The sequence below is a fragment of the Paraburkholderia monticola genome (assembly GCF_001580545.1).
Taxonomy (GTDB): Bacteria; Pseudomonadota; Gammaproteobacteria; order Burkholderiales; family Burkholderiaceae; genus Paraburkholderia; species Paraburkholderia monticola.
This window is the reverse complement of sequence record NZ_LRBG01000012.1, coordinates 228,754-343,214: the sequence shown is the minus strand read 5'-3', so window position 1 is coordinate 343,214 and position 114,461 is coordinate 228,754. Positions and strand designations below refer to the sequence as shown.

The window sequence follows — 114,461 nt, the reverse complement described above, 5'->3', positions numbered from 1 at the left end:
AACAGCGACGACGGCCGCGGCGCACGCAACGTATCCGGCCACTTTCCGGGCCGCCTTCTTGATGGCCGCCAAATTGATCGCCGCTTCAGTGATGGTGTTCAAGGCTCGCATTTTCCAGTCTAGCTTTACGTCCAGGTGACCCAGACTCAATGACCCGCTCAAATAATCCAGGCACCGCAGGCGCCGGGAATAGCAACGAAGATTATAGCGTAAGCGCCGATCCCGCCGACGCGTCGGGCGTCGATTCCCTCGACGACGATTTCGCCGGCGACGCGCTCGCCGCAGGCAGTCCGCAAGGCTCTGCGGCCCAGACGGCGCCCGTGCCCGTGCGCCCGGCCGACGAAACGCCGCGCAGCGTCGTCGTACCCGACGAACTTGCCGGCGAGCGGCTCGACAAGGTGCTCGCGAAGGTATTCCCGGAGTTCTCGCGCAGCCGTCTGCAAAGCTGGATCGAGGCGCAGCGGGTGCGGGTCGACGGCAAGCCCGCGAAGATCCGCCAGCCGGTGCCGCTTGGCGCCACGATCGAGCTCGTGCCGGATCTGCTGCCCGAGCAGCTCGCCTTCACGCCCGAGCCGGTACCGCTCGACATCGTCTACGAGGACGACACGCTCGTCGTCATCAACAAGCCGGCCGGCATGGTCGTGCATCCGGCCGCCGGCAACTGGAGCGGCACCGTGCTGAACGGTCTGCTGCACCGCTACGGCGAGGCGGCGGCCGGTCTGCCGCGCGCGGGCATCGTGCATCGGCTCGACAAGGAGACCTCGGGGCTGATGGTGGTCGCGCGCACGCTCGAGGCGCAGACCGACCTCGTGCGGCAGTTGCAGGCGCGCACGGTGAAGCGCCGCTATCTCGCGCTCGTGTGGGGCAACATGCCCGACGAAGGCACGATCGACGCGCCGGTCGGCCGCGATCCGCGCGAGCGCACGCGCATGGCCGTGGTGACGGGCGCGGCCGGCAAGCCGGCGCGCACGCATTTCCGGCGCGTCGCCTCGGCGATCTGGCAGCGGCAGCCGGTTACCGCGATTCACTGCGATCTGGAGACGGGGCGCACGCATCAGATTCGCGTGCATTGCGCGCATATCGGCCATCCGCTGCTCGGCGATCCCGTGTATGGACGCGCGCGCGGCAAGCGCTCGGTCACGCCGCTGCCGGACGGCTTCGCGCGCCAGGCGCTGCATGCGTGGCGGCTCGGGCTGATCCATCCGAAGACCGGCCGCTCGATGCAATGGCGCGCCGACGTGCCGGCCGATATCGAGGCGTTGTCGGCGGCGCTCGGTCTGGGGCGCGACGACACGGGCGAGTTCGACGACGGGTACGGCGAGGATGAGGACTACGATGCATCGTTCGACGACGCCGCCTACGATGAAGGCAGCGACCACGACGACCACGACGACCACGACGAGGACGATCAGGCATGAGCACGAATCTGCCGGAGCTGGGTTTTGCCGATGTCGTGCAACCCGCATGGAACGTGTCGCCGCGCGTGCGCGCGCTCGTGACCACGCGCGATGGCGGCGTCAGCGACGCGCCGTTCGGCCGTTGGCGCGACGGCGCTGACCAGCCCGGCGGTCTGAATCTGGGCATGAAAACCGGCGACGACCCCGCCGCGGTCGCGAGCAATCGCGCACGGCTCCTCGCGCTCGCCGGGGTTCGAGAGGCCGCATGGCTCGAACAGATCCATGGCGCTGGCATCGTGCGCGCCGAGGACGCGCTCGCGCACGCGCGCGAGCACGGCACGCCGGCGCGCGCCGACGCGAGCGTCACCGATCGCGCGGGCATCGCCTGCGTCGTGATGGTCGCCGATTGCATGCCGGTGCTGTTGTGCGACGAAGCGGGGCGGGCGGTCGGCGCCGCGCACGCCGGCTGGCGCGGACTCGCGGCGGGCATCGTCGAGCAGACCGCCGCGCGCGTCGCGGCCCTGGCGGGCGTGCAGGCGAGCGAACTGCATGCGTACCTCGGACCGTCGATCGGCCCCAGCACCTTCGAGGTCGGACCAGACGTGCGTGACGCGTTCATGACGACTGTCGACGACGCACAACGCGATGCGACCGCCCGTGCGTTCGTCGCGCATCCCGGCAATGCCGCCAAATATCTCGCCGATCTGCCCGCGCTCGCCCGCTTGCGCCTGCAGCGGCTCGGCCTCGCGCATATCAGCGGCGGGGATTTGTGCACGGTCACGCTGCGCGAGCGTTTTTATTCATATCGCCGTGATCGCGAAACCGGTCGCATGGCCGCGTTGATCTGGATCGATCAACAGGCGCAAACCATGGCCGATTAATTCGGCATCGCGCGCGATCGCATCTCGTCAGACGTTTAAAAATCGAACGGTGGTTTTATTTTGAGCGTATAAGCGCCGTTTCGCGATTTTTGGAGCGCAAGCCGGGTAGGGCGTCGGACGCTTGTCCGCTGGCCTTCCCGGCAATTTTTTTGTTGCGCTGCCGGAAGCCCCGTTCATAGCCTGAATCGGCCGCCGGCACTGTGGGCGGCCCAACCAATAAATATGCTTAAATCCCATGCATGATGGGAGTTTTTGATTTGCTTGCAGTACGAATCATTTGACTCGTAAAAGCACGAATTGCGATACAGGGAAAACGATAATTAAAAAACTATCGCACTGCGGCAAAATCGGGAACAAGCATTGACATGCCTTGTGATGGGGAGCAAGAATGTTCCTCCCAAGCTCCTCTCGTACATGGGACAGGGCGTGACGAAGTCGCAAGCAACCGCTACGTGCGCACGATCCTGCCTCTCAACCCGTCCGCAAGGACTTACCGGTCAAAAGCAGGCATGGCAGCATCTCATTCCTCAGCTTCCCCCAGCACGGACTCCTCGAAGGAGCAAACGCAGCAGGCCGGTACCAGCGGCGCAACGTCGGCCGCAGGCATGCAGCAATTTCTCGACGCCTGGATGAACGCATGGCGTTCGTTCGGTGTGCCGCCCGACGGCGCAGCGTTCCAGGTGCCCTCAATACCGCAGATGCCGGACCTCGCGCAGATGGCGGCGGGCTTCCCGCAAATGCCGTCGTTCCCCGGCATGCCCGACTTCAGCAAGCTGGCCGCTGGCGCGCTACCGTCGCTGCCGTCGTTGTCCGGGCTGAACATTCCCACCGCCGCGATTCCGCCCGAGCGTTTGCAGAAGCTGCAGACCGACTATTCGCGCGAGGCGATGGATCTGATCCAGCAGGCCACCACGTCGGCCATCAAGGCGCCCGAGCTCAAGGACCGGCGCTTTAGCGCGGACGCCTGGAGCGCGGCGCCGGCCTATGCGTTCACGGCCGCATGGTATCTGCTGAACGCGCGGTATCTGCAGCAGATGGTCGACGCGCTCGACACCGCGCCGAAAACTCGCGAGCGCATTCGCTTCGCGATTCAGCAGTGGACCGCGGCGGCCTCCCCGAGCAACTTCTTCGCACTGAATCCCGAAGCCCAGAAAACGCTGCTCGACAGCAAGGGCGAGAGCCTGCGCCAGGGCGTGATGAACCTGCTCGGCGACATGCAGCGCGGCAAGATTTCCCAGACCGACGAATCGCGTTTCGCGGTCGGCGAGAACCTCGCGAACACCGAAGGCTCGGTCGTGTTCGAGAACGATCTGCTGCAGCTGATCCAGTACAAGCCGCGCACGCCGACCGTGCGCGAGCGGCCGCTTCTGATCGTGCCGCCGTGCATCAACAAGTACTACATTCTCGACCTGCAGCCGGAAAACTCGCTCGTCGCGCACGGGCTCGACTCGGGCCATCAAGTGTTCCTGATTTCCTGGCGCAACGCGGATCAGTCGATCGCGCACAAGACGTGGGACGACTACATCGGCGACGGCGTGCTCGCCGCGATCGACACCGTGCGCAAGATCAGCGGCCGCGAGCAGATCAATACGCTCGGCTTCTGTATCGGCGGCACGATCCTCGCCACCGCGCTCGCAGTGGCCGCGGCGCGCGGCGAACATCCGGCCGCTTCGATGACGCTGCTCACCGCGATGCTCGACTTCTGCGACACCGGCGTGCTCGACGTGTTCGTCGACGAGGCGCATGTGCAGATGCGCGAGCAGACCATCGGCGGCAAGAACGGTACGCCGCCGGGGCTGATGCGCGGTATCGAGTTCGCGAACACGTTCTCGTTCCTGCGCCCGAACGATCTCGTGTGGAACTACGTCGTCGACAACTACCTGAAGGGCCGCACGCCGGTGCCGTTCGACCTGCTGTACTGGAACAGCGATTCGACCAGCGTGCCGGGTCCGATGTACGTCTGGTATCTGCGCAATACGTATCTGGAGAACAAGCTGCGCGAGCCGGGTGCGCTGACCACCTGCGGCGAGCCGGTCGATCTGTCGAAGATCGACGTGCCGACTTTCATTTATGGTTCGCGCGAAGACCATATCGTGCCGTGGCAAACCGCGTATGCGTCGGTGCCGCTGCTCAGCGGGCCGCTGAAGTTCGTGCTCGGCGCATCGGGTCATATCGCCGGTGTGATCAATCCGCCCGCGAAGAAAAAGCGCAGCTTCTGGAAGCTCGAGACCGACGCGAAGACGCTGCCCGAAAGCGCGGACGAATGGTTCGGCGCGTCGACCGAAGTGCCGGGCAGCTGGTGGCCCGAATGGACCGAGTGGCTCGATCAGTACGGTGGCAAGAAAGTGAAGCCGCGCGCCACGCTGGGCTCCGACGAATTCCCGGTCATCGAGCCGGCGCCGGGCCGCTACGTGCGGCAGCGCGAATAGGTTTAACGTACAGGCTGGTCGCGCGCGTTCGACGTTGCTGTCGAGGTTGGCTGGCGTGCGCGGTCGGCAAGAGCATTGATGTTTGGCTGGTGAATGAGCGTCTGGTTGATGAAGGCGTGTGGGCAACGCAAGTTGCAACGCAATTTTTAACGTAACGGGCTGCGGCGCAGTTGGCCGGGATGCCCGGAGGATATGGAAATGACTGATGTTGTGATCGTATCGGCCGCTCGTACTGCAGTGGGCAAGTTTGGTGGGTCGCTGGCCAAGATTGCCGCGCCTGAACTCGGTGCGGTGGCGGTGCGCGCCGTGCTCGAACGGGCAGGCGTGAAGCCGGAGCAGGTGAGCGAGGTGATTCTGGGTCAGGTGCTGACGGCGGGCTCCGGTCAGAACCCCGCGCGTCAGGCGCTGATCAAGGCGGGCTTGCCGTCGGCCGTGCCGGGCATGACGATCAACAAGGTCTGCGGTTCCGGTCTGAAGGCCGTGATGCTCGCGGCCAACGCGATCATCGCTGGTGACGCGGACATCGTCGTGGCAGGCGGGCAGGAAAACATGAGCGCCGCGCCGCACGTGCTGCCGGGTTCGCGCGACGGTTTCCGCATGGGCGACGCGAAGCTGATCGACTCGATGATCGTCGACGGCCTGTGGGACGTCTACAACCAGTACCACATGGGCGTGACGGCTGAGAACGTCGCGAAGGAATACGGCATCACGCGCGAGCAGCAGGACGCGTTCGCGGCGCTGTCGCAGAACAAGGCGGAAGCCGCGCAGAAGGCAGGGCGTTTCAACGACGAAATCGTGCCGGTCGAGATCCCGCAGCGCAAGGGCGAACCGCTGCGCTTCGCCACCGACGAATTCGTGCGCCACGGTGTGACGGCCGAAGCGCTGGCGGGCCTGAAGCCGGCGTTCTCGAAGGAAGGCACGGTCACGGCGGCGAACGCATCGGGTCTGAACGACGGCGCGGCCGCGGTGCTCGTGATGTCGCTGAAGAAGGCGGAAGCGCTCGGCCTCACGCCGCTCGCACGCATCAAGGCGTACGCGAACGCCGGCGTCGATCCGAAGGTGATGGGCATGGGCCCGGTGCCGGCTTCGCGCCGCTGTCTCGAGCGCGCGGGTTGGACGCCGGCCGACCTCGACCTGATGGAAATCAACGAAGCGTTTGCCGCGCAGGCGCTCGCCGTGCACAAGCAGATGGGCTGGGATACGTCGAAGATCAACGTCAACGGCGGCGCGATTGCGATCGGCCACCCGATCGGCGCGTCCGGCTGCCGGATTCTCGTCACGCTGCTGCACGAAATGCAGAAGCGCGATGCGAAGAAGGGTCTGGCGTCGCTGTGTATCGGCGGCGGCATGGGTGTCGCGCTCGCGCTCGAGCGCATTTAAAGTACGCTGGGTACGCTGCGCGCATTCGCGACCGATTGCGCGCAGTCTTGTGCCGGTAGGAGGCATCTGGCCGCGCCGCACGCCAATCGGCGCTGCGGCGCGCTGTTACAGGTGACTCACGCCGGCCGTGCGCGTTGCCTGTCGGTCACCCGGCGGCAACGGGAACCAGCATCAGGCGAGGCAAGGGGCGGCCAGCAGGCGCCTCGACAACGATAACGGAGTGTGGTTTATGACACAGCGAATTGCGTACGTAACGGGCGGCATGGGCGGCATCGGCACCAGCATCTGCCAGCGTCTGCACAAAGAGGGCTTCAAGGTGGTCGCGGGCTGCGGCCCGAATTCGCCGCGCCGTGTGAAGTGGCTGGAAGAACAGAAGGCGCTCGGCTACGATTTCGTCGCCTCCGAGGGCAACGTCGGCGACTGGGAATCGACCAAGGCCGCGTTCGACAAGGTCAAGGCCGAAGTCGGTGAGATCGACGTGCTGGTCAACAATGCCGGCATCACGCGCGATGTCGTATTCCGCAAGATGACGCACGAAGACTGGACGGCGGTGATCGACACCAACCTGACCAGCCTGTTCAACGTCACCAAGCAGGTGATCGACGGCATGGTCGAGCGTGGCTTTGGCCGCGTGATCAACATTTCGTCGGTGAATGGCCAGAAGGGCCAGTTCGGCCAGACCAACTACTCGACCGCGAAGGCCGGCATTCACGGCTTTTCGATGTCGCTCGCGCAGGAAGTGGCGACCAAGGGCGTGACGGTCAACACTGTCTCGCCGGGCTATATCGGCACCGACATGGTCAAGGCGATCCGCCCGGACGTGCTGGAAAAAATCGTCGCGACGATTCCGGTGCGCCGCCTTGGTCAGCCGGACGAAATCGGCTCGATCGTCGCGTGGCTCGCATCGGAAGAATCGGGTTTCGCGACCGGCGCCGATTTTTCGCTGAACGGCGGCTTGCATATGGGCTGAGCCACCGGCGCGCCGACCCGGAAGGCGGTGCGCTTCGGCTCAGATGGTTTCACCGGCGTCCCGGTTGCGCAATGGGTCCGATTGCACAGCCCGGACGCCGTTTCCGCGTTTGCTAAACTCGAGCTTAAAGGCGTTACATGACTACTACTACAAAGAAAACGGCCGAACGACTGATCAAGAAATATCCGAATCGTCGGCTCTACGACACCGAGACGAGCACCTACATCACGCTCACCGATGTAAAGCAACTCGTGCTCGATCAGGAAGACTTCAAGGTGATCGATGCCAAGAGCAACGAGGACCTGACGCGTTCGATCCTGCTGCAGATCATTCTCGAGGAGGAGAGCGGCGGCCTGCCGATGTTCTCGTCGTCGATGCTCTCGCAGATCATCCGGTTCTACGGTCATGCGATGCAAGGCATGATGGGCACGTATCTGGAAAAGAATATCCAGGCCTTCATCGACATTCAGGCGAAGCTCGCCGACCAGTCGAAGAATCTCTATGAAGGCAAGGCGATGAATCCCGAAGTCTGGTCGCAGTTCATGAACATGCAGGCGCCGATGATGCAGGGCATGATGACCAGCTATATCGAGCAATCGAAGAACATGTTCGTGCAGATGCAGGAGCAGATGCAGAACCAGGCGAAGACGATGTTCGCCACGTTCCCGTTTACACCGGGCGCCCCGGTCAATGCGAGCAACGCGAGCAATGCGCCGGCGACGCCCCAGGACAATCCCGAGGCGGAGAAGAAGTGAGGGCGTGAGCGGCGGCGAGGTCTGCTCGGGTCGACGCGGGCTTTCGGGGCAGCCAGCGGACGCGACGCCGACCTTCACGACCACTGCGCATGCCACGACCTGGGCACGGGCGGCGCCAGCAGCGCGTCGCCGACGTAGCGTTTGCATCCGCTTGCATCCGTTCGCATCCGTTTGCATCCGTTTGCATCCGTTTGCATCCCAGCCTCGTTGTCGATGTACCGGCGCGGCTCGCCGAGGTGTGTAGCCGTCGACGCGCTACAATGGCGGCCGCGCTTGCGCCGCCACCGCACCGCCACCGTTTCCCTTCCGCTGGACTCCCCCTATGTTTCAGATCGTCCCCCTGACCGTGTCCATGCCTTTGGTTTCGAAGGCCGCACGAATCCATCTGCGCTGACCCGTTGTTTCCCACACCCTTATGAGCCGGTTGTTTCTCGCCCCGATGGAAGGGCTCGCGGACTATGTGCTGCGCGACGTGCTGACGAGCGCGGGCGCTTTCGACGGCTGCGTGTCCGAGTTCATCCGCATCACAGGCTCGCTGCTGCCGACGCGCGTCTATGAGCGCGAGGCACCAGAAATCCTGCACGCGAGCGTGACCGCCAGCGGCACGCCGATGGTGATCCAGTTGCTCGGCAGCGATCCCGAATGGATGGCGCGCAATGCCGCCTATGCGGCCACGCTGTCGCCCTATGGGATCGACCTGAACTTCGGCTGTCCCGCCAAAGTCGTCAATCAGCATGGCGGCGGCGCGATGCTGCTCGCGAACCCGCCGCTGCTGAACCGGATCGTGTCGGCCGTGCGCGCTGCGGTGCCGGCCAATATTGCGGTCACGGCAAAAATGCGCCTCGGCGTGTCCGACACGTCGCGCGCGATCGAATGCGCGCAGGCGCTCGCGGACGGCGGAGCGGCCTCGCTCGTCGTGCATGCGCGCACGCGGGACGACCGCTATCGGCCGCCTGCCCACTGGGAGTGGATCGCGCGCATCGACGACGCCGTCGGGGTGCCGGTCATCGCGAATGGCGAGGTCTGGACCGTGGCGGACTGGGAGCGTTGCCGCGCGGTCAGCGGCTGCGCGGACGTGATGATCGGGCGCGGCGCCGTGTCGGATCCGTTCCTCGCGCAGCGCATCCGCGGGTTGACGGACCCATGTCCGTCGGCCGACGAATGGCAGCAGGTGCTGCGTTCGATCGTCGACTACATGCACAAGCTGCGCTCCCACGGCACGCTGACCCACGAGCATGGCCGCGTCAAGAAGTGGCTCAGCTACCTGCAACGGACCTGGCCGCAAGCGGCCGAATTGCATGCGGCGATCCGTCGTGTGCAGGACTCTGACGAAATTCTTACGGTAATCGGCCAGGCGCTGGCGGCCGCGGGCGCGTCGGCGCCGACCCGTCAGCACGCTTCCGGCGATGGCAATGACGCGCTGAAGCAGCCCGAACCGGCCGAACCAATCGCCGTTTGAAGACTAGAATTCAAAGACTTACGAGCGGTGGCGGTGGCGAACCGCTACAATTCAGGGTTTAACGTCTTCAAGCGGTTCCCCATGTCTTCCACCCCCTCGAACGCTCCGGCCGTGCCGGGCGTCACGCCGAAAGTCGGCTTCGTTTCCCTTGGCTGCCCCAAGGCCCTCGTCGATTCCGAGCAGATCATCACCCAGCTGCGCGCCGAAGGCTACGAGATCTCCGGCACCTATGACGGCGCGGACCTCGTCGTCGTCAACACCTGCGGTTTCATCGACGAAGCCGTCCAGGAAAGCCTCGACGCGATCGGCGAAGCGCTCAGCGAAAACGGCAAGGTGATCGTCACCGGCTGCCTCGGCGCGAAGAAGAGCGCGAGCGGCACGGGGCTGATCGAGGAAGTGCATCCGAAGGTGCTCGCCGTGACCGGCCCGCACGCGGTCGGCGAGGTGATGCAGGCAGTGCACAATCATCTGCCGAAGCCGCACGATCCGTTCGTCGATCTGGTGCCCGCCGCGGGCGTGAAACTCACGCCGCGCCACTACGCGTACCTGAAGATTTCCGAGGGCTGCAATCACCGCTGCACGTTCTGCATCATCCCGTCGATGCGCGGCGATCTCGTGTCGCGCCCGGTCGCCGAAGTGATGCTCGAAGCGGAGAACCTGTTCAAGTCCGGCGTGAAGGAACTGCTGGTGATTTCGCAGGACACCAGCGCGTACGGCGTCGACGTCAAATACCGCACCGGCTTCTGGAACGGCAAGCCGATCAAGACCCGGATGACGGATCTGGTCGCCGCGCTCGGCGAACTCGCCGCGCAATACGGCGCGTGGGTGCGTCTGCATTACGTGTATCCGTATCCGAGCGTCGACGAAGTGATTCCGATGATGGCCGAAGGTCCGTACAAGGGCCACGTGCTGCCGTATCTCGACGTGCCGTTCCAGCACGCGCATCCGGAAGTGTTGAAGCGCATGAAGCGTCCGGCCAACGCCGAGAAGGTGATGGAGCGCGTGAAGGCGTGGCGCGAGATCTGTCCGGATCTGACGATCCGCAGCACGTTCATCGCCGGCTTCCCGGGCGAGACCGAAGAGCAGTTCGAAACACTGCTCGATTTCATCCGCGAGGCGGAGCTCGATCGCGTCGGTTGCTTTGCGTATTCGCCGGTCGAAGGCGCGAGCGCGAACGAGCTCGACGGCGCGCTGCCCGACGAAGTGCGCGAGGAACGTCGCGCGCGCTTCATGGAAGTGGCCGAGCAGGTGTCGGCGAAACGCATCGCGAAGAAGGTCGGCAAGACGCTGAAGGTGCTGGTCGACGAAATCAATGCGGACGGCGGCATCGGCCGCACCGCGGCGGATGCGCCGGAGATCGATGGCGTCGTCTATATTGCGCCGTCCACCAAGGCGTCGAAGCGCTACAAGGTCGGCGACTTCGTGTCCGTGAAGATTACCGGCGCGGACGGCCACGATCTGTGGGGCGAGGTCTAAGCCATGACGCTGAACGCGGCCGCACGGCCTGAGGCGCAAACGCCCGAGATCCTCGCACTCGGCGAGGCGATGATCGAATTCAACCAGTCGGCGAAAGATCAGCCGAACTATCTGCAAGGCTTCGGCGGCGACACGTCGAACTTCTGCATCGCGGCCGCGCGCCAGGGTGCGAAGACCGGCTTCGTGTCCGCGGTCGGTGCCGATCATTTCGGACGCCTGCTCGTCGATCTGTGGGAACGCGAGCAGGTCGACACGTCATTTGTGCGCGTCGATCCGCAAGCGCCGACCGGCGTCTATTTCGTCTCTCACGGCCCCAACGGCCACGCGTTCGACTATCTGCGCGCGGGCTCGGCGGCGAGCCGCTATGCGCCGGCCGATCTGCCGCGCGACGCGCTCGCGGCGGCGAAGGTCATCCATCTGTCCGGCATCAGTCTCGCGATCAGCGTGAGCGCCTGCGACGCCGCGCTCGAAGCGATCGCGCATGCGCGCGCCAACGGCGTGCGCGTGAGCTTCGACACCAATCTGCGTCTGAAGCTGTGGCCGCTCGCGCGGGCGCGCGCGGTGATGCTCGAGGCGATCCGCCAGACCGATATCTGCCTGCCGAGCTGGGATGACGTCACCGAACTGACGGGGCTGACGGGCCGCGACGAGATCGTCGATTATCTGCTGTCGCATGGGCCGAGCGTCGTCGCGCTGAAGCTCGGCAAGGACGGCTCGTATATCGCGACGCCGCATGAGCGCCGCGTCGTGCCGGGCCACGTCGTCGATGCGGTCGATGCGACCGGCGCCGGCGACTGCTTCGGCGGCGCCTTCATCGCGCGCATCGTCGCGGGCGACGATCCGTTTGCCGCCGCGCGTTACGCGAACGTCGCCGCCGCGCTGTCGACGCAAGGCTATGGCGCGGTCGCCCCGATTCCGTCGCGCGAGACAGTCGAGCGGGTGCTGGCGGGATAGTTATTATTCAAGCCGCGCGCGGCGCAGCATGGCCCGCGTCGGCATCATCATCCAGCCAGACTGGAGAGACAACAGGAGGAGTAAGCGATGCAACGGGACGTCGTAGTGGTAAGCGGTGTGCGTACGGCAATCGGCACGTTCGGCGGTAGCCTGAAGGATTTCGCGCCGACCGATCTCGGCGCGCGCGTCGTGCGCGAGGTGCTCGAACGCGCGAGCGTCTCGGGCGACGAAGTCGGGCACGTCGTGTTCGGCAACGTCGTGCACACTGAGCCGAAGGACATGTATCTCGCGCGCGTCGCCGCGATCAACGGCGGGGTCGCCCAGCACGCGCCCGCGCTGACCGTGAACCGTTTGTGCGGCTCGGGCTTGCAGGCAATCGTGTCGGCCGCGCAAAGCGTGCTGCTCGGCGACGCCGATATCGCGATCGGCGGCGGTGCGGAAAACATGAGCCGCGCGCCTTATTCGATGCCGGCCGCGCGTTTCGGTCAGCGCATGGGCGATGCGCGTCTCGTCGACATGATGGTCGGCGCGCTCAACGATCCGTTCCAGTCGATTCACATGGGCGTGACCGCCGAGAACGTCGCGCGCAAGTACGAAATCTCGCGCGACGCGCAGGACGCGCTCGCACTTGAGTCGCATCGCCGCGCGGCCCACGCGATCACGAGTGGCTACTTCAAGGAACAGATTCTGCCGATCACGCTTGCCTCGAAGAAAGGCGACGTCGTGTTCGACACCGACGAGCACGCGCGCATGAACGCTACGGCGGAAGACTTCGCGAAGCTGAAGCCCGTGTTCGTGAAGGACAACGGCACGGTGACGGCGGGCAACGCGTCCGGCATCAACGATGCGGCCGCGGCCGTCGTGCTGATGGAGCGCGGCGTTGCCGAGCGACGCGGCGTGAAGCCGTTGGCGCGGCTCGTGTCGTACGCGCATGCCGGCGTCGATCCGGCGTACATGGGTATCGGACCGGTGCCGGCGAGCCGCAAGGCGCTCGAGCGCGCGGGTCTGACGGTCGCCGATCTCGACGTGATCGAAGCCAACGAGGCATTTGCCGCGCAGGCCTGCGCGGTCAGCAAGGAGCTCGGCTTCGATCCGGCCAAGGTCAATCCGAATGGCTCGGGCATTTCGCTGGGCCATCCGATCGGCGCGACCGGCGCGCTGATCACGGTGAAGGCGCTGTATGAACTGCAACGCATCGGCGGGCGTTATGCGCTGGTTACGATGTGCATCGGCGGCGGCCAGGGCATCGCGGCGGTTTTCGAGCGCCTCTGACAGCGCACGGCAGGGCGGCGCGGTTCGGGTCGCAAGCAGGAACCAGTAACAGGGATGGACAGATGCAGGAAGCGAAAGTGACGAAGGGTTCGGCAACGCGCGCGTGGCGCCAGCGCGCCGGCGTGGTGGCGAGCGCCGCCGCGCTGCTGTGCGCGGGCACGGCGCTGTGGATGCCGTCGCAGGCGTGGGCGGAAAGCGCCGCGGTCAAGGAGCTGGCGGCGCCGCCGCCGATCCAGTTGCCGCTGAAGCCGAGCCCCGAGTTCGCGAAGTTTCCGCGCTACGTCGGCACGCTCGGCGCGCGGCCGATCGTGCTGCGGCTTGGGGCGAAGACCGACGATCCCTCCGGCGTGCACGGCGAGTATCAGTACAGCGATACCGGCGAGGTGATCCTGATCGCCGGCGATCGCGACGGCGATACGCTCGAAGTCGAGGAATCGAACGACGGCACGCATATCACTGGCAACTGGGTCGGCAAGTTCGCGGCGGATGGCTCGCTCGAAGGCGACCGGATGAACGTCGACGATTCCAACCCGCAGGAGTTCAACCTGAAGCCGCTGGCGGCGGGGCAGGCGGTGCCGGCGGCCGGCTCGGCCGGCGCTGGCGCGGCCAAGGGCGCGGCCCCAGCACCGCAGCCAGCTGCCGCGGCGCCCGCGCCGGCGCCCGCCGCCGGTGGACACCCGGTGGGCGGCGTCAGCAACCTGCAAACCGGCGACTGATGCGTATGAGCACCGCGCATCCGCCATCGCGCTGCGCGGCCGATGTGTCAGTCCCGCTTCCCTGTGCTTTTCATCGAGCATCACATGACTGAATCCAAATTCAAACACGGTCTGCAGACCCGCATCGTGCGGGCCGAGGACCAGATCACGCCGGGCTTCGAATCTTTCTCGACGCCGGTCACGCGCGCCTCGACGGTGGTGTTCCCCGATCTCGCCGCGATGCGCGCGCTCGACTGGAAGAACGACGCGCAATGGCGCTACGGCCTGCATGCCACACCTACGCAGATCGCGCTCGCGCAGCGTCTCGCCGCGATCGAGGGTGGCAAGCATGCGTTGTTGCAGCCGTCGGGGCTGTCGTCGATCTCGAACGTCTACTTCGGCCTCGTGAAGGCCGGCGACGACGTGCTGATCCCCGATAACGTCTATTCGCCCAACCGCGATCACGGCGACTGGCTCGCGCGCGATTTCGGCATCACGGCGCGCTACTACGATCCGCTGATCGGCGCGGGCATCGCCGATTTGATCCAACCGAACACGCGCCTGATCTGGATCGAGGCGCCCGGCTCGGTGACGATGGAGGTGCCCGACGTGCCAGCCATCACCGCGGCGGCGCGCGCGCGCAAGGTCTTCACCGCGATCGACAACACGTGGTCCGCGGGCCTCGCGTTCCGGCCGTTCGACCACGGCATCGACATCTCGGTGCAGGCGCTGACCAAATACCAGTCGGGCGGCGGCGACGTGCTGATGGGCGCGACCATCACGGTCGACCGTGAAGTACACGTGAAGCTGAAGGCCGCGCGCATGCGCATGGGTATCGGCGTGTCGTCGGACGATTGCTCGCTGATCCTGCGCAGCCTGCCGAGCATGCAGCTGCGTTTCGCGCAGCACGACCGCGCGGCGCTGTCGCTCGCGATGTGGTTGAAGACCCGGCCGGAAATCGTCGCGGTGCTGCATCCGGCGCTCGCCGACTGTCCGGGGCACGAAGTGTACAAGCGCGATTTCACCGGCGCGGGAGGCCTGTTCTCGGTCGTGTTCGACGAGCGTTACAGCGCGGCGCAGATCGACACGTTCTGCGAATCGCTCGAACTGTTTTCGCTGGGCTGGAGTTGGGGTGGCGCGCATAGCCTCGCGATGCCGTACGACATCGCGTCGATGCGCACCGCGGCGCAGTGGCCGCATCGCGGCACGCTGGTGCGCTTCTATATCGGTCTCGAGGACGAGGCGGATCTGCGCGCGGATATCGAACGGAGTCTGGCGGCGCTGGCTTAACGCGCGTTAGCCTGGATCGATACGCTGGTCGAGAAGCCCGCCGGGATGTGTTTCCGGCGGGCTTTTTTGTGGCCCGGAGTACCAGGCAGACCTGACCGTTTGGCTGAGTGTTCGATGGCGTGTCGCGACGCTACGATGAGGTGCAATCAGACTCACGTTGCCAGCGCTGCCGGGTAGCCTCGATGAATCTTTTCTTCTGGATGTTGCTGAATCTTGCGGTGCCAATTGCCGGACCGGTCTTTACGCTTGCGCTCGTCGCGCCCGCGTTTGGATGGCGCGTTGCCAGGACGATGATTGCGGCGTCGGTGAAGGACGGGCAATTGTTCTGGTGTGCGATTGGACTGTGTGCTGCCGCGATTTATGAGGCGGTGACGGCGTTGGAGCAGGGCAGTCGGGAGACGTCACTGCTTGCGCTTGGGATTGTCGGGTTTTGCGGGCTGGCGTTCGCCTGTTCCATCGCCGTGACGGCGGGCTTGCTCAGAGTGCGGCAGGACGGCTCGGGCGCCGCTATCGGTGACAGGCAGACCGGGCGTGTGGTCGGCACGTTTTCGCGTGGGGTGGTCGCCATGTCGATTATTTCGATTTGCCTTGCAGCGACTCTATCCGCGGCTTTGCACATCCACCTGAATTAGCTCTTTTTGGGATCGTGCAGCTCTTATACTTGGTCTGTCTCGCGGAGGAGCTTATGAAACAATTTATCCTGTCTTTGGAAATAGGCAAAAATTACGACCGCATCATGAAGGGCGTGTTGATCGCCCATATTGTGATCGGCATCTGCATGTTCGCCCTGTTCCTGCCCGGCATTTTCAACAGATAACGCCTCACTTCACGCGGTTCGCTATCGCGGCGGTCGTGCTACCGGCGCGATAACGAATCCCTCAAGCCTCCAGCCTCAAAACAATCGCAGCAAGCCGTCCAGCCCAACGAAATTGAACGACACGCTGGCTGCTTCGCGCACCACCGGTTTCGCGCGGAACGCAACGGAGAGGCTGGCTTCGGCCATCATCTTCAGGTCGTTCGAGCCGTCGCCCATCGCGATCGCGCGCGAGGGCTCGATGCCGAGCGTCGTGCAGGTTTCGCGCAGCGTGCGCGCTTTCACGTCCGCATTGACGATCTCGCCGACCACCTTGCCGGTCAGCTTGCCGTCGACGATTTCGAGCGTGTTCGCACGCGTGAAATCGAGGCCGAGGCGCGCCTTCAGCTTTTCGGTGAAGAACGTGAAGCCTCCCGACACGAGCAACGTCTTCAGGCCCGCCTGTTTCGCGCCGGCGAGCATCCGTTCGGCGCCCGGCGACAACTGCAGCCGCTCTTCGTACACGCGCTCGAGTGCGCTGGCGTCGAGGCCCTTGAGCAACGCGACGCGACGCGTGAGGCTTTCGTTGAAGTCCTTGATCTCGCCGCGCATCGCAGCTTCGGTAATCGCTGCGACTTCGGTTTTGAGCCCGCAGAAATCGGCGATTTCGTCGATGCATTCGATCGTGATCAGCGTCGAGTCCATGTCCATCGCGACGAGTCCAAAGTCGCGCAACTGGCGGCCGGTTTCGACAAACGCGTAATCGAGCTGATGCGTGTAGCAATACGCTTCGACGTCGGCGCGTTGCGCGACGTTCGCGTCGGCGATGCGAATGGCGTTCGCGTCGATGACCGCGGCTTGCGAGCCGCGCGCGAGCGCGACGAGCGTTTTGTGGTGGTCGGCGGAAAGGGGGGCGGCGCTTTGAATGACGAGGTTCATGGACGACCAGTGACGCGGAAAGAAAGAGGCGCGTGGCGCGCGGAAAATCCCGCTATTGTATCGGTTCCGTGCGCCGCAACCCGGCCACCCCCAACGAGGCGCAACAAGACGCCCCACGGAGACAACGTATGCCCCCGGCGACCGCCAGCGACACATCCTCCCTTGCCCGCGACTTCGATCTGCGTCAGCTGAGCCCGGCGTTCTACGCCGATCCCTATCCGGTCTATCACGCACTGCGCACCCATGAGCCCATCAGGCGCATGCCCGACGGCTCGCTTTTTCTGACGCGCTTTCGCGACGTGCAGGCCGTCTATCGCGACCCGAAGACCTTCAGTTCCGACAAGACCGTCGAGTTCCGGCCGAAGTACGGCGACTCGCCGCTCTACGCGCATCACACGACGAGCCTCGTGTTCAACGATCCACCGCGCCACACGCGCGTGCGCAAGCTGATCGCCGGCGCGCTGACCGCGCGCGCGATCGCGGCGATGGAGCCCGCGCTGATCCGGCTCGTCGACAGCCTGCTCGAGGCGGCCGCGCAACGCGGGCGTATCGATCTGATCGGCGAGTTCGCCTCGGCGATTCCGGTCGAGGTCATCGGCAATCTGCTCGATGTGCCGCACGACGAACGCGCGCCGCTGCGCGACTGGTCGCTCGCGATACTCGGCGCGCTCGAGCCGTCGCTGACCGACGCGCAGCTCGAGCGCGGCAATCGCGCGGTCAGCGAATTCGTCGACTATCTGCGCGGCCTCGTCGCGCGCCGTCGCCGCGAACCGGGCGATCCGCAGCACGACGTGCTGACGCGCCTGATTCAGGGCGAGGGGCCGAACGAGCAGTTGTCGGAAGCGGAACTGCTGCAGAACTGCATTTTCATCCTCAACGCCGGGCATGAGACGACCACGAACCTGATCGGCAACGGGCTCGTCACGCTGACCCAATGGCCCGACGAGCGCGCCGCCCTGCGACGCGAGCCGGAGCTGATCGGCACCGCGGTCGAAGAGTGTTTGCGCTTCGAAAGTTCGAATCAGCTCGGCAACCGGATGGCCACCGTCGATACCGACATCGGCGGCGTCGCGGTCGCGCGCGGCACGCCGGTCACGCTGTGTATCGGCGCGGCCAATCGCGACCCCGAGCAGTTCGCGGAGCCGGACCGCTTCAACATCCGCCGCGACCCGAACCGGCATCTCGCGTTCGGGTTCGGGATTCACCAGTGCGCGGGCTTGTCGCTGGCGCGGCTGGAGGCGCGCATTGCGATCGGGCGCTTCGTGCAGCGCTTCCCGGCCTATCGCCTCGATGGCGAGCCGACGCGCGGCGGGCGCGTGCGGTTTCGCGGCTTCGCGGCGGTGCCGGTCCTGCTCGAGCCTTGATGCGAGCTGCGCGCTGACTGCACCGCGCAGCGGGAAAAAGCCGTAGGTTTTGCCGCCGCATCGCAAGACTTACAGCCCCATGACAGTACGGCGCTGTACAGGCCGGGCCGCGCCGCGCACGTGGCAGCGCCACAAAATGCCCGGAAATCCGTGGCACGCTTGCTGCTTCGCTTGATATCTCACGCCCATGGGACACGGGAGCGCGCGATGGCACACATGATCTGGAAGGGCGCAATCAGCTTCGGGCTGGTCCACGTCCCGGTGCAGCTTTATCCGGCGACGCAGTCGGAGAAGGTCGGCTTCAATCTGCTCGACAGGCGCACGATCGACCCGATCGGCTACAAGCAGATCAACAAGCGCACCGGCAAGGACGTGACCCGCGAGAACATCGTGCGCGGCTTCGAGTACGAGAAGGACCGTTACGTGGTGCTGTCGGACGAAGAAATCCGCGCGGCGAATCCCGAGTCGACGCAGACGGTCGACATCCTCGCGTTCGTCGACGCCCCCGACATCTCGTTCCTCTATCTCGACACGCCGTATTTCCTGACGCCCGACCGCAAGGGCGAGAAAGTCTATGCGCTGCTGCGCGAGGCGATGACGGCGTCGGGCAAGATCGGCGTCGCGAGCGTCGTTCTGCACAACAAGCAGCATCTGGCGGCGCTGATTCCGCTCGGTCCCGTGCTGGCGTTGAAGACGCTGCGCTGGGCCAACGAGGTGCGCGGACTCGACCAGTTCAAGCTGCCGCCCGAAGGCATGAAGGCCGCCGGCGTGTCGGCGAAGGAACTCGACATGGCGAAAAAGCTGATCGACGACATGAGCGAGACGTGGGACCCGACGCAGTATCACGATACGTTTCGCGACGACATCATGGCGCTCGTTGAGCGCAAGATTCGCGCGGGCAAGACCGAGGAGGTCACCGAAGTCGAAACGCCGCACGAGTCGCGCAAATCCGCCGACATTCTCGACCTCTCCGATATGCTCAGACGCAGCCTCGGCCGCGGCAAGGGCAAGCCGGCGGCCGCGGGCCGCAAGCGCGCCGCCGACGAGGACGACGAGCAGACCGACAGCGATGCCGGGGCCGATGAAGAGGCGGCCGCGCCCGCGCGCAAAAAGCCACGCGCAGCGAGCACGCCGCGTAGCCGTAGTGGCAGTGGGGGGAGCAGCGCCCGCGCCGCCTCGAAGACCACGGCTGCGGCCCGCAAACGACGCGCGGCGGCCTGAGCGCGCGGCCGACCGGCTTATCGTATCGAACGCATCGAACGCATCGAAGTCATCGCCATGAACGACCGACTCGACCTCTATCACCGCAAGCGCCGCTTCGAGGACACGCCCGAGCCGGCCGCCGCGACGACGCGCAAACGCGCGGCGAGCAAGACCCGCAGAAGCGCAACGCGTGTCGTGCCCCAGACGTTGTCCTACGTGATCCAGGAGCACGACGCGCGGCGTCTGCACTACGACTTCCGGCTCGAACTGAACGGCGCGCTGCTGTCGTGGGCGGTGCCGAAAGGGCCGAGCCTCGACCCGTCGGTCAAACGGCTCGCCGTGCGCGTCGAGGATCATCCGGTCGAATACGGTACGTTCGAGGGCGAGATTCCGCCCGGCAATTACGGCGCGGGTACGGTGATCGTGTGGGATCGCGGCACGTGGGAGCCAGCGGGCGGCGCGGCCGAAGCCGCGCGCGCCTACGCGGCCGGCAAGCTCAAGTTTCAGTTGCACGGCGAGAAGCTGCACGGCGGCTGGACGCTGGTGCGCAGTCATATGCGTGGCAGCGGCGACAAGGAGCAATGGCTGCTGATCAAGGAGCGCGACGAGGCGGCGCGCGACGAAAGCGAATACGACGTGCTGAAGAAGCAGCCAGGCAGCGTGCTGGCGGATGGGACATCGCGAGGTAGGCGAACGAAGCAATCGACAGCGGACTCGACGGCAAAAATATCGCGCGACGGCAAAGCCGTAAGCAAGCCGGCGAAATCCGCCTCCTCGCGGCGCGCCGCCGACCCCAAACGCCCCGACATCGTCGCGACGCGCAGCGCGCAGTCGCTTCGCGAGCTTGCCGCGTCACCATCGATAGAAGGTGCCGTCAAAGCCAGGTTGCCCGCCAGTTTGAAGCCGCAACTGGCCACGCTCGTCGATAGCGCGCCGCCGGGCGACGATTGGCTCTACGAAATCAAGTTCGACGGCTACCGCGTGCTAGCGCGTATCGACCATGCATCGAAGGCAAAGGGCGGTGCGGTCGGCATTTTCACGCGCAACGGCAACGACTGGAGCGCAAAGTTCAGCAAGCAGATCGAGGCCTTCGCGGAGCTGGACCTGCAAAGCGCGTGGCTCGACGGCGAAGCGGTCGTGCTCGACGAACGCGACGTGCCGAGCTTCCAGTTGCTGCAAAACGCGTTCGACGCGCATCGCCCGCAAGACATCGTCATCTATCTGTTCGATCTACCGTTTCTGAACGGCTACGATCTGCGCGGCGTACCGCTCGAGCAGCGTCGCGCGATCCTGCGCGCGCTGCTCGAAGGCGTCGACGATCGCGTGCTGCGCTTTTCAAACGACTTCGCGTTCAGCGCCGAGGCGCTCCTGAAGAGCGCATGCGATATGGCGCTCGAAGGCATCATCGGCAAGCGGCGTGACAGCCGCTATGTGTCGGGCCGCGCGTCGTCGTGGATCAAGCTGAAGTGCCGGCGCCGCCAGGAGTTCGTGATCGGCGGGTATTCGGAGCCGAGCGGCAGCCGCGCGGCGTTCGGCGCGCTGCTGCTCGGCGTCTACGACGGCGACGGCCGCTTGCAATACGCGGGGCGCGTCGGCACCGGCTTCGATGCCGCGCTGCTGCGCTCGGTCAAACAGGCGCTCGACGCGCACGCGAGCAAGCGTATGCCGTTCGCGAGCGCACCCCGCGAGCGCAGCCGCACCCCCGTGCATTGGGTCGAGCCGGCGCTCGTCGCCGAATGCAACTTCGCCGAATGGACGAGCGACGGCATCGTGCGCCAGGCGTCGTTCGTCAGCTTGCGTGACGACAAGCCGGCGCGCCAGATCGTCAGGGAAACCACCCGACAAGGAGCCGACGTGCAACAGCAAACCGAAACCGCCTCCGACGATACGCCGCAAAAAAGCGCACCGAAAAAGCGCGCGGCCAAAAAGACCGCCACGTCCGCTGCCAAGAAAAACGCGCCCGCCCGAACCACGGCAACCCGTTCGCGCACGCAGAGCGAAATCGCCGGCGTGCGCATCTCGCATCCCGATCGCGTGATCGACAAGACGAGCGGTGCCAGCAAGCTCGACCTGGTGCAGTACTACGCATCGATGGCCGAATGGATGCTGCCTCATCTGCGCGAGCGGCCCGTCGCACTCGTGCGCGCGCCGGAGGATATCGGCGGCGAACTGTTCTTCCAGAAGCACAGCCAGAAGCTGTCGATTCCGCATGTCACGCAGCACGAGGGACTCGATCCGGGCCATCCGCCGCTGATCACGATCGACACGCTCGCCGCGCTGGTCGGCGCCGCGCAGATGGGCACCGTCGAATTTCATACGTGGAATGCGGTCGCGTCGAATATCGAAAAGCCCGATCGCGTGGTGTTCGATCTCGACCCCGACGCGTCGCTCGGTTGGGAGCGCATGATCGAGGCCGCGCAACTGACGCGCTCGCTGCTCGACGAACTGGGCCTGAAGTCGTTCTGCAAGACGAGCGGCGGCAAGGGCTTGCACGTGGTCGTGCCGCTCGCGAAGCAGGCCGGCTGGGACGACGTGAAGGATTTCTCGCAGGCGCTCGCGCAGCATATGGCGACCACGCTGCCGCAGTACTTCAGCGCGAAGATGGGCGCACAGAATCGCAAGAAGAAGATCTTCATCGACTATCTGCGCAACAACCGCGGCTCGAGCACCGTGGCCGCATTCTCGGCGCGCGCGCGGCCGGGTCTCGGCGTCTCGGTGCCGCTAGCGTGGGACGAACTCGACAGCACGTCGAGCGGCGATCAATGGACCATCCGCAACGTGCGTGAGCGCGTGGACACGCTCAGGAGCGACCCGTGGGCGGACTATCCGAAGACCCGTCAGCGCATCACCGCGGCGATGAAAAAACGGCTGACCGACGCGTGATCAGCGATCGTCCGCACTCAGCGCGAACGCGATTCGCGAAGGAGCAATGACATGAAGACCTCGCCGCAAACGACAGATGGCGACCAGCAAGCGAAGCCGCAAGCCGACCCGCACGCGAAACATCCGCGTTCGATGCAGGAAGCCGGTGTGCCGCTGCCGCATGAAACCGACCAGGATCCGGAGTCGCAGCACGAGGACCAACCGCGCCACGTCGGCAAGCAGGCCCATGAGGATGTCTCGCATGGACTGCAGGATACCGACCGCCGCGGCGGCGACGAGTATCAGCAACGCACGCAGAACGACTCGCATACCGACGTGAACTCGGATCGCAAGCAGGGCGGTACGAAGAGCGGTACGAAGCGCGGCAAGCGCTGACACCCGCTGACAGGCGAGGCGCCTACGCGCCCGCCAGTCCCACCGGCTCCCGGTCCCAATACGGCGGATCGCCGATATGGGCGGCGACGAAGTCGATGAAGGCGAGCGTCTTCGGCGGCACGAACGCGCGGCTCGGGTACACGGCCCAGAGTGCGACGGCGTCGTCGAGCGGATAGCTGTCGAGCACGCTGACGAGCGCGCCGCTGCGCAAATAAGGCCCGACGTCCCACGTCGATTTCAGCGCGATGCCGAAACCCGCGAGCAGCGCGTCGCGGATCACCTCGCCGTTGTCGGTGACGAGGCGGCCGCTCACGCGCACATTGAGCGGGCCGGCCGGCGTCACGAAGCGCCAGTCGCGCTGCTCCGACAGAACGATGCACTCGTGTCGCGCGAGATCGGACGGATGGTGCGGCGTGCCGCGCGCCGCGAGATAGGCCGGTGACGCGCACAGCACGCGGCGGTTGACCGCAAGGCGCCGCGCGACCAGTGACGAATCCTTCAGGACCCCAACGCGAATCGCGACATCGATTCCCGCGTCGACCAGATCGACCACTTGATCGGTCAGGCGTAGATCGACGCTGACGCCCGGATAGCGGCGCAGAAATTCGCAGATCACCGGCGACACATGCTGCCGCCCGAACGACGACGGCATCGACACGCGCAGCCGCCCCTGCGGCTCGGCCTGCGCGCGCCCGACCGACGCGCGCGCGGCGGCCGCCGCATCGAGCAGTGCCTCGGCGCGCGTCATGAATACTTCACCGTCCTGGGTGAGGCTGATGCGGCGCGTGGTCCGATGCAACAGCCGTGCGCCGAGCAGCTTTTCGAGTTGCGCGATCCGCGCGCTCGCGACCGCCGCCGACACACCGAACTCGCGCCCGGCCGCCGATACGTTGGCGAGCAGCGCAGCGCGCACGAAAAGCGCGACGTCGAGCAGATCGAGCCGTTCGCGCTCGCTGGAGAGGGACCGGTCGGCCGGGTTTGTACAGTTCATTATTCTGAAAGATTTTCTGAAAAACCAAAAAAATGTTTCAGTGATTATGACTGTTTTAGCAGAATAAAAATCATCCTACTATGTGAGCACATCAACCGAACGAACAAGGAACAGCCATGAAAGCCGTCGGACTCTACCGTTATCTGCCGATCGATCACGCCGAAGCGCTCGTCGACGTCGAGATTCCGAAACCCGAAGCGAGCGGGCGCGATCTGCTGGTCAAGGTGGAAGCCATTTCCGTGAACCCGGTCGACACCAAGGTGCGCGCGCCGAAAGACACCGTCGAGAAGACGCCGCGCGTGCTCGGCTGGGACGCGGCCGGTACCGTCGTCGCGGTCGGGCCCGAGGTCACGCTGTTCAAGGTCGGCGATCCGGTGTTCTATGCGGGCAGCATTACGCGGCCGGGCGCCAATAGCGAGTTTCATCTGGTCGACGAACGGATCGTCGGACACAAGCCGGCGTCGTTCGATTTCACGCACGCGGCCGCGCTGCCGTTGACCGCGATCACCGCGTGGGAGGCGTTGTTCGACCGCCTCGGCGTGTCGCCGCAAGGCGCCGACGCAGGTCGCACCGTGCTGATTTTCGGCGGCGCGGGCGGGGTCGGCTCGATCGGCATCCAGCTCGCGAAGCAGCTCGGCAAGCTGAAGGTGATCGCGACCGCATCGCGGCCCGAATCGGCGCAATGGGCGCAGGAGCTCGGCGCGGACCATGTCGTCAATCATTTCGGCGATCTGCCCGCGCAGATGAAGGAGATCGGCATCGAGCAGGTCGACTACGTGCTGATCTTCAACGACACCGACCGCAACTTTCCGGCTGCCGCGCAAGTGATCAAGCCGCAAGGCAGCATCTGCACGATCGTCGAGAACAGCGCCGCGGTGCCGGTCGAATTGCTGAAGGCGAAGAGCGCGGCGTTTCACTGGGAGTTCATGTTCACGCGCTCGATGTTCGGCACGCCCGACATGATCGAGCAGCACAAGCTGCTGACCGAGGTCGCGCGCCTCGTCGATGCCGGAACGTTGCGCACGACGCTCGGCGAGAATCTCGGCCGCATCAACGCGGAGAATCTGCGCCGCGCGCATCGGCTGCTCGAGGAAGGGCGCGCGATCGGCAAGCTCGTGCTGACCGGCTTTTGAAACGAGACCGACGCGCAGAAAGCGCGTCGCCGCAAGCGGGTTAACACCCGAGCCGACACGACACGCGCGGCATCGCGCTTGGCGGTAGACTGACGACGCAGCATGCCAAAACGGTTGCGTGTCTTGCGGCGGGGCGAGCCGGTATGAACCGGCCCGACCCGGGCAGTGCGCGAACAGTGCACCGGCAGTCGCACCGACGCGAGCGCGCAGCGGCACAACAACGAGGTGACAGTATGAGCATCAGCTTCAAACTCTCCGCCGTTTCCGTTGTCGCTTCTCTCGCCTGCGCGCTCGTGCCGGTAGCGCGCGCAGCCACGCCGATCACGGTGACCAACCAGGCCGCACTCGACGGCCCGATCCGCTACACCGTTCGCGTCACGTCGAAACAGTTCGGCAATTCCCAGGAAACCCGCACGATCCGCTCCGGCGAATCGGACGACTTCACGTGGAAGACCGTGCCGCCAGGCGGCCCGGTCCCCGGCACCGACGCGTGCCCGGACTACGGGGCGCTGCCGGTCGACGAGAATGGCGCAATGATCCGTCAGACGCAGATCCGCTTCGCGCCGGTGGTGTCGAGCAATGGCACCGCGACCGTTCAGCTGAGCTTCCAGGCGCAGACGCCGCATGGCGTGAAAACCGTGACGAGCGGCGGCAAGACGCTCAAGTGTCCGAACGATGTGCGCGTGAGTCAGATCGTGCGTTTCACGATGCCAGTCAATGGCACGACGAAAACGCTGACGCTGAGCGACGGCACCGAGGTGGCGGTGACCGCGAAGCGCTGAGCGGTCGGACGCGCGTCAGCCTTTATTGACCTCACGCTCGATCAGTCGCGCCGGCAAGAACTGATGCCCGGCCGAAAAGAGCCGCCGGTACGTGAGCAGCACCGCGCCCACGGTGCCGAGCGCAGACGCCGCCGCGATCAGAAACATGATGACGATCTGATAGCGCACCGCCTGCAAGGGCGACTGCCCGGCCAGCACCTGACCCGTCATCATGCCCGGCAAGCTCACGACGCCGACCACCGCCATCTGGTTCAAGGTGGGCATCATGCCCGCGCGCACCGCCTGGCGCGCCGGCGCCTGCGCGGCTTCCCAGCGCGTCGCGCCGAGCGCGAGCGCCATCTCGACGCGGTCGCGCCGCGCGGTCAGCTCCTCGGTCATCCGCTCGATGCCAAGCGACACCCCGGTCAGCGTGTTGCCGAGGATCATGCCGAGAATCGGAATCGCATACTGCGGCTCGTACCACGGGTGAATGCGGATCACGACGAACAGTCCCACCGCGGCCACGAGCCACGAACTGACCCAGATCGACAGCACGCTGTCGGCGCGCTGTCCAGCATAGGTGCGGCTGCCGCGCTGCGCGCCGGCGAAACCCGCGATCAGCGTCATCAGGATCATCAGCGGCAGCACGACGTACCAGCGGTCGAAACTGAACACCCAGCCGAGCACATAGCCGATCGCGAGCAGCTGGACGACAGTGCGCACCGCCGCCCATGCGAGCTTGCGCTCGAGATCGAGCTTTAGCGCGACCGAGACGGCACCATTGACGACGATCAGCAGCGTCGCGATCGCGACGTCCCACAAGCTCAGATTTTGCAGGCTCATTGGCGCGGCTCCCGAGGCAGGTCCGCCGTCACGCGCGGCTGCGTGTCGCCGTGCGGTGCGCTTGCTTCGGCGAGCACGCCGGCGTGCATCGTCAGATGGCGCTCGCTCATGCGTGCCGCCTGCTCCAGATCGTGCGACACCCACATCGACGCATGAGCGCCCGGCGCGGCATCGAACCACGCCTCGACGAGCGCTTCGATCGCACGCGAGGAGGCCGGGTCGAGCGATGCGGTCGGCTCGTCGAGCAACAGCACTTCGGGCGCGAGTTGCAGCACGCGAATCAGCGCGGCGATCTGCGCTTCGCCGCCCGACAGCTCGCTCGCGCGCTTGCCGAGAAAGTCCTCGCCACGGCCGGCCTGCACGGCAAGCCGAGCCGCGCGCGCGCGATCGAAGCGTACGTCGCGATACGCGCGCAGCTCGAACGGATAGCGCAGATTGTCCTCGACGCTGCCGTCGATCAGCGCGGGCCGCTGCCGGATATACGCGACGTTGCGCCGGTAGCGTGGAATCGCCGTGCGCTCGACCGGCGCGCCATGCCACAGGATGCGCCCCGCATCGAGCGGATCGAGCAGCGCGAGCGCGCGCAGAAACACGCTCTTGCCGGAGCCGGACGGTCCGGTGATCGCGACGCGCTCACCGGCGCGCAGCGCGAAGGTGGTCGGCTGCAGCAGCGTCTGGCCACGCTGCGCATCGCGCCGCGAGATGCCGTCGGCGAGGACGAAGGGAACATCGGTCATGGTTGAATGGTCGTGGGGAGGAGATGCCGGCGACAGGACTTTACCGGCCATGATTTTTCGATGCCGGCGCGCTCGCGTCAATGCGGCGGTCTGTCGGCAAAGCGTGCGCCATGATAAAACGACGAAGCGCAACAACACGCAACAGCGCGCCGGGCACGATAAGTGCTGCGCGCTGCACGACGTAGAACAACACGTGGAGCTTTTCAATGGCAGGGTCGAGCAGCATCGGACGACGGATCGGAAAAAACTTTGCATGGCTGCTGGCGACGCTCGTGATTCTGATCATCGCGCTCGTCATCTTCATCCTGGCCTTCGACTGGAACCGCGCGCGGCCTTACATCGACGACAAGGTCAGCCAGGCGATCGGCCGGCCGTTCGCGATCAACGGCGACCTGAAGGTCGGCTGGGGTCATCCGGTCGGCGAGACCGGCTGGCGCGGCTGGGTGCCCTGGCCGCGCTTCTCGGCGGCCAACATCACGATCGGCAATCCCGACTGGGCCAAACAGCCGCAGTTCGCGACGCTCGACGAAATCGACTTCGAGGTCGAGGTGTTGCCGCTGCTCGCGCATGACATCGTGATTCCGGCGGTCAACCTCGTGAACCCGTCCGTCGATCTCGAGCGTCTGGCCGACGGGCGCGATAACTGGACCTTCAAGCTGGCGTCGTCGAGCGGGCCGTCGGAATGGAAGCTCGATCTGCACGATATCGCGTTCGCCAAGGGCAATATCTCGCTGTCAGATCAGCAGAAGAAGGTCGAGATGCAGATGGTCGTCGATACGCTCGGGCAGCCGATTCCCATCGGCGACGCGCTGAAGCAGCAGGAGGCGGCCTCGCGCAGCGCGTCGGCGCAGGCAGTCGGTCGTGCGGGCGCGAGCAAGCTCGCCGCCCAGGTCGAGGCGCAGGCGGCCTCGGAGGCGAAAGCGGCGTCCGAAGCGGCGGCCGCCGAGCAGGCGTCGGCAGCATCGGGGACGGCCGCAACGTCAGCCGCTACCGCCAGTTCCGGCGCGCTCGCGACGAGCGGCGCCGCGGCGCCTGCCCCGTCGCGCGCGTCGCCGACCTATGCGATCGCGTGGACCGTCAAAGGCACGTATAACCGCACGCCGGTGTCGGGCAGCGGCAAGCTCGGCGGCGTGCTCGCGTTGCAGGACGCGACCCGGCCGTTCCCGGTGCAGGCCGACGTCAAAGGCGGCGACCTGCATATCGCCTTCGTCGGCACGATCACCGATCCGACGCATCTCGCGGCGCTCGATCTGCGTCTCTGGCTGCAGGGCAACAGCCTGGCGCGCCTGTATTCGCTGACGGGCGTGACCTTGCCCGAGACCCCGCCGTACGCGACCGAGGGCCATCTGATCGGTCAGTTCAAGCCGAGCGGCAGCGTGTTCACTTACGAAAACTTTACTGGCCGGGTCGGCGGCAGCGATCTGAACGGTTCCTTGACCTATACGGCGCGCGAGCCTCGTCCGCTGCTGCAGGGGGCGCTCGAATCGCACGTGCTGCAGTTCTCGGATCTCGCGCCGGTGATCGGCGCCGATTCGAACGCGAGCAAGGCGCAACGCGGCGACACGACCCGCCAGCCGAGCGATCGCGTGCTGCCGGTCGAGGAATTCCGCACCGACCGCTGGAAGGCGATCGACGCGGACGTCAAGTTCACCGGCCGGCGCATCGTCAAGAACTCGAACCTGCCGATCACGGATCTCTACACACACGTCGTGATGACCGACGGCGTGCTGTCGCTCGTGCCGCTGAAGTTCGGCGTCGCGGGTGGCTCGCTCGCGTCGGACATCCATCTCGATGGCAGCGGGGCGCCGCTGAAGGGGCGCTTCGCGATGTCGGCGCGGCATCTGAAGCTCAAGCAGTTGTTCCCGAACTTCAAGACGATGCAGAACGCGCTCGGCGAGATCAACGGTGATGCGTCGCTCTCCGCGACCGGCAATTCGCCGGCGGCGCTCGCGGCGACATCGAATGGCGAGCTGAAGGCGCTCGTGACCGACGGCACCGTCAGCCGTCTGCTGATGGAAGCGGCGGGGCTCAACGTCGCGAACGTCGTCTATGAAAAGCTGTTCGGCAATCGCGACGTGAAGATCAATTGCGCGGCCGCGGACTTCGTCGCGACCGATGGCGTGCTCGAACCGCGCGTGTTCGCGCTCGATACCGACGACGCGGTCATCAACATCGACGGCCACATCAATCTGCGCGACGAGACCCTGGACCTCGGCGTGCATCCGCATACGAAGGGCTTCCGGGTGTTTTCGCTACGCTCGCCGCTGTACGTGAAGGGCACGTTCAAGAATCCGCACGTCGGCGTCAATGCGGCCGCGCTCGCGCTGCGTGGCGGCGCGGTGGTCGGCCTCGGCTTGATCAATCCGTTCGCGGCGCTGATCCCACTGCTCGCGCCGAGCAACAACAAGCCGCTACCGTGCGCCGAATTGCTCGCGCAGGTCCGGCAGGCACCGACGGCGCCGCCGCCGGGCGTGAAACAACAGTCGAAGGCGCCGCTCTCGCTCGACGGTGTGCCGCTCAATAAGTCCTCGGGCGGCGCGTCGTCGCCGACCGGCGCGGATCGCAAGCCCGCGACGCTGTCGCCGGCGAGCGCGGCCGAATACAAGGGTAGCTGATGCTGTCGGGATGGCCTGCTGGCTGGGTGAGCTGGAGCGTAGGCGGTGGCCTGTGCGTGAACTTTCCGTGGCTGTTCAGCGTGCCGTCCGCGCGCGGGCGCGTCAACGTCGAAGATGCGATGGGCGAATGGATGGCATGATGCCGCGCGCTCAAGCGCGCGCGGTTGCCGTCACGGCGGGGTTTCAATGAAGCTCAGTAGCCCTGAACTTCAGGGCGTCTGATCAGGCTCAGCCTATCGGAGTGAGCGCGGTGTTGCATCGCCGGCAGCATCCTGGCGACGCACGCCGCGGCGGGTACCGATTCGCGTCGCGCCGAACTCCGTCAGAATCTTGCCGCGCGCACGGCTCGCGAATACGAGGAAGCCAAAGCCATCCGCCTCGTACCAGTAGCCTCCGTTCTCGAGACCGTCGAGTGGCTGCTCCAGCGCATTGGTAATAGATTCGATGCAGCGCCGCCGCAATTCGGCCGGGGCCGGGTAGGGTGGCTGCGCGCCGCGCACACTGCATAGCAGCACGTCGAGTCCGGGCAGCACGTGTGCATAGAGCACGGGTTCGTCCTGCGCGCGGGCGCGGGCAATTTTGGTGTCGAGCTGACTGAACGGCTTGAAATGCCGCAGAACCGCGAGGAACGACTCGTCGCCGTCCACCTTCGCGCGTCTACGCTTTTTCGGGAAGGACATAAAAATTCGCCTGAAAAAGAATTGCAAGAAACGCTGCGTCCTCATGCGACCACTCCCGGCTTTCGCGCGCCGCACGTCGATCTTTTATAGCATACGACAAGGCTGGATTCACGATGATTCGACGCGACCGCATCGCCCCACCGCCTCCCGCACGAATCATGCCGAACCGCCTCGCCGCGCGCATTCGCATCCCAGCACACCTTGTCTCCATCATAGACGCAGCCGGCGCCGAAAAAACATCCCATCCCAATAAAAAAGTCATTTTTGTGTGGTCGAGCGCTTGCTGGCGCGCCGTTGAAATATCTCGAATTCACGTCGATAATGGCCCGTCCGGCCGCGCCACGCCCGTCTCACCGGGCGCGACGGGGGTGCGCGAGCCTCGCCGTTCGAGTGACAGCCTGAATCACAGCCTGAACGCCCTAACGGAACCATGAAACTATTCACCAAAGGTCTGCTGCTGATCGCTGTACCGAGCGTGGTCGAGCTCGCGCTGCTCGGGTTCGTCTTCGATACCCAGGAGCAGACCGCGCAGGCCGCGCAGTGGGTGGACAACAGCAAGCAGGTCCTCTATCAGTCGTCGGCCATCGTCGACCCGCTGCTGCGTCAGGCCGCGCGCGTGCGCACGGCCATGGTGACGGGCGACGCGTCTTTGATCGACCGTCACGCGGTGTGGGTCGACCTGAACGACCGGCTCGCCAAGCTCGATGCGCTCGTCGCCGCGACGCCCGCCCAGGCCGAGCGCGTTCGCACGATGCGGCGCGCGATCGACGCATATCGCGAAGAAAGCGTCGCGATCTCCCAGGCGTTGCACGAGGGGCGCAGTCTGCACCCCTATATCGCGCTCGAAACCGGCGCGTTGCCGCAGCAGATCGAGGTGTTCCGCGACGAGCTGGCCCAGTTCGGCGAGGCGGCGGCGGAGCTCGACGTCGAGCGCTCGACCGCGCTCGCGGAACGGCGCGAGCTTCAGCAGCGTGCGCTGATCGCCGCCGTGTTCGGCTCGATGCTGATCTGGGCGGTCACCGCGTTCGTGTTCACGCGCGGCATCGGCCAACGCCTCGAAGTACTGACCGATAACGCCGAGCGGCTGGGTAGCGGGCGGCCGCTCGCGGCGCCGTTGTCCGGCAGCGACGAAATCGCCGAACTCGACACGGTGCTGCATCAGACCGATGCGCGTCTGCGCGAGGCGGAGGCGGAGCAGGAGACCCTGAAGACGGAACTCGAAATCCGCGCGCGCGAACTGGCGGCCGTCAATGAGGAATTGCGCCAGGAAACGCAGGACAACGAGATGTTCATCTACAGCGTGTCCCACGATTTGCGCTCGCCGCTCGTCAATCTGCAGGGGTTTTCGAAGGAGCTGCACGTGTCGTGCGACGAGCTCGACGGCATCGTCGGCGAGGCTCGCCTGCCCGAGAACGAAGCGCGGCGCATGACGCAGATCCTCGATGGCGACGTGCGCGAGTCGCTCCACTATTTGCGCGCCGCGGTCGCGCGCGCGGCGGCGATCATCGACGCGCTGCTGCGGATCTCGCGCGCGGGACGGCTCGAATACCAGTGGCAGCGGGTCAGCGTCGGTCGCGCGGTGGCGCGGGTCGTCGATGCGCTGCAACGCACGATCGACCAGCGCGCGGCGAGCGTCACGGTGCGCGAGCTGCCGCCCGCCTGGGGCGACCCCGCGGCGGTCGAGCAGATCTTCAGCAGCCTGATCGGCAATGCGCTGACTTTTCTCGATCCGGCCCGCGCCGGGCGCATCGAGGTCGGCGCGCTGGAGCCCGAACCCGTCGACGAAAGCGAGCCGCGCGCGGTTCGGATGCGCACCTACTACGTCCGCGATAATGGGCTCGGTATTCCGGCGCCGTATCTGTCGAAGGTGTTTCGCGCGTTCCAGCGTCTGCATGTCGATGTCGCGAGTGGCGAGGGGATCGGTCTCGCGGTGGTGCGCCGCACGGTCGAGCGGCACGGCGGGCGCGTCTGGGTCGAGTCGGCCGAAGGCGCGGGGTCGACCTTTTTCGTCGTGCTGCCCGAGACGCCGGTGCGGCTCTGAGCGCGGCACGAGCCTGCGCGAGTATCGGCGCGGCCATGCGCGGGGCGCATGGATCACGAATCGTTAGGACGGAGAGCCATGAATCACGCGCAAACGGTCAGCATCGTTCTGATCGAAGACGACGACGGCCACGCGACGCTCGTCGAGCGTAATCTGCGCCGCGCCGGTATATCGAACGGTTTCGTGCGCTTTCGCGACGGCCAGCAGGCGCTCGACTATTTCTTCGGCCCGGCGCCGCGGGAACCGTTGACCGACGCCGACGGCCATCCGTATCCGCCGCGCGAGAATCTCGCGAATTTCGTCGTGCTGCTCGATCTGAAGATGCCGCGCGTCGACGGCTTCGAGGTGTTGCGGCGTCTGAAGGAAGCGCCCGAGACCGCGGCGGTGCCGGTGATCGTGCTGACCACCACCGACGACCCGCGCGAAATTTCACGCTGCTACGAACTCGGCTGCAACGTCTATATCTGCAAGCCGGTCGAATACGATGCGTTCATCGAGGCCGTGCGCCGGCTCGGCTTTTTCCTCCAAGTGGTCAAGCTGCCGCCGGGGCATCGGCTCGCGCCGCGCTGAAGCTGTCCGAAAGCCGTTCATGACACCATAAGCACCGAACCCAGCCAGAGAACTCCTGCATGACCGAAGAAGTGTCCACACCGCACGCCGCGTATGTGCTCGTCGTCGATGACGACGAAGGCATTCTGCGACTCGCGCGCAAATCGCTCGAACGCGCCGGCTGCCGGGTGGCGATCTGCTCGCGCATCGAGACGGCCCGCGAGCGCCTCGTGAGCGGCGGCCCCGACCTGCTCGTGCTCGACTATCAGTTGAGCGGTCCGGAGACCGGACTCGATTTCTTCCGGCGACTGCGCGCGGAGGGCGTGCGCGTTCCGGCGATCCTCGTGACCGGTTTCACCGACGAATCCCGCGTGATCGAAGCGCTGCGCGCGGGCGTATCCGACGTGGTGCCGAAGTCCGGCGACTATCTCGACTATCTGCCGGAGGCGGTGGAGCGCGTGCTGTCGCAGGAACGACTACAACGCGCGTCCGACGAAGCGCTCTTGCTGCGCGATCGCGAGCTGCATTACCGCACGCTGTCGGAGGCGCTGCCGCATCTGGTGCTGACTTGCGACGCCGCCGGCGATTGCGACTTCCTCTCGAAGCAGTGGTACGACTACACCGGCTTGCCCGAGCAGGCCTCGCACGGTCTCGCGTGGCTCGACGCGGTGCATCCCGACGATCGCGAACCGGTCCGCCGCAGCTGGCTGAAGGCGGTTGCGAGCCGCGGCGACGACTATCGGCATGACGTGCGGATCCGCCGCCACGACGGCGAGTACCGCTGGTTCGACCTGCGCGTGGTCGCGATGCGCGACGCCGAGGGTAACGTCAGCAAATGGTTCGGCACCTGTACCGACATCCACGCGCAGCGCGAGGCGATCGAGGAGCGCGAGCGGCTGCTCGCGTCCGAGCAGGCCGCGCGCCAGGCCGCCGAAGAAGCGAATCGCGCGAAAGACCGTTTTCTCGCGATGCTGTCGCACGAATTGCGCACGCCGCTCACCCCGGTGCTCGCGGGCGCGAGCGTGCTCGAGATGTTCCACGATCTGCCCGAGCAGGCGCGCGCGAGCGTGCGTATGATCCGCCGCAACGTCGAGCTGGAGGCGCGGCTGATCGACGATCTGCTCGATCTGACGCGCGTGGCGAACGGCAAGCTGCGGCTGTCGCTCGAGACCGTCGATGTGCACGAGGTGATCGACAGCGTGCTCGAACTCTTTCGCAGCGAGATTCAGGTCAAGCAGCAGGACGTGCACGTCGAGAAGCGCGCGACGCATCACTACGTGCTGGCCGATCGCGCGCGCCTGCAACAGATGCTGTGGAACCTGATTCGCAACGCCGCGAAGTTCACGCCGGACGGCGGCCATATCTATGTGCGTACGCGCGACGAGCGCATGCAAGTGCAGATCTCGGTCGAAGACACCGGCATCGGCATCGAGCCGGACCAGATCGACAAGCTGTTCAACGCGTTCGAGCAGGGCGACCAGAGCATGACGCGGCAGTTTGGCGGCCTCGGTCTGGGTCTCGCGATCACGAAGGCCTTGACCGACATGCACGGCGGCATCGTGACCGCGTACAGCCCCGGTCCGCATTGCGGCGCGACCTTCACGATCACGCTGCCCACGGCGGCCGCACCGGCCGCCGCGCCGCCGGTCATTGCCCCGAGCGCGGCGCAGCCGGCGAGTTCGCTGACGGTGCTGCTGATCGAAGATCACATCGATACCGCCGACGTGTTGGCGCAGTTGATGCGCGGCCTCGGTCATGACGTGACGGTGGTCGGGCGCATCGGCGATGCGTTCGCGGCGACGCAATTGCAGACATTCGATCTGGTCGTCAGCGACGTCGGTTTGCCCGATGGCACTGGCCTCGATTTCATCAAGGCGTTTCGCGAGCATTCGGACGTGCCGGCCGTCGCGCTGACCGGCTTCGGCACCGACGAGGACGTGCGACGTTGTCTGAGCGCGGGCTTCACGTCGCATCTGACGAAGCCGATCAATTTCGGCCAGCTCGAATCGATGATCGACAGCGCGGCCCAAGCGAAGGCGCGAAAGGGACTGTAAGGCTCGATAATCCGCGGCGCTGAAAGTAGGGCGGAAAACACAAAGGCCTGTTGCGACGTCGATCGCAACAGGCCTTTTTATTTCACTGGCTCAGGTCGTTGAACCGAAGCGATATTTGACAATTAGCGCTGCTGGTTCTTCAGCGTATCGCGGATCTCGCGCAGCAGCAGCACGTCTTCGGGCGTGGGCGGCGGCTCCGCCGGCGCGGCTTCCGGTTCCTTGCGCAGATTGTTGATGAACTTGACCATCAGGAAAATGATGAACGCGAGAATGATGAAGTTGATCAACACGGTAATGAACGAACCGTAGCCGATTACCGCCACGCCCGCCGTCTGCAGGTCTTTATACGATTCCGGGCTGCCTTTGTAAGTCGCCGGAATATGGCCGAGGCGAATGAACATATTGGAGAAATCGAGCCCGCCGGTAGCGAGCCCGACAACCGGCATGATCAGGTCTTTAACCACGGAATTGACAATGGTGGAAAACGCGCCGCCGATAATCACACCGACCGCCAGATCCATCACATTGCCTTTGAGAGCAAATTCTTTGAATTCCTTGATCATGCTCATACAAGCACCTCCCCAGATATGAATAGCGGAATAATACCAATCTGAAACAGATAGGCTAGTGCTTTAGCCGCAACGCAACACGTGTATGTGCCGCGCGTGGCTAATGAGGAAACTGTGACTCGCTATGACGCGCGCGCTCCAGGTGCGCGGCAAAACTGACTGGGTCGGTATTGGTGCCGCACAGCAGCACGCCCACGCGTTTGCCCTGCAACGGCTCGCGCAAAGGTCCGAGCAGCGCGGCGGTGGCGGCCGCGCAAGCCGGCTCGACCGCGAGCTTCAACTGGCCGAACAGGATCAGCATCGCCTCGCGCAACTGGTCGTCGGACACCGTCACGAGCCGATCGATATGGCGGCGGCACAACTCGTAGCTGTATTGCTCGGTATGCGGCGACATCAGCGAATCGGCGATGCTGTGCATATGGCCCATTCTGACCGTATGGTTGGCGGCAAAACTCTTACTCATCGCATCCGAGCCTTCGGGTTCGACGCCGTACACGTGCACGTTCGGATTGGCGAGCCGCAGCGCGGTGGAGACCCCGGCCGCGAGTCCGCCACCGCCGATCGGCACGATCACTGCTTCGAGGTCCGGCGTTTGCGTCGCCCATTCGTAGCCGAGCGTCGCCGAGCCGAGCACCGTGCGATAGCCGTTGAACGGATGCACGAAATAGCGGCCTTCCTCGGCCTCGACGCGGCGCACCAGTTCGAACGCTTCGGCGAGATCTTCCGCATAGACGATGTCGGCGCCGTACTCGCGGCACAGCGCGACGCGCGCGGGATTCGCCGCGCTGAACAGCACGACTTTCGCGCTGATTCCGAGCCGCATCGCCGCATAGGCGACCGCCACCGCGTGATTGCCGCCCGACACGCAGGTGACGCCCGCGCTCTTTTGCACGTCGTCGAGCGCGAGCAGGTTCGTGAACGCGCCGCGTGCCTTGAAGCTGCCCCCCACCTGCAGCAGCTCGAACTTGAAATTGACGACGGTGCCGCTGAGCGACGCGAAGTCGGGCCGGTCGAACACCGGCGTGCGCGCGACCCATGGCATCAACGCAAAATGCTGTGCGGCGATGTCGTCGAGCGAGGGGATCGGCTCGCCGTCGATCGTGTGATCCGTGTGCTGCGGCATGGCGCTGGACATGGCGAGAACTCCGGAGTCGTCGATATCGTTGAGACCGGTTGCGCGACGCGCAGGTTCAGTGCGGCTGCGCGCCGCCGCAACGAAACAGGCTAGGCGGCCTCGACCGACATGCTGTGGATGAACTTGCGCAAAAAGCGCTCGCACGCGACGAGCTGCCCGAGCTCGACGAATTCGTTCGCCTTGTGCGCCTGCTGGATGTCGCCGGGGCCGCAGACGATGCTCGGGATCCCCGCGTTCGAAAACAGGCCCGCCTCGGTGCCGTAGGCGACCTTGCGCTTGTCCTGATCGGCCGTCAAGGCGCGCACGAGCTGCGTGATCGCGGCCTGCTCAGACGAATCGAGTCCGGGCGCCGCGGCGATCTTTGTGATCTCGATCGCGGCCGACGGATGCTCGCGCAGCATTTTCGGCAGCAGCGTTTCGCGCGCGTAACTATCGATGCGGGCGAAGATCTGCTCGGGATCGAGCGTCGGCAGATTGCGGAATTCGAACTGGAACTGGCACTCGGCCGGCACCGTGTTGATCGCGTTGCCGCCCGCGATCGTGCTGGTCTGCGCGGTGCTGAACGGCACGTCGTACAGTTCGTCGAACGGGCCTTGCTCGCGGAACTGGTCGGCCATGTCGCGGATGTAGCAGATCAGGCGCGCCGCGTATTCGATCGCGTTCAAGCCATTCGGCGTCAGCGACGAATGCGCGGCCTGGCCGCGCACGCAGCACTGATACGCATTGATGCCCTTGTGCGCGATGATCGGGCGCATGCTGGTCGGCTCGCCGACGATGCAGCCGTCCGGCTTCACGCCGCGCTTCATCAGATCGGCGATCAGGAGCGGCGCGCCGACGCAGCCGACTTCCTCGTCGTACGACAGCGCGAAGTGGATCGGCTTCGCGAGCTTCACGCGCTGCATATCCGGCACGAGCGCGAGCGCCGCGCCGATGAAGCCCTTCATGTCGCAGGTGCCGCGCCCGTACAGCTTGTCGCCGCGAACCTCGGGCTTGAACGGATCGCTGTCCCATTGCTGGCCGTCCACCGGCACGACGTCCGTGTGGCCCGACAGCACCACGCCGCCGTTCGTTTCGCCATCGTGCGCGGGAAGCGTCGCGAACAGGTTCGCCCATTGGCCGCCCTTGCCGTGCGTGAGGGTCGCGTCGATGCCGAGCGCGCGCAGTTCGTCGCGCACCGTTTCGATCAGGCCGAGATTCGGATTGCGGCTCACCGTGTCCATCGACACGAGACGGGTGACCCAGGGGAGCGATACCGGCGATGCGGAAGAAGCAGGGGAGGCGGATGACTGCGACGATTGCGCTGTTTCAGCGACGTGAGACATGACATGACTCCAGCATTTGAGTCTATCGATCATATCCCAAATTGCATTTTCGTAAGGACTTCCGTCAGCCGGCAGCGCCTTGGCGCAGCGCAGCATCGATACGAAAAACGGGGGACATCCCCCCGTTTTCTGCAGTTTCCGCAAGCCTTTGCGTTCAGCGCGCCGCCGCGGCCGCCGTGCCGCGGCTGGGCGAGCCGAGCGCGCGCAAGGTCTCCTTGACGGTCGCGACGCGCACGGCGAAATCGGGGCTGCGCGTTTCGATTCGCAGCTTGTCCTGGCCCGCGAGCTTGATGTGCTTGTGCTTCTGCACCATCTCGATGATCCGCATCGCGTCGACCGGCGGATTGGGGATGAACTGCAGGCCGATCACGGCTTCGCCCGCATCGATCTTCGAGATGCCGAGCGGCTTCGCGGCGAGCCGCAGACGATGCGTCTCCACCAGCGCATGCGCCTGCGGCGGCAGCTTGCCGAAGCGGTCGATCAGCTCTTCCTGAATGCCGTCGATCGAATCGTTGTGTTCGCAGTTCGCGAGCCGCTTGTAGAGCGACAGACGCTCCTGCACGTCGCCGCAATAATCCGACGGCAGGATCGCCGGCGTATGCAGGTTGATCTCGGTGGTCGCGGCGAGCGGCGCGGTGAGGTCCGGCTCCTTGCCGTTCTTGAGCGCCTTCACCGCGTCGTTGAGCATGTCGGTATAGAGCTGGAAGCCGATCTCCTGGATCTCGCCCGACTGCTTGTCGCCGAGCACCTCGCCGGTGCCGCGAATCTCGAGGTCGTGCATCGCGAGATAGAAGCCCGAGCCGAGCTCCTCCATCTGCTGGATCGCTTCGAGCCGCCGTTGCGCCTGTTTGGTGAGCCCTTGCGGATCGTGCACGAGCAGATACGAGTACGCCTGGTGATGCGAGCGTCCGACCCGGCCACGCAGCTGATGCAATTGCGCGAGACCGAACTTGTCGGATCGGTGGATCAGGATCGTGTTCGCGCTCGGCACGTCGATGCCGGTTTCGATGATCGTCGTGCACAGCAGCACGTTCGCGCGCTGCGCCACGAAATCGCGCATCACGCGCTCGAGTTCGCGCTCGTGCATCTGTCCATGCGCGACCGCGATGCGCGCTTCGGGCACGAGCTCCTCGAGCATCTGCCGGCGGTTCTCGATCGTCTCGACTTCGTTGTGCAGGAAGTAGACCTGGCCGCCGCGCTTCAGCTCGCGCAGCATCGCCTCGCGAATCACGCCATCTTCCTCGCGCCGCACGAAGGTCTTGATCGCGAGGCGCTTCTGCGGCGCGGTCGCGATCACCGAGAAATCGCGCAGACCTTCGAGCGCCATGCCGAGCGTGCGCGGGATCGGCGTCGCGGTCAGCGTCAGCACGTCGACTTCGGCGCGCAGCGCCTTGAGCGCCTCCTTCTGGCGCACGCCGAAACGGTGCTCTTCGTCGATTATGACGAGCCCGAGCTGCTTGAACTGCACATCCGACGACAGCAGCTTGTGCGTGCCGATCACGATGTCGACCGAGCCATCGTTGATCTGCTGGATCGCCGCGCCCACCTCCTTGGTCGACTTGAAGCGCGACAGCTCGGCGATGCGCACCGGCCAGTCGGAGAAACGGTCGCTGAAGGTTTGCGTGTGCTGTTCGGCCAGCAGCGTGGTCGGCGACAGCAGCGCGACCTGCTTGCCACCCATCACCGCGATGAACGCCGCCCGCAGCGCGACCTCGGTCTTGCCGAAACCGACGTCGCCGCACACGAGGCGGTCCATCGGCTTGCCGCTCGTCATGTCGCCGATCACGGCCGCGATCGCGGCGGCCTGGTCCGGGGTTTCCTCGAAGCCGAAGCTCTCGGCGAACTTCACATAGTCCTTCGGTTCGAGCGCGAACGCATGGCCCTCGCGCGCGGCACGGCGCGCGTACAGATTGAGCAGCTCGGCGGCGGTGTCGCGAATCTGTTGCGCGGCCTTGCGCTTGGCCTTTTCCCACTGGCCCGAACCGAGCGAGTGCAACGGGGCGCTGTCGGGATCGGCGCCGCTATAGCGCGAAATGACATGCAGTTGCGCGACCGGCACGTAGAGCTTGCTCTCGCCCGCATATTCGAGGTGCAGGAACTCGGTCTCGCCTTCGCCGAGGTCCATCGTCACGAGACCCATGTAGCGGCCGATGCCGTGCTGCGAATGCACGACCGGGTCGCCCACCTTCAGCTCGGACAGATCGCGCACCATCGAATCGACGTTGCTCGCCTGTTCCTGGCGGCGCCGTCCCGCGCGGCGCGCGAGCGGCCCGTACAGCTCGGTTTCGGTGATGATCGCGATGCCGTCGCCCGGCAACGCGAAGCCGTTCGCGAGCGGCGCGACGCCGAGCGAGAAAGGCGCGTCGCTCTTGAGCCAGCTGGCGAAGCTGTCGGCCGAGGCGGGCTTCAGGTGGTTGTCGGCGAGCAGTTGCAGCAGCGTCTCGCGGCGGCCCGCCGATTCGGCGGCGAACAGCACCCGGTTCGGCGTCGTGCTCAGATACGCGCGCAAGGCCGAGACGGGATCGTCGGCGTGACGGTCGATCGCGAGATTCGGCAGCGCCAGCGACCAGGCGCCGTCGGTGTTGGCCGGCAGCGCGAGCCGCGCGAACGGTTTAGCGAACGTGAAGAAGTCCTGATCCGACAGGAACAGCTTCTGCGGTTCGAGAATCGGCCGGTCGCGGTCGTGCGACAGGAAGTTGAAGCGCTGCTTCGTGTCGTTGGTGAAGCGCCGGATCGCCGCGTCCAGATCGCCAACGAAGGCGAGCTGCGAGCCCTCGGGCAGATAGTGGAAGAGGGTGGCCGTCTCCTCGAAGAACAGCGGCAGATAGTATTCGATGCCCGCCGACGGCACGCCGTTGCCGATGTCCTTATAGATCGACGCGCGGCTCGGATCGCCCTCGAAAGTCTCGCGCCAGCGGCTGCGGAATGCGGTGCGCGCGGCTTCGTCGAACGGGAATTCGCGGCCAGGCAGGAGGCGCACGTCCTTGACCGGATAGAGGCTGCGCTGCGTGTCGGGGTCGAACGCGCGAATCGAGTCGACCTGGTCGTCGAACAGGTCGATCCGGTAAGGCAACGGGGAGCCCATCGGGAACAGATCGAGCAGCGAGCCGCGCACGCAGTATTCGCCGGGACGCACCACCTGGCTCACGTGCTCGTAGCCGGCGAGCGTCAGCTGCGCCTTCAGCTTCGCCTCGTCGAGCCGCTCGCCTTGCGAGAACGAGAACGTGTAGGCGGCCAGAAACGACGCGGGCGGCATCCGGTACAAGGCCGTCGTGGCCGGCACCAGCAGGATGTCGCAGCGGCCTTCGCCGAGATCGTGCAGCGTCGCGAGACGCTCGGACACGAGATCCTGGTGCGGCGAAAAGGTGTCGTAAGGCAGCGTCTCCCAGTCGGGCAGCAGACGCACGCGCGCCTCGGGTGCGAAGAAGCCGATTTCCTGCGACAGCCGCTGCGCGTCGACCGCGCTTTCGCAGACCACCGCCAGCAGCGGCATCTTCTCGCGATACGCAAGATGGTAGCGGGCGATCAGCAGCGCGTCGGACGAACCGCGCGTGCCGTCGAAGGCGAAACGCTGGCCGGCCTTGACGAGCGCGACGGGCGAGGAGGACTGCGAGGATGCGGCGATGTCTGGCATAAAGGAGAAAAAGCGGCTCGGGGCTCACGCGACGGCCAAGTTTACGCGTCTACGGGCGTGGATGCGAAGGACCTATTATAAAATCCGTCCTTTACTTTGACCTGGCGGCATCCGCACTCGTGACTTCCCGTCTCTTTGCCCTGATTCCGTGCGCAGGCACCGGCAGCCGTTCCGGTGCCGCGATGCCCAAGCAATACCGCACTGTCGCCGGTCGCGATATGCTGCATTACTCGCTCGCCGCGTTCGACGCCTGCAGCGAATTCGCGCAGACGCTCGTCGTGATCGCGCCCGACGACCAGCACTTCGACGCGCGCCGCTTCGGCAATCTGCGCTACGCGGTGCGGCGCGTGGGCGGCGCGTCGCGCCAGGCGTCGGTGCTCAATGGACTGCATGCGCTCGCCGAATTCGGCGCCCGCGACGACGACTGGGTGCTCGTGCACGACGCCGCGCGCCCCGGCATCACGCCGGCGCTGATCCGCACCTTGGTCGGATCGCTGAAGGACGATGCGGTCGGCGGCATCATGGCGTTGCCGGTGGCCGATACCTTGAAGCGGATCGACCGCGCCTCGGCCGATGGCCGGATTGCCCGCACCGAGCCGCGCGACGGCTTGTGGCAGGCGCAGACGCCGCAGATGTTCCGCATCGGCATGCTGCGCGAGGCGATCCTGCGCGCCCAGGCCGACGGCCACGATCTGACCGACGAGGCGAGCGCGATCGAATGGTCCGGGCATGCCCCGAAGCTCGTGCAGGGCAGCCTGCGCAACTTCAAGGTCACGTATCCGGAAGATTTCGATCTGGCCGAGGCGATTCTGAGCCGCGCTGCCGGTTCGTGACGCCGGTCCGTCGGACATTCAAACGATTTGGAAGGCTTTAAAGAAGCGCTAAGCGCTTCTGCACTTGAGGACGTGACGCACATGGATTTCAGAATTGGGCAAGGCTACGACGTGCATGCGCTGGTGCCGGGACGCGCGTTGATCATCGGTGGCGTGACGATTCCGTACGAGCGCGGGCTGCTCGGTCACTCGGACGCGGACGTGCTGCTGCACGCGATCACCGACGCGCTGTTCGGCGCGGCCGCGTTGGGCGACATCGGCCGGCACTTCTCCGATACCGACGCGAAGTTCGCCGGCGCGGACAGCCGCGTGCTGCTGCGCGAATGCGTGGCGCGCGTGAAGGCGGCGGGGTTTGCAATCGGCAACGTCGATAGCAGCGTGATCGCGCAGGCGCCGAAGCTCGCGCCTCATATCGAAGGTATGCGCGCGAATATCGCGGCGGACCTCGGTCTGCCGATCGAGCGCGTGAACGTCAAGGCGAAGACGAACGAGAAGCTCGGCTATCTCGGCCGCGGCGAGGGCATCGAGGCCCAGGCCGCGGTGTTGCTGGTCAAGGGTTGAGCGGGTTCTGGGTGTTTTCCTGGGGTGATTGACGGTCGCGCTTACAGCGTCGCACCGCCGATCGCCCGATTGGCTGGACACAGCTCTTCCGTTTGCAGGCCGTCGAGGATGCGCAGCACTTCTTCGGGATTGCGGCCCACGTACAGATTGTTGACCGACACATGCTGGATCGTGTTGTCCGGATCGATGATATAGGTCGCGCGCAGCGCGACGCCCGCTTCCTTGTCGCGCACACCGAGCTGGTCGATCAGCTCGCCTTTCACGTCGCCGAACGAGTAGTGGTTGAGCCGGTCGAGCTCCTTGTTCTCGCGGCGCCACGCGAGCTTCACGTATTCATTGTCGACGCTGCCGCCGAGCAGCACCGCCTCCCGGTCCTCGAATTCCTTGACCAGTCTGCTGAACTCGACGATTTCCGTCGGGCAGATCAGCGAAAAATCCTTCGGATAGAAGTAGATGATTTTCCACTTGCGCGGAAACGACTGGTCGGTAATGTATTCGAACGCCGAGACGCCGTGTTCCTCGGGATGGTTGAAGCCCGGCCTCGCGGCGATGACGGTGAACGCTTCGAGTTTGTCGCCAACGGTTTTCATGCAAGCGCTCCTTCGGAAGTCGCAACAACGGCATGGCTCGTATGACGGCCGTGCCTCGCGCCGGGCGTCGTCGGTTCACGCGCCTTTGGCGAGCGGAAACTCGATCGTCACTTCGAGCCCAGGTCCCGGCGAGCGGTTGCGCAGACGCAGCGCACCACGATAACGCGCGACGAGCCGCTGCACGATCGCCATGCCGAGGCCCGTGCCATTGGCCTGGGTGCGCGCCGAATTCACACGATAGAACGGCCGCGTGACGAGCGCGAGCTGATCTTCGGGAATGCCGGGGCCTTCGTCGACCACCGAGAGTTCGACGCGCGAATGCGACACGCGCGTTTCGAGAATCACGTGCGGCACGCCGTCGCCTTCGCTACCCCCGTACTTGCGCGCGTTTTCGAGCAGATTGCCGACCACGCGTCGCATGTCGGTCTCATCGGCTTCGATCACCGCGGAGGGAGCGAGCCGCGTGATCAGCCGCATGCTGTCCTCGCTTTGCATGCGCGCGGCGAGTTCGCCCGCGATCACCGAGAGGTCGACCGGCTCCGGCACGCGCTGCACCGGACGCGCGTAGTCGAGGAAGCGGCCGATGATCATGTCCATCTGCTCGATGTCGTCGACCATCGCGTCCTTGGTGGACTGGTCGGACGGGCTCATTTCGGTTTCGAGCCGCAGCCGCGCGAGCGGCGTGCGCAGATCGTGCGAGATGCCCGCGAGCATCAGCGCGCGGTCGGCCTCGAGCTGTTCGAGGTCGCGCACCATCTGGTTGAAGCTTCGGTTGGTTTCGGCGGCGACGCCCATGCCGCGCTCGGGTAGCGGCTCGGGTGACTGGCCCGAGCCGACCCGGCGCGCGGCCATAGCGAGACGCGCGAATGGCCGGTTCACCAGGCTCGTGATGAACGCCGCGCCGAATAGGGACAGCGCGAGCGCGAACACCCCCCAGCCGGCCCATTGCAGCCCGGTCGCGTTGTCGAGCTGATCGCGGTCGAGCGCGACCCAATAATCGTCGTCGTCGATCTTGAAGCTGATCCACACGCCGTTGATGTCGTTCACGCTCTGCGCGATCACGGTGTCGTCGCCGAGACGGCCGCGGATGTCGTGCTCGATCAGGCGATTCAGCGATTCGTCGGGCTGGAGTTTGTATTTGTCGGTGGCTTCGCGCGGGTACACGCGCACCCCTTCATTGCTCTCCAGATCCTGCAGCAGCGCGCGCCGCAGGTCGGGATCGGAATAGAGGAGTGCGGTGCGCGTGAGCTTGACGATCGCGACGAGTTGCAGCGCCACGCGCTGCGCGCGCGGCTCCCGCTCGATCACGCGAAAGCTCTGGAACCACGCGGCGAGACTCACTGCGATCAACAGCGCGATCAGCAGAAACGTTCGCCAGAAAAGGCCGCCGAACGCGAGCGTCAGGAGGCGCCGGTCGATCCGCATGGGCCCTTCTTATGTGAAGTCAAAGACGGAAGCTATTTTGCATGGGACCGGAGTCAGCCCTGAAGGGCCAACTCTGGTCGACATGGAGCTGGAGCACAAACTCAGGCTGCACCGTCGGGGATGAACACGTAGCCGAGGCCCCACACGGTCTGAATGAAGCGCGGGCTGCCCGGATCGGGTTCGATCAGCTTGCGCAGACGCGAGATCTGCACGTCGAGGCTGCGGTCGAAGACTTCGTATTCGCGGCCGCGTGCAAGCTCCATCAGCTTTTCGCGCGACAGCGGCTGACGCGGATGGCGCGCGAACACCTTGAGCACCGAGAACTCGCCGGTGGTGAGCGGAATTTCCTGGCCGGCCTTGGTCAGCGTGCGGGTGGCGAGATTCAGCGCGAACTCGCCGAACTCGAATACCTCGGTGGTCTCGGACGGCGCGCCCGGCAATTCGGACGGCGACTGACGACGCAGCACCGCGTGAATGCGCGCGACCAGTTCGCGCGGATTGAACGGCTTGGGCAGATAGTCGTCGGCGCCCATCTCCAGACCAACGATGCGATCGACGTCCTCACCCTTGGCCGTCAGCATGATGATCGGCGTGCGATCGTTGCTGCCGCGCAGACGCCGGCAGATCGACAGGCCGTCCTCGCCGGGCAGCATCAGATCGAGCACGAGCAGATCGAAACGCTCGCGCACCCAGAGCTTGTTCATTGACGGCGCATTTTCGGCGACGTAGACGTTGAAGCCCTGCTCGCCGAGGTAGCGGCGCAAAAGATCGCGCAGGCGTGGATCGTCGTCGACGACGAGGATTTTCGAAGGGTTTTTGGTTTCCATGGTCGGCATCTTAGCGCGATTAGAAAGTGGTGCGCGGTTACACCATTTCCGGGGTTACAGTCGGTTACAAAATTTACCCGCGGTGTGGCACGACGTAAAGTATGCGCGTTTAGACTCCTTTACTGAATGCGGCTGTTCGGTGGATACTTCACTCGACAAAAACTTTCGTACCCGGCCGTTACCGGGGTTTGTATACGCATCTGAGGTAGCCGGTTGCCGCGCCACGAAGGGAACAACATGAAGGGAGGGGTTTGGCCAAATGTGCGCCTGAGCGTGATTGCACTGGCGGTAGCCAGTACGCTCGCAGGCACGCTGAGCCCGACGCTCGCCCATGCGCAGCCGTCCGCGGATAGAGCGGCGAGCGACCATGCGCCCCACTCTAGCAGTGGCAGAGCCAATCACCATAACCCGAGCATCGATCACCCTGCCTCTGACGTGATCTTGCGTACCGCGGTTCCCCCCGATCTCGATCAACGTCGCCGCGACGGACATATGACGCCCGAAGAGCGTCGGTTATTGCGCCAGCATATCGAAGACGCCGTGCGCGAGTTGTACAAGCGTTAGTCTCCTCATTGCGTGCGCAGCGCAGTGCGCGCGGTCACTTTCTCTTTTCTGACTCCCGCGTCGGTCTCTGTTGCACGCGCATCTTCGCCTGAAAAATCCTGTTGCATCTGCTGCGTCAACGTTCTGATCCGCTGTTCCGTTGAGTCGCCAGCACCGGCGCATGTTTGCGCAGGTGCGTGCCTCGGTGCGCAATGTCACGCCAAACGGATCAGCGACGATGAAGCTTCTTCAGCATGTGAATGGTGAGCTGCACAGTGGGCATCGCGCGTCGTCGCTCGCGACAGACGGCGACCCAACCCTGCTCGACATCGACGACGCGCGCTTCTTGCTGACCCGCATCGGCTTCGCGCCCGATAACGCGGAGCTGTTGCAATATGCGGGACTCACGCGCGCTCAGGCGGTCGACAAAATACTCGCGAGCGCGCGCGGCGAAGCCATCACGCCGCCTCCCGAGTGGCTGTTCGATGCGATTCCGACGCGCGCCGAGCGCAACGCATGGACGCCGGACCAGCGTCGCGAGCAACAAAAGCTGCTCGGAGCGCGTTACGAACTATTACGTGCCTGGTGGGTGCGCGAGATGCTGAACACAGCTTCGCCGCTCACCGAACGCATGACGCTTTTCTGGCACAGCCACTTCACCTCGGGGCAGGACAAGGTCCAGTACCCCCAGTTGATGGCGCGGCAAAATCTGCTGTTGCGGCAGCACGCGCTCGGCAACCTCGGCGAGCTATTGCACGACGTCGCGAAAGATCCGGCGATGCTGCTGTACCTCGACGGTGCGAGCAATCGCAAAGGCAAGCCCAACGAAAATTTCGCGCGCGAGGTGATGGAGCTGTTCACGCTCGGCGAGGGACATTACACGCAGCGCGACGTCGCCGAGGCCGCGCGCGCCTACACCGGCTGGAGTCTCGATCCCGACACGCAGGTCTACGTGTGGCGCGCCAACCAGCATGACGATGGCGAGAAGACCGTGCTAGGGCAAACCGGCGCGTTCGATGGCGACCAGGTGCTCGATATCCTGCTCGCCCGACCCGAAACCGCCACGTTCGTCACGACGAAGCTTTGGCGCGAGTTCATCTCCGACACGCCGGACCCGGAGCGCATCGAGCCGATCGCCACACGGTTTCGCGCGAGCGGCTATGACATCAAGGTGGCGCTGCACGGACTCTTTCTCAGCGATGCATTCTGGAGCGACGACAACCGCGGCGTGCTGGTGAAGTCGCCGGTCGAGTTCGTGATCGGCGCGCTGCGCGCATTCGATGTCGGCTACGACGACACCGCGCCGTTCGCCGCGCAGATTCGCGCGCTAGGCCAGAACCTGTTCTATCCGCCGAACGTCAAAGGATGGCCGGGCGGCGCGTCGTGGATCAACAGCTCGACGCTGCTCGCGCGCAAGCAGTTCGTCGAGCAGCTGTTTCGCGCGACCGAGGGTGCGGGGGCGCCGCGCATGAACGGCGCGGCCAGCGCGGAGGCCGCGAAGCGCGTGGCGAGCGGCGCGGCGCCGGCACTCGCCGCGAGTCGGACGAGCCCGCCGCTGCAGCGCGTCATGGCGCGCACGGGCCAGGGTGGCGTACGCTTTGACATCGCGAACTGGCTTGCGCACTACAACACTTCGCCGGCCGCGAAGCCGGGGCTGTCGATCGAATTGCAGTTGCAGCACGCGGTGCTGCCGTTCACGCCGGTCGATGCGATCGCCACCGATTCCACCGCGAGTGCGTACCTCGAAGCCTTGCTGATGGATCCGGCGTACCAGTTGAAGTAGTCGACATAGTGGCAGTCATTGCAACCGGCGGAGCGCCAGCGGCGGCTCGACACGCGCCAGCATCATCACGACGAGGTGCAGCATGAAACGACGCAGCTTTCTTTCGATGAGCGCGGCTGCCGGCGCGTCGCTGTGGTTGCCTCGCGCGTTCGGCGCGGGCGACACGATGGAGGCGCCGTGGCGGGATGCGGCGAATGCGCCGGTCGTGCCGGCGCGCGGCTACGACAACCTGCTGATTCTGATCGAACTGAAAGGCGGCAACGACGGCTTGAACACCGTGATTCCGTTCGCCGACCCGACGTACTACGCGCTGCGCAAGAACATCGGGATCAAACGCGACCAGGTGATCCAGCTCGACGAGCGCACCGCGCTGCATCCCGCATTGCAGCCACTGATGCCGCTTTGGCGCAGCCGGCAGCTCGCGATCGTGCAGGGCGTGAGCTACGCGCAGCCGAACCTGTCGCATTTCCGCTCGATCGAGATCTGGGACACCGCGTCGCGCTCCGATCAGTATCTGCGCGAAGGCTGGCTCTCGCGCGCGTTTGCGATGAGACCGGTGCCCGCTGGTTTCGCAGCGGACGGCGTCGTGATCGGCAGCGCCGAGATGGGGCCGCTCGCGAACGGCGCGCGTGCGATCGCGCTCGTCAATCCCGCGCAGTTCGTCAAGGCCTCACGGCTCGCGACGCCGGTGTCCTTGCACGAGCGCAATCCGGCGCTCGCGCATATTCTCGACGTCGAAAACGACATCGTGAAGGCGGCCGATCGGCTGCGGCCGGCCCAGGGGCAGCCGCAGTTGAAGACGGTGTTTCCCGGCGGCGCGTTCGGCAGCTCGATCAAAACGGCGATGCAGGTGCTGGCCGCTTCGGATTCCCTGAAGGTCGCCGCCGCCGCTCGCGCGCCACGAGGGCAACCGTCGAGCGGCCAGGGCGTGGCCGTGCTTCGGCTGACTCTGAACGGCTTCGATACGCATCAGAACCAGCCCGGACAGCAGGCCGCGTTGCTCGGACAGTTCGCGCAAGGGATGGTGGCGATGCAGGCAGCGCTCGTCGAGCTGGGCCGCTGGAACGAGACGCTCGTGATGACGTATGCGGAGTTCGGGCGCCGTCCGCGCGAGAACCAGAGCAACGGCACCGATCACGGCACGGTGGCACCTCACTTCGTGGCCGGCGGTCGTGTGCAGGGCGGTTTGTATGGCGCGGCGCCGGTGCTCGCGCGGCTCGATGGGAATGGCAACCTGCCCGTCGGCGTGGATTTTCGCCAGCTCTATGCGACGGTGCTCGGGCCTTGGTGGGGGCTCGACGCGTCGGCGATCCTGCAGCGGCAGTTCGAGCCGCTGCCGTTGCTGCGGGCTTGAGTGTTTGAACGCTTGAGCGCTTGAGCGCTCGAGTTCGAGTCAGCGCGTGCCTGTCAGGCTACCTCGCGCGCCATGCGATCCACAGCTTGCGGATCGGCGTCAGCGCGATGCGTTGATGCAGCACGTGATAACCGTCGCGCTCGATTTCATCGAGCAACGCCAACGCGAGCGCCGCCAGCGCGAGCAGCGTGCGCTGCGCGCGCCGCGCGCTGGCGGGTACCGACGCGAGCGCAGTCTGCACAGCATCGCGCGCGCGATGCGTCTCGAAGCGCATCAGTTCGGTGAACGCGTCGGTGTATTTGCGGTTGACCAGATCGGCGGCGGTGACGTTGTAGCGCTGCATCTCGTCGATCGGGACATAGATACGGCCGTGCCGCGCATCGTTGCCGGTTTCGACGACGAACTGCGCGAGCATCAGCGCCTCGCCGAGCGGTGCGGCCCACTCCGATGCTTGCGCGGCATCGTCGCCCGATCCATTTGCCGCGGCGCGCGATACCAGCGACGCAAAATTGCCGCCGACGCCGCGCACATAGCGCCGCAGGTTTGGAAAGTCGAGATAGCGCGCCTGATCGAGATCCATCTCGAAGCCGGCGAGCAGTTCCTGCATCGCGGGATATTCGGCCTGCGCATCGGGCAGATAGGCCGCGAGCGCCTTGGACACCGGATGCGACGGCGAGCCCGCGGCGAGCGCGGCGATTTCTTTTTGCCACCATGCGAGCTTCGTGCGACCCACGGCGGGATCGCTGGTTTCCTTGACCGTTTCCTCGAACTCGCGACGAAGCGCGAATAACGCCGTCAGCAGCGGCTGACTGGCTGTGCGCGCCTGGCGAAGCGCATAGTAGGTGCTCGATCCTGGAGGTGCCGCTTTCTGCTGGCAATAGTCGTCGAAATTCACGGGATGGGTGTGTGGGGAAGGGCTGTCGAGCGAGGCGCCGAAGTCTGTCGCGGCGCCTCGTTCGTCGAGCCGAAAATTGTAGCATCGGCACTGCGCATGCAGATGCCAGCGGGTGCAGACAAGCGCGAATCAATCGGTTAGAATCTCGCGCTTACGCTTTTCGGCGCGTTATTTGGCGCGCTTGAGAGTGCACAGGACAATCGGGCGCGACGCATCGCGGCGTACCCGGCTGCGAGGGTGGCGAAATTGGTAGACGCACCAGGTTTAGGTCCTGACGCCCGCAAGGGTGTAGGGGTTCGAGTCCCCTCCCTCGCACCAGTCATAAGTAGTCGAGAAAAACCCCGTCAAGTCTTCGGACCGACGGGGTTTTTTCTTTTTTGCGCGGTTTCTGCAAGGCCGCGGCCTTGCATCGCGAACGCGCGACTCAGACGTCCGGCGTTCCCGACGCTTGCTGCGAGCCCGGCAATTCCGTCTGCGCGGCGCCTTCGAGGAAACGGCGCGTCGAATCGAACGACTGCAGCATCTGGTCCGGCCACGGCGTTTGCAACATCACCGCCTGATGATTTTCAAATGCCGACGACAGCAGTTTCGCCAGCTCCGGCGAACGAAGATGACGTAGCACAACGCTGAGCGCGATCGCGGTCGCCTGGCTCGCGCCGGCGGTCTGAAGCTCTGACGCGGTGAGTGCCGCGAGCTGTTTGTTGATGTCCACTGAAACGTCCCTGGATGAAAAAGAGGATGAAGGCGCGTTGGCCAATCCTCGATTTTGACACGCGCCGCCCATTGCCATGAAGCGCTGCTTTTCGAACACGGCCGGCTCGCGCCGCGCGGTCTCACTCCCCCCGCGTGCTCATCGTGTTGATCACCTTGTCGAGCGCCGCGCCGAGCGCGGCCTTCTCTTTCTCGTCGAGACAGTCGAACATATCGCCGTTCCACTTGCGCGCGATCGGCATCACCTTGCGATACAGCGCGCGGCCCTCCGGCGTTAGCGAAACCAGCACGACGCGGCCGTCCGCCGCGCTCGTCTCGCGCTGCACGAGTCCCTGCCGGATCAGCGCTTCAGCCGCGCGGCTTGCCTGGCTTTTGTCGAGATTGGCATGGCGCGCCAGCTCCATGATCGAGAACGGCCCGAACGACCCCACCGACGCGATCACCCGCGCTTCAGGCAGCGTCACGTCGAGCTTTGCCGCGTAGCGCGCGCTGATGCCGCGCTCGGCCAGTTTGTTCAGCACATGCAGACGATACGTGAGGAACTGCTCGAGCCCGGCTTTGGCGGAGTCCTTCATGGTTACCCCATGATGAGTGGAACGGTCGTGGCGCTGTGATTGTTGCCGCCACCGTTTCGCGGGTCAACGCACGCCGTATTTCAGGCGCGTCAACTGCTCCGCCTCGTTGGCGAGCAGGCGCGCCGCGTCGCGAATCGCGACGTCGAGCGTGATCGGTCCTGGCGCCGGCGAAAAGCAACCGCTGAAGTGTTCGGCAAGACGCGGCAGCGCGGCGGAGTCGACCGCGCCGGACAGCAGCGTGGCGGGCACACCCGCGGCCCGTGCATGCGCGCACGCGATGAACGGTGCCTTGCCGTGCAGCGTCTGCACGTCCGAGCGACCTTCGCCGGTGATCAGCCAGTCAGCGCCGGTGAGCGCGGCGTCGAGACCGATCTGGCGGGCGACCGTTTCCGCGCCCGGCTCGAACTGCGCGCCGAGCATGTGCAGCGCGAAGCCGAGACCGCCCGCCGCGCCCGCGCCCGGTTGGTCGCGCGCGGTGCGGCCAAGCGCGGCCTCGAGCAGATCGGCGAAGTGTGCGAGCGCCGCGTCGATCGGCGCGACCTGTTCTGGCTTCACGCCTTTTTGCGGGCCGAAGATCGCGGTCGCGCCGTGATCGCCGGTGAGCGGATTGTCGACGTCCGACATGCCGACAAATTGCGTGTCGGCAAGCCGGGCGTCGAGCAGCGATGCGTCGACCCGTGCGACCCGCGCGAGCTGTTCGGGCGTGCCTTCGAGCGGGTTACCTTGCGCGTCGAACAGTTGCAGGCCGAGGCCGGTGAGCAGGCCAGCGCCCCCATCGTTCGTGCTGCTGCCGCCGAGCGCCACGAAAAAGCGCCGCACGCCGGCGTTGAGCAGGGCGCGAATCGCCTCGCCCATGCCGCGTGTGCTGCGCGCCTCGACCGGAACGCCCATGCCGACCGGGTCCGTAATGCCGACGATCTCCGCCGTTTCGATGATCGCGCTGCCGTCCGCGAGCAGGCCGGTCAGCGCTTCGCGCGTCGGACCGGCCGCGCCGCGCACGCGGAGCGTGCGGCGTTCGCCGCCGCTCGTGAGCATCGCGTCGAGCGTGCCTTCGCCACCATCGGCCATCGGGCAGATACGTACGCTGGCGTCGGGACGCGCGCGCTGAATGCCAGAGGCGATCGCCTGCGCGACCTGTTCCGCGCTGAGCGAGCCTTTGAATGAATCGGGAGCGATGACGACGACAGGCGAGGGCGACGAATTCGACATGGTGTCTCTGAGAGGTTTGAGTCGTTGTAAACGGTTGCCGGAGCGGGTGAGGAGACCGGTTGCGGGCGACCGGTGGTGGGCGATGGCCCGACCGAGTGCGTTAGCTTATCAGCATGGGGGCGCAGGCTGAATATGTCGAACGGCATAGGCGGGATCGCCGCGGCGATGGGTCGGTAGGGGGTGGGCGCGAGCGGTGGCGTGAAGCCTTTGCCGCATGACGGGCAAGCGCCGGAACAATCCACGGTGCGTGGCCGGATCGTGACGTCGGCGACAAAACGCGCTGCCCGTGTCGAAACAACCCGAAAAGTGCCCGCAAAACGCCAGGATACAGAGAAAAGTCGGTGCAACCATCGAATCCCGGCTAGGCGCGCAAATAGTTTGCTAAAATATTTGGCTCTTTGGACTCAACCGTGCTGCCGGCGGCCTGCAAGCCCGCGGCGCAGGCGCCTGATCGATGCAACCGGCGCAAATCGATGCGAAGCGACATCGACAGGCGGCACGGAGAAGATAACTGATTCGCTCGAATAATTTTAGGACGATTGAAGCCATGGCTAACGTTGTTGAAAACCTCGGCAAGCTCGAACGCCGCGTGACGATTTCCCTGCCGAAGGATGCCGTGCAGAAGGAAGTGGATTCGCGTATCCGTCAACTCGCGAAGAACGTGCGCATGCCGGGTTTCCGCCCGGGCAAGGTGCCGCTCAAGATGGTGACGCAACAGTATTCGGGCCAGGTGGAAGCCGAAGTGCTGAGCGACAAGGTCGGCAAGGAATTCTTCGACATCAGCCGCACCGAAAACCTGCGTGTCGCAGGCCAGCCGAGCTTCGCGCCGAAGGCCGACGCCGCTGAAGGCAACTATGCGTTCGACGCGACCTTCGAGGTGTACCCGGAAGTGAAGCTGGGCGACGTCGCCGCGGCTGAAATCGAGCGCACTACGACCACCATCAGCGAAGCGGAAATCGACCGCACACTGGACATCCTGCGCAAGCAGCGCGTGCATTTCCACGCTCGCGGTGAATCCGGCGAGCACGGCGACGGCGGCGCGGATACGGCCGCGAAAGACGGCGATCGCGTGACGGTCGACTTCCTCGGCAAGCTCGACGGTGAAGCATTCCAGGGCGGTAGCGCCGAAGACTTCGGGTTCATCCTCGGCGAAGGCCGCATGCTGCCGGAATTCGAAAAGGCGGCGCTCGGCCTGAAGGTCGGCGAAGCGAAGGAATTCGACCTGAAGTTCCCGGACGACTACCACGGCAAGGAAGTGGCGGGCAAGACGGCACAATTCACGATCACGATGAAGAAGATCGAATGGCCGCATCTGCCGGAAGTGGACGGCGAGTTCGCGAAGTCGCTCGGCATCGAAGACGGCGATCTGACCAAGATGCGCGCCGAAATCAAGGACAACCTCGAGCGTGAAGCCAAGCGCCGCACGCAAGCCATCGTCAAGAACCAGGTGATGGACGCACTGCTCAAGATCTCGGAACTCGACGTGCCGAACGCGCTGATCGAACAGGATCAGGAACGCCTCGTCGCGATGGCTCGTCAGGATCTGGAGCAGCGTGGCGTGCCGAACGCGAAAGACGCGCCGATCCCGGCGGCGATGTTCAAGGAGCAGGCCGAGCGTCGCGTCAAGCTGGGCCTCGTGCTGGCCGAACTGGTGAAGGCGAACGAACTGCAAGCGAAGCCGGAACAGATCCGTGCCGAAGTGGACGAATTCGCGAAAAGCTATGAGGACCCGAAGGAAGTCGTGCGCTGGTATTATTCGAACCAGCAACGTCTTGCTGAAATGGAAGCGTACGTCGTTGAAGCCAACGTCGTCGACTTCGTCCTCAGCAAGGCGAAGGTGACGGACAAGGAAGTGAGCTTCGAAGAACTGGCAAGCGCAACGGCGCAGGCGTAAGCGTCGCTGCAACGGCGTGCCGGCTGTCGGAGCGACCGACGGCCCGCACGCCGTTTTTTTGTGCCGTGAAAATGTGTGAGGTACCGGATCAGGTCGTGCGGCGCACACAGAAACCGGTACTTGAATACGGGCTCGCCGCACCAACCTGTGTCCAGCAGCTAATATTCAGATTATTTCCAGACAAGGATCCATTGCATGACCTTTCGCGCCCAAATGCTGGACACGTTGACCTCCCAGTCGTCCCGGGATCTCGAAGCGCAGGCACTCGGTCTGGTGCCGATCGTCGTGGAAACGAGCGGCCGGGGCGAGCGCTCGTATGATATTTATTCGCGTCTGCTGAAGGAACGCATCGTGTTCCTCGTGGGCGAAGTGAACGACCAGACGGCCAATCTGGTGGTCGCGCAGATGCTGTTTCTGGAAAGCGAAAATCCGGACAAGGACATCTACTTCTACATCAACAGCCCGGGCGGCTCCGTGTCGGCAGGTATGGCGATCTACGATACGATGCAGTTCATCAAGCCGGACGTCTCGACGCTGTGCATGGGGCTCGCGGCGAGCATGGGCGCGTTCCTGCTCGCGGCCGGCGCGAAGGGCAAGCGTTTCGCGCTGCCGAATTCGCGCGTGATGATTCACCAGCCGCTCGGCGGCGCGCGCGGCCAGGCATCTGACATTGAAATCCAGGCGCGCGAAATCCTGTACCTGAAGGAGCGGCTGAATCATCTGCTCGCGCACCACACCGGTCAACCCGTCGAACGTATCGCGCGCGACACCGACCGCGACAATTTCATGTCCGGCGATGACGCGCAAGCGTACGGCCTCGTTGACCAGGTGGCGCACAAGCGTCCCTGATCTGGTACGGTTTTGCCCCGCTGTTTTGCCCACCGTTGCGGCAAAACCGTCATCGGGTCGGTTGTGAATGATCAACTTCCGTCCGGGCGTCCGCGGCAAGCGCCGTTATCCTGCTCACTAGCCCCGGCGCGCCCAAACTGCGTGGCGGGGGCAAACGGCGTATTATGTAATTCACTGTCCGGAGGCTCATACATCTATGGCGGACAAGAAAGGTTCTAACAGCGAAAAGCTGTTGTATTGCTCGTTTTGCGGCAAGAGTCAGCATGAGGTCAAGAAACTGATTGCTGGCCCGTCGGTGTTCATCTGCGATGAATGTATCGACCTGTGCAACGAAATCATTCGTGACGAGGCTGCAGGCGCGGGCATCGAGGCGGGCTTGTCGAAGTCCGACCTGCCGACTCCGCAGGAAATCCGTGAAATTCTCGACCAGTACGTGATCGGTCAGGAACGCGCGAAGAAGATCCTCGCGGTCGCGGTCTACAACCACTACAAGCGTCTCAAGCATCTCGACAAGAAAGACGAAATCGAGCTGTCGAAGAGCAACATCCTGCTGATCGGCCCGACCGGCTCTGGCAAGACGCTGCTCGCGCAGACGCTCGCGCGCCTTCTGAACGTGCCGTTCGTGATCGCGGACGCGACCACGCTGACGGAAGCCGGCTATGTCGGTGAAGACGTCGAGAACATCATTCAGAAGCTGTTGCAGAATTGCAATTACGAAGTGGACAAGGCCCAGCGCGGCATCGTCTACATCGACGAAATCGATAAGATCAGCCGCAAGTCCGACAACCCGTCCATCACCCGCGACGTATCGGGCGAGGGCGTGCAGCAGGCTCTGCTGAAGCTGGTCGAAGGCACGATGGCGTCGGTGCCGCCGCAAGGTGGTCGTAAGCATCCGAACCAGGACTTCATCCAGGTCGATACGACCAACATCCTGTTCATCTGCGGTGGCGCGTTCGACGGCCTCGAGAAGGTCATCGTCGATCGTACCGAGAAGACGGGCATCGGTTTCGGTGCGAGCGTGAAGAGCAAGCAGGACCGCGACGCCGGCGAAGTGCTGCGCGAAGTGGAACCGGAAGATCTGATCAAGTTCGGCCTGATTCCGGAACTGATCGGCCGTCTGCCGGTGGTCGCGACGCTCGGCAAGCTCGACGAAGCGGCGCTGATGAAGATTCTCGTCGAACCGAAGAATGCGCTGGTCAAGCAGTATCACAAGCTCTTCAGCATGGAGCGCGTCGAGCTCGAGATCCGTCCGGCCGCCTTGCAGGCCGTGGCGCGCAAGGCGATCCGCCGTAAGACGGGCGCGCGGGGCCTGCGTTCGATTCTGGAACAGGCGTTGCTCGAAGTGATGTACGACCTGCCGCAAATGAAAGGCGTCAGTAAGGTCATCATCGACGACAACGTCATCGACGGCGACGGCAAGCCACTGCTGATCTACGAAGACGCGCCGAAGGTCGCGGGTTCGAACTGATCGGCTTTCGAGTTCTGCAAAAAAGCCGTTCATGGCGACGTGAACGGCTTTTTCGTTTATCGTGTGGTCAGGCTGGTTGTTCTCACTATGGAGTCACTGAACCTTCGGAGTCACTGAACTTTTCCCACACGCGAAGGCTTGCAATATTTTCTGCTGGCCTTACCTATCGAACGAACTGATTCCACTCATGGGGAAATGAAATGTCAGGAACCCAACTCCTCCCGCCGGAACGCATTACGCTGCCGCTGCTCCCGCTGCGCGACGTAGTCGTTTTCCCGCACATGGTGATTCCGCTCTTCGTAGGCCGCCCGAAGTCGATCAAGGCTCTCGAAGCAGCGATGGAAGGCGGCAAGCACATCATGCTCGTCGCCCAGAAAACGGCTGCGAAAGATGAGCCGACCGAAAAGGACATGTACGAAGTAGGGTGTATCGCCAACATCCTGCAGATGCTGAAGTTGCCCGACGGTACCGTGAAGGTGCTCGTCGAAGGCTTGCAGCGCGCCAAGACGCTTTCCATCGAAGAACAGGAAACGCAGTTCTCGTGCGAAGTCATGCCGCTCGAACCCGACCACGCCGACAGCGCTGAAACCGAAGCGCTGCGTCGCGCGATCGTGTCGCAGTTCGACCAGTATGTGAAGCTGAACAAGAAGATCCCGCCGGAGATCCTGACCTCGCTGTCGGGCATCGACGAGGCCGGGCGTCTTGCCGACACGATCGCGGCGCACCTGCCGCTCAAGCTGGACCAGAAGCAGCACATCCTCGAGATGTTCCCGGTGATCGAGCGGCTCGAGCATCTGCTCGCGCAACTCGAAGCCGAGATCGACATCCTGCAGGTCGAAAAGCGCATCCGTGGGCGCGTGAAGCGTCAGATGGAGAAGAGCCAGCGCGAGTACTACCTGAACGAACAGGTCAAGGCGATCCAGAAGGAACTCGGCGAAGGCGAGGAAGGTGCGGATCTCGAAGAACTCGAGAAGCGCATCACGGCCGCCCGCATGCCGAAGGAAGCGAAGAAGAAAGCCGACTCCGAGCTGAAGAAGCTCAAGCTGATGTCGCCGATGTCGGCGGAAGCGACGGTCGTGCGCAACTACATCGACACGCTGATCGGCCTGCCGTGGCGCAAGAAGAGCAAGGTCAACAACGACCTCTCGAATGCGGAGCGCGTGCTCGACGAAGACCACTTCGGTCTCGAGAAGGTGAAGGAACGGATTCTCGAGTATCTCGCGGTCCAGCAACGTGTCGACAAGGTCAAGGCGCCGATCCTGTGCCTCGTTGGGCCTCCGGGTGTCGGTAAGACCTCGCTGGGTCAGTCGATCGCGCGCGCGACGAACCGTAAGTTCGTGCGCATGGCGTTGGGCGGCGTGCGTGACGAAGCCGAGATTCGCGGTCACCGTCGTACGTATATCGGCTCGATGCCGGGCAAGATCCTGCAAAGCCTGACCAAGGTCGGCGTGCGCAATCCGCTGTTCCTGCTCGACGAAGTCGACAAGATGGGCCAGGATTTCCGCGGCGATCCGTCGTCGGCGCTGCTTGAAGTGCTCGATCCGGAACAGAACCATACGTTCGCCGATCACTATGTCGAAGTTGACTTCGATCTGTCGGACGTGATGTTCGTGGCGACGTCGAACTCGCTGAACATTCCGCCGCCGCTGCTTGACCGGATGGAAGTGATCCGTCTGTCGGGCTACACGGAAGACGAGAAGGTCAGCATCGCGCAGCGTTATCTGTTGCCGAAGCAGAAGAAGAACAACGGTCTCAAGGATGGCGAGATCGACGTGGCGGAAACCGCGATTCGCGACATCATTCGTTACTACACGCGTGAAGCGGGCGTGCGCTCGCTCGAGCGTGAAGTGTCGAAGATCTGCCGCAAGGTCGTGAAGATGCTTCTGCTGAAGAAGGCTGCGGGCGCGGTGAAGGTCGACGGTAGCAATCTCGACACCTTCCTCGGCGTGCGCAAGTACGACTTCGGTCTGGCCGCGAAGGAAAATCAGGTGGGCCAGGTCACCGGTCTTGCGTGGACGGAAGTGGGCGGCGATCTGCTGACCATCGAAGCCGCGGTGATGCCGGGCAAGGGCAATGTGATCCGCACGGGCTCGCTCGGCGACGTGATGAAGGAGTCCGTCGAAGCGGCGCGCTCGGTCGTGCGTTCGCGTTCGCGTCGTCTTGGCATCAAGGACGAAGCGTTCGACAAGCAGGACATTCACATTCACGTGCCGGAAGGCGCGACGCCGAAAGATGGTCCTTCGGCCGGTATCGCGATGACGACCGCGCTGGTGTCGGTGTTGACCGGTATCCCGGTGCGCGCCGACGTCGCGATGACGGGTGAAATCACGTTGCGTGGCGAAGTTCTGCCGATCGGCGGTCTGAAGGAGAAGCTGCTCGCGGCGCATCGCGGTGGCATCAAGCTCGTGCTGATTCCGGAAGAGAACGTCAAGGACTTGACGGAGATCCCGGACAACGTGAAGAACGCGATCGAAATCGTGCCGGTCCGCTGGATCGACAAGGTGCTCGAACTTGCGCTCGAACGTGTGCCGCAAGCGTTGCCGGAAGAAGAGCCGAAGCCTGCAGCACCGGTTGGGGCTGAGCCGGGCAAGGATGCCGCGACGGACGTCGTCAAGCACTAAGGCCCGAAGCGCATGAGAATGCGCTGACTCCAAAACATCCAGCGGCGCAGTTGCTCGCTGAACCAGAAAACCCGCGGTCAAGGCCGCGGGTTTTTTATTGCCCGCACGATCTCGCCGCAAGGGCGCATCGCCAGTCTTTCCGCTGCAATACGCGGTGATGAAAGCACTCCTCTAAAACCGCCCCGATCAGGCTCAACCCCGGTTGACACAAGGGTTTCGACCGCTTCTAATGGGGCGGCCTGGCGTAGCCGCCGGTCGCGTGGCACGAGGTGCTGGAAAGCACTGTCACGATTGCCAATAAACATTCACGGGGGTTTGAATGAATAAGACGGAATTGATCGATCACATCGCAGAGCAAGCCGACATTTCGAAGGCTGCGGCCGGCCGTGCACTCGACGCAGTGATCGCCGGTGTCAAAAGCACGTTGAAGAAAGGCGGGTCGGTTACGTTGGTTGGCTTCGGCACGTTCGCGGTCGGCAAGCGCACCGCGCGTACCGGACGCAATCCGCGCACGGGCGCCGCGATCAAAATCAAGGCGGCGAAAGTCCCTAAATTTAGGCCTGGCAAAGCGCTGAAGGATGCGCTAAACTAATGGGCTTGCTGCTTGATGAGTTGCGACGCGGATGTTTGCGCGATCCGCAGCGAAAGCGGTAGCAAGGCAGGAAACACACAAGCACTGAATCACGAAACGGGTGCTTAGCTCAGTTGGTAGAGCGGCGCCCTTACAAGGCGTAGGTCGGGAGTTCGAGCCTCTCAGCACCCACCAGTTTCAGATTCGGTCACCGTGTTTTCAGCGGTAAGCGCAGTATAAGGAGTGGTAGTTCAGTCGGTTAGAATACCGGCCTGTCACGCCGGGGGTCGCGGGTTCGAGTCCCGTCCACTCCGCCAGTATCCACGAAAGGCGAACTCCGGTTCGCCTTTTTTGTTGCCCGCTGTTGTAAGATCGGGCGTTCTGTTTTTGGCACCCCTCACGCATGCTCGATTTTTTCCGCAATCACCAACGCCTGATGATGTTCATGCTCATCCTCGTCATTTTGCCGGGGTTGGGTTTCGTGGGTATCCAGGGCTTCCGCGGCTTCTTTGACGAAAGTGCAAACGTCGCGAGTGTCAACGGTCACAAGATCACCCGCGTCGAGTACGACGACGCGATGCGCCAGCAGATCGATCGCGGCCGTCAGATGCTCGGCGCGCAGTTCGACATGAAGTCGTTCGACACGCCGGAGCGCCGTCGCCAGATGCTCGACGGCATGATCGAGCAGCGTGTGCTCGCCGACGAAACGCAGCGTCTGCATCTGACCGCATCGGACGACGCGGTGCGCCGCACGCTGATGTCCGATCCGGTGATCTCGTCGCTGAAGAATCCCGACGGTTCGATCGACCTCGATCGCTACAAGCAGTTGCTCGCGATGCAGGGCATGACGCCCGATCAGTACGACGAGCGTGTGCGCTACAACCTCGCGATGCAACAGCTGCCCGCGAGCATCGTGGCGAGCGCGTTCACGTCGAAGACACTTGCCCAGCACCTGACCGAGCTCGCCGAGCAGCAGCGTGAAGTGCAGGGCATTGCGTTCCATCCGCACGACTACGCGGCGAAGATGCAGCCGACCGATGCGCAACTGCAAGCGTATTACGACGCGCATCGCAACGACTTCGCGACGCCCGCCACCGCGACGATCCAGTATCTGGTGATGTCGCCGGCCACGCTGAGCGCATCGGTGCAGCCGAGCGACGCGGACCTGAAGAAGTACTACGACGACAACATCGCGCACTTCCGCACCGAAGGCGAAGTGCGCGCGAGCCACATCCTGATCGCGGCACCGAAGGACGCGAGCGCGGCCGACAAGGCCAAGGCGAAGCAGAAGGCCGAGGAGTTGCTCGCACAGATCAAGGCGCATCCGGACCAGTTCGCCCAGATCGCGCAGCAGAACTCGCAGGACCCGGGTTCGGCAGCGAAGGGAGGCGATCTCGGTTACTTCGGCCGCGGCATGATCGCGGGCGGCCAGACGTTCGACGACGCGGTGTTCGCGCTGAAGAAGGACGAAATCAGCGGCATCGTGCAGACCGACTTTGGTTTCCACATCATCAAGGTCACCGATGTGAAGCCGACGGTCACGAAGTCGTTCGACGAAGTGAAGGACCAGATTGCCAAGGAGCTGAAGACGCAATTGGCGACCAAGGCGTTCACCGACAGCTCGGAAGGTTTCACGTCGCTCGTCTATGAAAAGTCGAAGACCCTGCAGCCGGCCGCGGACAAGTTCAAGCTGCAGATCCAGACCGCGACGGTCACGCCGCAGCCGGATCCGAAGCTGCCGCCCGACAGCCCACTGAACAACCCGAAGTTGCTCGCGGCTGTGTTCGCGAACGACTCGGTGTCGGCGCACAACAATACGCAGGCCATCGACGTCGGCAACAACACGCTGATCGCCGCGCGCGTCGCCGACTACAAGCCCGCCGCCGTCCCCGCATTCGACGCGGTGAAGGACGCGGTGCGTCAGAAGGTGATCGCCGAGCAGTCGAACGAAGCGGCGCAAAAGGACGGAGCCGCGAAGCTGGCCGAGTTCGAGAAGTCGAAGTCGACTGCCGGATTCTCGTCGCCGCTGAAGGTGTCGCGCAATGACCCGCAAGGCGTACCGCCTGCCGCACTGAGTGCAATCTACAAGGTCGATGCGCAAAAGCTGCCGGCTTATGTCGGTGTCGATCTCGGCGACGACGGCTATGCGATTTATCGCGTGAACCAGATCGTGCCGCCCGCGGCCACCGACGCGCAGCATCTCGCCGCCGCGCAGCAGCAGGTTGCTCAGGTGGATGCGCAGGCGCAGGCCGAAGCGTATCTGAAGGCGCTGCGCGAGCGCTCGACCGTGAAGTTCTACGGCTCGCTCGATAACGCCGCGCAAACGGCCGACCAGTAAGCCGCTGTAAGCATTACCTGCCTGCCGACAAAAAAAGCCCCGCAAGATGCGGGGCTTTTTTCATGTCACATGCGCGACGGCTTTACAGACAGCCACTGATCGCACTAGTGGCGTCACTACTACCAGCGCCGCCAGCGCGGAAGCCGACCCACGAGCCATTGCCGCTATACGACGGGCGGACCACCGCGGCCGCGCCGTTAGGCGGCTGCTGACCCGGGACGTAGACGTCCATCGCCCGACCGTTGGCGAGGATATTTTGCGAGACCACCTGTTGTTGCGAGCTATCCGCCCATTTCTGCCCAATACAGGTGGCGACGGCGGGAGGCGGCTGCTGGCTTTGACCGACCGATTGAACGCCGGCCGGCGGTTGAGCCGCGCAGGCCGAGATAGCAACAGTCAAAGCGATTAACGGTAAATATTTCACGTTATCTCCTCAGAAGTCGCTCAAGAATGAGCCGGGTGGCAGGGATCGCGCATGTGTCGTACGGCTTGGCGTTCCGTGCTCCCCAAGTTCCGGAAACAAGTCGTTGGCAGGCTTTTCAGTGCGGCGAACTTGTGCGAAGGAGTGGCTTCACAGCGGGCCACACGTTGTTGAGCAGCACGGGCTGTGCCTGCTGCGTCGGGTGGATCTGGTCGGCCTGGAACATGTCGGGTTTGTCGGCGATGCCGGCGAGCAAAAACGGCACGAGCGGCAGATGGAATTCTTTCGACAGCTGCCCATAGAGGCCGTGGAACTTTTGCGTATAGTCGGGGCCGTAATTGGGCGGCACGTACATGCCGACGAGCACGACTTTCGCGTGACCTTGCTGTGCCTGTTCGATGATCGTGCGCAGATTGTCCTCGGTCGTGGAGAGCGGCACGCCGCGCAAGGCGTCGTTCGCGCCGAGCTCGACGATCACGATGCTCGGCTTGAGCCGTTCCATCAGTGCGGGCAGGCGCGCGCGTCCGCCGCTCGTCGTGTCGCCGCTAATGCTCGCATTGGCGACGCTATAATCGATGCGCTCCTCGGCGAGACGCTGACGCATCAAGGCGACCCAGCCCGTATCGCGGGGCAGGCCATACTCGGCGGAGATGCTGTCGCCGAGCACGACGATCACCGGCTTCGCGGGTTCTGGCGCATTCGCCGCATGAGCCCGCAACGGTAACGAAACCAGCGCGGCGGCCATCATCGTGGCGCCGAATGCCGCGGTCAGCGCCGCGGCGCGAGGGGCGATGGCGCCCACTTTCAACCTACGCTTCACCATGCCAAACAGAACTGATCCAGTCATTGCAGTGCGGGGTTTGTGCAAGAGGGTTAAGGATGCAACGGGCGAACTGACGATTCTCGACGACATCGATCTTGCCATCGATGCCGGCAGTAGCGTGGCGATCGTCGGTGCATCCGGGTCGGGCAAGTCTACGCTGCTCGGCTTGCTCGCCGGATTGGACAGCGCGAGCGCGGGCTCGGTTCGGCTGCTTGGCCGCGAACTCGGCGAGCTCGACGAAGACGGGCGCGCCGCGCTGCGCAGCGGCGCGGTGGGCTTCGTGTTCCAGTCGTTTCAATTGATGCCGCATCTGACCGCGCTCGAAAACGTCACGTTGCCGCTCGAACTGCAAGGCGGCATCAGCACCCGCGAGGCCGCCGCGCGTGCACGCGAGCTGCTCGAACAGGTCGGGCTCGGGCAGCGTACCGGTCACTATCCGAAGCTGCTGTCAGGCGGTGAGCAACAGCGCGTTGCGCTCGCGCGTGCGTTCGTCACGCGCCCGGCGATCCTGTTCGCCGACGAACCGACGGGCAGTCTCGACGCGGCCACCGGTCACGCGGTCATCGATCTGATGTTCGAGATGAATCGTGCGCATGGCGCGACGCTCGTGCTCGTCACACACGACATCGAACTCGCGCGCCGGTGCGATACGACGGTGACGATCGACGCGGGGCGCCTCGCGTGATGCGCTGACGGATCGCGGACTTGCGCTCGCGCATTGCAGGCGAGTCGTCGTCAAAGCAAAAACAAAGCGGGCCGTAGCCCGCTTTGTTTATTGCGCGTTAGAGCGTGTCATTGCACGCCGATCCGCACTTCAAACATCCAACTCAGCGCTTCAATGCGGCCCGCGCCCGCGCGATCAACGTCGACGTGGACGAGTCATGCTTCTTCACATCGGCAGTTGCCGCACCGAGATCGGCCTCGACCACCTTGCCGAGGATCTTGCCGAGTTCGACACCCCATTGATCGAACGGGTTGATGTTCCACACCGACGCCTGCACCAGCACCTTGTGCTCATAAAGCGCGATCAGCGCGCCGAGCGTGCGGGCGGTCAGCGCGTCGAGCAGCAGCGTCGCAGTCGGGCGATTGCCGGGGAACGTGAGGTGCGGCGCGAGTTCGGGCTTGTCGGGACCGGCCACCTTCTTCGCTTCCTCCAGCGTGCGGCCCAGCATCAGCGCTTCGCTCTGCGCGAAGCAGTTCGCGAGCAGCTTCGGATGATGGCTCACGAGCGGATGCTCGGGAGTCAGCACCGCGATGAAATCGATCGGCACGATCGTCGGGCCCTGGTGCAGCATCTGGAAGAACGCATGCTGGCCGTTTGTGCCCGGTTCACCCCACGTGACCGCGGAGGTCGCATAGTCGACCATCGCACCGTCGAGGCGCGCGGACTTGCCGTTGCTTTCCATTTCGAGCTGCTGCAGATACGACGGCAGAAAATGCAGCGCCTGCGAATACGGCGCGACCAGATAGCTCTGCGAGCCGAAGAAGTTGCGATACCAGATGCCGATCATGCCGAGCAGCACCGGCAGGTTCTTCTCGAGCGGCGCGGTGCGGAAATGCTGGTCCATCTCGTTGGCGCCGGCAAGCAGCTCGTTGAACTGCTGCGGACCGATCGCGATCATGATCGACAGACCGACGGCCGACCACAGCGAATAGCGCCCGCCGACCCAGTCCCACATCTCGAACACGTTCTCTTTCGCGATGCCGAACTTCACGACTTCGGCCGGATTCGCCGACACACCGACGAAGTGCTTCGCGAGCGCATCTTCCGGGCAACCCTTGTGGATGAAAAAGTCGCGCAACGAGCGCGCATTGGTCATCGTTTCGAGCGTCGTGAAGGTCTTCGAGACGATGATCGCGAGCGTTTCTTCGGGATCGATCTGCTGCATCACGTTGTACAGATCGGCGCCGTCGACGTTCGACACGAAGTGCGTCGAGATCTCAGGCGTGGCGAGATGATGCAGCGCGTGCACGACCATCTTCGGCCCGAGATCCGAGCCGCCGATGCCGATGTTCACGATATGACGAATCCGCTTGCCGGTGTAGCCGGTCCAGGCGCCGCTGCGAATCTGCTCGGCAAATGCGGCCATTTTCTTGCGCTCGGCCTGCACTTCGGCGAAGAACGGCGCGTTCGGGTCCGTTGCGCGCAAGGCGGTGTGCAGCGCGGCGCGGCCTTCGGTCGGATTGACGACTTCGCCCGCGAACATCGCGTCGCGGCGCTTCTCGACGCCCGCTTCACGCGCGAGTTGCACGAGCAGCTGGAGGGTTTCGTCGGTGATGCGGTGCTTCGAGAAATCGGCTGCGAGACCGCCGCCCGCGAACGTGAAGCGTTCGGCGCGCGTGGGAGCGGGATCGTTCTCGGGGGCGAACCAGTCGCGCAGATGTGCATCGCGAATCGTGTCGTAATGCGTCTGCAACGAGGACCAGGAGGGGAGCGAGTTCTGGGTCATAGCGTCCGTCTAACCAAGGGGGCACGAAGGAAGGCGCGCGCATGAAGCGCGGCCGAGAAATGATGCGGCGCAGACAACCAGTATAGCGGGGATGCGTGACGGGGAGCAGGGCGTTGCGCGCGACGCGCGCGTCAGGCAACGGTCGTTGGATAGAACAGCCGGTTCAACAAGGTGCGCACCATCGGCGCCAGTTCGCCGGCTGTCAGACCCGCGGGGCCGTGGCCTTGCGCGCTCAACGTATCGGCGGCGAGGCCGTGCAGATAAACGCCCGCGAGCGCTGCCTCGAAGCGCGGCAGATGCTGCGCGAGCAGCGCACCGATGATGCCGCCGAGCACGTCGCCGGTGCCGCCCGTCGCGAGCGCGGCGTTGCCGGTCGGGTTCAGTGCGAGGCGGCCGTCGGGCGCCGCGATGATCGTGCCGACGCCCTTCAGCACGACGACGCTCGCAAAGCGCGCCGCGAGCGCGCGCGCGGCCGCGAGCCGGTCGCGCTGCACGCTCGCCGCATCGCTGCCGAGGAGACGCGCCGCTTCGAGCGGATGCGGCGTCAGGATGCACGGATCGCCTTGCACGCCGCGCGCGGTGACGTTCGCGGCGAGCGCGGTGTCTTGCGCGATCAGGTTCAGCGCGTCGGCATCGAACAGCTTCGGCACGTCGAGTTGCAACACGTCGTGCAGGACCCGCGTCGCGCGTTCGCCGTGGCCCATACCGCAGCCGATCGCCAGTGCGTCCATCGCGTCGAGCGGCAGCGTGTCGATCGGATGCAGCATCAGTTCCGGGTGCGGCGGATCGTAGGGCGGGGCGCCTTCGCCGAGCAGCGCGACGTGGACCTTGCCCGCGCCGGTGTAGAGCGCCGCGCGCGCCGCGAGGATCGGCGCGCCGCACATGCCGGTGTCGCCGCCGACCACCGCGAGACTGCCGAAGGTGCCCTTGTTGGTCGCGAAGTCGCGCGCGGGCATGAAGGGGCCGAAGAGCTCGGGGGCACTGAGCTGGATCGCGGCACGCGGGACGCTCGCGACGCCTGCGTCGGCGTCGCCGTTGATTCCCGCTGCGAGCCCGATCGGTGCGACCGTCACCCGGCCGGCAAGGTCGCGGCCCTGCGCGGTGAAAAGCCCCGGCTTCGCGCCGATGAACGTGATGGTGTGGGTCGCGTGGACCGCCGCCGCGCCGTTGCCGCCGATCACCGCGCCGGTGTCGCTGTCGAGCCCGCTCGGCACGTCGAGCGCGAGCACGGCGCCTTGTGTCGCACGCGTCTTCGTGCGCTGCGACAGCAATCGCGCCACCGCCGCAAACACGCCGTCGAGCGGCCGCGCGAGGCCGATGCCGAACATGCCGTCGACGAGCCAGCCGTAGCCATCGAGCGAGGCGGGCGGCGCGGTATCGATCGGCACGCCCGCGGCGCGCGCGGCGTCGAGCGCCCAGCGCGCATCGGCGGGCTTCACTTCAACCGGCATGCAGACCTCGACGGCGATGCCGGCCTTGTGCAGCTCCGTTGCGACGACCAGCGCGTCGCCGCCGTTGTTGCCAGGACCCGCGACCAGCCACGCGCGCTGCTGCGATTTCGTCATCGACGAATCCGCGGCGATGCGTTCGAGCAGCCAGCGGGCAGCCGCATGGCCGGCGCGCGCCATCAGCGTGTGCTCGGGCAACGCAGCGGCGGCCTGGGATTCGGCGATTCGCAAGTCGGTCAGCGTGAGCAGCGACCACGCGCGCGGCGGCGAGTCGGTCAGCGAGTCGATTCGCGGATCGGTCAGCGGGTCGAACAGGGTGGGCAGCGAATTGTTTGCGTCTGTCATGGCGAAACCGGGCGGTGCGCCCGCGGCGCGGCGGGCAGACTTTGGAATCGCTATGGTAGTGCCGATAGGCACGCGACGTGCGGCTGTTTCGGTGTGTGCCGGCGCAATGGCGCGATGAGCGCGGAGGTGTCGGGAGCGGGCGGTCAGCCGCCACACCCCCAGAAGGAGCGCGAACCGTTACTGGAACCGCTCCGGCCGCATCGCCGCGAGCGTGTCCGGCGGCAGCGTCGGCGTCTGGCCCGACATCAGCTCGGCAACGAGCTTGCCCGCGCCGCAGGCAAGGCCCCAGCCGGCCGGCCCATGCCCGACGTTGACGAACAGCCGCGGATGCAACGCGTTGCCGATCACCGGCAAGCCATCGGGCGACAACAGCTTCACACCTTCCCACGGCAGCGCCGCCGAAATGCGCGCGGCGCCCGGAATCCAGTCGTGCGTCGCCTGGCCGAGCAGCGCGAGCGCCTCTTTGGTCAGCGCTTCGCCGAGCGGCTTGTCGATCTGGCTCGCACTTTGCAGCACCGCGCCGCCCGCGATCCGCAGCCGATGGTTCATCCGGCTGACACCGATGCGCTTGACCGCATCGACGATCGCGACGTGCGGCGCGCATTCCTCGTGCGCGATCGGCGCGACCAGCGAATGCAGCCGCAGCGGATAGAGCGGCAGCCTGAGCCCCGCGCGCTCGAGCAGCGCGAGGCTGCCGTAGCCGGCCGCGACCACGACCGCGTCGGCGTGCACCACGTCGATTTCGCGCGAGCGCGGCGCGTTATCGCGTGGCGCCAGTTCGACCGCCGCGCGCTCGTTTTCGAGCCGAATGCCGGTCACCTCGCAGTTCGGCATGAACTGCACGCCGCCCAGCGTATCGAGCACCTGTTTGACGAGCTTCGTGAACAGCGGACAGTTCGCGGTGCGCTCATGCTCGAACAGTACGCCGCCGGCGAATTCGGGATCGGTCGGCACCGCATGCTCGAACGCCGCGCATTCGGCCGGGCTCAGCACGTGATGGGGCACCTCGAAGCGGCCCAGCAGATCGAGCGCAGGCGTGCTCAGCTCCCATTCGTGCGCGGCGCGCACGAGGTACAGGAGGCCGCTCGCCTGTTCGAATTCGAGGCCGAAGCGGGCTTCGACGTCGGCCATCGCCTCGCGCGACGATTCGATCAGCGGCCGCAACAGCGCATACTGGCGCGCGAACGCCTCGGGCTCCTGCCATTCTGCGAGCTGCTTGACGAACTGCCGCGCGGCGCCGTTGAAGCCGGTCTTGCTGATCACGCCGTTCTTTGCGTTGTAGCGGCTCGCCATAAAGGTCGGGCCGAACCAGACGTCGAGGGGCGTGGGCAGCACGGTGCCGCCTTGTCCATAGGTGGCGCCTTGCGCGACGGTCGCGTGACGCTCGACGACGCATACCCGGTGGCCGGCCGCGCGCAGGTGATAAGCGGTGGCGACGCCCGCTATCCCGCCGCCAATGACGATGACATCCATGCTCTGATTCGATATGCCGACGGGCGGCTCGCGCGCGTTCCCGTTGGGTGTGACATGCGGCGCGCCGCCGGGTGTTGCCCGGGTTGCACGTGCCGATCTGGTGAAACGCGAATGATAGCAGTCAAAGCACCCGCGCGGCGACGCCACGAGCAGCGCGGCGAGGGCTCGCGCGGCACCGCGCGGGCCGCTGCCCACCCACCCCGGAGCCCGTCGGAGACCCGTTCCCGGGGTATAATCCCGGACTTCCTTTCCGCCTCACGTCGCCTGCATGCGCGACTCTCCGGCATCATTGAGCGACGCAACGTCAAGTCCCATGGCCCACTTCTCGTGTTTCCCCGGCGCTTCGGCCCTTTCCGATTTCCGTCAAACCCGCCTGCTCGACACGCTCACGCGCATCGACCCGAATATCACCGGCGTGCGCGGGCAATATCTGCACTTCGTCAACGCCCAGACCGAACTGTCCGCTGAAGACAGCGCGAAGGTCGAGGCGCTGATGCACTACGGCGATCCGTTCGAAGCCGGCAAGGAACGTGGCGCCGTCGAGACCTTCCTCGTCGTGCCGCGCTTTGGCACCGTCTCGCCGTGGGCCAGCAAGGCAACCGACATCGCGCATCATTGCGGCCTCACGCAGGTGCGGCGCATCGAACGCGGCGTCGAGTACACGGTCACGCTGAAAAGCGGGCTGCTCGGCGGCAAGAAGGCGCTCTCCGACGAAGCGCGCGCGGCCGTCGCCGCGGTGCTGCACGACCGCATGACCGAGAGTGTCGCGCCGTCGCGCGACCATGCACAGCATCTGTTCGACGAACTGCCGGCCAAGCCGCTGCAAACCGTCGACGTCCTCGCGAACGGCCGCGTCGCGCTCGAGACCGCCAACGCGGAGCTCGGCCTCGCGCTCGCCGACGACGAAATCGACTACCTCGTCGACGCCTTCACGAAGCTCGGCCGCAACCCGACCGACGTCGAACTGATGATGTTCGCGCAGGCCAACAGCGAGCACTGCCGCCACAAGATCTTCAACGCGGACTGGACGATCGACGGCGAGAAGCAGGACATGTCGCTGTTCAACATGATCCGCAACACCGAGAAGCTGAACCCGCAGGGCACGATCGTCGCGTATTCGGACAACTCGGCGATCATGGTCGGCGGCATGGCCGAGCGCTGGTTCCCGCGTACGCCGGCCGAGCTCGGCGCAAGCGAATTGCCCGAGCATTACGGTCGCAGCGTCGAGCTTACGCACACGCTGATGAAGGTCGAAACGCACAACCACCCGACCGCGATCTCGCCGTTCCCGGGCGCCGCGACCGGCGCCGGCGGTGAAATCCGCGACGAAGGCGCGACCGGCCGCGGCGCGCGTCCGAAGGCGGGTCTGAGCGGCTTCACGGTGTCGAACCTCGAACTGCCGGAGGCCGTCGAGGTGTGGGAAAACGCGCGCGACAACGCCCAGCCGCTCGCCCAGCGCAACCCGGCCGACCACCACGGAGCGTACGGCCGCCCGGATCGCATCGCCTCGCCGCTGCAGATCATGATCGACGGCCCGCTCGGCGGCGCCGCGTTCAACAACGAATTCGGCCGTCCGAACCTGGGCGGCTACTTCCGTGCCTACGAGCAGAACGTCGCGGGTCTCGTGCGCGGCTATCACAAGCCGATCATGATCGCGGGCGGCATCGGCAATATCTCCGACCAGCACACCCACAAGCACGATCTGCCGGAAGGGTCGCTGCTGATCCAGATCGGCGGCCCGGGCATGCGCATCGGCATGGGCGGCGGCGCCGCGAGCTCGATGGCGACCGGCACCAACACCGCCGAGCTCGACTTCGACTCGGTGCAGCGCGGCAACCCGGAAATCGAGCGGCGCGCGCAGGAAGTGATCAACGCATGCTGGCAGCTCGGCGACCGGAACCCGATTCTCAGCATTCACGACGTCGGCGCGGGCGGTCTGTCGAACGCGTTCCCCGAAGTCGTCGATGGCGCGGGTAAGGGCGCGCTGTTCGAACTGCGCAAGATCCAGCTCGAAGAGAGCGGGCTGTCGCCGCGCGAAATCTGGTCGAACGAAGCACAGGAGCGCTACGTGCTGGCCATTGCGCCGGCCGATCTGCCGGCGTTCGAAGGGATGTGCGAGCGCGAGCGCTGCCCGTTCGCGGTGATCGGCACGGCCACCGCCGAGCGTCAGCTGAAGCTGATCGATGCCGAACTGCAGGCAGGTGCGCATCAGCCGGTCGACATGCCGATGGAAGTGCTGCTCGGCAAGCCGCCGCGCATGCATCGCGACGTGAAGCGCGTCGAACGCAAGCTCGAACCGGTCGACGTGACCGGCCTCGCGCTGCAAGAGGTCGCGCAGAGCGTGCTGCGTCATCCGACGGTCGCGAGCAAGTCGTTCCTGATCACGATCGGCGACCGTTCGGTCGGCGGCACGACCGCGCGCGACCAGATGGTCGGCCCGTGGCAGGTACCGGTCGCCGACGTCGCGATCACGACGATGGATTACGCGGGCTTCAGCGGCGAAGCAATGACGATGTCCGAGCGCACGCCGCTCGCCGTCATCAATGCGCCGGCCTCGGGCCGCATGGCGGTCGGCGAAGCGATCACGAACATCGCGGCGGCGCCGATCGCGTCGCTCGACAAGCTGAAGCTGTCGGCCAACTGGATGGCCGCGTGCGGCGCGCCGGGCGAAGACGCGGCGCTCTACGACACCGTCAAGGCGATCGGCATGGAACTGTGCCCGGCGCTCGGCATCGGCATTCCGGTCGGCAAGGATTCGCTGTCGATGCGCACGCGCTGGGAAGAAAGCGGCGTCGCGAAAGAAGTGGTCGCGCCGGTGTCGCTGATCATCTCGGCATTCGCACCGGTCGAAGACGTGCGCCGCCACCTGACGCCGCAATTGCGTCGCGTGAGCGAAGTCGGCGAGTCGGTGCTGATCGCGATCGATCTCGGCCGCGGCAAGCATCGTCTTGGCGGCAGCATCCTCGCGCAGGTCACGCAGCAGGTCGGCGACACGGTGCCCGATGTCGACGATCCGGAAGATCTGAAGCGCTTCTTCAACGCGATCCAGGCGCTCAATCGCGACGGTAAGCTGCTCGCGTACCACGACCGCTCGGACGGCGGCCTGTGGGCAACGGTTTGCGAAATGGCGTTCGCGGGTCACGCGGGCGTGTCGCTGAACGTCGACATGCTGGTGCTCGACGAGCACCACGAATCCGATTATGGCGACGCGAAGGATTGGGCGAAGCAGACCAGCGGCCGTCGCGAAGACCGCACGCTGCGCGCGCTCTTCAACGAAGAGCTCGGCGCCGTCGTGCAGGTGCGTGCGGCCGATCGCGACGCGGTGCTCGCCGCGCTGCGCGAGCAAGGTCTGTCGGCGTGCTCGCACGTGATCGGCAAGACCAACGAGCGCGATGTGATCGAGATCTATCGCGATGCGAAGAAGGTCTACGAAGCACCGCGTGCCGAACTGCATCGCACGTGGAGCGAAGTGAGCTGGCGCATCGCGCGTCTGCGCGACAACCCGGCTTGCGCCGACGCCGAATACGACGCCTTGCTCGACGCGGCCGACCCCGGCATCACGCCAGTGCTGAGCTTTGATCCGGCCGACGACGTCGCCGCACCGTTCATCGGCAAGGGCGCGCGTCCGCGCGTCGCGATCCTGCGCGAGCAGGGCGTGAACTCGCATCTGGAGACGGCCTATGCATTCGATCGCGCCGGTTTCGATGCGCACGACGTGCACATGAGCGATCTGCTCGCGGGTCGCGCGAACCTGGCCGATTTCGCGGGCGCGGTCGCATGCGGCGGCTTCTCGTACGGCGATACGCTGGGCGCCGGCGAAGGCTGGGCGAAGACGATCCGCTTCAATGCGCAACTGGCCGACATGTTCGCCGCGTTCTTCGGTCGCGAGGACACGTTCGCGCTCGGCATCTGCAACGGTTGCCAGATGATGAGCAGCCTCGCGTCGATGATCCCCGGTGCCGAGGCGTGGCCGAAGTTCACGCGCAACAAGTCGGAGAAATTCGAGGCGCGTTTCTCGCTCGTCGAGGTGCAGGCATCGCCGTCGATCTTCTTCGCTGGCATGGAAGGCTCGCGCATCCCGGTCGCGGTTGCGCACGGCGAAGGCTATGCGGACTTCTCGCAGCAGGGTGACAAGTCGAAGGTCGCGGTCGCGATGCGCTATGTCGATCACCGCGGTCAGGCAACCGAGCAGTATCCGTTCAACCCGAACGGCTCGCCCGAGGGCATCACCTCGGTCACGACGGCCGACGGCCGCTTCTCGGTGCTGATGCCGCACACGGAGCGCGTGCATCGCGCGGTGCAGATGAGCTGGCATCCGCAGGGCTGGGGCGAGATCGGCACGGACGCGAGCCCGTGGCTGCGCGTGTTCCAGAACGCGCGCCGCTGGCTCGGTTGATGGGTCAAGGGGCTGCCGCCACGTGCGGCGGCTCCGCACCTCGCAGCAACAAAAAAGCCGCCCACGGGCGGCTTTTTTACATTCAGGCTTCAGCGGCAGGCGGGCTATCCGAAGACGATCCGCCCGCTGAGATTCACTGAATCTTCGCGTTCTTGCGCAGGTTCTCTTCGAACGCCTGCAGCTTTTCCTGCTGGATCTGCTGGACGATCTGCGCGCGCACCTGCTCGAGCGGCGGCGGCGTGACGGCACGCACGTCGTCGACACGGATGATGTGCCAGCCGAATTGCGTATGCACCGGCGTGTCGGTCATCTGGCCTTTCTGCAGATGCGTGGCCGCGTCCGCGAATTCAGGCACGTAGGCCTTCGGGTCCGACCAGTCGAGGTCGCCGCCGTTCTTGCCCGATCCCGGGTCCTTCGAGTACTGCTTGGCCAGATCTTCGAAGCTTGCGCCGGCCTTGATCTTCGCGATCAGGTCCTTCGCCTGCTGCTCGTTGTCGACGAGGATATGGTGCAGGTGATATTCCTTGCCGCCCGCGTCCTTGACCAGCGCGTTGTAGCGCGCGGTGACTTCCGCGTCGGTCGGCTGGTTGTTCTTCACGAAGTCTTCGATCAGCGCGCGCAGCACGACGGTTTGTTGCGCGACCGCGATTTGCGCCTTGACGTCCGGACGGTTCGGCAGACCGCGACGAATGGCTTCCTGCATCAGGATTTCGCGATTCACGAGCTCTTCGCGCACGGCCTGCTGCAACTGCGGCGTGTCTTGCTGGCCCTGGTGAACCAGTTGTTCGATCAATGCATCGGCGCGCGACTTCGGAATCGGCGTACCGTTCACGACGGCGATGTTCTGTGCGAATGCAGGTGCGGCCGCAAACGCAGCCAGCAATACCCAGAGGCGGGTTTTCTTCAAGGTCATCGAAAGGTTCCTAGCGGGGCAACAAAGCAAATTCTTCGGGCGTATACGCCGTGATGGCAAGGGCATGAATGCCGCGCTGCATGGCATCGGCCAGCGCATCATACACCATGCGATGCCGCGCCACGCGGGGCTTGCCGGCAAATGCGACGGCCACGATCGTGACACTGAAATGACCGCCGGCGGCGGCGCCGGCGTGTCCCGCGTGCTGCGCGCTGTCGTCGGTGATGCGGATCGTTTCGACGGGCGCGAGCGCGGCCGTGAGACGCGCCTCGATCAGCGCGGCGCGCTCGGCGGTGCTCGCGTGCATGAACAGGTCGCTCATGTCATTCCTCTTTCATGTACTTTGACAGCCACAGGCTCTGTCCGACGATGAACACGAGCAGGCAGCCCGTTGCGCCGAACAGCTTGAAATTGACCCACTGATCGGTCGTGAAGTGATACGCGACGAACAGGTTCAGGAGGCCGAGCAGCACGAAAAACACCGCCCAGATCAGGTTCAGCTTGCCCCAGATCGCGTGCGGCAGCGCGATCTGCTTGCCCATCATCGCTTCGATCAGGTTCTTGTTGAAGCCGAACTGAGAGACGACTAGCGCGACGGAAAACGCCCAGTACAGCACGGTCGGCTTCCATTTGATGAAGGTGTCGTTGTGCAGCACGAGCGTCGCGCCGCCAAATACGACGACGACGCCAAGGCTCACCCACAGCATCGGATCGACCTTGCGGTGGCGGAACGCCACCCACGCGATCTGTACCAGCGTGGCGACGATCGCCACTGCCGTCGCCGTGAAAATGCCCCAGATCTTGAAGGCGACGAAGAACAGGATGATCGGGAACAGATCGAACAGGAATTTCATTATCTGGTCGGGAAGTCGGAGAGTGGGTCGAACGGTGAAAAGCGCCCGCATGGTGCGCGCGGTGCCCGCCGGCGAAGGCGAGCCGCATGAGAAAGGCGCCGCGCGCGATTCGCGCCGCGGCGCCCGAAGCCGGCAGGCCCGCTGCCGCGCCGCGTTACTTGGGCTCGAATTGTAACGCAGCCGAATTGATGCAGTAACGCAGACCGGTCGGCGCCGGCCCGTCCTCGAACACGTGGCCCAGATGCGCGCCGCAGTTCTTGCACTGCACCTCGATACGCAGCATGCCGTGCGAGCGGTCGGTCTTCTCGGCGATCACCTCGCCGTTGATCGGCCGGAAGTAGCTCGGCCAGCCGCAGCCGGCGTCGAACTTGGTGTCCGATTCGAACAGCGGCGTGCCGCAGCACACGCAGTCGTAGACGCCGCGATCCCAGTGATCGCTATAGCGGCCCGTGAACGGGCGTTCGGTGGCCGCGTGGCGCGTCACCTGATATTCGATGTCGGACAGCTGCTCGCGCCATTCGGCGTCGGTTTTCTGCACGGCGGGGGTGTCATGCTTGAGATCGTCGGGGTTGCTCATGGTCGGGTTCCTGTCTCGGGTTTGTCTCGGTGTTTTCTGGCGACGCGTCAGGACGAACAGCTCACTTCCAGCGAACTTGCCCAGTCCGGCGGCAGGCCCGCATAGGCCGCGTATTCGGGCTGTTCGTCGAACGGGTGACGCAGCACGGCCGCAAGCCGTTCCACCTCGGAGAAATCCTTCTCCTTCGCGCGCTGGATCGCGGTTTCCGCCAGATGGTTGCGAAGTACGAATTTGGGGTTCACGCGGTTCATTGCAATGGCGCGCGCGGCGTCGTCGCGCGACTCAACGGCCAGCCGCGCGCGGTAGTCGTTCGCCCATGCGTCGAAGGCGGCGCGATCGAGGAACAGGTCGCGCGCCGGCGCATCGCCGCTCGCATCGTGTTTCGACAGGCGCGCGAGGTGGCGGAACGTCAGCGTGAAATCGGCGCGGTTCGCGTGCATCACTTCGAACAGCCGGTTGACGAGCGCGTCGTCGCCGTCGCGTGCCTGTTCGAGGCCGAGCTTCGCGCGCATGCGGTTTTCGAGCGCCGGCGCGAAGCGTTCCTTGAAGCCGGCGAGCACGTGCTGCGCATCTTCGACCGACTTCTCGGCGCGCACGCTTTCGTCGTGCCGTGCGCCGAACAGCGGCAGCAGTCCTTGCGCGAGGCAGAAGAGGTTCCAGTAGCCGATTTGCGGTTGCAGCCGATACGCATAACGCCCCTGCGTGTCGGAGTGATTGCAGATGTGGCCGGCGTCGAAGCCATCCATGAAACCGAACGGGCCGTAGTCGATCGTCAGACCGAGGATCGACATGTTGTCGGTATTCATCACGCCGTGACAGAAACCGACCGCCTGCCAGTCGACCATCAGATCTGCGGTGGAGCGCACCGCTTCGGCGAGCAGCGCCAGATACGGATCGTCGGCTTCCTTGCAATGCGGATAGAAGCGCTCGATCACGTGGTCGGCCAGTGCGCGCAGCGCGTCGACGCGATCGTTCGCATAGAAGTGCTCGAAGTGGCCGAAGCGCACGAAGCTCGGCGCGACGCGCGTGAGCACCGCCGCGGTTTCGATCGTTTCGCGCCGCACCGGCTGGTCGGAGCCGATCACGCACAACGCGCGCGTGGTCGGAATGCCGAGATGATGCATCGCCTCGGAGCACAGATATTCGCGGATCGACGAGCGCAGCACCGCGCGGCCGTCGCCCATGCGCGAATAGGGCGTGCGGCCCGCGCCTTTGAGTTGCAGTTCGAAGCGCTCGCCGCCGTGTTCGAGCTCGCCGAGAACGAGCGCGCGACCGTCGCCGAGCTGGCCGGCCCACACACCGAACTGATGGCCCGAGTACACCGACGCATAAGGCAGCGCGTCGGCGGGCCAGTCGCGTGTCGCGTTGCCGCAGAACAGCTCGACGAAGCCCGGATCCCGCTCGATGCCCTCGGGCAGCCCGAGCTGCGCGGCGGCCTCGGCCGAGAAGCCGACGAGGTAGGGCGCATCGAGCGGCGCGGCGGGCAGGCGCGTCAGAAACGTGCCGCCGAGCCGCGCGAACGCGTTGGCTGGGGGAGTGGCGAGGGTGTTGGAAAGATCCGTCAAAGCTGCGGATGGGCCTGCAATGCTTGGGGAAAACGACATGTTGAGCGCCTCTGGATTAACCGATATTGTAATTCCGCGCCCGCGGCGGTGCTGGCCGGCCGCCTTCATCGTTCGGACCATGCCGCTGCTTTCGACGCCGCCACGATCTTCCGCCTCGCGCTGCCTGGCGCGTCATCCGTTTCACGATCACGTATCCAGCCGGACCCAACTACAACCATCGACACTCACGAGCCGAGGAGACTCCGCCTTATGACGACGCCGCTGCTGGGCCAGATGATGGACGTGCCGCTCACCGTGTCATCGCTGCTCGCGCACGCCGCGCGGCATTTCGGCAGCACCGAGATCGTGTCACGGCGCATCGAAGGCGATCTGCATCGCTACACTTATCGCGATTGCGAGAAGCGCGCGAAGCAGCTCGCGCAGGCGCTGCTCGCGCTCGGCGTCGAAGCGGGCGACCGGGTCGGGACGCTCGCATGGAACGGCTACCGGCATCTCGAAGCGTATTACGGCACCACCGGCTTCGGCGCCGTGTGTCACACGATCAACCCGCGGCTCTTCCCCGACCAGATCGCCTACATCATCAATCACGCCGACGACGCGTACGTGCTGTTCGACATCACGTTCGCCGCGCTGGTCGACACGCTCGCGCCGCAGTGCCCACGCGTGCGCGGCTGGATCGCACTGTGCGATGAAGCGCATCGGCCGCCGATGCAAACCGAGGTGCTGTGCTACGAAACGCTGATGGACGGGCAGGACGGCCGCTTCGACTGGCCCGCGCTCGACGAGCGCCAGGCGTCCTACCTGTGCTACACCTCGGGCACGACCGGCAATCCGAAGGGCGCGCTGTACTCGCATCGCTCGACGGTGCTGCACGCGTTCGGCGCGGCGTTGCCCGATGCGATGAGCCTGTCCGCGCGCGACTCGGTGCTGCCCGTCGTGCCGATGTTCCACGTGAACGCATGGGGACTCCCGCATGCGACGCCGCTCGCCGGCGCGAAGCTCGTGTTCCCCGGCAAGGACCTCGACGGCAAGTCGCTGTACGAGCTGATGGAAAGCGAACGCGTCACGTGTTCGGCCGGTGTGCCGACCGTGTGGCTCGGTCTGCTGAACTATCTGCGCGAGGCGGGCGTGAAGTTTTCGTCGCTCGAGCGCACGGTGATCGGCGGCTCCGCGTGTCCGCCCGCGATGCTGCGCATCCTCGAGGACGACTACGGCATCCAGGTGATCCATGCGTGGGGCATGACGGAGATGTCGCCGCTCGGTACCTTGTCGAAACTGACGTGGGAGCAGAGCCAGCGGCCGCTCGCCGAGCAACGTAAGCTGCTCGAAAAGCAGGGCCATGTGATCTTCGGCGTCGACATGAAGATCGTCGGCGAGGACGGCCGCGCGCTGCCGTGGGACGGCGTCGCGTTCGGCGATCTGCACGTGCGCGGGCCGTGGGTCATCGACCGGTATTTCCGCAAGGACGATTCGCCGCTCGTCGACGGCTGGTTCCCGACCGGCGACGTCGCGACGATCGACCCCGACAGCTTCCTGCACATCACCGACCGCTCGAAGGACGTGATCAAGTCGGGCGGCGAATGGATCAGCTCGATCGAGGTCGAGAACGTCGCGGTCGCGCATCCGGCGGTCGCCGAAGCCGCATGCATCGCGTGCGCGCATCCGAAGTGGACCGAGCGGCCGCTGCTCGTGGTCGTCAAACGTGCGGGGCACGAACTCACGCGCGACGAACTGCTCGCGTTCTACGAAGGCAAGGTCGCGAAGTGGTGGATTCCCGACGACGTCGTGTTCGTCGACGAACTGCCGCACACGGCGACCGGCAAGCTGCAGAAGCTGAAGCTGCGCGATCTGTTTCGCGAACACGTGCTGCCATCGGCGCTGGAAGACAGCCGCAACTGTCCGCTGACACCCGAAGCCTAGGGGAAACCCCGTTCGTTAATAAATTGAACGTTCGTGCTTTTTTAGTGTATTCTGCCTGCTGACCCGGATCCCTCGTCTGAAAAAGCCTGACAATGAACAGGCTCGACGGACCGGACAGGCGGCGCATCAGGCGCCGCCTCATTGCATGGATCGCACGGAGGCACGCAGATGGCAGTGGACTACACAACTCATGACGGCGTGGCCGTCCTCACGCTGAACAATCCGCCCGTCAACGGGCTCGGACTGTCGACGCGAGCGGGTATCGTCGAAGGGCTCGAGCGCGCGCAGAACGATCCGGCCATCAAGGCGATCGTATTGACCGGCGCGGGCAAGGCCTTTTCGGGCGGCGCCGACATCACCGAATTCAACACGCCGAAGGCGACCCAGGAGCCGACGCTCGCGACCGTCATCAAGGCCGTCGAAGGCAGCGCGAAGCCAGTCGTCGCGGCCATCCACAGCGTCGCGATGGGCGGCGGCCTCGAACTCGCGCTCGGCGCGCATTACCGCGTGGCCGCGGCCGGCGCGCAGATCGCGCTGCCCGAAGTGAAGCTCGGCATCCTGCCGGGCGCGGGCGGCACGCAGCGTCTGCCGCGCGCGATCGGCCTCGAAGCGTCGCTGAACATGATCGTGTCCGGGGCGCCGGTACTCTCCGAAAAGCTCGCCGATTCGGGTCTGTTCGACCAGCTCGTCGCGAATCCCTCCGGGTTGGCCGAAGCCGCGCTCGCGTTCGCGCGCAAGGTCGGCGCGCAAGCCGGCCCGCATCCGAAGGTGCGCGATCGCAAGATCGAGCATCCGAACGCGGCCGGTTTCATCCAGTTCGCGCGCAATAGCGTCGCGGCCATCGCGAAGAATTTCCCGGCGCCGCACAAATGCATCGATGCGGTCGAAGCCGGCGTGAACGATGGCTTCGACAAGGGCCTCGCCTTCGAGCGCGAATGCTTCATGGCGCTCGTGCAGACGCCGGAGAGCCGCGCGCTGCGTCATGCGTTCTTCGGCGAACGCGCGGCAAGCAAGATTCCCGACGTGCCGTCCGATACGTCGGTGCGCGACATCAACCAGGTGGCCGTGATCGGCGCGGGCACGATGGGCGGTGGCATCGCGATGAACTTCCTCAACGCGGGCATTCCGGTCACGCTGCTCGAGACGAAGCAGGAAGCGCTCGAGCGCGGTGTCGCGACGATCCGCAAGAACTACGAGGCGACCGTCAAGAAGGGCAAGCTCAAGCCCGAGGTGATGGAAGAGCGGCTCGCGCTGCTGAGCCCGACGCTCTCCTACGACGACCTGAAGCATGCCGACATGATCGTCGAGGCCGTGTTCGAAGAGCTGGGCGTGAAGGAGCAGGTGTTCCGCCGGCTCGACGAAGTCGCGAAGCCCGGCGCGATCCTCGCGTCGAACACCTCGACACTCGACGTCGACAGGATCGCCGCGTTCACGAAGCGTCCGCAGGATGTGGTCGGCATGCACTTCTTCAGCCCGGCCAACGTGATGAAGCTGCTGGAAGTCGTGCGCGGCAAGGAGACCGCGAAAGACGTGCTCGCCACCGTGATGAAGCTCGCGAAAAAGATCAAAAAGACGGCGGTGGTGTCGGGCGTGTGCGATGGCTTTATCGGCAACCGGATGATCGAGCAGTACGTGCGCCAGGCGCTCTTCATGCTCGAAGAGGGCGCGCTGCCCGCGCAGGTCGACCGCGCGATGGAGAAGTTCGGCTTCGCGATGGGCCCGTTCCGGATGAGCGACCTCGCCGGCAACGACATCGGCTGGGCGATCCGCAAGCGTCGCTATCTGGAACGTCCGGACATGCATTACTCGAAGATCGCCGACCGTCTGTGCGAGATGGGCCGCTTCGGCCAGAAGACCGGCGGCGGCTGGTACGACTACAAGTCGGGCGACCGCACCGCGTATCCGTCGGGCGTCGTCAACGAGATGATCGGCGAGTACTCGAAGGAAACCAACACCGAGCGCCGCAAGATCAGCGACGAGGAAATCGTCGAGCGTCTGGTGTTCGCGCTCGTCAACGAAGGCGCGAAGATTCTCGAGGAAGGCATCGCGTCGAAGGCATCGGATATCGACATGGTCTATCTGACCGGCTACGGCTTCCCTCTCCATCGCGGCGGCCCGATGCTGTACGCGGACACGGTCGGGCTCTACAACGTCGAGCGCGCGATTCGCAACTATGCGGCGCGGGCGAACGGCGACGCGTGGCAACTCGCGCCGGGCATCGCGAAGCTGGCAGCCGTTGGGCGCGGATTCAACGGCTGAGAGCGGTTGCGCTCAGTGCACGGACTGAGCGGTGCGGGTTCGGCTCGCATCGCTCGCATGAAATGACAGAGGCGGCGCGGTGACGCGCGTTGAAGCGCCCGGCAGCGAGCCGGCGCGCCGCTCTCGACTTTGCAATTGGAGACACCCATGACTGACGCCGTAATCGTATCCACCGCCCGCACGGGCCTCGCCAAATCGTGGCGCGGCGGTTTCAACATGACGCACGGCGCGACGCTCGGCGGCCACGTCACGCAAGCCGCGGTCGAGCGCGCGAAGCTCGACCCGGCGCGCGTCGAGGACGTGATCATGGGTTGCGCGAATCCGGAAGGCGCGACCGGTGGCAATATCGCGCGGCAGATCGCGCTGCGTGCGGGTCTGCCGGTCAGCGTGCCGGGCATGACCGTGAACCGTTTCTGTTCATCAGGCTTGCAGACGATCGCACTTGCATCGCAACGCGTGATCGCCGGTGAGGGCGAAGTGTACGTCGCCGGTGGCGTCGAATCGATCTCGTGCGTGCAGAACGAGATGAACCGCCACATGATGACCGATGGCTGGCTCAACGAGCACAAGCCGGAAATCTACTGGTCGATGCTGCAAACCGCCGAGAACGTCGCGAAGCGTTATTCGATCTCGAAGGAGCGTCAGGACGAATACGGCGTGCGCTCGCAGCAGCGCGCGGCGGCCGCGCTCGAAGCGGGTAAGTTCAAGGACGAGATCGTGCCGTTGACGGTGCTCGCGGGCGTCGCCGACAAGGCGAGCGGCCGTCTCTACACGAAGGAAGTGACCGTCAGCGCCGACGAAGGCATTCGCGCCGACACCACGCTCGAAGGCGTGTCGAAGATTCGGACCGCGCTGCCGGGCGGCGTGATCACCGCGGGCAATGCGAGCCAGTTCTCGGACGGCGCCTCGGCTTGCGTCGTCATGAACGCGACACTGGCCGAACGCGAAGGGCTGCAGCCGCTCGGCATTTTCCGCGGCTTCGCGGTGGCCGGCTGCGAACCGGACGAGATGGGCATCGGCCCGGTGTTCGCGGTGCCGAAGCTGTTGAAGAAGGCCGGTCTCAAGGTCGAGGACATCGGCCTGTGGGAACTGAACGAAGCGTTCGCGGTGCAGGTGCTGTATTGCGCGGACAAGCTCGGCATTGCGCAAGACCGCCTGAACGTGAACGGCGGCGCGATCGCGGTCGGCCATCCGTATGGCGTGTCGGGTGCGCGGCTCGTCGGCCATGCGCTGATCGAAGGCAAGCGCCGCGGCGTAAAGTTCGTCGTCGTGACGATGTGCATCGGCGGCGGGCAGGGCGCGGCGGGTCTGTTCGAGATCGCGTGAGCGAGGCGCGAGCGCGGTCTCTATCCACCGCGTTCGTCGCTACTGCGAAGCCATGCCCGGCATCGTCAACGTGCCTTGATCGGTGAAGCGCGTCGTGCCGGTCAGGCCGCCGGCCAGCTTGCCTTGCAGCCGGTACGGGACCTGCCCGGACTGTGCCGCGCCCATGAGGCCGAGCGCCTGGCGCACCGCGGCGAACGCGGGCACGGTCAGCGGGACGCTGACGACGGTTTCGCCGAAACGTGGCACGGTGCCGCTCTGATCGCTGACACCGCTCGCGAACGGCTTGCCGTTCAGTTCGAGGTCGAGCGAGATACCGCTGAAGCTCACGGCGCTGTCGTTCGGATTCTGCACGCGCAGCTTCAGATTGAAGCGCATCTCGAGTCCTTCGCCCGCCAGCGGCTCGATGCCGGCGACGCTGACGCGCAACGCATCGCCACCGAGCATGCCCGCGCAACCGTCGAGGATCGAGGCCGCGAACACGCCGCACAACGCGAGCACGAAAAGCCGCGACAGGGCCGAGCGGCGAGCGAACCGCAGCGCACGGCGGAATGACGCAAGAGAGGACATGGCCGGCACCTCGAAAGAAAGCGGGAAAGCGGAAAAGCGGGAAGAGGATGAAACGAAAACAGAAAACATCCGGGCTTCGTTCTGCATTCTAGCGGTCGAACCTGCCGGGGGTGGCAGATTAAACGAGCCCGAACGCGGGCCGGAGATAAAATGCATCGCTTCGATGGACTGCTCCCGCGCGCCTCGACCCGAGTCGGTCGCCAGCAGGACGTACCACGCACGAGCTGCACCTATACGCACTTCGCACGCACTCCGATGACCGCCATGACCGAGCCAACCCCTTCCGCCACACCGGGCACGCCTTCGCTGCCCGAAAGTCCCTTCGTCGATCGTCTCGGCGCGCAGCTGCGATCCGCCGCCGATGGCGTCAGCGAAGTCGTGCTGCCGTTGCAGCCCGATCATATGAACACGTGGGACGTCGCGCACGGCGGCGTCACGATGACACTCGCCGACGTCGCGCTCGCGATGGCCGCGCGCAGTCTCGCGGGCGATGGCATTGGCGTCGTCACCGTCGAGATGAAGGTCAACTTCATGCAACCCGGCCGCGGCGAGTTGCGCGCGACCGGCCGCGTGCTGCATCGCTCGACGACGATGGCCTATTGCGAAGGCGAGATCCGCGACAGCGAAGGGCACTTCGTCGCGAAGGCGCTCGGCACCTTCAAATATATGCGCCGCCTCGCGGTGGGCCGCGATGTCACGCGACAACGTCTGCGCAGCGATCCGACCGCGAAGCCCGGTCCAAGCGACGGCTGAGCGGGCATCAGATTCAACATCAGGCCTGGATCCGAAGGATGCAGGTCAATGCACCAACCCAAGGAGACGACCTCATGGCCCAGATCAACCGCCAATTGCTGCTGGTTTCGCGCCCCCAAGGCGAAGCCACGCCCGATAACTTCAAGCTCGTCGAAACGCCGCTCGCGCCGCTCGCCGACGGCGAAGTGCGGGTGCGCAACCACTATCTGTCGCTCGATCCGTATATGCGCGGACGCATGAACGACAGCAAGTCGTACGCGGCGCCGCAGCCGCTGAACGAAGTGATGATCGGCGGCACGGTCGGCGAGGTCGTCGAGACGCGCAACCCGAAGTTCGCGGTCGGCGACAAGGTCGTCGCGATGTTCGGCTGGCAGGAGTACGGCACCTCGAACGGCGCGGGCATGCAGAAGGTCGACGACACGCACGTGCCGCTGTCGGCGTATCTGGGCCCGGTCGGCATGCCGGGCGTCACCGCATGGTATGGGCTGAACCGCATCATCGCGCCGAAGGCGGGCGAGACGGTGGTGGTCAGCGCGGCGAGCGGCGCGGTGGGCAGCGTGGTCGGGCAGCTGGCGAAGGCGGCGGGCGCACGCGCGGTCGGTATCGCGGGCGGCGCCGACAAGTGCCGCTATGTGGTCGAGACGCTCGGCTTCGACGCGTGCGTCGACTACAAGGCCGGCAATCTGTACAAGGACCTGAAGGCCGTCACGCCCGATGGTGTCGATGGCTACTTCGAAAATGTTGGCGGCGAGATGCTCGATGTGACGCTCGCGCGCATGAACGCGTTCGGGCGCATCGCGTTGTGCGGCTTCATCGCCGGCTATGACGGCCAGCCGCTGCCGCTGAAGAATCCGTCGCTGATGTTGACGCAGCGTTTGCTCGTGCAGGGCTTTATCGTCAGTGAACATATGGAGGTGTGGCCCGAAGCGCTCAAGCAGCTCGGCACGCTCGTCGCGCAGAAGAAGCTGCAGTATCGCGAGACGATCGCGCAAGGCATCGAAGCCGCGCCCGAAGCGTTCATCGGTTTGCTGAAGGGCCGCAACTTCGGCAAGCAACTCGTCAAGCTGATCTGAGCATGTCCCAACGGCAAGCCGCCGTGCAACCAGGAAGTCACAGGATGTTCGAATTCGCAGGCAAGGTGGCGGTGATCACCGGCGCGGGCAGCGGCTTCGGCCGCGCGTTCGCGCACAAGGGCGCCGCGCTCGGCATGAAGCTCGTCCTCGCCGACGTCAACGCCGACCCACTCGCGCAAACCGTCGACGCATTGCGCGAAGCCGGCGCCGACGCGATCGGCGTGCCGACCGACGTCGCGAACCCGGCACAGGTCGAGGCGCTCGCGCAGGCGGCGCTCGCCGCGTTCGGCAAGGTGCACCTGCTGTTCAACAACGCGGGCGTCGGCACCGGCGGCTTCCTGTGGGAAAGCTCGGCGAACGACTGGTCGTGGGTGTTCGGCGTCAACGTGATGGGCGTCGCGCACGGCGTGCGTGTGTTCGCGCCGATCATGCTCGCGCAGAACGAGCCCGCGCATATCGTCAATACGGCGTCGGTGGCGGGGCTGCTGGCGCCGCCGGCGATGGGCATCTACAACGCATCGAAGCATGCGGTGGTGGCACTGACCGAGACGCTCTATCACGACCTGAAGCTCGCGCAGGCCGGCACAGGCGGCGAGGTCGGCTGTTCGCTGCTGTGTCCCGCCTTCGTGCCGACCGGCATCGCGGATGCCGAGCGCGCGCGTCCTGATGATCTGCGCAACGCGAGCCGGCCGACGCGCTCGCAGATCGCGGCCGGCAAGCAGTTGCAGCGCGCGGTGCAGGCGGGCAAGCTCAATGCCGCCGATGTCGCCGATCTCACGTTCGAGGCCATCGCCGTGCGGCGTTTCTATATCATCACGCATCCGGGCATCATGGCGACCGTGAAGCTGCGTCACGAGGATATCGAGCAGTTGCGCGAACCGTCCGATCCGATGTCGCTGAAGCCCGAGGTGAAGAGCGCGGAGTAGCGGGCCGCCTTCGTGATCGGTCGTACGGCCGCTGCTGTGGCCGCTCTTGTGGCCGCTCATATGGCTGATGCCCCGGCCCCCATCAATCATTGGTGTACCCGCGCCGCCCGATGCGCGCCGCGCGTCACGTTGCCGAAACCATGCCGCTGAATCCCACGATCGAGCAGGTGCTCGACATGATCGCGCGGGCCAAACGCCCGCAGTATCACCAGATGAGCGCGCAAGCGGCGCGCGCGTCGTACGAGAAAAGCGCGCCGATCCTCGAGATCGCGAGCGCGCCGATGTTCTCCGTCGAAGACCTGCGCGTGCCGACGCGCGACGGCGCGACGATCCGCGCGCGCCTCTATTTCCCGGTCGAGCCGAACTGGGCCGAGCCGATGCCGGCGCTCGTGTACTACCACGGCGGCGGTTTCACGGTCGGCAGCGTCGACACGCACGATGCGCTGTGCCGCATGTTCGCGCGCGACGGCCAGTGCGCGGTGCTGTCGGTCGATTACAGGCTCGCGCCCGAGCACAAGTTCCCGACCGCCGTCGACGACGCCTTTGACGCCCTGAGTTGGCTACACGCGCACGCGGCCGAATTCGGCATTGACGGCGCGCGGCTCGCGGTGGGCGGCGATAGCGCGGGCGGCACGCTCGCGACGGTCTGCGCGGTGCTCGCGCGCGACGCCGGCATCGCGCTCGCGCTGCAATTGCTGATCTATCCGGGCACGACCGCTCATCAGCAGACCGATTCGCACTCGCGCCTCGCCAGCGGTTTCCTGCTGTCGGGCGACACGATCCAATGGTTCTTCGAGCAGTACGTGCGCGACAGCGGCGATCGGGACGACTGGCGTTTCGCGCCGCTCGACGGCGAGCGCGGCGCGCCCGATTTTCATGGCGTCGCGCCCGCGTGGATTGCGACGGCCGAATACGATCCGCTGAGCGACGAGGGCGATGCCTATGCGGAGAAACTGCGCGCGCTCGGCAATCCGGTCACGCTCAACCGCTACGCGGGCATGATCCACGAATTCTTCAAGATGGGCGGGTTCGTGCCCGAAGTCGGAGAGGCGCATGCGGAGGCCGCGGCGGCGTTGCGCGCGGCATTCGGCATCGGGTGAGGGCGCAGCGGGTGAGGGTGACTCGGGTGAAGGTGACTTCCGCGCCGCGCTGAGCGGCACGCCGGTCGTTAGACGATCACGCGACGCTCAGCCGGTCGCGCTCGACATTGAACGCGAAGCTGCGCTCGTAATCGCCGGGTCGCACGATCCGGTGCGAGCCGTTGTCGTCGCTGCGCTCGGCGACCGCGACGCCGATCACGTCGCCATACGCGGCGACGCGCAACCCCGTGGTGCTGCGCGTGCCGTACTCGGGCGATTCGATGAACGCCGCCGACAGCACGCGCTCGCGCTCGAGCGGAATGCCGGTCGACGGCAACTCGTCGTCGCGCGCGAGGCGCGGATCGCGCATCAGGTCGATCAATCGTTCGAGCGGCGGCATTGCATCGCGCGCGAGCAGCGTGCCGAGCTCCGCGCGCTTTCTGACGAGTTTCGGCCACGCGGTATCGAGCACCGCGTTCGAGATGCCGTGCGTGCCCGGCGCGAGCAGCGCGGGGCCGCTGTGTGCGTCGACCGCGCCGCGATTGCAGTACCACGCCAGCTCGCGACGCGTCCAGTCGCCGACCAGCAGATTGAAGCCGTTATAGATGTCGCCGGTTTGCGCGACGTGCTGCAGATACGCGAGCGGCGTCTCGTGCGGATTGCCGTCGGCGTCGCGCGCGGCGCTGGTCAGCCAGTCGCTGACGAGCGTGCCGCGGGTCGGCGCATCGGCGCGCATTTCGCCCGGCGCGCGGTAGTTGGTCAGCGCGGCGAAGCGGCCGTCGCGCGACAGGCCGAGCCACGTGCCGCCGCCCACGAGGTCGCGGCCCGCCAGCACGCCCGGCGCGTCGCGCCACCAGCCGATCGGCTCGGCGGTGCGGCGGAAGAACTCGTCGCGATTCGCGGCGAGCGTGAACAGCGGACCATCGACCGCATCAGGTCGCCAGTCGAAAACGATCAGGCACATCGGGGAGCGTCTCCCGGTCAGAGCATGGAGCGGCCGTCTGAGGCAGCCAATGGCAGGCAGCGGATGTCAGGCAAAAGCAGAAATCCGCAAAAATCGGACGAGAATAAAGCAGCCAATAAAAAACGGCGCCAGATTGCGCCGCTTTTCGCGCCGCTTTTCGTCCTCTCCGGCGCTCACACCTCGGCCGGCAATCCATAGGGCAGTGTCAGGAAGCGCAGCGCGGGTCCGTCGGCCGCGCCGAGATGCACCGTGCCGCTCTCGAGCGCCGCGAGCTTGAGCTCGACCAGCAGATCGACGCCGCCCGCCTGGGCCGATGCCGCGTTGACGATCATCCCGCACGGCTGACCCGGATCGTCCGAGTGGAATAGCTCGGTGCCGGGGCGCACCGTTTCAAGCTCGCCGGCGACGTTGGCGAGCGAGGTGCGCCGCTTGATCGTGCCGCGATACTGGCTGCGCGCGACCACTTCCTGACCCGGATAGCAGCCCTTGCGGAAATTGACCGCGCCGAGCACGTCGAAGTTGACCATTTGGGGCACAAATTGCTCGACGACCGGCTGCGTGATGCGCGCCTCGCCCGCACGGATATCGAGCCAGTCCCACACCGCCGGCGAGACGCGCTTCAGTTTGCCGTCGAGCGACGGCAGCAGCGCTTCGACCTGCGCCTTCGGCCCGATCCACAGATAGCGCAGGTGTCCCAACGCATCCGGCACGCGGATCAGCGTGCCGGCCGCGCCGTCGACCTGCACGTGCACACCGTCGGGCAGCGCGTCGAACACGCCGGAGAGCGCGCCGCGCACGTCGCCCGCGAGGCCGATCACCCCGAGCTCGCCGCTCGCGTCCACGAGCTTCGCCTTGGCGCGCAGCACGAACATCGACAGACGCTTTTGCACCGCGGCCTGCAGGTCCTTCGACACCAGCAGGCGGATCGTGTCGCCGCTGCGCCAACTGAGGAACGACGCGAGCAGCCGGCCTTTCGCCGAGCAGTAGCCGGCGAGGCGCGCGTTCGCGGCGTCGAGATGCTGGACGTCGTTGGTCAGTTGGGCATGCAGGAAGCTCGCCGCGTCGTCGCCGGTCGTGTCGATCACGCCGAACTGCGGCAACGGCATGTAGGCGCCATGTCCCTGTTCGAGCACGGCGGCGAATTCCTCGGCCGACGGGCGCGGCAGCACCGGCAATGCCGCGGGCGCCGCGACGGGAGCATGAGCTGAGGCGTGACCAGATGCACTAACGATCGGTGTGTTCATGGATTCCGGGAACAGTCAATTCTGACTTTGGCTAGGGCAAACAGTTATTATATTCAGTCCAACCCTGCTACGTTTCGCATGTCCCTTCTGAAGAAATGTTTCACCGCCGGCGCGCTTGTCGTCGTGCTGGCCGCGGCGGCCATCGCCGCTGGATACTACTGGGCCACCCGCCCGCTCGAACTGACCCCGGCGCAACTCGACGTTACCGTCAAACCGCACAGCAGCCTGCGCAGCGTCGCGCTGCAGCTCAATCGCGGCGGCGTGCCGGTCGAGCCCGAGCTGTTCATCGTGATGACCCGGCTGCTCGGCCTGCAAAGCGAGCTGAAGTCCGGCAATTACGAGTTCAAGAGCGGCATCACGCCGTACGAGGTGCTGCAGAAAATCGCGCGCGGCGACGTCAACGAATATGTGGCGACCATCATCGAAGGCTGGACCTTCAAGCACATGCGCGCCGAGCTCGACACGAATCCCGCGCTCAAGCACGATACGGCCGGCATGAGCGACGCCGATCTGATGAGCGCGATCGGCGCGCCGGAGGCGTCGATCGGCAACGGCGAAGGGCTGTTCTTCCCCGATACCTATCTGTTCGACAAAGGTACGAGCGACCTCGACATCTATCGTCGCGCGTACCGGCTGATGCGCGTGCGTCTCGACGAGGCGTGGCTCGCCCGCGCGTCAAACCTGCCGTACAAGACGCCGTACGACGCGCTGACGATGGCGTCGATCATCGAGAAGGAAACCGGCAAGCCGTCCGACCGGCCGCTCGTCGCGGCGGTGTTCGCCAACCGTCTGCGCGCGGGCATGCCGCTGCAGACCGACCCGACCGTGATCTACGGGATGGGCGACAGCTACGCCGGCCACATCAGGAAGAAAGACCTGCAGACCGACACTCCTTACAATACCTACACCCGCATGGGTCTGCCGCCGACGCCGATTTCGCTGCCGAGCGTCGCCTCGCTGCAGGCGGCGCTGAACCCGGCGCAAAGCACCGCGCTGTACTTCGTGTCGCGCGGCGACGGCAGCAGCATCTTTTCTGACACCCTCGGCGATCACAACAAGGCCGTGGACAAATACATTCGAGGGCAATGATGGCGCGCGGCAAATTCATTACGTTTGAGGGCATCGACGGTGCGGGCAAGACCACGCATCTGGGCTGGTTCCGCGAACGGCTCGAGGCGAAGCTCGCGCCAAGCGGCCGCTCGGTCGTGATGACGCGCGAGCCGGGCGGCACGCCGCTCGGCGAGCAGATCCGCGAGATCGTGCTGCATCAGAAGATGGACCTCGAAACCGAGGCGCTGCTGATGTTCGCGCTGCGCCGCCAGCATCTGGCCGAGGTGATCGAACCGGCGCTCGCGCGCGGCGACTGGGTACTGTCCGACCGTTTCACCGACGCGACCTTTGCCTACCAGGGCGGCGGCCGCGGCTTGCCGCGCGACAAGCTGGAGGCGCTCGAGCGCTGGGTGCAGGGCGGTTTCCAGCCCGATTTGACTGTGCTGTTCGACTTGCCGCCCGCGATCGCCAATGAGCGGCGCAGCGCCGCGCGCAACCCGGATCGTTTCGAGAGCGAGTCGGTGGCGTTTTTCGAACGCACGCGAGCCGAGTACATGCGCCGGGCCGAAGAAGCGCCGTATCGATTCGCTATCATCGACTCTTCGCAAAGCGTCGTGCGAATTCAGAAGCAGCTTGAAGAATTGATCACAACACTCTGATTTTAAATCAATATAATTTGCGTTTATAGCGCTGCGCAGAGTTCTTGCGATGCCTGAAATAGCGCTTATAACCTTTTGATTCGATAAAACAAACGATGATCTATCCGTGGCAAGCCGATGACTGGAACCGCCTGCAGCAGTTGCGCGACCACTGGCCGCACGCATTGCTGCTGCACGGTCAGGCGGGCATCGGCAAGCTGCGCTTCGCGCAGCACCTCGCGCAAGGGCTGCTGTGCGAGGCGCCGCAGCCGAACGGCGAGCCGTGCGGTGCGTGCGTGGCCTGTAACTGGTTCGTGCAGGGCAATCATCCCGATTACCGCATCGTCTTGCCGGAGGCGCTCGCCGCCGAAGCCGGTTTCGCGAACGCCGCGAACGGCGCCGACGACAAAGCCGAGAAGGCCGATGGCGACGAAGGCAAAAAGACCCGTACGCCGAGCAAGGAAATCAAGATCGAGCAGATCCGCGGGTTGCTCGACTTCGTCGGCGTCGGTTCGCATCGCGGCGGCGCGCGCGTGGTCGTGCTGTATCCGGCCGAGGCGCTGAACGTCGCGGCCGCCAATGCATTGCTGAAGACGCTCGAAGAGCCGCCCGCGGGCGTCGTGTTCCTGATGGTGTCGGCGCGCATCGACCGCTTGCTGCCGACCATCATCAGCCGCTGCCGTCAGTGGCCGATGAGCGTGCCGGCGCCGCAGGCAGCCACGCAATGGCTGGCGGCGCAAGGGCTCGACGACGCCCCCGCGCTGCTCGCCGAAGCGGGCGGCGCGCCGCTCGCCGCGCTGGCGCTCGCCAGCGACGAAAACCGCCCGCTGCGCGACTGGACGCTCAAGCAGCTCGCGGCCGGCGCCGGATGCGACGCCTTCGCCTGCGGCGAGGCGCTGCAGAAGCTGCCGGTGCCGCTCGTGCTCGGCTGGCTGCAGCGCTGGATGTATGATCTGCTCGCCGAGCGCACCGCCGGCGCGCCGCGGTATTTCCCGCAGGCATCGGCCGCGCTCACGCGCTGCGCCGCGCAGGCCGACGCCAATGCCTTCGCGCGTTTTCTGCGCACCGTCACGCGCCAGCGCGCCGTCGAGAACCATCCATTGAACGCGCGGCTCGTGTTCGAGGAACTGTTCATCGGCTACCGCGCACTGTTCGCGTGAGCCTGCTGTCAGGAAGCCTTCCGTTTTTTTCCATTCAAACCAACCCACCATGAGCCTTTCCTACCGCGACGCCACGCTCGACGATCTGCCCGCGATCGTCGCCATCTACAATTCGACTATTCCGTCGCGCCAGGTCACTGCGGACCTCGAGCCGGTCAGCATCGAGAGCCGGCACGCGTGGTTTCATGCACACGGCCCGCAGAAGCGGCCGCTGTGGGTGGTCGAAGATCCGCAACAGGCGGGGCGCGTGATCGCGTGGCTCAGCTTTTCCGATTTCTACGGCCGCCCGGCCTACCAGCGCACCGCCGAAGTCAGCATCTATCTCGACGAAAGCGCGCGCGGCCAGGGCCTCGGCAAGCAGTTGCTGGCCGCTTCGCTCGACGCGGCACCCGGCCTCGGCATCGACACGGTGCTCGGCTTCGTGTTCGGCCACAATGACGCGAGCGTGCGGCTGTTCCGCGGTTTCGGCTTCGAGGCGTGGGGCACGCTGCCGCGCGTCGCGGTGCTGGACGGCGTCGAGCGCGATCTGGTGATTCTCGGCAAGCGCCTCGCGCACGCCAGCTGAGCCAGGCTACCTGATGTCCCAGGCGCCCCCGGCCCATCGATCGCCCGGCCGCTAGCCCATTTTTCGCAGGACCTGACCATGTTTGTCGATTCGCACTGCCATATCAACTTCGAAGGACTCGCGGACCGTCTGCCGCAAGTGCTCGAAAACATGCGCAGCCATTCGGTCTCGCACGCGCTGTGCGTGTCGGTGGATCTCGAAACGCTGCCGTCGGTGCTGGACATCGCCAGCCGCTATGAGAACGTGTACGCGTCGGTCGGCGTGCATCCCGATCACGAGGACATGCGCGAGCCGAGCGTCGCCGAACTGGTCGAGCTCGCCGAGCACCCGAAGGTGGTCGCGATCGGCGAGACCGGGCTCGACTACTACCGTCTCGAAGGACGCTCGATCGCCGACATGGAGTGGCAGCGCGAGCGCTTTCGCACCCACATCCGCGCCGCGCACGCGACCGGCAAGCCCCTGATCATCCACACGCGCTCGTCGTCGGAAGATACGCTGCGCATCATGGCCGAGGAGCGCGCGGGCGTGCCCGGTGGGGTCATGCATTGCTTCACCGAACCGTGGACTGTCGCCGAGCAGGCGCTCGCGCAGAATTTTTACATTTCGCTGTCGGGCATCGTCACGTTCAAGAGCGCGACCGATGTGCAGGACGTCGCGCGCCGGGTGCCGCTCGAGCGTTTGCTGATCGAAACCGACTCGCCGTATCTGGCGCCGGTGCCGTATCGCGGCAAGCCGAATGAACCTGCGTACGTCAGTTATGTCGGACGCTTCATCGCGCAGCAACGTGAGATGCCGGACGAGGCGCTCGCCGCCGCGACCACGCAAAATTTCTTCAGGCTGTTCGGGATTGCTGAACCGGCCGGCGCTTGAGCAAGAAAGCTCAGCAACATCAAAGGGATAGGGAAGTTTCCTAAAGTACTATATGAAAAATATTTCGACGTCGAACGCTGCTTTCCATCCGGCTTCCTCTGGTGGGGCCGCCCGTGCGGGGGCCGCCCGCGCGCTGGCACCTGCGCGCCGTCTCGCGTGCGCCGCCGCGCTCGCGTGTGCCGCGCTGGTCGCGCTGCCCGCGCATGCGGCGCCGATCGACACGCTGATCAAGGCGGTCAAGTTCGACGACGTCGACGGCGTCAACAAGCTGCTCGCGAAGGGCATGGACCCGAACAGCATCGACAATCAGGGCATGCCGCTGCTGGTGATCGCCGCGCGGGAGAAATCGGACAAGGTCGCGGCCGCGCTGCTCGCGAATCCGAAGACCGATATCGAGATTCAGGACAAGGCGGGCGAAAACGCGCTGATGATGGCGTCGCTGGTCGGCGACCTGAATATGGTGAACCTGCTGATCTCTAAGGACGCCGAGGTCAACAAGAAGGGCTGGGCGCCGCTGCACTATGCGGCCGCGAACGGCCACGACGACATCGTCAAGGTGCTGCTCGACCACTCGGCCTACGTCGACGCGGGCTCGCCCAACGGCACCACGCCGCTGATGATGGCCGCGCGCGGCGGCCACGTGTCGACCGTCAAGCTGCTGCTCGACAATGGCGCGGACCTGTCCGTGAAAAACCAGATCGGCATGACCGCGCTCGATTTCGCCAAGACGTACAAGGAGCCGGACGTCGTCGAAGGCCTCACAGCGCGCATGCAACAGACGCAGCAGCCGAAGCAGTGACCCTGCCGGCGGGCACACCGTTGCTTAGCCGCCTGGCGGCCGATTCGTAGCGGATTCATAGCCGCTTCATAGTTGATTCGCAGCGGTTTTGTCCGACCCGCGCGGCAGCGAGCCTGCTGCCGCCGCATAAAACAGTGCAGAATGACGACTTCGGCGCGCCGTCTGGCGCGCCGTCCGGATGCGGCAGAAAGACCGCGTGATAAACAACCCTGGAAAGGAACACCATGCTGCGGGCTTTGATTTTCGCCGGCGCGCTTGCCTTGCCGCTTTCGGCAGCCGCATTTACGGGGGGCGACCTCAACAAGCTGTGCACCAAGACCGACGTGGCTTCGCGTAGTGCCTGCGCGGCCTACATCGAGGGCGCGGCCGACGGTATCTTCAACACCATCGACGCGATCGGCGGCACCACCGGTCCGCGCGTCGGCCAGTACTTCTGTCTGCCGCCGGATGCGCGCTCGGCGCAGCTGACCGACGCGGTGCGCAAGTACATCGCCGAGACGCCGAACGCCGTGGGCTACAACGCGAGCACGGCGATTTCGCTGGGTCTCGGCAAGGCGTTTCCGTGCAAGGGCGGCGGCTGATCGGCCACCGCCGGGCCGCGTAGAACCCGTTGTAACGCCCTGGCGCCATCGCGTGCGCCGGGCGTCGAGTCACCGCCCCCATTGTGGCGACGACTTCAGATGTCAGCAGTCAGCAGTCAGCAGTCAGTAGTCCCGCAGGCGCGCCGCCGCTCATCGAGCCCGGAGGAAGATGCCCGTTATGCCTACTATCGACGACTTCTACCGCGTGGCCGCCTCGCCGCTGCATACATGGCTTGGCACGCTGATCGTGACGGCCATCGTAACGATCGTGGCCATCGGCATTCACCGCTTCGGCGCGCGGATCGTGATGCGCCTCGCGCTGCCGCATGCGGTGACGAGCGTCGTGCTGCGCTATATCGACAAGCCCTCGCTGTTCACCCTCGTGATCGTCGTGTTCGCGTGGGTCTGGTCCGAGGCGCCCGATACCCTCAACTTCATCGAACCGGTGCGCGACGTCACCGGCATCGCGCTGATCGCCGCGCTCACGTGGCTGTCGGTGCGCTCGGCCGCGGCGATCGGCGAAGCGATCATCCGCGCCCATCCGCTCGATACCGCCGATAACCTGCATGCGCGCCGCATCCATACGCAGGCGCGCGTGCTCGCGCGCTCGGTGATGATCGTGATCGTGATCGTCGGCGTGGGCGGCGCGCTGATGACCTTGCCGAACGTGCGGCAGATCGGCGCGAGCCTGCTGGCGTCGGCGGGTGTCGCCGGTCTGGTTGCCGGTATTGCGGCGCGGCCGGTGCTCGGCAATCTGATCGCCGGTCTGCAGATCGCGCTGTCTCAACCGATCCGCCTCGACGACGTCGTCGTGATCCAGAACGAGTGGGGGCGCATCGAGGAGATCACCGGCACTTACGTGTCGGTGCGGCTGTGGGATCAGCGCCGGCTGATCGTGCCGCTGCAATGGTTTATCGAGAATCCGTTCTCCAACTGGACACGCAGCAGTTCGCAGATCATCGGCACCGTGTTCCTGTTCGTCGATTACCGCATGCCGCTCGCGCCGCTGCGCGAGGAGCTCGCGCGCATCGTCGAGAGCGCGCCCGAGTGGGACCGCCGCGTGCAGGTGCTGCAGGTGACGGACTGCACCGAGCGCGCGATGCAACTGCGCGCGCTCGTCAGCGCGCCCGATTCCGGCCTCGCGTGGGACCTGCGTTGCCGCGTGCGCGAAGGCTTGCTCGATTTTATTCACCGGCATTACCCGGAATACCTGCCGCGGGCGCGCGCCGAGGTATCGGCGGAGCTGGAGACAGGCGGCGAGGGCCCGCTCGACTGGGCGCCGCGCAGTCGCCAGACGCCGGCTGGCAGCACGGCGGCGCATACCGAAGCCGATCCAGTGGCGACCCGCATCGGCCGCCCTGGCGTGGCCGAGGCCCCGCACAAGGCAAAGGAGCAGGCTTAGCTGCGGGTCGAGAATCGCGAACGCCAAACTGCGTGCGCGCGCTCGCGCGAAACCGTGCGTGGGCATGCGCGGGCATGCGGTTTGCTGCCATACGGCGCGCCACGCTCATTCAGGCGGCGCGGCGTCTGGCAAGAACTACGGAGGACATCCAAAGATGGGCCGATTGATCGTCGTGTCGAATCGGGTTGCGACGCCGACGGAGACCAAGGGATCGGCAGGCGGACTGGCTGTGGGCGTGTTCGGCGCGCTCAAGGATGCGGGCGGCGTCTGGTTCGGCTGGAGCGGCGACGTGGTCAGCGAGACGGTCGCCAATGCCGGGCCGACGCTCGAGCAGGACGGCTCGGTGACCTTCGCGACCGTGGGCCTCACGCGCAAGGACTACGACCAGTACTACCGCGGTTTCTCGAACGCGACGCTGTGGCCGGTGTTCCACTATCGCAACGATCTCGCGCGCTACGAGCGCGACGAATACGCGGGCTACCGGCGCGTCAATGCGTGGCTCGCGCACAAGCTGGTCAAGCTGCTGGAACCCGACGACATCATCTGGATTCACGACTACCATCTGATCCCGTTCGCCGAGGCGCTGCGCAACGAGGGCGTGACGAACCGCATCGGTTTCTTCCTGCATATTCCGTTTCCCGCGCCGCAGATCCTGCTCAACATTCCGCCTCACGAAGAACTCGCGAAGTCGCTGTCGTGCTACGACCTGCTCGGGTTCCAGACCGCCACCGACCAGCAGGCGTTCCACGACTACGTGACCCGTCATGCGCGCGGCACCGTCAGCGCGGACGGCGAAGTCGAGGCGTTCGGCCGCACGCTGCGCACCGGCGTCTACCGGATCGGCGTATTCCCCGACGAAATCGCCGAGCAGGCGAAGCGCTACGAAAGCCGCCAGCACGTGCTCGACCTGAAGCAGAGTCTCGAGGGGCGCAAGCTGATCATGAGCGTCGACCGGCTCGATTATTCGAAGGGACTGGTCGAGCGGTTTCGCGCGTTCGAACTGCTGCTCGAACGCTCACCCGAATGGCGCGGCAACGTCACGCTCGTGCAGATCGCGCCGCCGACGCGCTCCGACGTCGCGACCTACCAGAAGATCCGCCAGGATCTCGAATACGAAGCCGGGCGCATCAACGGCCGCTACTCGGGGCTCGATTACACGCCGATCCGCTACCTGAACCAGCAATACGACCGCTGGAAGCTGATGTCGCTGTTTCGCGAGTCGCAGATCGGCTTCGTCACGCCGCTGCATGACGGCATGAACCTCGTCGCGAAGGAGTATGTCGCCGCGCAGAATCCCGACGATCCCGGCGTGCTCGTGCTGTCGATTTTCGCGGGCGCGGCCGCCGAACTCTCCGGCGCGCTGCTCGTCAATCCGCACGACGCGATCGGCATGTGCGAAGCCCTGCAACGCGCGCTGCAGATGCCGCTCGAGGCGCGTCAGCGACGGCACGAGAGCGACATGGCGGCGCTGCGCAAGAACGATCTCGGCGTGTGGCGCGACACTTTCCTCAGCGATTTGCGCAGCATGCCGCTGCACAAGACGGGCGAGGGCGGCGGCTACAAGTGAGGGGGCGCAGTCGTCCCAGGCCGGCGCGTGAGCGCCTGTCACGGGATGTAAGCCGTTTGTAACAGCACCGAGCAATTGCAAGACCGGCGGCTTTTCCGCGGCTGCCAGGGAATAATGCCCCCTACGATGATGCTCGCGACGCTGATATGCGCGGCGTGCATTGATCCGACGTCATGGCGCTGTCATACTCGGCGTCGCCGCGGCGCCGCGTTTGGCGCGCCAGCCGCTGGCTTACGGAGACACAAATATGAAGATTGCTCAGATCGCCCCGCTGACCGAATCGGTGCCGCCGAAGCTCTATGGCGGCACGGAGCGCGTCGTGTCGTACATCACCGAGGCGCTGGTCGAGCAGGGCCATGACGTGACGCTGTTCGCGAGCGGCGACTCCGTCACCAGCGCCAAGCTCGAAGCGGTCTGGCCGCGCGCGCTGCGCCTCGATCCGGGCATTCGCGACCGCATCGCGCCGCATATGCTGCTGATGGAACTCGTGCGCCGCCAGGCCGACGAGTTCGACGTGCTGCATTTTCACCTCGACTACTACTCGTTCTCGGTATTCAAGCGCCAGGACACGCCGTTCGTCACGACGATGCACGGCCGGCTCGATCTGCCCGAGCAGCAGCCGGTGTTCGACACGTTCAACACCGCGCCGGTGATCTCCATTTCGAATGCGCAGCGTCATCCGCTGCCGCAGGCGCGCTGGCTGACCACGGTCTATCACGGGTTGCCGGAGCAGCTGTACACGCCGCAACCGGTCGAGCAGCGGTACCTCGCGTTTCTCGGCCGGATTTCGCCGGAAAAACGCGTCGATACGGCGATCCGCATCGCGGGCCGCTGCGGCTTGCCGATTCGCATTGCCGCCAAGGTCGATTCGGCCGACCGCGAATACTTCGAGCGCGATATCCGGCCCTTGCTCGACCTGCCGTACGTGGAGTACATCGGCGAGATTGCCGATGATCAGAAGGCCGAATTTCTGTCGGGCGCGCATGCGCTGCTGTTTCCGATCGACTGGCCGGAGCCGTTCGGTCTCGTGATGATCGAGGCGATGGCGTGCGGAACGCCGGTGATCGCATTCAACCGCGGCTCGGTGCCTGAAGTGCTCGAAGAGGGGCTGACCGGGTTTATCGTCGAGGACGAGATCGGCGCGGTGGCGGCCGTGAACCGGCTGCACAAGGTGCCGCGCGCGGGCGTGCGGCGGCGTTTCGAGGAGCGCTTCACGTCGCACCGGATGGCGCGGGAGTATGTGGAGGCGTATCAGATGGTGATTCGCGCGCAGAAGCGCTCGCGGTTCAAGGTGGTCGACTCGTCGGGCGGTTGACGCGGCATCATTGCAGCATTTCGAACCAGGACGGCGTTGCGCGAAGCGCAGCGCCGTTTTCATTCGTGCGTGAGCAGCAGCTCAACAAAAAGGCCGCGCGAACACCATTGAAGGGCGATTCGCGCGGCCTCGGCCGCGATGCGATCCCGATACGACACTGACGTACGCGTTGTGATGCGCGCTCCAGTATTCAGCTACGGGTGCTGACGAGCGCGTTCAGATCTTCAGCCGCGAGACCTTCGTGCCTTGCAGCGACACGTCGCCCATCAGGCCCGCGTTGGTCAGCACGAACACTTGCACCGGCGCGGTGGCCGTGTTCGTGTCGACCGCGCCGTTCGCGCCGACCTTCACGAGCGCGACCGATGCATCGACGCCGGCCGACCAGCCGTCCGCGTTGCGGAATTTGTCGAGCGAATCCTGCGTCATGAACAGGAAGATCAGCGCCTTCGACTGCGCACCGGCCTGCAGGCCGAACGAGCCCGACACGGTGCTGTAGTAGCCGACCGTCGCGCCGCCCACCCGCAGTGCGCCTTCGCCATACTGGCCGCCGACGATGAAGCCCGCCTGCAGCACCGATGGGAACACCAGTACGCCGCGCGCCTTCGACACCAGCTCGCGCGAGCCCGGCACGGTCGTGAACAGCTTGGACATCGTGCCGTCGACGCTCGCGTCGATCGACTGTCGTTTCGAGGCGTCGACGTGGGGATTGTCCGGCGTGTTACCCGTCGTCGTGCAGCCGGCGAGTGCAAGGCCTCCGAAAGCAAGCGCAGCGGTCGTCTTCAACATGAAGTGTCGTCTTTGCATCGTTTTTCTCCGTCATGGATCCGGGGCGCAACCGTCGTGGTGTCGCCTGGTTGCCTTTGGGTTATAACACAGGCCAGTGTAAAAGGCGCGTCGCGCGCCAACGTGAAAAGCCTTACGGGACAAGGGTTTGGGGCTGATCGTAAGCGGCGGGCCAGTAACTTTGACCGGCTGGCGGCACGACCTCGAAGTACCCGGCGAGCGAGCTTTGGAGGGAGCGAAGGTGAAGAGCGCCCAAGCCGCGGTGAAAGTGGGAACGGTGCGACGCGTTTGCGCGGTGCGCCGGTTTTTACCGATTTTCGCGTCGTCCTGCGGGCCATCGACATGGAGTTGACAGTGTCGCTTCGATGCAGTGATTTGCAACAGATAGCAAACGGTGTGCCGCGACTCGGCCGTGGACTCAACCGTTGAATCAGCCGTGATTCGCAGGACTCTTGACCGCGGGCGGGCGCCGCAGCGCGCGGCGCACCATGCCGATGATCGCGCCGATCACGAACAAGATCGCCGCCGGCACGACCCAATAGCCGACGAAGGCGTGCCACAGATAGGCGAACAGTGTCGAGCGGCGCACGCTGTATTCGTTGATCGCATCCTGCTGGCGCGGCGCGTTGGCGGCCAGCACATCGGCCGGGCAGCCGGCGGCTTTGGCCTCGTCGGGCTTGCCGTGGCAATGCGCGGGTGCGCCGGCGGCGCGCTGCGCGTCGGTGAAATTCCAGGTGGTCAGCGCGCGGTCGAGATCGACCCCGTTATACGACATTTCCTCGCGGATCTCGTTGACCGCGACGATCGCCACGGGCACGGCCCAGAATATGATGACCAGCAACCACCGCCTTAACCAGCGGTTTTTGCGCTTCGATACCATCCTTGCCTCCAATCGATGCTCAGTAGCACCAACGACAAGATGGCGGCCCGCGTAATTGATTGATTCTGTCTGTGAGGGTGGGCCGTCTCCGCAGCCATCATAGAAGAAAACGGCGCGTTCCGGCGGGTGGACTGCGAAGGAGGGGGATCCGGCCGATGCGCATCGTGGGGACAACGATGCGCCGGCGCCGCGGTGACCGGATGGCGCCGACGTGGGGGATGGCTACCGTGCTCAGTTAGCCGGCGCCGACGACAGACAGGTCTTCATGAAGGCCTTGCGGTCGTCGCCCTTCTTGTCGGCCGCCTGCTTGTTGCATACCTTCATCTTGTCCTGCTGGCTCATCGGGGCGGAGGCGGCGGCAGGCTTCGCGGACAGGCAGGTTTGCATGAACGCCTTGCGATCGTCGCCTTTCTTGTCGCCCGCCTGCTTGTTGCAGTCGGCCATTTTGGTCTGCTGGCTGTTCGCCGCGAACGCCGGCGAGACGAGTACCGCGCCCAGCACCAGCGTAGCGATAGCGGATTGAATTTTCATGGGACACTCCATCGGTGGTGATGAAAACGTTTTTGGTCGTTCATGCGCGCGGGCGACGATGGCATCCCGGAGCCCCTCGGCGCATCCATTATGGCAAATGCCGTCTGCGAGAACGGACCAAAACGCATTCTGGTTGACAGCGCTGCGCGCTCGTTTTCCCTGAGTGGACGCAGCATCCGGGCATGCGGCGTTTGAAACGATCGAATGAACCAAACCCGCCAATATTGATATGCAATGCAGATTAATCGCCGCGATTATTTCAAATGTATCGAAACGAAATTACCAGGTTCATCATATGGGAATACGACTAAAAGGCATTGAATATGTCTACTCTGCTGCGAATGCATATGAATAAAAAATAGGCGTTAAATTCGACGTTCAACGTGATGCGAAACGGCGATGGGATACATGCCGATGCGCGTCGATCTTTATCCTCGCGAGGAAACTTACCATGCATTACCTGTTGATGTACGAGTTGGTCCCCGACTATCTGGAGCGGCGCGGCGAGTACCGCGACGCGCATCTGAAGCTCGCATGGGCCGCCGCCGGGCGGGGCGAACTTCTGCTGGCCGGCGCGCTCGCCGACCCGACGGACGGTGCGGTGCTGCTGTTTACCGGCAGCTCGCCGGCCGTCGCGGAAGCCTTTGCCAAGGCCGATCCCTACGTGCTATCCGGACTCGTCAAGGCTTGGCGTGTGCGCGAATGGACCACGGTAGTCGGCGAGCACGCAGCGAAACCGGTGCGCGCATAACGTCGCTCGAAGCGACTTCGTCGTAGCATCGACGCCCCGAACTTCGCGCATGCGCAACCCGCGCATGCGCGCCTTCCGTTGCCTTCATGGCACCGCGCATGTGCGTCGCCGTCCGTCTGCCGATACGCGATATCGCCGCTCCTCAAAACGCATTGAAATGCATGCTGGCTGGGTAATCGTATTTCTAAATGCCATTGCTCTAGATCACGCGACATTGTGCTTTGCAATACACTAAGTCGATGCGAGATAAGCAGCCGCCTCTGTTACAGCAATACGTGAATCGACGCAGCGAAACGGACAAGATTGTTTCTATCCGTAACACTTGTCTCAACCGTATTCATGCAAAGGTTGGAATGGTATGCTTCGTGCACAAATTTTCCCGTGCACGAGTGAGACCGCGTTTTGTGCTTCGCAATAGGGACGAGCCGCACCATGTGTGGGCGCCATGTCCCAGTCAGCCAAACGGACAAAACAAATTTGTGCAACCGAGGGCCGCACACGGGTCGTGAACGCTGAGAATCCGTGGCAGGCCCAACGCCGCAGCCAGGCCAGGCTGCGTGGAGAAAATCCGATGTTTTTCGATGAACTAAGCAACGACGAATGGGCGCTGCTCGCGCCCCTTGTCTCTGACGAGCCGGCCGTCCGTCTGAACCGGCGCGGCCGGCCGCGCGCCGAACCGCGCATCGTGACGAATGCCGTGCTGTGGATTCTGACCACCGGCGAGCCGTGGTCGAAGCTGCCGGGCCGCTATCCGTCCGGTCCCACCTGCCGCCGCCGCTTCGAGGAGTGGCAACTGAACGGCACGCTGCTCGAGATGGTCCGCCTGTTGTCACAGGGCGGCCGCACCTTCGCGTACATTCCCCAACCGGCGCCGCCCATTACGGTCAGACCCGCGGCACCGGTCGTGCAAACCCCGAGCCCGCGCGAAGACAATGGTCTGCGCGGCGTGTCGTGGAAGAGTCCCGAGTCGTGGCAGGCGCCCGGCGTCGCGAGCGCGTCGACCCAATGGCGCATGGCCGATCCGATCGGCGATATCACGCGTCAATTGGCCGGGCCTCAGGCGGCATCGGCTGGCGCACTGGCGACCTCCGCGTTCGCGCCGTTCGCGGCGACGGCGATGACGCATGCCGAAGCGGCTGCGGGGCAGGCGGATACGATGAGCGTGGCGAATGTCGCGCAATCCACGCCTGACGCGGCGAACGCGTCAGCCGCGGCGGATGAATCGCGTGCGTCGCTATCGATGAGCCTTGCGCCAAGCGGCATGCAGGTCGCCGATTCGCGCGGCTATCTGATCTATGTGGTGGTCGAAGAAGTGCCGGGCGCGATGTATCGCGGGTGGGCGGAGATCATCAGGGACGGCAAGCGCGTCGAGCGCTCGGGGCTCGTCGGCCCGCGTTTCGCGGATGGCCGGCACGCGCAGCAGTTCGCGCTCGACTGGGCGCGGCAGTGGATCGATCGTGAATGCGCCACCGATGCCGCAGCCGCGACGATGGCCGAGGCTACCCCCGGGCCTGCCTTGGCACCCTCATCAGCACCCGCATCGGCACCCGCATCGGCCAACCCTGCGCAGCGCCTGGCGGGGCGTCCGTCATCCGGGCTGCGTCATGTGCCGGAACCCACCTCGGTCAATGGCCCGGCGAATGCCGCGGGAACGCATGGCGCGCCGTTGCACGGGCCGATCAAGCCGCCTCTGAATGCATTGCGCGGACCGCTGCGCCGCTATCCGTCCGACTGCGCGAGCTCGGGCGTGGCCAGCACACCCGCGGTCACGACCGATAGCGGCGCCACGGAGCGCTTCTCGGCGGCCTATCTGGAACTCATCTCGCACGTGGGATGAGCCCGGCGGTCCCCGCGGCCGCGCTCGACGCCGCCGCAGGTTCCCGCTTCGTCATGACTGTCTATCGAAGGTCACTGCCGTCCGTACGTATCGTCGAAGCGCACGATATCGTCTTCACCCAGATATGAGCCCGACTGCACCTCGATCATTTCGAGCGGCATCTTGCCGGGGTTTTCGAGGCGATGGGTGACGCCGAGCGGAATATAGGCCGACTCGTTTTCGGACACGATGAAGCGCTCGTCGCCACGCGTGACGAGGGCGGTGCCGCGCACGACGATCCAGTGCTCCGCGCGATGATGATGCATCTGCAACGACAGCCGCGCCCCCGGTTTGACGACGATGCGCTTGACCTGAAAGCGCTCGCCGGTATCGACGGAATCGTAGTTGCCCCACGGCCGATGCACCTTGCGATGATTGGCCGCTTCGGCGCCGCCGTCCGCGCGAATCCGGTTGACGATCTTCTTGACGTCCTGCACGCGTGACTTGTCGGCGACGAGAATCGCATCCGCGGTCTCGACGACGACCAGATCCTGGGTGCCGACGCACGCGATCAGGCGTCCTTCGGAATGCGCGAAAGTCGAGTTCGCGCCTTCGAACATCACCCGGCCACGGCTCACGTTGCGATCCGCGTCTTTCTCCGAGATGTCCCAGATCGCATCCCACGAGCCGACGTCGGACCAGCCGGCCTCGAGTGGCACGACCACGCCGCTTGTGATGCTCTGGTCGCCGCCAAGCTGCTCCATCACCGCGTAGTCGATCGAATTCGACGGCGATGCGCTGAACGCGTCGCGTTGCAGCCGGAAGAAGTCGCCGTCCGACTTGCCGCCCGCGAAAGCCGCTTCGCACGCTTCGTGAATGGCCGGCTGGAAATGGCGGATCGCCTTGAGCCACGTCGATGCGCGCACGATGAAAATGCCGCTGTTCCACCAGTATTCGCGCGATTCGACATAGCGCTGCGCGAGCTCCAGATGCGGCTTTTCGACGAAACGGTCGAGCCGATGCGCGACGATGCCGCTCGATGCTTCGGCGTCCGGAGCATTGCGCGCGTCATCACGACCGAGCGGCGCGCCGATACGGATATAGCCATAGCCGGTCTCGGGACGCGTCGGCACGATACCCATCGTGACGATATGGCCGGCCGCCGCATGCTGCACGCCGGCGGCCACCGCCGCGCGAAAGCCTTGGCTGTCGGCGACCGCGTGATCGGCGGGCATCACGACCATGATGCCGTCTTCGTCCTGCGCGGCGACGGACAACGCGGCCACCGTCAACGCGGGCGCGGTGTCACGGCCCACGGGTTCGAGTATCAAGCGGCTCGTCTTGCCGCTCGTGCGCAACTGCTCGGCGGTCGTAAAGCGTTGCTCTTCGTTGGCCACGACCGTCAGTTGGCCGGCGAGCGGATAACCGGCTTCGAGCCGGTCGAGACGGTGGGTCGTCGATTGCAGCAGCGACTCTTCGCCGAGCAGGCCGATCAGCTGCTTGGGATGCTGCTCGCGCGACATCGGCCACAGACGGGTGCCCGAACCGCCCGCGAGAATCACGGGATGAACCTTGAGCTTGACGCTGGTTGCGGACTTGGGCGAGTTGGCGGGGGTGGGCCGGGTGCCGGTGGGCGTGACCGGAGCCGGAGCTGTCATGGTGATCTCCTCGAGACTGGATGAGTGCGTCGAGTTTTATCACGAAGTTCCGAATCAATAAAAGCGCGTTAAATACAATATGGATAAAAAGCGCATCTGATTTATTCGAAAAGCAGGAAAAAATGCGCGCCGGGTTTATTCGAAAACAAAAAATATCCCAAAAAAATCGGCTGGCATTTTTTTACGCTTAATGATCGGCAAGAATGGCGGCGCGTCCGCCACCCAAGGGTTGCGGCCGAAGCTTGCATGAAGCGAAAGCTACCTTGGCGAAGGGCCCGAATCGAGCGTCCGGACGCATCTATCGACTCGCATGGCGGCAACAATTACCGCACAAAAAGCAAAAATAATGTCGAAATTCTGACCGATACAATTTGAGATATTTTGCAGTCTTGTCCTGCGAATTTTAATACCGCTTTATTGATATATGTACCGGGGTATTCACTCATGCTGACTCGTTTTTCCGGTCAGCTCATTCGTGCCCATTCAGGCGCGACGCGGATAGCCAATCAAAAGCCCGATGACGAAACCCGCACGCAACATCGATTTCAACCAACCGACGGATCGCACTTTGACTGACGAACAGAGGGGCGGCGCATGCTGAGCGTTCTAGCGAGAATCATCGACATCGCCATGGTCGCGCTCGCCGCGGTGCTGGCGGCGGCCGTGCACAGCGGCACGATAGTCTGGCTCGACGATATGCAGAGCATGTCGCTCGCGTTCGGCTGCCTGCTCGTGGTGGTGTTCTTCCCGGCGCTCGGCATCTATCAGTCGTGGCGCGGCAAGCCGCTCTACGATCTGCTCTCGCGTGTGACGGGCGGCTGGCTGATGGTCGAAGTGGTCGGCGTGCTGATCAGCTTCAGCGTGCACCGCTCCGACAGCCTGTCGCGGCTGTGGCTCGTGTACTGGGCGCTCGCGTCGATCGTGCTGCTGGTCGTCAGCAAGGCGATCGTCTATTCGATCCTGCGCGGGCTCCGCCGCGAGGGTTTCAATCAGCGTGCGGTCGCGATCGTCGGTGGCGCGCCGTACGGGCGCTTTCTGATCGACCAGATGCACGGCCGCCCGGAAGCGGGCTTCACACCCGTCGTCGTGTTCGACGAGGACGGCACCATCAATCCCTATGAAGACCCGGATGCCCCGCACGCGATCGCGGGCGTGCCGGTCGAGCGCGACTATCAGCGCATGATCCAGCTGGTGCGGCAGCGCGCGATCCGCGAGCTGTGGCTCGCGCTGCCGATCTCGAAGGAGAAGGCGATCCATCGCTTCGTGACGGATCTGCGCAACGACTTCGTGAACATCCGCTTCATCCCGGACGTCGGCAGCCTGACGCTGTTCAACCAGCCGATGGTCGAACTGCTCGGCGTGCCGGCGATCAATCTGGCCGCCTCGCCGATCACCGACCTGCGCGTGCTGCCCAAGCGCGTCTTCGACAGGCTGTTCGCGCTCGGCGCGCTGACCGCGCTCGCGCCGCTGATGCTCGTGATCGCGCTGATGGTGAAGCTCAGCTCGCCGGGGCCGGTGTTGTTCCGCCAGCGACGCAAGGGCATCGACGGCCGCGAGTTCGAGATCTTCAAGTTCCGCTCGATGAAGCTGCACACGGAAACGGCCGGCAAGGTCACCCAGGCCACGCGCCGCGATCCGCGCATCACCGCGGTCGGCGCGTTCCTGCGCCGCACCAGCCTCGACGAGCTGCCGCAGTTCATCAACGTGCTGCGCGGCGAGATGTCGGTGGTGGGTCCCCGTCCGCACGCGCTCGAGCACGACGACATCTACAAGGATCTGGTCAAGGGCTACATGCACCGCTACCGGATCAAGCCGGGCATCACCGGCTGGGCGCAGATCAACGGCTATCGCGGCGAAACCGATCGCATCGAAAAGATGATGGGCCGCGTGAAGCTCGATCTGTACTACATGCAGCACTGGACCTTCTGGCTCGACATCAAGATCGTCGTGCTGACGCTGTGGAAGGGCTTCGCGGGCAGCAACGCCTATTGACCATCGAACGCCGGAGCTCGCCGATGCCACGCGTCGCGCGAGCGCATTCCTGAATCAACTCCATTTATCGAGGTGCAATCCATGAACCTGACGATCATCGGTAGCGGCTATGTCGGCCTCGTGACCGGCGCGTGTCTGGCCGACATCGGCCACGACGTGTTCTGTCTCGACGTCGACGCGCGCAAGATCGACGTGCTCAACAACGGTGGCGTGCCGATTCACGAGCCGGGTCTGCAGGAGATCATCGCGCGCAATCGCCGCGCGAAACGCCTGACGTTCTCCACCGACGTCGAGGCCGCGGTCGCACACGGCGACATCCAGTTCATCGCGGTCGGCACGCCCGCCGACGAAGACGGCTCCGCCGATCTGCAATACGTGCTCGCGGCCGCGCGCAACATCGGCCGCCATATGAACGGCTTCAAGGTGATCGTCGACAAATCGACGGTGCCGGTCGGCACCGCCTCGCGCGTGCGCGACGTGGTCGCCGCCGAGCTGGCCGCGCGCGGGGTCGAGCAGATGTTCTCGGTCGTGTCGAATCCGGAGTTCCTGAAGGAGGGCGCGGCCGTCGAGGACTTCACGCGGCCCGATCGCATCGTGCTCGGCTGCGACGACGACGTGCCCGGCGAAAAGGCGCGCGAGCTGATGAAGCGCCTGTATGCCCCGTTCAACCGCAATCGCGAGCGCACGCTGCATATGGACGTGCGTTCCGCCGAGTTCACGAAGTACGCGGCCAACGCGATGCTCGCGACACGCATCTCGTACATGAACGAGCTCGCGAATCTGGCCGACCGCGTCGGCGCGGATATCGAGGCGGTGCGTCGCGGAATCGGTTCCGATCCGCGCATCGGCTACGACTTCCTGTACGCGGGTTGCGGCTATGGCGGCTCGTGCTTTCCGAAGGACGTGCAGGCGCTGATCCGCACCGCGGCCGATCGGGGCGCGAACCTGCGCATTCTCGAAGCGGTGGAAGCGGTCAACGACGCGCAGAAGCAGATCCTCGCGCAGAAGATCGTCGCGCGTCTTGGCGAGGATCTGTCGGACCGCACGTTCGGCGTGTGGGGCCTCGCGTTCAAGCCGAACACCGACGACATGCGCGCGGCGCCGAGCCGCGAGCTGATCGCCGCGCTGCTGCGCCGCGGCGCGCGCGTGAAGGCCTACGACCCGGTTTCGATCGACGAAGCGAAGCGCGTGTTCGCGCTCGATCTGCAGGACGTGCCGCAGCAGCATGCGCGCCTGTCGTTCGTGAACGACGAGATGGAAGCGGCGAGCGGTGTCGATGCGCTGGTGATCCTGACCGAGTGGAAGGTCTTCAAGAGTCCCGACTTCGATGCGCTCAAGCGTGTGCTGAAAACGCCGCTGATTTTCGACGGCCGCAATCTGTACGAGCCGGACGTGCTGCTCGAACTCGGCATCGAATATCACGCGATCGGCCGGCGCCACGCGTTGCGCCATGCGCCGGCGCGCGTGGGCGCGCACGCTGCGACGCCGGCGGTCGTGGCCGCTGTGGCCGCAGCCGACGCGGCGGGCCGCTGAGGCCACCGCGCTCGCCGCGCCAGACAGGAGCCCGCCATGTTCGACAACGTTCTGATCGTGTGCCACGCCAACGTGTGCCGCTCGCCCGCCGCCGAGATGCTGTTCAAGGCTCGCCAGGGGCGCGCGCCGCGCGCTCGCACCGCGCCGATCGCGTTTCATTCGGCGGGCATTCGCGCGGTGAACGGCCACGGCATGGACCCGGTGATGCGGCGCCTGCTCGAAGAGCGCGGCGTCGCCGCGGGCCTGCACCATGCGCGGCGACTTGAGCGCTCGCTCGTGCGCGCGGCCGATCTCGTGCTGGTCAGCGAGCGCGCGCAGGTCAGCGAGGTCGAGGCGCTCGATCCGGCCGCGCGCGGCAAGGTCTATCCGCTCGGCAAGTGGGAAGCCGATTCGGACGTCGCCGATCCGCACGGCGGCGCGGACGACGAATACAGGGAGAGTCTCGTGCTCATCGAACATCTGGTCATGGGATGGCTGAAGAAAATATGCTGAAGAAACCCCGCAACGCACATTCATTCGCGAGCCTGCGCGCAAAGCTCGCCGGCTCGCTTTTGCTGACGTCTTTTCTGTCGGCCTGCGCGACCGCACCGGGCAATTATCTCGACACGTCGCGGCTCAAAGACAACGATCAGGCGTCGAGCGAGACCTATCCGGTGCATCTGATCGATGCGAAGCTGATCATGGCGCAGGCGCAAGCCGTCGCCGAAAAACCGCAGCCGCTGCCGCCGTCGACACTCAGCGATCCGTCGCAGTACGTGTACCACCTGGCGCCCCAGGACATCCTCGGCATCACCGTGTGGGATCACCCCGAGCTGACCACGCCGCAAGGCAGTACGTTGTCCTCGGGCGGCAACACCACCCAGACGATCGCGGGCGCGTTGCAGCAGCCGTATACGGCCGCGCTGCCGGGCCAGGCCGATCCGTACGGGCAGACCATCGCGGCCGACGGCACGATCTTTTTCCCGTTCGTCGGCCGTATCCAGGCCGCGGGCAAAACCACGACCGAGCTGCGCGATCAGCTCGCCACCGGCCTCGTGCGCTATATCCGCAATCCGCAGGTCGACGTGCGCGTGCTGTCGTATCGCGGCAAGAAAGTGCAGATCACGGGCGAAGTGAAGCAGCCGGGACCGCTTGCGATCAGCGACGTGCCGCTCACGCTGGTCGACGCGATCACGCGCTCGGGCGGCACGAACACGGACGCCGACATCCAGCGCGTACGCCTCACGCGCAATCACAAGCTCTACGTGCTCGACGCCGATCGCATGCTCGATCAGGGCGACACGACCCAGAACGTGATGCTGCAGAACGGCGACGTGGTCAACGTGCCGGACCGCACCGATAGCCGCATCTTCGTGATGGGCGAAGTGAAGACGCCGATTCAGGTGCCGATCGTGCGCGGCCGCATGACGATCGCCGACGCGCTCACGCAAGGCGGCGGCATCCTGAACACCGACGCCAATCCGCGGCAGATCTACGTGATGCGCGGCATGCGCGAGCATCCGACCACGCCCGAAGTGTTCCGCCTCGACATGACGCAACCGGACTCGATCATGCTGTCCTCGCAGTTCCAGTTGCAGCCGCTCGACGTCGTGTACGTGGGCACCGCCGCGTCGACCACCTTCAACCGCGTGCTGGAGCAGGTGCTGCCGAGCGTGCAGACGCTGTTCTATCTGAAGCAGCTGACGCGCTGAAGGTTTGGGTTGTAGCGCGTCCCGCGCCGCTGATCTTTGGGCGGCGCGGATAGTAGAAGGAAAGCGGAAGGAAAGCAGAAGTACCGCTGAAGCACATGCAGAAGTACCGCTGAAGCCAACGACACGGGATCGAACTGTGAGCAATCAACTCTCTCCACACATGGCTGGTCCGATCAAGACCGAAGAAGAAGACATCGTCCTCGGACAACTGCTGCAGGTGATCCTCGACGACATCTGGTGGCTGCTCGCGATCACCGCGATCATCGTCGCGATGGCGGTCGCGTACTGCTACCTCGCCAAGCCGATCTATTCGGCCGACGCGCACGTGCGCGTCGAGCAGTCCGACAACACCTCGCAGGCGCTCACGCAGACGCAGACCGGCGCCGCGATCACGAGCGGCTCGACCTCGCTGCCGACCGACGCCGAGATCGAAATCATCAAGAGCCGCGGCGTGGTCGGCCCGGTCGTGCAGCAGCTGAAGCTGAACTTCAGCGTCACGCCGCGCACGATTCCGCTGCTCGGCAACATCGCCGCGCGCCTCGCGACGCCGGGCCAGCCCGCGCGGCCGTGGCTGGGGCTCACGGCGTTTGCCTGGGGCGGCGAAAACGTCGAGGTCGATTCGATCGACGTGACGCCGTCGCTCGAAGGCGAGAAGCTGCTGCTGCGGGTGGTCGATGCGCAGCACTACGAGCTGCTCGCGCCGAATGGCTCGCTGTTGCTGCGCGGCCAGGTCGGCCAGCAGGCGCAAGGCGGCGGCGTGACGATGCTCGTCAGCACGCTTCTCGCGCGCCCCGGCCAGGAGTTCACCGTCGTGCGGTCGAACGATCTCGACGCGATCACCGCGTTCCAGTCGGCCATCACGGTGCAGGAGCAGGGCAAGCAGACCGGCGTGATCCAGATCTCGCTGGAGGACAAGAGCCCCGAGCATGCGGCGCTCGTCGCCAATGCGCTCGCGCAGTCGTATCTGCGCCAGCACGTGTCGAACAAGCAGGCCGACGCAATCAAGATGCTCGACTTCCTGAAGAGCGAGGAGCCGCGCCTGAAGGCCGACCTCGAACGCGCGGAAGCCGCGCTGACCGCCTATCAGCGTCAGTCCGGCTCGATCAACGCGAGCGACGAGGCGAAGGTCTACCTCGAAGGCAGCGTGCAATACGAGCAGCAGATCGCCGCCTTGCGTCTGCAGATGACGCAGCTCGCCGAGCGCTACGGCGACGACCATCCGACACTCGTCGCCGCGCGCGAGCAGATGGCCGAGCTGCAGGCGCAGCGCGCCAAATACGCGGACCGTTTCCGCGATCTGCCGGCCACCGAAGTGAAGGCCGTGCAGTTGCAGCGCGACGCGAAGGTCGCCGAAGACATCTACGTGCTGCTGCTCAATCGCGTGCAGGAGCTCTCGGTGCAGAAGGCCGGCACGGGCGGCAACGTGCATATCGTCGATGCGGCGCTGCGCCCCGGCGCGCCGGTCAAGCCGAAGAAGATGCTGATCATCTCGGCGGCCGTGATTCTCGGGCTGATCGCGGGTACCGGCTTCGTGTTCCTGCGCCGCAATCTGTTCAAGGGCATCGACGACCCCGATCACGTCGAGCGCGCGTTCCATCTGCCGGTGTTCGGTCTGGTGCCGCAAAGCGTCGAGCAGATGCAGCTCGAAAACAGCTACGTGCGCGGCGGCGAAAGGCTGCGTCCGGTACTCGCGAATGCGCGGCCGAAGGACGTGACGATCGAAAGTCTGCGCAGCCTGCGCACCGCGATGCAGTTCACGCTGATGGACGCGCGCAACCGCATCGTGATGCTGACGGGCCCGATGGCCGGTGTCGGCAAGAGCTTCCTCAGTGTGAATCTCGCGATGCTGCTCGCGCATTCGGGCAAGCGCGTGCTGCTGATCGACGGCGACATGCGGCGCGGCGCGCTCGAACGTCAGGTCGGCGGCGTGCAGGACAACGGCCTGTCCGAGCTGCTGAGCGGCCAGATCTCGCTGGAGGAAGCGATTCGCGGCTCGAACATCGAGGGCCTGAGCTTCATCTCGTGCGGGCGCCGTCCGCCGAATCCGTCCGAGCTGCTGATGTCGCCGCGTCTGCCGCAGTACCTCGACGGCCTCGCGAAACGCTACGACGTGATCCTGATCGATACGCCGCCGGTGCTCGCCGTGACCGATGCGTCGATCATCGGCGCGTATGCGGGGTCGACCTTCTTCGTGATGCGCTCGGGCATGCACAGCGAGGTCGAGATCGCCGATGCGCTGAAGCGGCTGCGCGCGGCGGGCGTCCACGTGCAGGGCGGCATCTTCAACGGCATGCCTGCGCGCTCGCGGGTCGGCTACGACCGCGGCTATGCGGCAACCCAGGAATACCTGAGCGCGTGACATGAGCGGCGCACCCCTGCACGAGACGAACAGAGAGGACATGACGATGAAAGTGACGGTACTGGTACCGACTTATCGCCGCCCGGCCGATCTCGCGCGCTGCCTCGCCGCGCTCGAGCGGCAAGCGCGCGCGCCCGACGAAGTGATCGTGGTCGCGCGTGTCGACGACGAGGCGACCCATGCGTGCCTGCGCGATCCGTCCATCCGCGGCCGCCTGCCGCTCGTGATCGCGCCGGTCGACGTGCCCGGCCAGGTCGCGGCGCTGAATCGCGGGCTCGATGCCGCCAGCGGCGACGTGATCGCGATCACCGACGACGACGCCGCGCCGCGCCGCGACTGGGTCGAGCGGATCGCGGCCTGGTTCGAGGCCGACGCGCGCCTCGGCGCGCTGGGCGGGCGCGACTGGGTCCACGAAAAAGGCCGCGTGCTCGACGGCGAGCGGCCGCTGGTCGGCAAGGTGACCGCGCACGGCAAGATCATCGGCAATCACCATCTGGGCGTGGGGGCCGCGCGCGAGG

General features: G+C 65.2%; 98 protein-coding genes and 3 tRNA genes (2 of these 101 only partly in view). 66 read left to right on the top strand and 35 right to left on the bottom strand.

What is annotated here, in order from left to right; translation table 11 throughout:
* Positions 1–111 carry the start of an outer membrane protein assembly factor BamD gene (locus tag CI15_RS16150; RefSeq protein ID WP_062129322.1) on the bottom strand. Its footprint begins 750 nt before the window's first position, so 111 of the gene's 861 nt are visible here — the first part of the coding sequence; its start codon is at positions 109–111; its stop codon lies beyond the left edge, outside the window.
* A gap of 38 nt (positions 112–149) precedes the next feature.
* On the opposite strand from CI15_RS16150, the gene CI15_RS16145 reads away from it, so the two are divergent.
* The 14 genes from CI15_RS16145 to CI15_RS38045 all read left to right on the top strand — a co-directional run bounded on the left by CI15_RS16145 (position 150) and on the right by CI15_RS38045 (position 15,775).
* Complete coding sequence (locus CI15_RS16145; RefSeq protein WP_062129321.1) at positions 150–1,418, top strand: RluA family pseudouridine synthase; 1,269 nt, start codon at positions 150–152, stop codon at positions 1,416–1,418.
* On the top strand, positions 1,415–2,278 hold the full coding sequence (gene pgeF, locus CI15_RS16140; RefSeq protein WP_062129320.1) for a peptidoglycan editing factor PgeF: 864 nt from the start codon (positions 1,415–1,417) through the stop codon (positions 2,276–2,278). The genes CI15_RS16145 and pgeF overlap by 4 nt, the downstream gene beginning before the upstream one ends.
* A gap of 605 nt (positions 2,279–2,883) precedes the next feature.
* Positions 2,884–4,707 carry a class I poly(R)-hydroxyalkanoic acid synthase gene (phaC, locus tag CI15_RS16135; protein ID WP_062129319.1) on the top strand — a complete coding sequence of 608 codons (1,824 nt, stop codon included), beginning with the start codon at positions 2,884–2,886 and terminating at the stop codon, positions 4,705–4,707.
* A gap of 198 nt (positions 4,708–4,905) precedes the next feature.
* Positions 4,906–6,087: an acetyl-CoA C-acetyltransferase gene (locus CI15_RS16130; RefSeq protein ID WP_062129377.1), complete on the top strand. Its 1,182-nt coding sequence runs from the start codon at positions 4,906–4,908 to the stop codon at positions 6,085–6,087.
* Between the two features lie 229 nt (positions 6,088–6,316).
* A complete protein-coding gene (locus tag CI15_RS16125; RefSeq protein WP_062129318.1) occupies positions 6,317–7,057 on the top strand; it encodes a 3-ketoacyl-ACP reductase in 741 nt (246 codons plus the stop codon).
* A 137-nt stretch (positions 7,058–7,194) separates the two neighbouring features.
* Complete coding sequence (gene phaR, locus CI15_RS16120) at positions 7,195–7,812, top strand: polyhydroxyalkanoate synthesis repressor PhaR (protein ID WP_062129317.1); 618 nt, start codon at positions 7,195–7,197, stop codon at positions 7,810–7,812.
* A gap of 415 nt (positions 7,813–8,227) precedes the next feature.
* Positions 8,228–9,271 carry a tRNA dihydrouridine synthase gene (locus tag CI15_RS16115; protein ID WP_062129316.1) on the top strand — a complete coding sequence of 348 codons (1,044 nt, stop codon included), beginning with the start codon at positions 8,228–8,230 and terminating at the stop codon, positions 9,269–9,271.
* Between the two features lie 81 nt (positions 9,272–9,352).
* Positions 9,353–10,747: a 30S ribosomal protein S12 methylthiotransferase RimO gene (gene rimO / locus CI15_RS16110; RefSeq protein WP_062129315.1), complete on the top strand. Its 1,395-nt coding sequence runs from the start codon at positions 9,353–9,355 to the stop codon at positions 10,745–10,747.
* Between the two features lie 3 nt (positions 10,748–10,750).
* On the top strand, positions 10,751–11,701 hold the full coding sequence (locus CI15_RS16105; RefSeq protein ID WP_062129314.1) for a sugar kinase: 951 nt from the start codon (positions 10,751–10,753) through the stop codon (positions 11,699–11,701).
* Positions 11,702–11,788: 87 nt separating this feature from the next.
* Complete coding sequence (gene bktB, locus CI15_RS16100) at positions 11,789–12,973, top strand: beta-ketothiolase BktB (protein WP_062129313.1); 1,185 nt, start codon at positions 11,789–11,791, stop codon at positions 12,971–12,973.
* A 62-nt stretch (positions 12,974–13,035) separates the two neighbouring features.
* Positions 13,036–13,689 (top strand): hypothetical protein, encoded by a 654-nt coding sequence (locus tag CI15_RS16095; protein WP_062129312.1) that lies wholly within the window; start codon positions 13,036–13,038, stop codon positions 13,687–13,689.
* A gap of 84 nt (positions 13,690–13,773) precedes the next feature.
* Positions 13,774–14,958, top strand: coding sequence for a cystathionine beta-lyase (locus CI15_RS16090; RefSeq protein WP_062129311.1), 1,185 nt, complete (start codon positions 13,774–13,776; stop codon positions 14,956–14,958).
* 182 nt (positions 14,959–15,140) lie between these two features.
* The gene (locus tag CI15_RS37705) at positions 15,141–15,590 is read left to right on the top strand and encodes a hypothetical protein (protein WP_062129310.1); all 450 of its coding nucleotides are present in this window, start codon (positions 15,141–15,143) and stop codon (positions 15,588–15,590) included.
* A gap of 53 nt (positions 15,591–15,643) precedes the next feature.
* Entirely contained in the window at positions 15,644–15,775 is a 132-nt protein-coding gene (locus CI15_RS38045; protein ID WP_277621036.1) for a hypothetical protein, read from the top strand.
* A gap of 75 nt (positions 15,776–15,850) precedes the next feature.
* Here the strand turns inward: CI15_RS38045 and serB are convergent, their stop codons facing one another.
* A complete protein-coding gene (gene serB, locus CI15_RS16080) occupies positions 15,851–16,690 on the bottom strand; it encodes a phosphoserine phosphatase SerB (protein ID WP_062129309.1) in 840 nt (279 codons plus the stop codon).
* Positions 16,691–16,818: 128 nt separating this feature from the next.
* On the opposite strand from serB, the gene CI15_RS16075 reads away from it, so the two are divergent.
* From CI15_RS16075 to CI15_RS16060, 4 genes are all read left to right on the top strand, one after another.
* On the top strand, positions 16,819–18,054 hold the full coding sequence (locus CI15_RS16075; protein ID WP_062129308.1) for a cytochrome P450: 1,236 nt from the start codon (positions 16,819–16,821) through the stop codon (positions 18,052–18,054).
* Between the two features lie 207 nt (positions 18,055–18,261).
* Positions 18,262–19,275 (top strand): non-homologous end joining protein Ku, encoded by a 1,014-nt coding sequence (gene ku / locus CI15_RS16070; RefSeq protein WP_062129307.1) that lies wholly within the window; start codon positions 18,262–18,264, stop codon positions 19,273–19,275.
* A gap of 57 nt (positions 19,276–19,332) precedes the next feature.
* Positions 19,333–22,140, top strand: coding sequence for a DNA ligase D (gene ligD, locus CI15_RS16065; protein ID WP_062129306.1), 2,808 nt, complete (start codon positions 19,333–19,335; stop codon positions 22,138–22,140).
* Between the two features lie 51 nt (positions 22,141–22,191).
* A complete protein-coding gene (locus CI15_RS16060; RefSeq protein ID WP_062129305.1) occupies positions 22,192–22,515 on the top strand; it encodes a hypothetical protein in 324 nt (107 codons plus the stop codon).
* A gap of 22 nt (positions 22,516–22,537) precedes the next feature.
* Here the strand turns inward: CI15_RS16060 and CI15_RS16055 are convergent, their stop codons facing one another.
* A complete protein-coding gene (locus CI15_RS16055; RefSeq protein WP_062129304.1) occupies positions 22,538–23,506 on the bottom strand; it encodes a LysR family transcriptional regulator in 969 nt (322 codons plus the stop codon).
* Positions 23,507–23,622: 116 nt separating this feature from the next.
* Between CI15_RS16055 and CI15_RS16050 the strand changes: the two genes are divergently transcribed.
* Both CI15_RS16050 and CI15_RS16045 read left to right on the top strand, forming a co-directional pair.
* Positions 23,623–24,639, top strand: a complete 1,017-nt coding sequence (locus CI15_RS16050; protein ID WP_062129303.1) for a zinc-binding alcohol dehydrogenase family protein — start codon at positions 23,623–23,625, stop codon at positions 24,637–24,639.
* Between the two features lie 233 nt (positions 24,640–24,872).
* Positions 24,873–25,421: a DUF6013 family protein gene (locus CI15_RS16045; RefSeq protein ID WP_062129302.1), complete on the top strand. Its 549-nt coding sequence runs from the start codon at positions 24,873–24,875 to the stop codon at positions 25,419–25,421.
* 15 nt (positions 25,422–25,436) lie between these two features.
* Here CI15_RS16045 and CI15_RS16040 read toward each other — a convergent pair whose 3' ends face one another.
* The 3 genes from CI15_RS16040 to CI15_RS36530 are packed head-to-tail and all read right to left on the bottom strand — an operon-like array spanning position 25,437 to position 27,266.
* Positions 25,437–26,243, bottom strand: coding sequence for an ABC transporter permease (locus CI15_RS16040; protein ID WP_062129301.1), 807 nt, complete (start codon positions 26,241–26,243; stop codon positions 25,437–25,439).
* The gene (locus tag CI15_RS16035; RefSeq protein WP_062129300.1) at positions 26,240–26,980 is read right to left on the bottom strand and encodes an ABC transporter ATP-binding protein; all 741 of its coding nucleotides are present in this window, start codon (positions 26,978–26,980) and stop codon (positions 26,240–26,242) included. The genes CI15_RS16040 and CI15_RS16035 overlap by 4 nt, the downstream gene beginning before the upstream one ends.
* Positions 26,981–27,020: 40 nt before the next feature.
* Complete coding sequence (locus CI15_RS36530; RefSeq protein ID WP_162532569.1) at positions 27,021–27,266, bottom strand: hypothetical protein; 246 nt, start codon at positions 27,264–27,266, stop codon at positions 27,021–27,023.
* Here CI15_RS36530 and CI15_RS16030 point away from each other — a divergent pair.
* On the top strand, positions 27,187–29,595 hold the full coding sequence (locus CI15_RS16030; RefSeq protein ID WP_062129299.1) for an AsmA family protein: 2,409 nt from the start codon (positions 27,187–27,189) through the stop codon (positions 29,593–29,595). The genes CI15_RS36530 and CI15_RS16030 overlap by 80 nt on opposite strands.
* 233 nt (positions 29,596–29,828) lie before the next feature.
* Here CI15_RS16030 and CI15_RS16025 read toward each other — a convergent pair whose 3' ends face one another.
* Entirely contained in the window at positions 29,829–30,320 is a 492-nt protein-coding gene (locus tag CI15_RS16025) for a hypothetical protein (protein WP_008922707.1), read from the bottom strand.
* 68 nt (positions 30,321–30,388) lie between these two features.
* Here CI15_RS16025 and CI15_RS36525 point away from each other — a divergent pair, with 68 nt between their 5' ends.
* From CI15_RS36525 to CI15_RS16010, 4 genes are all read left to right on the top strand, one after another.
* Positions 30,389–30,709: a hypothetical protein gene (locus tag CI15_RS36525; RefSeq protein WP_153041120.1), complete on the top strand. Its 321-nt coding sequence runs from the start codon at positions 30,389–30,391 to the stop codon at positions 30,707–30,709.
* Positions 30,706–32,316 (top strand): sensor histidine kinase, encoded by a 1,611-nt coding sequence (locus tag CI15_RS16020; RefSeq protein WP_062129298.1) that lies wholly within the window; start codon positions 30,706–30,708, stop codon positions 32,314–32,316. Before CI15_RS36525 ends, CI15_RS16020 begins: the two co-directional genes overlap by 4 nt.
* Before the next feature lie 78 nt (positions 32,317–32,394).
* The gene (locus tag CI15_RS16015; RefSeq protein WP_062129297.1) at positions 32,395–32,886 is read left to right on the top strand and encodes a response regulator; all 492 of its coding nucleotides are present in this window, start codon (positions 32,395–32,397) and stop codon (positions 32,884–32,886) included.
* Positions 32,887–32,945: 59 nt separating this feature from the next.
* Positions 32,946–34,919, top strand: a complete 1,974-nt coding sequence (locus CI15_RS16010; protein WP_062129296.1) for a hybrid sensor histidine kinase/response regulator — start codon at positions 32,946–32,948, stop codon at positions 34,917–34,919.
* Between the two features lie 122 nt (positions 34,920–35,041).
* Here CI15_RS16010 and mscL read toward each other — a convergent pair whose 3' ends face one another.
* The 4 genes from mscL to mfd all read right to left on the bottom strand — a co-directional run bounded on the left by mscL (position 35,042) and on the right by mfd (position 41,579).
* Positions 35,042–35,488 (bottom strand): large conductance mechanosensitive channel protein MscL, encoded by a 447-nt coding sequence (mscL, locus tag CI15_RS16005; RefSeq protein ID WP_062129295.1) that lies wholly within the window; start codon positions 35,486–35,488, stop codon positions 35,042–35,044.
* A 100-nt stretch (positions 35,489–35,588) separates the two neighbouring features.
* Positions 35,589–36,623, bottom strand: coding sequence for a threonine/serine dehydratase family protein (locus tag CI15_RS16000; RefSeq protein WP_062129294.1), 1,035 nt, complete (start codon positions 36,621–36,623; stop codon positions 35,589–35,591).
* Positions 36,624–36,712: 89 nt separating this feature from the next.
* Positions 36,713–37,945: an acetylornithine deacetylase gene (gene argE, locus CI15_RS15995; RefSeq protein ID WP_062129293.1), complete on the bottom strand. Its 1,233-nt coding sequence runs from the start codon at positions 37,943–37,945 to the stop codon at positions 36,713–36,715.
* A gap of 154 nt (positions 37,946–38,099) precedes the next feature.
* Positions 38,100–41,579: a transcription-repair coupling factor gene (mfd, locus tag CI15_RS15990; protein WP_062129292.1), complete on the bottom strand. Its 3,480-nt coding sequence runs from the start codon at positions 41,577–41,579 to the stop codon at positions 38,100–38,102.
* A 119-nt stretch (positions 41,580–41,698) separates the two neighbouring features.
* Here mfd and ispD point away from each other — a divergent pair, with 119 nt between their 5' ends.
* Positions 41,699–42,412 carry a 2-C-methyl-D-erythritol 4-phosphate cytidylyltransferase gene (gene ispD, locus CI15_RS15985; RefSeq protein WP_062129291.1) on the top strand — a complete coding sequence of 238 codons (714 nt, stop codon included), beginning with the start codon at positions 41,699–41,701 and terminating at the stop codon, positions 42,410–42,412.
* A gap of 81 nt (positions 42,413–42,493) precedes the next feature.
* Positions 42,494–42,973, top strand: a complete 480-nt coding sequence (gene ispF / locus CI15_RS15980) for a 2-C-methyl-D-erythritol 2,4-cyclodiphosphate synthase (RefSeq protein ID WP_013089391.1) — start codon at positions 42,494–42,496, stop codon at positions 42,971–42,973.
* 41 nt (positions 42,974–43,014) lie between these two features.
* On the opposite strand, the gene CI15_RS15975 is transcribed toward ispF, so the two are convergent.
* The 3 genes from CI15_RS15975 to ompR form a co-directional block, all read right to left on the bottom strand.
* A complete protein-coding gene (locus CI15_RS15975; protein ID WP_062129290.1) occupies positions 43,015–43,563 on the bottom strand; it encodes a peroxiredoxin in 549 nt (182 codons plus the stop codon).
* Positions 43,564–43,638: 75 nt separating this feature from the next.
* A complete protein-coding gene (locus CI15_RS15970) occupies positions 43,639–44,988 on the bottom strand; it encodes an ATP-binding protein (protein WP_062129289.1) in 1,350 nt (449 codons plus the stop codon).
* Between the two features lie 101 nt (positions 44,989–45,089).
* A complete protein-coding gene (gene ompR, locus CI15_RS15965) occupies positions 45,090–45,824 on the bottom strand; it encodes an osmolarity response regulator transcription factor OmpR (protein ID WP_006048917.1) in 735 nt (244 codons plus the stop codon).
* A 228-nt stretch (positions 45,825–46,052) separates the two neighbouring features.
* Here ompR and CI15_RS37700 point away from each other — a divergent pair, with 228 nt between their 5' ends.
* The 3 genes from CI15_RS37700 to CI15_RS15955 all read left to right on the top strand — a co-directional run bounded on the left by CI15_RS37700 (position 46,053) and on the right by CI15_RS15955 (position 49,495).
* A complete protein-coding gene (locus CI15_RS37700; protein ID WP_075643708.1) occupies positions 46,053–46,379 on the top strand; it encodes a hypothetical protein in 327 nt (108 codons plus the stop codon).
* A 217-nt stretch (positions 46,380–46,596) separates the two neighbouring features.
* The gene (locus CI15_RS15960) at positions 46,597–48,141 is read left to right on the top strand and encodes a DUF1800 domain-containing protein (protein WP_082814222.1); all 1,545 of its coding nucleotides are present in this window, start codon (positions 46,597–46,599) and stop codon (positions 48,139–48,141) included.
* Between the two features lie 82 nt (positions 48,142–48,223).
* On the top strand, positions 48,224–49,495 hold the full coding sequence (locus CI15_RS15955) for a DUF1501 domain-containing protein (protein WP_062129288.1): 1,272 nt from the start codon (positions 48,224–48,226) through the stop codon (positions 49,493–49,495).
* A 58-nt stretch (positions 49,496–49,553) separates the two neighbouring features.
* Here the strand turns inward: CI15_RS15955 and CI15_RS15950 are convergent, their stop codons facing one another.
* Positions 49,554–50,390: a squalene/phytoene synthase family protein gene (locus tag CI15_RS15950; RefSeq protein WP_062129287.1), complete on the bottom strand. Its 837-nt coding sequence runs from the start codon at positions 50,388–50,390 to the stop codon at positions 49,554–49,556.
* Between the two features lie 231 nt (positions 50,391–50,621).
* Here CI15_RS15950 and CI15_RS15945 point away from each other — a divergent pair.
* A tRNA-Leu gene (locus CI15_RS15945) sits at positions 50,622–50,708 on the top strand.
* A 106-nt stretch (positions 50,709–50,814) separates the two neighbouring features.
* On the opposite strand, the gene CI15_RS15940 is transcribed toward CI15_RS15945, so the two are convergent.
* The 3 genes from CI15_RS15940 to CI15_RS15930 all read right to left on the bottom strand — a co-directional run bounded on the left by CI15_RS15940 (position 50,815) and on the right by CI15_RS15930 (position 52,885).
* Positions 50,815–51,102: a hypothetical protein gene (locus CI15_RS15940; protein ID WP_062129286.1), complete on the bottom strand. Its 288-nt coding sequence runs from the start codon at positions 51,100–51,102 to the stop codon at positions 50,815–50,817.
* Between the two features lie 121 nt (positions 51,103–51,223).
* Positions 51,224–51,676 (bottom strand): MarR family winged helix-turn-helix transcriptional regulator, encoded by a 453-nt coding sequence (locus CI15_RS15935; protein WP_062129285.1) that lies wholly within the window; start codon positions 51,674–51,676, stop codon positions 51,224–51,226.
* 63 nt (positions 51,677–51,739) lie between these two features.
* On the bottom strand, positions 51,740–52,885 hold the full coding sequence (locus CI15_RS15930; protein ID WP_062129284.1) for a glycerate kinase: 1,146 nt from the start codon (positions 52,883–52,885) through the stop codon (positions 51,740–51,742).
* A 547-nt stretch (positions 52,886–53,432) separates the two neighbouring features.
* On the opposite strand from CI15_RS15930, the gene tig reads away from it, so the two are divergent.
* The 8 genes from tig to CI15_RS15890 all read left to right on the top strand — a co-directional run bounded on the left by tig (position 53,433) and on the right by CI15_RS15890 (position 62,626).
* The gene (tig, locus tag CI15_RS15925; protein WP_062129283.1) at positions 53,433–54,779 is read left to right on the top strand and encodes a trigger factor; all 1,347 of its coding nucleotides are present in this window, start codon (positions 53,433–53,435) and stop codon (positions 54,777–54,779) included.
* A 195-nt stretch (positions 54,780–54,974) separates the two neighbouring features.
* Positions 54,975–55,628 (top strand): ATP-dependent Clp endopeptidase proteolytic subunit ClpP, encoded by a 654-nt coding sequence (gene clpP / locus CI15_RS15920; RefSeq protein ID WP_006048927.1) that lies wholly within the window; start codon positions 54,975–54,977, stop codon positions 55,626–55,628.
* 196 nt (positions 55,629–55,824) lie between these two features.
* The gene (clpX, locus tag CI15_RS15915; protein WP_018418079.1) at positions 55,825–57,096 is read left to right on the top strand and encodes an ATP-dependent Clp protease ATP-binding subunit ClpX; all 1,272 of its coding nucleotides are present in this window, start codon (positions 55,825–55,827) and stop codon (positions 57,094–57,096) included.
* A 200-nt stretch (positions 57,097–57,296) separates the two neighbouring features.
* Positions 57,297–59,717, top strand: coding sequence for an endopeptidase La (gene lon, locus CI15_RS15910; RefSeq protein WP_062129282.1), 2,421 nt, complete (start codon positions 57,297–57,299; stop codon positions 59,715–59,717).
* 319 nt (positions 59,718–60,036) lie between these two features.
* Positions 60,037–60,309 (top strand): HU family DNA-binding protein, encoded by a 273-nt coding sequence (locus CI15_RS15905; RefSeq protein WP_062129281.1) that lies wholly within the window; start codon positions 60,037–60,039, stop codon positions 60,307–60,309.
* Between the two features lie 98 nt (positions 60,310–60,407).
* Positions 60,408–60,483 (top strand) — tRNA-Val (locus tag CI15_RS15900).
* A 45-nt stretch (positions 60,484–60,528) separates the two neighbouring features.
* Positions 60,529–60,605 (top strand) — tRNA-Asp (locus CI15_RS15895).
* Between the two features lie 86 nt (positions 60,606–60,691).
* On the top strand, positions 60,692–62,626 hold the full coding sequence (locus CI15_RS15890) for a SurA N-terminal domain-containing protein (protein WP_062129280.1): 1,935 nt from the start codon (positions 60,692–60,694) through the stop codon (positions 62,624–62,626).
* An 82-nt stretch (positions 62,627–62,708) separates the two neighbouring features.
* Here CI15_RS15890 and CI15_RS35365 read toward each other — a convergent pair whose 3' ends face one another.
* Both CI15_RS35365 and CI15_RS15885 read right to left on the bottom strand, forming a co-directional pair.
* Positions 62,709–63,050, bottom strand: coding sequence for a hypothetical protein (locus tag CI15_RS35365; RefSeq protein ID WP_075643707.1), 342 nt, complete (start codon positions 63,048–63,050; stop codon positions 62,709–62,711).
* Between the two features lie 115 nt (positions 63,051–63,165).
* Positions 63,166–63,870 (bottom strand): arylesterase, encoded by a 705-nt coding sequence (locus CI15_RS15885; RefSeq protein WP_062129279.1) that lies wholly within the window; start codon positions 63,868–63,870, stop codon positions 63,166–63,168.
* Between CI15_RS15885 and CI15_RS15880 the strand changes: the two genes are divergently transcribed.
* A complete protein-coding gene (locus CI15_RS15880) occupies positions 63,869–64,555 on the top strand; it encodes an ABC transporter ATP-binding protein (protein ID WP_062129278.1) in 687 nt (228 codons plus the stop codon). The two genes, CI15_RS15885 and CI15_RS15880, sit on opposite strands and share 2 nt — an antisense overlap.
* A gap of 142 nt (positions 64,556–64,697) precedes the next feature.
* Here the strand turns inward: CI15_RS15880 and pgi are convergent, their stop codons facing one another.
* From pgi to CI15_RS15865, 3 genes are all read right to left on the bottom strand, one after another.
* Positions 64,698–66,320 carry a glucose-6-phosphate isomerase gene (pgi, locus tag CI15_RS15875; RefSeq protein ID WP_062129277.1) on the bottom strand — a complete coding sequence of 541 codons (1,623 nt, stop codon included), beginning with the start codon at positions 66,318–66,320 and terminating at the stop codon, positions 64,698–64,700.
* 131 nt (positions 66,321–66,451) lie between these two features.
* Entirely contained in the window at positions 66,452–68,113 is a 1,662-nt protein-coding gene (locus tag CI15_RS15870; protein WP_062129276.1) for a bifunctional ADP-dependent NAD(P)H-hydrate dehydratase/NAD(P)H-hydrate epimerase, read from the bottom strand.
* Between the two features lie 177 nt (positions 68,114–68,290).
* Positions 68,291–69,586, bottom strand: a complete 1,296-nt coding sequence (locus CI15_RS15865) for an FAD-dependent oxidoreductase (protein ID WP_062129275.1) — start codon at positions 69,584–69,586, stop codon at positions 68,291–68,293.
* A gap of 313 nt (positions 69,587–69,899) precedes the next feature.
* Between CI15_RS15865 and purL the strand changes: the two genes are divergently transcribed.
* Positions 69,900–73,982: a phosphoribosylformylglycinamidine synthase gene (gene purL, locus CI15_RS15860; RefSeq protein WP_062129274.1), complete on the top strand. Its 4,083-nt coding sequence runs from the start codon at positions 69,900–69,902 to the stop codon at positions 73,980–73,982.
* 133 nt (positions 73,983–74,115) lie between these two features.
* Here the strand turns inward: purL and CI15_RS15855 are convergent, their stop codons facing one another.
* From CI15_RS15855 to CI15_RS15835, 5 genes are all read right to left on the bottom strand, one after another.
* A complete protein-coding gene (locus tag CI15_RS15855; protein ID WP_062129273.1) occupies positions 74,116–74,895 on the bottom strand; it encodes a peptidylprolyl isomerase in 780 nt (259 codons plus the stop codon).
* A gap of 10 nt (positions 74,896–74,905) precedes the next feature.
* Positions 74,906–75,217: a BolA family protein gene (locus CI15_RS15850; protein WP_062129272.1), complete on the bottom strand. Its 312-nt coding sequence runs from the start codon at positions 75,215–75,217 to the stop codon at positions 74,906–74,908.
* Position 75,218: 1 nt separating this feature from the next.
* Positions 75,219–75,749 carry a septation protein A gene (locus CI15_RS15845; protein WP_062129271.1) on the bottom strand — a complete coding sequence of 177 codons (531 nt, stop codon included), beginning with the start codon at positions 75,747–75,749 and terminating at the stop codon, positions 75,219–75,221.
* A gap of 154 nt (positions 75,750–75,903) precedes the next feature.
* Positions 75,904–76,326 (bottom strand): peptide-methionine (R)-S-oxide reductase MsrB, encoded by a 423-nt coding sequence (gene msrB / locus CI15_RS15840; protein ID WP_062129270.1) that lies wholly within the window; start codon positions 76,324–76,326, stop codon positions 75,904–75,906.
* Positions 76,327–76,373: 47 nt separating this feature from the next.
* Complete coding sequence (locus CI15_RS15835; RefSeq protein ID WP_062129269.1) at positions 76,374–77,930, bottom strand: protein adenylyltransferase SelO; 1,557 nt, start codon at positions 77,928–77,930, stop codon at positions 76,374–76,376.
* Positions 77,931–78,140: 210 nt separating this feature from the next.
* On the opposite strand from CI15_RS15835, the gene CI15_RS15830 reads away from it, so the two are divergent.
* From CI15_RS15830 to CI15_RS15820, 3 genes are all read left to right on the top strand, one after another.
* A complete protein-coding gene (locus CI15_RS15830) occupies positions 78,141–79,811 on the top strand; it encodes a 3-(methylthio)propionyl-CoA ligase (protein ID WP_062129268.1) in 1,671 nt (556 codons plus the stop codon).
* Between the two features lie 168 nt (positions 79,812–79,979).
* Complete coding sequence (locus CI15_RS15825) at positions 79,980–82,070, top strand: 3-hydroxyacyl-CoA dehydrogenase NAD-binding domain-containing protein (RefSeq protein WP_062129267.1); 2,091 nt, start codon at positions 79,980–79,982, stop codon at positions 82,068–82,070.
* A gap of 147 nt (positions 82,071–82,217) precedes the next feature.
* Positions 82,218–83,396 (top strand): acetyl-CoA C-acyltransferase, encoded by a 1,179-nt coding sequence (locus CI15_RS15820; protein WP_062129266.1) that lies wholly within the window; start codon positions 82,218–82,220, stop codon positions 83,394–83,396.
* 39 nt (positions 83,397–83,435) lie between these two features.
* On the opposite strand, the gene CI15_RS15815 is transcribed toward CI15_RS15820, so the two are convergent.
* Positions 83,436–83,963 (bottom strand): LEA/WHy family protein, encoded by a 528-nt coding sequence (locus tag CI15_RS15815; RefSeq protein ID WP_082814220.1) that lies wholly within the window; start codon positions 83,961–83,963, stop codon positions 83,436–83,438.
* Between the two features lie 264 nt (positions 83,964–84,227).
* Here CI15_RS15815 and CI15_RS15810 point away from each other — a divergent pair, with 264 nt between their 5' ends.
* The 4 genes from CI15_RS15810 (at position 84,228) to CI15_RS15795 (ending at position 87,815) form a co-directional block, all read left to right on the top strand.
* Positions 84,228–84,716, top strand: coding sequence for a PaaI family thioesterase (locus CI15_RS15810; RefSeq protein ID WP_062129374.1), 489 nt, complete (start codon positions 84,228–84,230; stop codon positions 84,714–84,716).
* Positions 84,717–84,790: 74 nt separating this feature from the next.
* The gene (locus CI15_RS15805; RefSeq protein WP_062129265.1) at positions 84,791–85,789 is read left to right on the top strand and encodes an NADP-dependent oxidoreductase; all 999 of its coding nucleotides are present in this window, start codon (positions 84,791–84,793) and stop codon (positions 85,787–85,789) included.
* Positions 85,790–85,833: 44 nt separating this feature from the next.
* Positions 85,834–86,715 carry an SDR family oxidoreductase gene (locus tag CI15_RS15800; protein WP_062129264.1) on the top strand — a complete coding sequence of 294 codons (882 nt, stop codon included), beginning with the start codon at positions 85,834–85,836 and terminating at the stop codon, positions 86,713–86,715.
* Positions 86,716–86,855: 140 nt separating this feature from the next.
* Positions 86,856–87,815, top strand: coding sequence for an alpha/beta hydrolase (locus tag CI15_RS15795; protein WP_062129373.1), 960 nt, complete (start codon positions 86,856–86,858; stop codon positions 87,813–87,815).
* A 76-nt stretch (positions 87,816–87,891) separates the two neighbouring features.
* Here the strand turns inward: CI15_RS15795 and CI15_RS15790 are convergent, their stop codons facing one another.
* Together CI15_RS15790 and ygfZ are read right to left on the bottom strand one after the other, a co-directional pair.
* Positions 87,892–88,758 (bottom strand): NRDE family protein, encoded by an 867-nt coding sequence (locus CI15_RS15790; protein ID WP_062129263.1) that lies wholly within the window; start codon positions 88,756–88,758, stop codon positions 87,892–87,894.
* A 173-nt stretch (positions 88,759–88,931) separates the two neighbouring features.
* The gene (gene ygfZ / locus CI15_RS15785; protein WP_062129262.1) at positions 88,932–90,002 is read right to left on the bottom strand and encodes a CAF17-like 4Fe-4S cluster assembly/insertion protein YgfZ; all 1,071 of its coding nucleotides are present in this window, start codon (positions 90,000–90,002) and stop codon (positions 88,932–88,934) included.
* A gap of 78 nt (positions 90,003–90,080) precedes the next feature.
* Between ygfZ and mltG the strand changes: the two genes are divergently transcribed.
* From mltG to CI15_RS15735, 10 genes are all read left to right on the top strand, one after another.
* The gene (mltG, locus tag CI15_RS15780; protein WP_062129261.1) at positions 90,081–91,091 is read left to right on the top strand and encodes an endolytic transglycosylase MltG; all 1,011 of its coding nucleotides are present in this window, start codon (positions 90,081–90,083) and stop codon (positions 91,089–91,091) included.
* The gene (gene tmk / locus CI15_RS15775; protein WP_062129260.1) at positions 91,091–91,711 is read left to right on the top strand and encodes a dTMP kinase; all 621 of its coding nucleotides are present in this window, start codon (positions 91,091–91,093) and stop codon (positions 91,709–91,711) included. Before mltG ends, tmk begins: the two co-directional genes overlap by 1 nt.
* A 95-nt stretch (positions 91,712–91,806) precedes the next feature.
* Positions 91,807–92,850: a DNA polymerase III subunit delta' gene (locus CI15_RS15770; RefSeq protein ID WP_062129259.1), complete on the top strand. Its 1,044-nt coding sequence runs from the start codon at positions 91,807–91,809 to the stop codon at positions 92,848–92,850.
* Between the two features lie 49 nt (positions 92,851–92,899).
* On the top strand, positions 92,900–93,415 hold the full coding sequence (locus tag CI15_RS15765; RefSeq protein ID WP_062129258.1) for a GNAT family N-acetyltransferase: 516 nt from the start codon (positions 92,900–92,902) through the stop codon (positions 93,413–93,415).
* Between the two features lie 78 nt (positions 93,416–93,493).
* Positions 93,494–94,285, top strand: coding sequence for a TatD family hydrolase (locus CI15_RS15760; RefSeq protein ID WP_062129257.1), 792 nt, complete (start codon positions 93,494–93,496; stop codon positions 94,283–94,285).
* A gap of 52 nt (positions 94,286–94,337) precedes the next feature.
* Entirely contained in the window at positions 94,338–95,084 is a 747-nt protein-coding gene (locus CI15_RS15755) for an ankyrin repeat domain-containing protein (protein WP_062129256.1), read from the top strand.
* Positions 95,085–95,308: 224 nt separating this feature from the next.
* Complete coding sequence (locus CI15_RS15750; RefSeq protein ID WP_062129255.1) at positions 95,309–95,665, top strand: Rap1a/Tai family immunity protein; 357 nt, start codon at positions 95,309–95,311, stop codon at positions 95,663–95,665.
* A gap of 178 nt (positions 95,666–95,843) precedes the next feature.
* The gene (locus tag CI15_RS15745; RefSeq protein ID WP_062129254.1) at positions 95,844–97,067 is read left to right on the top strand and encodes a mechanosensitive ion channel family protein; all 1,224 of its coding nucleotides are present in this window, start codon (positions 95,844–95,846) and stop codon (positions 97,065–97,067) included.
* A gap of 154 nt (positions 97,068–97,221) precedes the next feature.
* A complete protein-coding gene (gene otsA, locus CI15_RS15740; protein ID WP_062129253.1) occupies positions 97,222–98,634 on the top strand; it encodes an alpha,alpha-trehalose-phosphate synthase (UDP-forming) in 1,413 nt (470 codons plus the stop codon).
* A gap of 247 nt (positions 98,635–98,881) precedes the next feature.
* A complete protein-coding gene (locus tag CI15_RS15735) occupies positions 98,882–99,949 on the top strand; it encodes a glycosyltransferase family 4 protein (RefSeq protein WP_062129252.1) in 1,068 nt (355 codons plus the stop codon).
* A gap of 216 nt (positions 99,950–100,165) precedes the next feature.
* Here CI15_RS15735 and CI15_RS15730 read toward each other — a convergent pair whose 3' ends face one another.
* From CI15_RS15730 to CI15_RS15720, 3 genes are all read right to left on the bottom strand, one after another.
* Positions 100,166–100,753 carry a BPSL1445 family SYLF domain-containing lipoprotein gene (locus CI15_RS15730; protein WP_062129251.1) on the bottom strand — a complete coding sequence of 196 codons (588 nt, stop codon included), beginning with the start codon at positions 100,751–100,753 and terminating at the stop codon, positions 100,166–100,168.
* 409 nt (positions 100,754–101,162) lie between these two features.
* Positions 101,163–101,612, bottom strand: a complete 450-nt coding sequence (locus tag CI15_RS15725; protein ID WP_062129250.1) for a hypothetical protein — start codon at positions 101,610–101,612, stop codon at positions 101,163–101,165.
* Positions 101,613–101,843: 231 nt separating this feature from the next.
* Positions 101,844–102,143: a PsiF family protein gene (locus CI15_RS15720; protein ID WP_062129249.1), complete on the bottom strand. Its 300-nt coding sequence runs from the start codon at positions 102,141–102,143 to the stop codon at positions 101,844–101,846.
* Between the two features lie 451 nt (positions 102,144–102,594).
* Between CI15_RS15720 and CI15_RS15715 the strand changes: the two genes are divergently transcribed.
* Together CI15_RS15715 and CI15_RS15710 are read left to right on the top strand one after the other, a co-directional pair.
* Positions 102,595–102,894, top strand: a complete 300-nt coding sequence (locus CI15_RS15715; protein WP_062129248.1) for a YciI-like protein — start codon at positions 102,595–102,597, stop codon at positions 102,892–102,894.
* A gap of 571 nt (positions 102,895–103,465) precedes the next feature.
* Positions 103,466–104,731, top strand: coding sequence for a transposase (locus CI15_RS15710; protein ID WP_062129247.1), 1,266 nt, complete (start codon positions 103,466–103,468; stop codon positions 104,729–104,731).
* A 71-nt stretch (positions 104,732–104,802) separates the two neighbouring features.
* Here CI15_RS15710 and CI15_RS15705 read toward each other — a convergent pair whose 3' ends face one another.
* Positions 104,803–106,368, bottom strand: a complete 1,566-nt coding sequence (locus CI15_RS15705) for a mannose-1-phosphate guanylyltransferase/mannose-6-phosphate isomerase (RefSeq protein ID WP_062129246.1) — start codon at positions 106,366–106,368, stop codon at positions 104,803–104,805.
* A gap of 594 nt (positions 106,369–106,962) precedes the next feature.
* Between CI15_RS15705 and CI15_RS15700 the strand changes: the two genes are divergently transcribed.
* The 6 genes from CI15_RS15700 to CI15_RS15675 form a co-directional block, all read left to right on the top strand.
* On the top strand, positions 106,963–108,360 hold the full coding sequence (locus CI15_RS15700; RefSeq protein WP_062129245.1) for an undecaprenyl-phosphate glucose phosphotransferase: 1,398 nt from the start codon (positions 106,963–106,965) through the stop codon (positions 108,358–108,360).
* Between the two features lie 81 nt (positions 108,361–108,441).
* Positions 108,442–109,893, top strand: a complete 1,452-nt coding sequence (locus CI15_RS15695; RefSeq protein ID WP_062129244.1) for a UDP-glucose dehydrogenase family protein — start codon at positions 108,442–108,444, stop codon at positions 109,891–109,893.
* A 36-nt stretch (positions 109,894–109,929) separates the two neighbouring features.
* On the top strand, positions 109,930–110,385 hold the full coding sequence (locus tag CI15_RS15690) for an arsenate reductase/protein-tyrosine-phosphatase family protein (RefSeq protein ID WP_062129243.1): 456 nt from the start codon (positions 109,930–109,932) through the stop codon (positions 110,383–110,385).
* Positions 110,379–111,584 carry a polysaccharide biosynthesis/export family protein gene (locus CI15_RS15685; protein WP_062129242.1) on the top strand — a complete coding sequence of 402 codons (1,206 nt, stop codon included), beginning with the start codon at positions 110,379–110,381 and terminating at the stop codon, positions 111,582–111,584. The genes CI15_RS15690 and CI15_RS15685 overlap by 7 nt, the downstream gene beginning before the upstream one ends.
* Positions 111,585–111,744: 160 nt before the next feature.
* Complete coding sequence (locus tag CI15_RS15680; RefSeq protein ID WP_062129241.1) at positions 111,745–113,943, top strand: polysaccharide biosynthesis tyrosine autokinase; 2,199 nt, start codon at positions 111,745–111,747, stop codon at positions 113,941–113,943.
* 46 nt (positions 113,944–113,989) lie between these two features.
* Positions 113,990–114,461 carry the 5' portion of a glycosyltransferase family 2 protein gene (locus CI15_RS15675; protein WP_062129372.1) on the top strand. The gene runs 452 nt beyond the window's last position, so 472 of the gene's 924 nt are visible here — the first part of the coding sequence; its start codon is at positions 113,990–113,992; its stop codon lies off the right edge, out of view.

What these genes read in the sequence shown, in the direction of transcription:
- CI15_RS16145 (WP_062129321.1), top strand. Translation starts at nt 150, where the DNA reads ATGACCCGCTCAAATAATCCAGGCACCGCAGGCGCCGGGAATAGCAAC.
- pgeF (WP_062129320.1), top strand. Translation starts at nt 1,415, where the DNA reads ATGAGCACGAATCTGCCGGAGCTGGGTTTTGCCGATGTCGTGCAACCC.
- phaC (WP_062129319.1), top strand. Translation starts at nt 2,884, where the DNA reads ATGCAGCAATTTCTCGACGCCTGGATGAACGCATGGCGTTCGTTCGGT.
- CI15_RS16130 (WP_062129377.1), top strand. Translation starts at nt 4,906, where the DNA reads ATGACTGATGTTGTGATCGTATCGGCCGCTCGTACTGCAGTGGGCAAG.
- CI15_RS16125 (WP_062129318.1), top strand. Translation starts at nt 6,317, where the DNA reads ATGACACAGCGAATTGCGTACGTAACGGGCGGCATGGGCGGCATCGGC.
- phaR (WP_062129317.1), top strand. Translation starts at nt 7,195, where the DNA reads ATGACTACTACTACAAAGAAAACGGCCGAACGACTGATCAAGAAATAT.
- CI15_RS16115 (WP_062129316.1), top strand. Translation starts at nt 8,228, where the DNA reads ATGAGCCGGTTGTTTCTCGCCCCGATGGAAGGGCTCGCGGACTATGTG.
- rimO (WP_062129315.1), top strand. Translation starts at nt 9,353, where the DNA reads ATGTCTTCCACCCCCTCGAACGCTCCGGCCGTGCCGGGCGTCACGCCG.
- CI15_RS16105 (WP_062129314.1), top strand. Translation starts at nt 10,751, where the DNA reads ATGACGCTGAACGCGGCCGCACGGCCTGAGGCGCAAACGCCCGAGATC.
- bktB (WP_062129313.1), top strand. Translation starts at nt 11,789, where the DNA reads ATGCAACGGGACGTCGTAGTGGTAAGCGGTGTGCGTACGGCAATCGGC.
- CI15_RS16095 (WP_062129312.1), top strand. Translation starts at nt 13,036, where the DNA reads ATGCAGGAAGCGAAAGTGACGAAGGGTTCGGCAACGCGCGCGTGGCGC.
- CI15_RS16090 (WP_062129311.1), top strand. Translation starts at nt 13,774, where the DNA reads ATGACTGAATCCAAATTCAAACACGGTCTGCAGACCCGCATCGTGCGG.
- CI15_RS37705 (WP_062129310.1), top strand. Translation starts at nt 15,141, where the DNA reads ATGAATCTTTTCTTCTGGATGTTGCTGAATCTTGCGGTGCCAATTGCC.
- CI15_RS38045 (WP_277621036.1), top strand. Translation starts at nt 15,644, where the DNA reads ATGAAACAATTTATCCTGTCTTTGGAAATAGGCAAAAATTACGACCGC.
- serB (WP_062129309.1), bottom strand. Translation starts at nt 16,690, where the DNA reads ATGAACCTCGTCATTCAAAGCGCCGCCCCCCTTTCCGCCGACCACCAC.
- CI15_RS16075 (WP_062129308.1), top strand. Translation starts at nt 16,819, where the DNA reads ATGCCCCCGGCGACCGCCAGCGACACATCCTCCCTTGCCCGCGACTTC.
- ku (WP_062129307.1), top strand. Translation starts at nt 18,262, where the DNA reads ATGGCACACATGATCTGGAAGGGCGCAATCAGCTTCGGGCTGGTCCAC.
- ligD (WP_062129306.1), top strand. Translation starts at nt 19,333, where the DNA reads ATGAACGACCGACTCGACCTCTATCACCGCAAGCGCCGCTTCGAGGAC.
- CI15_RS16060 (WP_062129305.1), top strand. Translation starts at nt 22,192, where the DNA reads ATGAAGACCTCGCCGCAAACGACAGATGGCGACCAGCAAGCGAAGCCG.
- CI15_RS16055 (WP_062129304.1), bottom strand. Translation starts at nt 23,506, where the DNA reads ATGAACTGTACAAACCCGGCCGACCGGTCCCTCTCCAGCGAGCGCGAA.
- CI15_RS16050 (WP_062129303.1), top strand. Translation starts at nt 23,623, where the DNA reads ATGAAAGCCGTCGGACTCTACCGTTATCTGCCGATCGATCACGCCGAA.
- CI15_RS16045 (WP_062129302.1), top strand. Translation starts at nt 24,873, where the DNA reads ATGAGCATCAGCTTCAAACTCTCCGCCGTTTCCGTTGTCGCTTCTCTC.
- CI15_RS16040 (WP_062129301.1), bottom strand. Translation starts at nt 26,243, where the DNA reads ATGAGCCTGCAAAATCTGAGCTTGTGGGACGTCGCGATCGCGACGCTG.
- CI15_RS16035 (WP_062129300.1), bottom strand. Translation starts at nt 26,980, where the DNA reads ATGACCGATGTTCCCTTCGTCCTCGCCGACGGCATCTCGCGGCGCGAT.
- CI15_RS16030 (WP_062129299.1), top strand. Translation starts at nt 27,187, where the DNA reads ATGGCAGGGTCGAGCAGCATCGGACGACGGATCGGAAAAAACTTTGCA.
- CI15_RS36530 (WP_162532569.1), bottom strand. Translation starts at nt 27,266, where the DNA reads ATGATCAGAATCACGAGCGTCGCCAGCAGCCATGCAAAGTTTTTTCCG.
- CI15_RS16025 (WP_008922707.1), bottom strand. Translation starts at nt 30,320, where the DNA reads ATGAGGACGCAGCGTTTCTTGCAATTCTTTTTCAGGCGAATTTTTATG.
- CI15_RS36525 (WP_153041120.1), top strand. Translation starts at nt 30,389, where the DNA reads ATGATTCGACGCGACCGCATCGCCCCACCGCCTCCCGCACGAATCATG.
- CI15_RS16020 (WP_062129298.1), top strand. Translation starts at nt 30,706, where the DNA reads ATGAAACTATTCACCAAAGGTCTGCTGCTGATCGCTGTACCGAGCGTG.
- CI15_RS16015 (WP_062129297.1), top strand. Translation starts at nt 32,395, where the DNA reads ATGAATCACGCGCAAACGGTCAGCATCGTTCTGATCGAAGACGACGAC.
- CI15_RS16010 (WP_062129296.1), top strand. Translation starts at nt 32,946, where the DNA reads ATGACCGAAGAAGTGTCCACACCGCACGCCGCGTATGTGCTCGTCGTC.
- mscL (WP_062129295.1), bottom strand. Translation starts at nt 35,488, where the DNA reads ATGAGCATGATCAAGGAATTCAAAGAATTTGCTCTCAAAGGCAATGTG.
- CI15_RS16000 (WP_062129294.1), bottom strand. Translation starts at nt 36,623, where the DNA reads ATGTCCAGCGCCATGCCGCAGCACACGGATCACACGATCGACGGCGAG.
- argE (WP_062129293.1), bottom strand. Translation starts at nt 37,945, where the DNA reads ATGTCTCACGTCGCTGAAACAGCGCAATCGTCGCAGTCATCCGCCTCC.
- mfd (WP_062129292.1), bottom strand. Translation starts at nt 41,579, where the DNA reads ATGCCAGACATCGCCGCATCCTCGCAGTCCTCCTCGCCCGTCGCGCTC.
- ispF (WP_013089391.1), top strand. Translation starts at nt 42,494, where the DNA reads ATGGATTTCAGAATTGGGCAAGGCTACGACGTGCATGCGCTGGTGCCG.
- CI15_RS15975 (WP_062129290.1), bottom strand. Translation starts at nt 43,563, where the DNA reads ATGAAAACCGTTGGCGACAAACTCGAAGCGTTCACCGTCATCGCCGCG.
- CI15_RS15970 (WP_062129289.1), bottom strand. Translation starts at nt 44,988, where the DNA reads ATGCGGATCGACCGGCGCCTCCTGACGCTCGCGTTCGGCGGCCTTTTC.
- ompR (WP_006048917.1), bottom strand. Translation starts at nt 45,824, where the DNA reads ATGCCGACCATGGAAACCAAAAACCCTTCGAAAATCCTCGTCGTCGAC.
- CI15_RS37700 (WP_075643708.1), top strand. Translation starts at nt 46,053, where the DNA reads ATGAAGGGAGGGGTTTGGCCAAATGTGCGCCTGAGCGTGATTGCACTG.
- CI15_RS15960 (WP_082814222.1), top strand. Translation starts at nt 46,597, where the DNA reads ATGAAGCTTCTTCAGCATGTGAATGGTGAGCTGCACAGTGGGCATCGC.
- CI15_RS15955 (WP_062129288.1), top strand. Translation starts at nt 48,224, where the DNA reads ATGAAACGACGCAGCTTTCTTTCGATGAGCGCGGCTGCCGGCGCGTCG.
- CI15_RS15935 (WP_062129285.1), bottom strand. Translation starts at nt 51,676, where the DNA reads ATGAAGGACTCCGCCAAAGCCGGGCTCGAGCAGTTCCTCACGTATCGT.
- CI15_RS15930 (WP_062129284.1), bottom strand. Translation starts at nt 52,885, where the DNA reads ATGTCGAATTCGTCGCCCTCGCCTGTCGTCGTCATCGCTCCCGATTCA.
- tig (WP_062129283.1), top strand. Translation starts at nt 53,433, where the DNA reads ATGGCTAACGTTGTTGAAAACCTCGGCAAGCTCGAACGCCGCGTGACG.
- clpP (WP_006048927.1), top strand. Translation starts at nt 54,975, where the DNA reads ATGACCTTTCGCGCCCAAATGCTGGACACGTTGACCTCCCAGTCGTCC.
- clpX (WP_018418079.1), top strand. Translation starts at nt 55,825, where the DNA reads ATGGCGGACAAGAAAGGTTCTAACAGCGAAAAGCTGTTGTATTGCTCG.
- lon (WP_062129282.1), top strand. Translation starts at nt 57,297, where the DNA reads ATGTCAGGAACCCAACTCCTCCCGCCGGAACGCATTACGCTGCCGCTG.
- CI15_RS15905 (WP_062129281.1), top strand. Translation starts at nt 60,037, where the DNA reads ATGAATAAGACGGAATTGATCGATCACATCGCAGAGCAAGCCGACATT.
- CI15_RS15890 (WP_062129280.1), top strand. Translation starts at nt 60,692, where the DNA reads ATGCTCGATTTTTTCCGCAATCACCAACGCCTGATGATGTTCATGCTC.
- CI15_RS15880 (WP_062129278.1), top strand. Translation starts at nt 63,869, where the DNA reads ATGCCAAACAGAACTGATCCAGTCATTGCAGTGCGGGGTTTGTGCAAG.
- CI15_RS15885 (WP_062129279.1), bottom strand. Translation starts at nt 63,870, where the DNA reads ATGGTGAAGCGTAGGTTGAAAGTGGGCGCCATCGCCCCTCGCGCCGCG.
- pgi (WP_062129277.1), bottom strand. Translation starts at nt 66,320, where the DNA reads ATGACCCAGAACTCGCTCCCCTCCTGGTCCTCGTTGCAGACGCATTAC.
- CI15_RS15870 (WP_062129276.1), bottom strand. Translation starts at nt 68,113, where the DNA reads ATGACAGACGCAAACAATTCGCTGCCCACCCTGTTCGACCCGCTGACC.
- CI15_RS15865 (WP_062129275.1), bottom strand. Translation starts at nt 69,586, where the DNA reads ATGGATGTCATCGTCATTGGCGGCGGGATAGCGGGCGTCGCCACCGCT.
- purL (WP_062129274.1), top strand. Translation starts at nt 69,900, where the DNA reads ATGGCCCACTTCTCGTGTTTCCCCGGCGCTTCGGCCCTTTCCGATTTC.
- CI15_RS15855 (WP_062129273.1), bottom strand. Translation starts at nt 74,895, where the DNA reads ATGACCTTGAAGAAAACCCGCCTCTGGGTATTGCTGGCTGCGTTTGCG.
- CI15_RS15850 (WP_062129272.1), bottom strand. Translation starts at nt 75,217, where the DNA reads ATGAGCGACCTGTTCATGCACGCGAGCACCGCCGAGCGCGCCGCGCTG.
- CI15_RS15845 (WP_062129271.1), bottom strand. Translation starts at nt 75,749, where the DNA reads ATGAAATTCCTGTTCGATCTGTTCCCGATCATCCTGTTCTTCGTCGCC.
- msrB (WP_062129270.1), bottom strand. Translation starts at nt 76,326, where the DNA reads ATGAGCAACCCCGACGATCTCAAGCATGACACCCCCGCCGTGCAGAAA.
- CI15_RS15835 (WP_062129269.1), bottom strand. Translation starts at nt 77,930, where the DNA reads ATGTCGTTTTCCCCAAGCATTGCAGGCCCATCCGCAGCTTTGACGGAT.
- CI15_RS15830 (WP_062129268.1), top strand. Translation starts at nt 78,141, where the DNA reads ATGACGACGCCGCTGCTGGGCCAGATGATGGACGTGCCGCTCACCGTG.
- CI15_RS15825 (WP_062129267.1), top strand. Translation starts at nt 79,980, where the DNA reads ATGGCAGTGGACTACACAACTCATGACGGCGTGGCCGTCCTCACGCTG.
- CI15_RS15820 (WP_062129266.1), top strand. Translation starts at nt 82,218, where the DNA reads ATGACTGACGCCGTAATCGTATCCACCGCCCGCACGGGCCTCGCCAAA.
- CI15_RS15815 (WP_082814220.1), bottom strand. Translation starts at nt 83,963, where the DNA reads ATGTCCTCTCTTGCGTCATTCCGCCGTGCGCTGCGGTTCGCTCGCCGC.
- CI15_RS15810 (WP_062129374.1), top strand. Translation starts at nt 84,228, where the DNA reads ATGACCGAGCCAACCCCTTCCGCCACACCGGGCACGCCTTCGCTGCCC.
- CI15_RS15805 (WP_062129265.1), top strand. Translation starts at nt 84,791, where the DNA reads ATGGCCCAGATCAACCGCCAATTGCTGCTGGTTTCGCGCCCCCAAGGC.
- CI15_RS15800 (WP_062129264.1), top strand. Translation starts at nt 85,834, where the DNA reads ATGTTCGAATTCGCAGGCAAGGTGGCGGTGATCACCGGCGCGGGCAGC.
- CI15_RS15795 (WP_062129373.1), top strand. Translation starts at nt 86,856, where the DNA reads ATGCCGCTGAATCCCACGATCGAGCAGGTGCTCGACATGATCGCGCGG.
- CI15_RS15790 (WP_062129263.1), bottom strand. Translation starts at nt 88,758, where the DNA reads ATGTGCCTGATCGTTTTCGACTGGCGACCTGATGCGGTCGATGGTCCG.
- ygfZ (WP_062129262.1), bottom strand. Translation starts at nt 90,002, where the DNA reads ATGAACACACCGATCGTTAGTGCATCTGGTCACGCCTCAGCTCATGCT.
- mltG (WP_062129261.1), top strand. Translation starts at nt 90,081, where the DNA reads ATGTCCCTTCTGAAGAAATGTTTCACCGCCGGCGCGCTTGTCGTCGTG.
- tmk (WP_062129260.1), top strand. Translation starts at nt 91,091, where the DNA reads ATGGCGCGCGGCAAATTCATTACGTTTGAGGGCATCGACGGTGCGGGC.
- CI15_RS15770 (WP_062129259.1), top strand. Translation starts at nt 91,807, where the DNA reads ATGATCTATCCGTGGCAAGCCGATGACTGGAACCGCCTGCAGCAGTTG.
- CI15_RS15765 (WP_062129258.1), top strand. Translation starts at nt 92,900, where the DNA reads ATGAGCCTTTCCTACCGCGACGCCACGCTCGACGATCTGCCCGCGATC.
- CI15_RS15760 (WP_062129257.1), top strand. Translation starts at nt 93,494, where the DNA reads ATGTTTGTCGATTCGCACTGCCATATCAACTTCGAAGGACTCGCGGAC.
- CI15_RS15755 (WP_062129256.1), top strand. Translation starts at nt 94,338, where the DNA reads ATGAAAAATATTTCGACGTCGAACGCTGCTTTCCATCCGGCTTCCTCT.
- CI15_RS15750 (WP_062129255.1), top strand. Translation starts at nt 95,309, where the DNA reads ATGCTGCGGGCTTTGATTTTCGCCGGCGCGCTTGCCTTGCCGCTTTCG.
- CI15_RS15745 (WP_062129254.1), top strand. Translation starts at nt 95,844, where the DNA reads ATGCCTACTATCGACGACTTCTACCGCGTGGCCGCCTCGCCGCTGCAT.
- otsA (WP_062129253.1), top strand. Translation starts at nt 97,222, where the DNA reads ATGGGCCGATTGATCGTCGTGTCGAATCGGGTTGCGACGCCGACGGAG.
- CI15_RS15735 (WP_062129252.1), top strand. Translation starts at nt 98,882, where the DNA reads ATGAAGATTGCTCAGATCGCCCCGCTGACCGAATCGGTGCCGCCGAAG.
- CI15_RS15730 (WP_062129251.1), bottom strand. Translation starts at nt 100,753, where the DNA reads ATGCAAAGACGACACTTCATGTTGAAGACGACCGCTGCGCTTGCTTTC.
- CI15_RS15725 (WP_062129250.1), bottom strand. Translation starts at nt 101,612, where the DNA reads ATGGTATCGAAGCGCAAAAACCGCTGGTTAAGGCGGTGGTTGCTGGTC.
- CI15_RS15720 (WP_062129249.1), bottom strand. Translation starts at nt 102,143, where the DNA reads ATGAAAATTCAATCCGCTATCGCTACGCTGGTGCTGGGCGCGGTACTC.
- CI15_RS15715 (WP_062129248.1), top strand. Translation starts at nt 102,595, where the DNA reads ATGCATTACCTGTTGATGTACGAGTTGGTCCCCGACTATCTGGAGCGG.
- CI15_RS15710 (WP_062129247.1), top strand. Translation starts at nt 103,466, where the DNA reads ATGTTTTTCGATGAACTAAGCAACGACGAATGGGCGCTGCTCGCGCCC.
- CI15_RS15705 (WP_062129246.1), bottom strand. Translation starts at nt 106,368, where the DNA reads ATGACAGCTCCGGCTCCGGTCACGCCCACCGGCACCCGGCCCACCCCC.
- CI15_RS15700 (WP_062129245.1), top strand. Translation starts at nt 106,963, where the DNA reads ATGCTGAGCGTTCTAGCGAGAATCATCGACATCGCCATGGTCGCGCTC.
- CI15_RS15695 (WP_062129244.1), top strand. Translation starts at nt 108,442, where the DNA reads ATGAACCTGACGATCATCGGTAGCGGCTATGTCGGCCTCGTGACCGGC.
- CI15_RS15690 (WP_062129243.1), top strand. Translation starts at nt 109,930, where the DNA reads ATGTTCGACAACGTTCTGATCGTGTGCCACGCCAACGTGTGCCGCTCG.
- CI15_RS15685 (WP_062129242.1), top strand. Translation starts at nt 110,379, where the DNA reads ATGCTGAAGAAACCCCGCAACGCACATTCATTCGCGAGCCTGCGCGCA.
- CI15_RS15680 (WP_062129241.1), top strand. Translation starts at nt 111,745, where the DNA reads ATGGCTGGTCCGATCAAGACCGAAGAAGAAGACATCGTCCTCGGACAA.